Origin of the sequence: Kitasatospora sp. NA04385 (genome assembly GCF_013364235.1) — a bacterium.
GTDB lineage: Bacteria > Actinomycetota > Actinomycetes > Streptomycetales > Streptomycetaceae > Kitasatospora.
Genome location: NZ_CP054919.1, coordinates 5,745,172 through 5,860,514, shown reverse-complemented (window position 1 = coordinate 5,860,514; position 115,343 = coordinate 5,745,172). Strand labels below are relative to the sequence as shown.

Sequence of the window (115,343 nt, the reverse complement as noted above, 5' to 3'; positions counted from 1 at the left end):
ACGCTCACGCCCCGCCGAAGGCCCTGCGCACCGCCCGCGTCCGCCGCAGGTCGTCCGTCGAGTCGGCCAGGTTCCGGCGCAGCGCCGGGGTCAGCGCCGGGTCCGCGAGGACTCGTTCCGCCGCCGCCACCACCTCGGGCGTGGCCTGGGCGACGGGGTAGAGGGTCTGGCCGAGCAGCCGGGTGACGGTGTCGCTGCGATCGGCGACCCCGGCGATCCGCTCGAAGAAGCGCAGCGCGTACGCGTCCTGCCGGTCGGGTGCGCCGGAGGCCCAGAAGCCGCGGGCGGTGGCCTCCAGGATCCGGTTGGAGGCGGCGTCGGGCGTGAACAGGACGTCCCAGGCGCGGGCCTTGGCCTCCTCCCCGGGCCGCGCGGCCAGCGCCCGCGCGGCGCCGAACTCGGCCTCGCTGCCCGGCTCGCGGGCCGCCTCGGCGGCGATCCGGGCCTCGTCGAGCTCGCCGAGCGAAGCCAGCCGGGCCAGCCCGGCCCAGCGCAGTTCCGGTCCGACGGTCAGCCCGTGGGGCACGGCTTCGCCGGCCAGCCAGCGGCGCAGTTCGGCGAGCTGCTCCTCGCCGCCGCTGCTCTCGACCGCGGCGCGCAGCGCGGCCAGCCGGATGCCGCGGCCGCTCCCGCCGTCGGCGCCGGGGCCGTCCGCCAGCAGGGCGCGGGCGGTGCGGCTGACGGCGGCCAGCCCGTCGGCCCGGCGGTCGGCGGGCAGGTAGCGGCCGACCACGTGGGTGCGGGCGAAGGTGAGGACCGGCTCGACGATGCTGTCGGAGGTCTCCGCGGGCAGGTGGCGCTCCATCAGGTCGAGGTAGGCCGCGGGGTCGAGTTCGGCGTCCCGGACGAGGTCGCGGGCGTGCTCCCACAGGACGGCGCGGGTGACGTCGTCCTCGATGGTGGACAGCGACTCCCGCACGGCCCGCCAGGAGTCCGGGTCGAGGCGGATCTTGGCCCAGGTGAGGTCGCCGTCGTTGGGGACGACGAGCGTCGCACCGGCCTCGACCAGGGCGGGGACGGCGACCCGGCGGCCGGGGCCGAGTTCGACCGGGACGCGGCCGGCCGGGACGAGCCGGCCGTCCCGGTGCCGGTAGCCGCCGACCTCGACCAGGTGCGGGCGGCTGCCCTCGTTGACGACGGTCAGCGCGGTCAGGGTGCCGTCGGCGGCGCGCTCGGTCTCGGCGCGCAGCGTGTCGACTCCGCTGGTGCGCAGCCAGGCGTCCGCCCAGCCGGGCACGTCGCGGCCGCTGCTGGCGGTCAACGCGGCCAGGAAGTCCGGGAGTTCGGCGTTGCCGTAGAGGTGGTCGGCGAAGTACGCGTTCAGCCCGGCGAAGAAGGCCTCGTCGCCGAGCCAGGCGACGAGCTGGCGCAGCGCGGAGGCGCCCTTGGCGTAGGAGATGCCGTCGAAGTTGACCATCGCCTCGGCGACCGAGCGGGTGCCGTTGCCGGCCACGGGGTGGGTGGAGCCGCGCTGGTCGGCGTCGTAGCCCCAGCCCTTGCGCTGGGCGGCGAAGCCGGTCCAGGTGCCGGTGAAGCGGGTGGCCTCGGCGGCGATCCGGTAGCCGAGCATCTCGGCGAACGACTCGTTCAGCCACAGGTCGTCCCACCAGCGCATGGTGACCAGGTCGCCGAACCACATGTGGGCCATCTCGTGGCAGACCACCATCGCGCGGCGCTCCCGTTCGGCGGCGGTGGCCGGGGAGCGGAACAGCATCTCGTCGCGGAAGACCACGCAGCCGGGGTTCTCCATCGCGCCCCAGTTGAACTCGGGGACGAACGCCTGGTGGTACTCGCCGAACGGGTAGCGCTCGTCGAAGAGTTCGTGCAGCCGGTCCAGCGAGGCGGCCGTCACCTCGAACAACTCGCCTGCTTCGCGGTCGAGTTCGGCGGCCAGCGAGCGGCGGGCGTGCAGGCCGAGCGGGATGCCGTCGTGCTCGCCGTGCACCGAGTGCAGCGGGCCGCCGACCACGGTGAACAGGTAGGTGGAGATCGGCTTGGTCGGGGCGAACTCCCAACTGCCGCCCTCGCCACGGACCTTGGCGCCGTTGCCGACCAGGGTCCACTCGGCGGGGGCGGTGGCGGTCAGCGTGATCGGCGCCTTCAGGTCGGGCTGGTCGAAGCAGGCGAACACCTTGGCCGCCAGGTCGGGCCCGCAGGTGGCGTACACGTACACCGCGCCGTCGGCCGGGTCGGTGTAGCGGTGCAGGCCCTCGCCGGTGCGCGAGTAGCGCATCTCGGCCTCGACGAGCAGGTCGTTCTCCGCGCGCAGGCCGGGCAGCGCGAGCCGGTTGCCGTCGAGGGCGGCGGTGTCCAGCGGTTTCCCGTTCAGGACGGCACACCGCAGGACGGCGGGGTCGACGTCGACGAAGCTGTCGGCGCCGGGTTCGGCGCACCGGAACCGGATCTCGGTGGTGCTGACGAACCGGTCCGGGCCGCCGGTGAGGTCGAGGCCGACGCGGTAGCCGTCGACCTCCAGCAGGCGGGCACGGACAGTTGCCTCGGATCGTTGCAGTGCTGGCATGCCCGCATGCTCGCCGAGGCTCCCCGGGGCGGGCAAGCGTGCGGGGGCCGGATTCGCTCGCGGCGTACCCCGGCGGGCGGGGCGGTTTGGCTAGGGTGGGGACGGCGGAGATTCGAGGAGGAGCACGTGACGTCTGTTCTGGTGCAGGGTGGCAACGCGTCCCTGGGTTCGGCCCGGGTCGTGGTCGAGGTCACCGCGCCCAAGCGGCTGGACGTGTCGGGGCTGCTGCTGACCTCGGCCGGCAAGGTCCGTTCGGACGCCGACTTCGTCTTCTTCAACGCCCCGCAGGGGCCGGGCGTGACGCACCGTCCGGCGGCCGGCGGCGCTCCGGACGCCATCGCCGTCGACACCGCGGCGGTGCCCGGCGAGATCACCCGGATCGTGGTGACCGCCTCGCTCGACGACCGGCAGGCCACTTTCGCCGGCACCGAGCCCACCGCGACGGTCCGGGACGCCGACACCGGCCGCGAGCTGTTCACCTTCACCCCGCCCCGGCTGTCCAGCGAGACGGCCCTGGTGGTCGTCGAGGTCTACCGGCGCGGCGCCGAGTGGAAGATCCGCGCGGTCGGCCAGGGGTACGCGGACGGGCTGGCGGGGATCGCCACCGACTTCGGCGTCTCGGTCGCGGACGAGTCCCCCTCCGCCGCCCCGGCCGCCACCACCGCGCCCACCGCGCCGCCCGCCGCCCCCGCACCGCCCGCCGCACCGCCGATGCCCGACGCGGCGCCTCGCGGTGCGACCGCGCCGCAGGCCCCCTCCTCCCCTCCCCCGATGCCCTCCGGCTCGCCCGCCGTCGGCAAGATCACGCTCGACAAGGGCCGGGTCAACCTGGTCAAGGGCGGTTCGGTCTCGCTGGAGAAGGCGGGCAAGCCGTTCCTCGCCTCGGTCCGGATGGGCCTGGGCTGGGAGCCCGCCGGGCGCGGCCGCAACATCGACCTGGACGCCTCGGTGATCGCCTTCGACGCCCAGCGCAAGAAGATCGACACCGCCTGGTTCATGAAGCTCGCCATCTTCAACGGCGCGATCGCGCACTCCGGCGACAACCTCACCGGCAAGGGCGGCGGCGACGACGAGGCGATCACCGTCCACCTCGGCGGGCTGCCCACCGAGGTCTGCGGCCTGGTCTTCGTGGTCAACTCCTTCTCCGGGCAGAAGTTCACCGACATCAAGAACGCCTACTGCCGCCTGGTCGACACCGCGACCGACCAGGAACTGGTCCGCTTCGACCTGGCCCAGTCCGAGCCGCACACCGGTGTCGCCATGTGCAAGCTGGTGCGCCAGTTCTCCGGCGAGTGGGTGATGACCGCCCTCGGCGAGTACGTCGACGCCAAGACCGCCCGCAGCATGGTCGCCCCCGCCGCCGCGATGCTCTGACGTGCCGCCGGACGACCCCGCGCGCTTCCACGTCCGCCTCCGGCCGCCCACCGCACCGGCGGCGCCGGAGGCGCTCGACCCGCTGGACGAGCCGCCGTACGACTACGCCACGCTCGCCCTGATCGGCTGCGCCGACCTCGCCGCCACCGACGCGGCCGCCGAGGCGGGCGGCTTCGGCGCGCCCTGGCACTTCGACGTCCCCTACGACCTCTCCGCGTTCCTGGAGGAGCTCGACCGGCTGCTCGCCGCCTTCCACGACCGCACCCCGTACACCCTGGACCTCTACCCGCAGGGCCTGGAACGCACCCTGGCCTTCACCTTCCCCGCCCCCGGCCTGGTCACCGTCCACTGCACCTCCCGCACCGACTGGATCCCCTCCCCCGCCACCGAGCACCACCCGTACGACCGCCTGCACGCCGAACTGCGCGCCCTGGCCCGCACGTTCGCCACCGCCCTGGAAACCGCCAACTCCCGCACCGCCGCCCACCCCCCCTTCCCCGCCTGGCGAGCGGACCGCTTCGCCCCCGCCCAGCCCCTCATCGGCCACACCGACACCTGACCACAGCGCCCCCGATCCCCTGAGCCCCGCTCTCTCCCCCGCCCCTCTTCCCTCTCCCCCCTCCCCTCCCCCAACTCCCGTCCCCCACCCCCCGCTTCGCGCTAGCGTTCCCCCATGCCCGCCCCACCGCCACCCGTCGCCTTCCGCTTCACGGTCCGCCCCGGCCAGGGCGCCCCCAGCGGCTTCGACCTCTGCGACCTGGCGTTCACCGGCCCCGAGGGCTCCGTCACCTCCGTCGGCCACACCCCCGACCAGGGCATGATGCTCGTCCTCGCCGTCCCCGGCCTGCTCGACGAAGTACGCGCCCTGCTCGCCCGCCGCCACGGCACCGCCGTCTTCCGCCCCGCCGACTCGCCCTTCCGCCTCTGCTTCACCCTCCACCGCGGCCTGGTCACCACCACCGCCCCCGACCGCCGCCGCCTGGGCACCACGACGACCGCCGTCCTGGCCCACGCCCTGCTCACCGCCGCCGAGTCCTTCGCCGCCGACCTCCTCCCCACCCTGCCCGCCGACGACCCCGCCCGCCACGACCTGCCCCTCTCCCTCGCCGCCTTCCGCGCCCGGCACCCCTGACCGCCCCCGACCTCCCCTGGAGCCGCCGTGCCCGCCACACCCGCCGACCCCGACCGCCCACCGGCCCTGGCCGACTACGCCGACCTCGCCGTCTTCCCGGACACCTTCACCGCCCGCCAGTACGCGTTGATGGGCGGGTTCGCCGAACACCGGCTCTCCGCCGCCGAGTTCACCCGCACCTGGTACGCCTCCCGGCGGGCCGCACTGGCCGCCGGCGAGCGTCCCACCGGGCGGCTCGCCGACGCGCTGGACACCCTCTTCGCCGCCATGGAGGACGTCGGCGCCACCGACGAAGACCTCCGCGCGGCCGTCCGCACCGCCCTCGACACCACCCCGCCCGGCGACCCGCGCGTCCGCCTGATCGCCGCCTGCGGCCTCACCCCGCTCCCGCCGCTGCCCCCCGCGGCCCCCCCCCCCCCCCTCGCCCTCTGGCAGCGCGCCGCCGCCTTCGAGGCCGTCCCCACCCGCACCGTCCCGCTCGACACCCCCGACCCGGCGGCCGGCACCGACCGGGCCTGGCTGCAACTGGCCCGCTCCACCGGCCTGTTCGCCCCGGACAGTACCTTCCTCCTGCACATCGGCGCCCGCGGCCTCGGCCGCCTCGACTGGACCCTCGTCCGTCACCACCCCGGCGCCCGCCTCGCCGCCCTACTCGGCGACCACCCGGACCAGCCCGAGTTCCTCGCCCTCTCCCCGAACGGCCGCACCGCCCTCGCCGTCACCACCGAGGAGTACGACATCTGGCTCCTCCACCTCACCCCACCCTGGCCCGGACCCCACTGACCGGCCCGCTACAGGTGGCGACATGGAACTCCGCCCACAAGTCCCCACGGCCGGTGGACGAACTCCGACCACCCAACCGCGCGGCCACCCGCAACAGCCGCTGCACGACCTCACCCTCGCCAGTCCGGCCCACCCCCGTCAGCTCGATCCGAATCCGGAAGCACCCGCAGTCGAGCTGCCCCACCGGAACCTCCCCGTCCAGCACCGCGGCAACGGCGGCGGCCTGCTCGAAGACGTCCCGCGCGACCGGATCTACGCCGTTCATCCGGCATAGGCGAGACGAACCTCACGGCTGCGGCCGTCCATCACGAACGCCAACCGCTGCGGCCCCCGCGCAAGGTGCCCCGCCAACAACCCGGGGTCGTGCAGCAACGCCCGGTACGCCTCGGCCTGGTCCCACCCCAACGGCAACGTCCGGAGCACGGCCCACAGAGCCTGTCCGGCGGCAGCCACCGTGGGGTAGGTGCGCTCGGCCATGACGCCCGGGATCGCAGCAATGCACTGGTGCACCGCTGTGACCGGTTGCTCGATGTCGAGGTCACCGGTCACGGCCGACCTCCGAGTGGGCGGCGCACACCACGGTGTCGAAGTCGTGCACCACGCCGTGGACGCCGGGCAGAGTGATGGTTCCGTCAGGGCGGAGCGGAGGCTCGGTCGAACCGCAGACGATGCAGGCCTCTCCGTGGAGGCGCGCAGGGCTCATGCCCTGGTCGGGCGATGTCGCTGTCACACCCGCTACGATCCCCGTCCGGGAAGGCGGGAAGTGACACAACCTGTGTCACTCGTCAGACCGCCTTCGCCCAGCGGGCCATCGAGAGCAGTTCCTCGTCGCGGCCACGGGTGAGCCGTACCAGGGTGGCCAGTTCCGTCCGGACCTGCCCGTGCTCACGGACATGCTGGGGGGCGATGCGACGAGCGAGGAGCAAGGACTCCCGGGCGTGCCGGGGGCGGCCCAGCGCTATCTGCGCGCGGCCAAGGTCGATGTAGTAGTGGCTCCTGCGTTCGGCAGGCAGGTCCCGGGGCGGAACCCAGTGGCCGGCCTCCGCCACCGCACGGCCGAGGTCGGCCGAGTCGCCCAGTTCGACCGCCACCGCGAGCTGGTGGATGCGCACCGACGCCGGTCCGACCGCGGTCCCGTCGTACAGCTGCTCTGGAACGCCGCGCACCAGACGCTCGGCCTCGGCCAGGTGCAGCCGCGCGCTTCCGGCATCGACCGCCCGGCCGGCCACGACGGCGGCCCGCATGTGCAGGGCGACGGCTGCGGCAGCCAGCGGCACCGTCGTGGGCGCCGGCATGCGGTCGGCGGCCTGCTGCAGTGCGCGCAAGCCCGCGCCGAGTTGGCCGGTGGCGAAATGGACCTCGGTGCGGACGTAGGCGGCAGCGGCGTCCAGTGCCGGGTCCTCGGCGATGCCGGCGGCCCAGCGCATCAGCTCGACCAAACGGGCCGACAGGTCGCGGTAGCCGTACTTGTAGGCCGCGGCGTCAGCACTTCGAACGGCCAGCGCGAGCAAGCGACCCGCCTGTCGGCGGTCAGGACCTTCTGCAGCCTGGTGGACGGCACGGAAGAGTTCCTCCAGCAGCGCCGGAATCAGCTCCACGAGCCGGCCGTACTGGGAGTTGACCCGGGCCACGGTCATCTCCTCCACTGCCGCGCCGAGGTTGCGCAGCAGTCGCACCGGGCCGTCCTCCGGCAGATCGTACGAGGCGATCGCGGCCTGCAACACCGGGATCGCCCGGTGCACGCGGGAGTCGGTGCGGCCCGGCCCGTCGGCCAACTGCTCCGGGGTGGTGCGCAGGGCCCGGGCCAGGACATCGAGCACGGCGTCGCTCGGCGTCCGGGTGCCGGCCTCGACCTGGCGGATCATGCTGACGGAGACACCGGAAGCCTCGTGAACCTCGCGGCGGGTAAGACCGGCGGCAGCACGGGCGGCAGCTACGCGGTACCCGAGGTGCGTGGCGGTGGGGGCGGGCATGCTGGCACAGTACCGCCGCTGCCATGATCTCGGGTGCGGAACCGTCCCGGTCCAGCTGGGGTGTGATTCAACGAAGTTGACGGTCGATCAGGTCGGCGAGCTCGGCCAGCGAATCGACCGTCCAGTCGGCATCCGGTGCGGTGGCGGTCAACCCGATCGGGCCCCGCCGCAGGTGCACGGCCCGCAGACCAGCCTCGCGGGCGGGGGTGACATCGTTGGCCGGGTGGTCCCCGACGTAGACGATCTGCTGCCGATCGCCTGGAGCCCACTCCGCGACCCGCTCGAAGAACTCCGGGCTCGGCTTGGAGACGCCCCACTCTCCGCTGGTGGCGATGGCATCGGCGGGCAGATCGAGCCCCCGCAGCAGGTCGGCGACGACCGCGTTCTGGTTGCCCGCGATGCCCACCCAGACTCCGGCGGCGCGCAGTTGTCGCAGCGCGGGCCGGGCGTCCGGGTACAGGTCGGACTCCTCCAGGTGGTCGCCCTGGCCGACGGCCTGGCGGGCGCGCCACTCCGCCGGGACGTCGCACCCGGGGCGGATCAGCCGAAGCGCCTCTGCGTTGTCGAGGCCCTGCGCGAGAACGTGCCCGACGAGCGCCGACATCGTGTGCGCCGGGACACCCAGCCACCGGGCCCAGTCCGCCCAGTAACGGGTGTCGCTGGTCAGCGTCTCACCGATGTCGAACACCACCGCCGTGATCATGCGGCCCAGACTAGGCCGTGTCCGGTGAACCGTTCGGAACATGGCTAACCTTCTGCCGTGGACCTTTACTTCGACCCCGTGCCGCTGCTCGACGATGCGCGCGGAGCGTTCCTGGGGCAGTGGCCGGATCGGAAGTGGCTCAACGTGCCCGGGCCGTTCTACGGGGCCGAGACCGACAACTGCGGCACGGGCCGGATCCACGCCCCCGGGCTCGTGCTCTACGAGGCCGACCACTTCACCGAATACGTGTACCGACAGCCCCGGACGCCGGAGGAGCTTCAGCAACTGGTCGACGCCGCAGAAGCCGAGGCGTTTTCCGGTTACGGCTGCGATGGTGACACCCACTGGACGCCGGAAGCGGTCCGGGAGTGGTGGCGCAACCGAGGGCAGATCAGGGAGTACCTGAGGGGCCGGCGAGACGACTGGGAGGCCGACGACGCGAAGGCCGGGCAAGGTGTGGCCGCCGCTGCCCTGCAGTACGCCGCCTACCTCGACGGCGGCCTGGCTGCGCACCTCCGCGTCTACCTCTTCTGGCTCGAGGAGCGACGCTCTCCCACGGCTGCGGACCGACTGCCGCAGCTCTGACGGCTGTGACGCGTCAGTCACGGCGCGGAAGCCCTTCAGCCTGTTGATCAGGCGCTCGACCTCGCTGCGGCGTTGTACGCGGCGCGATGGAAGGAGGGTGGCCGGCCACCCGCTGAACCCCGGGCCGGCCGGTGGCCCACCTGATCCTTCTTCTCCGGGATGCCGTGGGAGATTTGGCGTCTGCGCAGGTAGATCCGCATCCGGCGGCAGCTGGTGAATCCTGCTCGTCAGGCCGCCGCGGGATCGTCCGAGCCCCTCGCCGACGCGATGACGGACCGGGACCGCCCCCCCCTTTTGAGCCGCTGGCCGGTGCGACCTTCCTTGCGCCCACGGCGTGCCGATGCGCCCGACAGGTGATTGAGTCCACGCCGGCCGCGTCCTGCTGCAACGCCGCACCGACAACGGCATGTGGGCGCTGCCCGGCGGCGCGATGGAGTTGGGCGAATCGCTCGCGGGGTGCGGCGTCCGGGAGACCCGGGAGGAGACCGGGCTCGACGTCGAGATCACCGGGATCGTCGGCACGTACACCAACCCCGGGCACGTCTTCGCGTACGACGACGGCGAGGTCCGCCAGGAGTTCAGCATCTGCCTGCTGGGGCGGCCGCTGGGCGGTGAACTCCGGGTCTCCGACGAGTCGTTCGAGGTGGCCTGGTTCACCCCGCAGCAGACCGACGACCTGCCGATGGTGCCGAGCATCCGCAAGCGGATCACCGACTGGCGCTCCGGCCGCATCCCGGTCGTGCGCTGAGCCGACGACCTCCTGCACCACCGGCGGCGGAGCCTGATCCGGCTCCGCCGCCGGTCATGTGGCTCATCGTCAGCCGCGGGTGGCCATCGCGCGCAGGAAGAAGGTCAGGTTCGCGGGCCGCTCCGCGAGGCGGCGCATGAAGTAGCCGTACCACTCCTGGCCGTAGGGGAGGTAGACGCGCATGGTGTTGCCGGCCTCGGCGAGGCGGAGCTGCTCCTCGGGGCGGATGCCGTAGAGCATCTGGTACTCGAAGGAGGTGGCGTCGCGCTTGTTCCACTCGGCGAGCTGCCCGGCGATCTTGATCATGTTGGGGTCGTGCGAGGCCACCATCGGGTAGCCCTCGCCGGCCATCAGGACCTTGAGCGCGCGGACGTAGGCGAGGTCGACGTCCCGCTTGCCCTGGAAGGCGACCGACTCGGGCTCCTTGTAGGCGCCCTTGCACAGGCGCACCCGGGAGCCCTCGTGGGCGAGGTCGCGGCAGTCGGCCTCGGTGCGGCGCAGGTAGGCCTGGAGGACGACGCCCAGCCACGGGAAGTCGGCGCGCAGCTCGCGGGCGATGGCCAGGGTGGAGTCGGTGGTGGTGTGGTCCTCCATGTCGAGGGTCACGGTGGTGCCCGCGTCGGCGGCGGCCTCGCAGATCCGGCGGGCGTTCTCCAGGGCGATCTTCTCGCCGTCCACGGGGAGGAACTGGCCGACGGCGGAGAGCTTGACCGAGACCTCGGCGTCCGCGGCGAGGCCGGTCTCCTTGAGCGCGGTCAGCAGGTGCTCGTAGGCGAGGGCGGTACCGGCGGCCTGGTCGGCGTCCTTGGTGTCCTCGCCGAGGTGGTCGAGGGTGACCTTGCGGCCGTCGGCCACCAGCTTCTCGGTGGCGGCCACGCCCTGGTCGAGCAGGTCACCGGCGACGAAGCGCTCGACGATCGCGTGGGTGGGCGGGAACTTCTCGACCATGGTGCGCACCTGCGGGGAGCGCGAGGCGGCGAGGAGGACGGAACGGAGCATCGTGGACTCCCGGCGAAGCGGATCAGCTGGAAAGAAGAGGGGGACGGCCGGCCGGGGGTGGTGGCCGGCCGTCGAGGGGGCTCGGTCAGCCCATGTGCGGGTAGCGGTAGTCCGTCGGCGGGACGAACGTCTCCTTGATGGAGCGGGTGGACGTCCAGCGCATCAGGTTCTGCTTCGCGCCGGCCTTGTCGTTGGTGCCGGAGGCCCGGCCGCCGCCGAAGGGCTGCTGGCCGACCACGGCGCCGGTCGGCTTGTCGTTGATGTAGAAGTTGCCGGCGGCGTTGCGCAGCACCCGCATCGCGTGCTGCACGGCCTCGCGGTCCTGGGCGATGATCGAGCCGGTCAGGCCGTACGAGGAGACCGACTCCATCTGCGCGAGCATCTCGTCGTACTGCTCGTCCTGGTAGACGTGCACCGAGAGGATCGGGCCGAAGTACTCGTCCCGGAAGTACTCGGCGGCCGGGTCCTGGCAGACCAGCACGGTCGGGCGGACGAACCAGCCGACCGAGTCGTCGTACGTGCCGCCGGCCAGCACCTCGACCTGCGGGTCGGCCTTGGCCCGGTCGATGGCGGCCTTGTTCTTGGCGAAGGAGCGCTCGTCGATGACGGCGCCCATGAAGTTGGCGAGGTCGGTGACGTCGCCCATGGTGAGCCACTCGACCTCGTCGCGGAAGTCGTCCTTGATCTCGGCCCAGAGCGAGGCCGGGACGTACGCGCGGGACAGCGCCGAGCATTTCTGGCCCTGGTACTCGAAGGCGCCGCGGGTCATCGCGGTCTTCAGCACGGCCGGGTCGGCGGACGGGTGGGCGACCAGGAAGTCCTTGCCGCCGGTCTCGCCGACGATCCGCGGGTAGGTGCGGTAGCCGGAGATGTTCTCGCCGACGGTGCGCCACAGGTGCTGGAAGGTCGGGGTGGAGCCGGTGAAGTGGATGCCGGCCAGCGCGGGGTGCTTCAGGGCGACCTCGGAGACGGCCAGGCCGTCGCCGGTGACCATGTTGATGACGCCCTTGGGCAGGCCCGCGGCCTCCAGCAGCCGCATCAGGTAGTGCGCGGCGAACTGCTGGGTGGGGGACGGCTTCCAGATCACCACGTTGCCCATCAGCGCGGGCGCGGTCGGCAGGTTGCCGGCGATCGCGGTGAAGTTGAACGGGGTGATCGCGTAGACGAAGCCCTCCAGCGGGCGGTGGTCGGTGCGGTTCCACACGCCGTCCGAGGAGATCGGCTGCTCGGCGAGGATCTGCCGGGCGAAGTGCACGTTGAAGCGCAGGAAGTCGACCAGCTCGCAGGGGGTGTCGATCTCCGCCTGCTGGGCGGTCTTCGACTGGCCGAGCATGGTGGCCGCGGCGAGGGTCTCCCGCCACGGGCCGGCCAGCAGGTCCGCGGCGCGCAGGAAGATCGCGGCGCGGGAGTCGAAGGAGAGCGCCTGCCAGGCCGGCGCGGCGGCCAGCGCGGTGTCGATGGCCTCGCGCGCGTCGTCCTGGGTGGCGTTGCGCAGGGTGCCGAGCTTCGCCGCGTGGTGGTGCGGCTGCACGACGTCGATCTCGGAGCCGCCGCCGAGGCGCTGCTCACCGTTGATCGTCATGGTCAGCTGGATCGGCCCCTGGCCGCCCAGCTCCTTCAGCTTGGCCTCCAGCCGGGCCCGTTCGGGGCTGCCGGGGGCGTAGCTGTGGACCGGCTCGTTCACCGGCGCGGGGACCTGGGTCACAGCATCCATGGCGCGCACGCTCTCCTTCTCGTCATGGGAAGCCGGCGAGGGTCGCACACCGGCCAGGAGGTAACGCTATTCCCCGTTCCGGCCCGCTCCTGTTGGCCGGACCGCCAAATTCCCCCGCACGCCGTTGTCCGCCCGGACGAACACCGTCACGCCCCGGTCACGGCCGTCTTCCCCTGTCCGGCTCGCTAAACTCGGCCCCCGGGTCTTGTCCGACCCGACGAACCCGACCCGACGAACCCGACCCGACGAACCCGACCCGACCTGCACGGCTCGCCCCGACGGAGGACCCCGCCGATGACCGGCCTCCCGCTCCGCCAGCTGCTGATGTCGCTCGGCGAGCCCCTGGTGGAGCTGCAGGCCGCGCCCGCCGGGCTGGACGTCCCGGTCCGGCACGTGTCGATCCTGGACCCGGAGGACCCGCCCACCGCGGCCCCCGGCGAACTCGTGCTGGCCATCGGCGCCCGCGGCCGGGCCGCGCTGCCCGCGCTGCGCGCCGCCGGACGGGCCCGGGCCGCCGCCGTCGCCGTGAAGCTGGACGGGCCGGGGCAGGCCGACGCGCTGCGCGAGGCCGCCACCGAGGCGGGCGTGGCGCTGCTGTCGGTGCGCCGGGAGACCCGCTGGGAGCACCTCGACTCGCTGGCCCGCACCCTGCTGTCCGGCGCGGAGGACCCCGGGGGCGCCGACGGCCCGGGCCCGGGCGGGCCCGCCACCGGCGACCTGTTCTCGCTGGCCCAGACCGTCGCCGTGCTCACCGGCGGCATCGTCTCGATCGAGGACACCTCCAGCCGGGTGCTGGCGTACTCGCGCACCTCGGAGACCGACGAGGTGGACGACCTGCGCCGGCTGTCCATCCTGGGCCGGCAGGGCCCGGAGCCGTACCTCGCCAAGCTCCGCGAGTGGGGCGTCTTCTCGCACCTGCGCGGCTCCGAGGGCGCGATCGAGATCGCCGCCCACCCGGAGCTGGGCATCCGCCGCCGGCTGGCGATCGCGATCCGCTCCGGCGCGCAGCCGCTCGGCACCATCTGGGTGCAGGAGGGCTCCCGCCCGCTGACCGACACCGCCGAGCAGGCCCTGGTCGGCGCCGCCCGGGTCGCGGCCGGCCAACTGGTGCGCCGCCGACGGGAGTTGTCGGCGGACACCCGGCTCACCCAGACCCTGCTGACCGGCCTGCTGGAGGGCTCCACCGGCCCGCAGTCGCTGGCCACCCACCTCGGCCTGGACCTGCGCCGCCCGGCCACCGTCCTCGCCTACGCCCCCGCCGCCACCGACGGCCGGGACGCCGAACTCTCCCGGGACGAGGTCACCGGCCTGATCTCGGTGCACACCGCCGCCCGGCACCGCGGCGCCCTGCTGGCCCCGGTCGACTCCCGGGTCTACGTCCTGCTGCCCGAACTCCCGCCCGGCCTGCCGGCCGCCACCCTGCGCGACTGGACGCAGGAGACCGTCGACGCCGCCCGCGACCACCTCTCCATCCCGCTGCGGGCCGCGATCGGCCCCACCGTGCCCGGCCTCGCCGACGTCCCCGCCTCCCGCGCCCAGGCCGACCGGATCCTCGACGCGATGGGCCGCGGCGGCGTCGTCCCGGACGTCGCTGCGCTCCAGGACGTCCAGGCCGAGGTGCTGGTCTCCGAGGTCCTCGCCCTGCTCCAGGACCGGCCGGAACTGCGCGACCCCCGGCTGACCGCGCTCACCGCCTACGACGCCCGCCACCACACCCGCCTGGCCGAGTCCGTGCTCGCCTACCTCGACGCCCTCGGCGAGGTCCGCACCGCCGCGGACGCCCTGCACATCCACCCCAACACCCTGCGCTACCGGGTGCGCAGGGCCGAGCAGCTCACCGGCCTCGACCTGGCCCAGCCCCAGCAGCGCCTGCTCGCCATGCTCCAACTGCGGCTGTCCGAGCACTGACCCCGCCGACAGCGGGGCCCGCCCGGGCGGCCACCGGCTCCCGGGCGGACCTCAACGGTGCGTCACATCCGGTGCCACGGACCGGTGATCGCCAGCATGATGCCCGGCTCCTGGATGTTCGCGAACAGCGTCCGCCCGTCGGGCGAGAAGGTCACGCCGGTGAACTCGCTGAACTCCGGCTCCTGCGCGGTGCCGTTGTTGAGCTCGTTGCGCGCCAGCGCGTACGTCCGCCCGTCCGAGGTGGTGCCGAACAGGTGCTGGAGGCCGTTGCCGTCCTCGGCGATGATCAGGCCGCCGTGGGGCGAGACGGTGATGTTGTCGGGGCCGTCGAAGTTGCCCTGGTCGGTCCAGATCTCGTCGTTGACGCCGAGGATGACCTTCAGGGTCAGGGTGCGCCGGGCCGGGTCGTAGAACCAGACCTGCCCGTCGTGCGGGAGCGGCGACTCCTCACGGGCGAAGGAGGAGACGAAGTAGATGCCGTTGTCGCCCCACCACATGCCCTCCAGCTTGCGGGCCCGGGTGATCTCGCCGTCCTTGAACTGCTTGCGGATCGAGGTGGTGCGGGCGTCGCGGTCCTGCACCTTGACCCAGTCGGCGCCGTACGTGGTGCCGGGCTTGGTGGCCCGGGACAGGTCGTCGACCAGCTTGCCCCGGGAGTCGAACGCCTTCAGCGCCTCCAGCACGCCGGCGTCGGCGGCCAGGGTGCGCAGCCGGCCCCTGCCGTGCCGGAAGCCGGCCGGCGGGGTCCAGCGGTAGAACAGGCCGTTGGGCTTGGCGGCGTCCTCGGTCAGGTAGGCGTGGCCGCGCCTCTCGTCGATGACGACGGCCTCGTGGGCGAACCGGCCGAGCGCCTTGATCGGCTGCGGGTTCCGGTTGGCGTCCTGGTCGTGCGGGTCGACCTCGAAGACGTAGCCGTGGTCCTTGGTGAAGCCGTTGGTCCCGGCCTTGTCCTCGGTCTCCTCGCAGGTCAGCCAGGTGCCCCACGGGGTGGCGCCACCGGCGCAGTTGGTGGCGGTGCCGGCGATGCCGACCCACTCGCGGACCTGGCGGCGGCCGTGGCCGTGGCCCCGGTCGTGGTCGTCGCCCCGGCCGTGGTCGTGGCCGTCACCGTGGCCGTGGCCGTCACCGTGGCCGGAGACCTCGACGACGGTGCAGCCGCCGGCCGCCGCCGGGTCGTAGACGTGGCCCTCCAGCAGCGGCACCGGGTGCGGCCAGTTGGCCCGCGGGCCGGCCAGCTCGTGGTTGTTGACCAGCAGGGTCGCCCCGTGGCGGCCCTCGAACGCGGCGGTGCCGTCGTGGTTGCTGGGGGTGGTCTCGCCGGTGACCAGGGTGGTCCGGCCGGAGTGCGTGACGACCTCGTACGAGAAGCCCTTCGGCAGCGCCAGCAGGCCCTTCGGGTCGGAGACCAGCTCGCCGTAGCCGACCGCGGTGTGCCCGCCCTTGGCGACGGCGGCGTCCCCGCCCGCCGGGGCGGCGATCGCGCCGGGGGCGGTGGCCAGCACCTCGGCGCTGCCGGCGATCAGGACACCTGCCCCGAGGACGGTCGAACGGTTCACGAAGTCCCGACGGGACAGCGACATGGCGGTCACTCCTGGAGGAGGGGGTGAGCTTCGGTGACCGAAAGATTCCGGGCCGCACGTGAACCGCGCGTGAATCGGACACGGCGTCAGCGTGCCGATTTACCGACCATAGAACACCCGATGACCTTCCCTTTACCGAAGGGCCGACCTGCCGCCCGTCGGGCCCGCCTACCGCCGCGCCCCGTGCTGGGTGCGCTCGACCCGCCACTGCTCCCAGGCGGTCAGCCAGGCGTCCTCGGTGCCCGACGGCAGCTCCGGCGTGCCGCCCGCCCACAGCCGCTCCCAGGCCCGCTGCGCGGGCAGGCTCGGCACCTCGCTGGCGAACGCCGTGTACCGGACGACCTCCTCCACGGCGGCCGCGCCCTCCGCGGTGCCGCTCACCCACTCCGCGTGGTGGGCCAGCCGGCTCAGGTGGTTGACCATCGAGGTGACCGCCTCGTCGGCCTCCTCCCGGGTCTCCGACGCCAGCCGCATCTGCTGGCGCACCGCCGTCTCCCACTGGTTCTGCCGCTGCTCGCCCCGCAGGTGCCGGGGCAGCCGGGCCGAGTGCCCGGCCCGCAGCTGCGCGACCACGGCCGCCGCCCGGGCGATCGCCTGCTCGACCAGCTCGCGGTGGGCCCGCAGGCCCAGCTCGGCGGGCTCCGGCTCCGGCGCGGCGGGCCGGCGGCCCGCCTGCAGCGCGGCGACCTGCCGCAGCATCGCCGTCCGGCCGACGATGTACCGCTCGAAGTCGGAGATCCGGCGCAGCTCCACCGACCCGGGCGGGACGCCGCGCCCGGTCACCGTCACCGTCGCCCCGTCCACCCGCAGCCGCCCGGCCCACACCGTGCCGTGTCCGGCGCCGGTCCGCGAGTCCTCGTGGACCTGCACCGCGTGCGGCTCGCCGTCCACGGTGATCCACTCGCGCAGCGCCCGGACCCTTCCGGCGGTGTCGCCCTCGTCGACGCCCAGGTGCTCGTAGACCCGGTCGCGCTCGTCCTCGACCGCGTCCTCCAGGTCGGGCGGCAGCACGGCCGACCCGGCCCCGGGCCGGTACGTCCGCACCGTCACGTACGGGCCCTGCGACGAGCTCCAGTCACCCGACCTGGTCTCCACCGACTCCAGTTCCCCGTCGCGGACCTCGTACGAGGCCAGCACGTCCCACCCGGGGACCCCGCCGGCCGGATGCACCCACCCGAACACCGGGAAGCCGGCCCCGGCCAGCAACCGCCGGCCGTACGCCTCCTGATCCGAGTACACCGCTTCGAGGTCCCAAGCCCCGCCCGTGCGCTGCCACTTCATCCCTCGCCGCACCCCCGGCCGCTCGCCACTCCAACGCCGCCTTACCTTACGGCCCAACGAACCTGTCGAGCCATCAGGTCGGCGCGGCCGGGGCCGCCGCCCTACCCTTGCGCCCGCAGCGAGCGGGCCTTGACCGCCGCCCGCCTGGCCTCCTTGGCGACCTTGCGGTCCAGGTGCAGTTCGCCGACCGCCTCCAGCACCTCCACCGTCATGGGGTGCGGCACCCGCCAGACCTCGCCGAAGTAGCTGGCCGGGTTGTCGGTGACCGGCAGGTCGGCGACCAGCGACTGCAGCCGGCCGCCCTCCCCGGCGGTGATCAGCATGACGGCGGCCATCGAGTCGACCACCCGCCAGAGCGCGACCTCGCGCTCCGCCGCGGCGACGTCCGCGCCCCGGGCCCGCAGCCACTCGCGGGCCAGCCCGCCCAGCTCCGGGTCGTCGACGGCCTCCAGCACCGCGGGCGAGGCGTCCGCGCCGATCTCGTTGAGGCCCAGCGCGCAGTAGTACCGGCGGACCGGCGACTGCGCGTCGTGGCCGCGGGCCCCGGCCAGCAGCTCGCGGGCGGCGTCCTGCGGGGCCCGGGCGGCGGCCCAGGCCTTCAGCTCGGGCTCGGCGAACAGCTGGCCGTTCTCGGCCAGGGAGCGCAGCAGCGCGGGCCCGTCCTGGTCGGCGAGGTCGCCGATGAGCGGGGCGTCGTAGCCGTCGGCGAGCAGCCACTCGCGCACCGCGTACTGGCCGAGCGGGGTGAGCCGGACGGTGCCGAAGCGGGCGGCGTCCTCGTCGGTGAGCGGCCGGTCGGTGTCCACCGGCTCGGCCGCCTCCGCGCCCTCCCCCTCCTCGAACAGGTCGGGGTCGATCGGGCGGTGTTCGAGCAGGCCGAGTTCGGCGAGGTCGCCGAGCATCGGGTCGAGGACGACCATCAGGTCGGTGATCTCGCCGAGCATCTCCTCGTCCGGCTCCTGCCCGTCGGGCACGACCAGCAGCGCGGCCAGCACGCCCAGCGGGACGGTCTCGGCGCCGGGCTCGGCGAACGCGGTGGCCTCGTACAGGACGTGCAGCGCCTCGTCGAGGATCTCGGCGGCCTGCTCGCGGGCGTCCTCGACCTCGGCCAGGCCCTCGGAGTCGTCGTCCGCGCTGCCCTCGACCACCTCGGGGTCGACCGACTCGGCCTCGGCGGCCAGCTCGCGCACCAACTCCGCGGCCTCGAACCACAGGCCCAGCACGGCGGCGGGCTCGCCGGCCTCGACGGCGTCCAGGTCGGGGCCCGGGATGGCGACGTGCGCGCCCTCGTCGGTGGTGCCGGTCTCCACCAGGTCGAGGTCGCAGGCCAGCGCCCAGGCCCGCATCGCCTCGACCACGTCGTCCTCGTCCGGGTCCTGCGCGCCGAGCATCCGGGCCGCCCGGACCCGGTCCTCCTCGCCGAGGTCCCCGTGCTCGTCGACCTCGCGGTGCGGGGCGATCCAGCGGGCCAGCGCGACGACCTGGGAGATCAGCGGGACGGCGAGCGCGGCGGCGGCCAGCTCGGCGTCCTCGGGGAGGGCGATCGGCGGGATCAGGACGGCCGTGTCGTCGGGGTCCTCGTCGCCGCTCTGCGCGCCGTACAGGTCGGCGAGGTCGTAGTCGGCGGGCAGCAGTCCCTCGGTCTCCGACGGCTGCTGATCAGGGGTGTTACGGCTGCGTCCGGCCATCGCGCGCGTTCTCCCGGGTGCGTCGCAGGGCACCGCCGTCCGGTGGGCGGCCCGCCCGGGGCGGCGGACGCGGGGAGCGGCGGTGCGGGCCGTGCGTGTCGGCCCGTCAACCCAGCGTATCGGCCGCCGGGGACGAACGCCTGAGCTGCGGGGTCGTCCGCCCGAACGAGTGGGGCGGTGCGTCCGAACGAGTGCCCGGCGGCACGTATCCTTCGGTGGGCGACGCGCACCACCCCCGCGCGCACGCCCCGGGACCCGGAGCGACGGCGCTCCGCGCTCCACGTACCACGTGCACACCCGCACCGTCCGGCCCGCGCCGCCACACCCCTGGCCCGGCCGTGCCCGACGGCGCCCGGCCACACCAGGAGACCCCTGCCATGGCGGACCTCTCCCCCGCCGGCCCCGGCCTGAGCACCGCTCAGTACGCCGGCCGCCGACTGTCGGAGGCCCTGCTCCCCCTGGAGCTCGCTCCCCGCAAGCAGCTCCAGCTCGCCGCGATCAGCCGCTGGAACGCGCTGCGCGGCATCCGCGTCGGCCTGGTGGCCGCCGCCCTGCTGCTGATGCTGATCGGCGCGAACCTCGCCACCCCGCTCTACCCGGTGCTGCAACAGCGCCTCGGGCTGAACCCGCTGGACACCACCGTCCTGTTCACGGTCTACGTGTTCGCGCTGGTCCCGGTGCTGGCCGCGGTCGGCCACTGGTCGGACCACTTGGGGCGGCGCGCCCTGATCCTGCCCGCGGTGGCGCTGGCCGCCGCCGGGGACGCGGTGTTCGCCACCGCCGGGTCGTTCTGGCAGCTGGCCGCCGGCCGGGCCGTGCAGGGCGTCGCGGTCGGCCTGTCCACCGGCGCGGCGGGCGCCGCCCTCGGCGACCTGCTGCCGGACCGCCCCACGCTGGCCGCCAAGCTCACCCTGGCCTGTTCGGCGGGCGGCGTCGCGCTCGGCCCGCTGGTCGGCGCCGCGCTCACCGACGACGCGAAGCCGCTGCTCGGCCCGTTCCTGCCGCACGCCGTCGCGCTGCTGGCGCTGTGCGTGCCGCTGGCCCTGGTGCACCCGCGGATGCCCGGCTCGGTCCGCCCCCCGGCCTCCCCGCCGCGCGTCACCACCCCCGCCCACCTGCGGCCGCAGCGGCTGCAGCTGCCGCGCGCCGGGCGCCGCGAGTTCCTGCTCGCCGCCGCCGCGGGCTTCGTCTCGTACGCGGTCTTCGGCGTCTACCTGGCGCTCGCCCCCGCGTTCTCCGCCTCCCTGCTGCACACCCGCTCCCCGATGGCGGGCGCGGCCGTCGCCGCCCTGCTGCTGGGCTCCTCGGCCGCCGCCCAGCTGCTCGTCCCGCCGACCTCCGACCGGGTGGTGGTCGCCGGCGGCCTGACCGGCCTGGCCGCGGGCCTGGGCCTGCTCACCACAGCCGCCGCCACCGGCACCCCCGCCCTGCTGTTCGTCGGCAGCGTGCTGGCCGGCGTCAGCCAGGGCATCGCCTTCCGCTCCCTGTTCACCGCCGCCGTCGCCGCCCTCGACCCGGCCCGCCGCGGCAGCGAGCTCTCCGCCCTCTGGGTGATCGTCTACCTGGGCTCCTCCGCCCCGATCATCGCCGTCGGCGCCCTGGTCCGCGCCTACGGCCTCCTCCCCGCCGTCACCGCCTTCGCCCTCACCGCCGCCACCGCCGCCCTCGCCCTGGCCACCACCGTCCTGCGCCGCCCCCACTGACCCGGGACCCTCCGGCCGTTCACCCGCCGGTGGCCGGATCCGCGTTGACGCCGGGGCGAAAACACCGGAGGCCGGGACGCCGGGGCGGAAACACCGGAGGCCGGGACGCCGGGGCGGAAACACCGGAGGCCGGGACGCCGGGGCGGAAACACCGGAGGCCAGGACGCCGGGGCGGAACGCCGGAGGCCAGGACGCCGGGGCGGAACGCCGGAGGCCAGGACGCCGGGGCGGAACGCCGGAGGCCAGGACGCCGGGGCGGAACGCCGGAGGCCAGGACGCCGGGGCGGAACGCCGGAGGCCAGGACGCCGGGGCGGAACGCCGGAGGCCAGGACGCCGGGGCGGAACGCCGGGGCGGAAACACCAGAGGCCAGGACGCCGGAGGCCAGGACGCCGGGGCGCTCGCCGCTACCGGTGTCCCGGCCCGCCCGGCCCCGGCCCGCCCGACCCCGGTGCGCCGGCCGCGGTGCGCCCGGGTGCGAGGAACAGGCCCACCGCGGAGTCGGCGATCTCCCACGCCCTGCCGCCGTCCACGTCCGGAACGCCGCCCGGCGGGGCCGCGCTCGCCGCCCCGGCGGGCGCGCGGGCGGGCGCGCGGGTGACCGTGCCGGTCGCGGCGGGGCGGGGCCGCTTCCGGGCCGGAGCGGAAGGGGACGGGGACCGGAGCCGNCACCGCGCTCCCGGGGGCGGGCGACGCCTCCGGCCCGGCAGCAGCGGGGGCTGAGGCGGCAGCGGAGGCGGCGACGGAGGCGGAAGCGGAGCCGGTGACCGCCGGAGCCCCGGTCGCGGTGACCGCCACCGCCGGGCCGACGTCCGCCCCGCCGTCCGCGAGGGCGGCCACCGTCGCGCCGCCCCCGCCGAAGAGGGCGACCGCCCCGGCCGCCGCCCGGCGATCCGCAGCCGTCCGCGCCGGCGCTGCGCGCGCTCGTGCCGCTCGGCCAGCGCGGCCCAGTCCGGCCGCCCGCCCGGCGGTCCGCCGTCCGACTCCGACCCGAAACCCATGGCCCCGCAGTGTAGTTCGGCCCGGGGCCGCGAGAATCCGCGCGGTTGCACGCGGAAGGGGCGGGAACCCGGAGGTTCCCGCCCCTGTCCGACCGTCGGCCACCGCTCAGACGTTGAAGCCCAGCGCGCGGAGCTGGTCGCGGCCCTCGTCGGTGATCTTGTCGGGGCCCCACGGCGGCATCCAGACCCAGTTGATCCGCAGGTCCTTGACCAGGCCGTCGGTGGCGGTGCGGGCCTGGTCCTCGATGACGTCGGTGAGGGGGCAGGCCGCGGAGGTCAGCGTCATGTCGACGGTGGCGGTGTCGTCCTCGTCGATGTGCAGGCCGTAGATCAGGCCGAGGTTGACGACGTCGATGCCCAGCTCGGGGTCGACGACGTCCATCAGGGCCTCCATGAGGTCCTCGGTGGAGACCGTCCCGGTGCTGGTGAACGCGCCGGGGCTGTCCGGCGCCTCGGCCGCGGCCGCGGGGGCCTCGGCCGTCGCAGCCTCCACGGCCTCCGCGGCCGTCTCGTTCTCGCTCATGAATCCATTGTCCTAACGGGCGTCAGTCGGTGAGGGGGGGCTGGCCGCCGAGCGCCTTGGCGGTGGCGTCCTTCCAGGCCATCCAGCTGAGCAAGGCGCACTTGACCCGGGCCGGGTACTTGGAGACCCCGGCGAAGGCGACGGCGTCCTCCAGCACCTCCTCGTCGCCCTCGGCCTGGCCCTTGCTCTGCATCAGCTCGAGGAAGGCCTCCTGGATCTGCTGGGCCTCGCCGACCGACTTGCCGACCACGAGGTCGTTGAGCACGGAGGCGGAGGCCTGGCTGATCGAGCAGCCCTGCGAGTCGTAGGAGACGTCGGCGACGACCGCGCCGTCGAGCCGCACCCGCAGGGTGATCTCGTCGCCGCAGGTCGGGTTGACGTGGTGGACCTCGGCGTCGCCGTCCCGCAGCCCCTTGCCGTGGGGGTTGCGGTAGTGGTCCAGGATGATCTCCTGGTACATCGAGTCGAGCTTCATGGCAGCCGTCCTCAGCCGAAGAAGTTGCGGACGTGGTGGAGACCGTCGATCAGCGCGTCCACCTCGCCGGGCGTGGAGTACAGGTAGAACGACGCCCTGGTGGTCGCCGGAATTCCGTACCGCAGGCAGACCGGCCGTGCGCAGTGGTGGCCGACCCGGACCGCGATGCCCTGCTCGTCGAGGACCTGGCCGACGTCGTGCGGGTGGATGTCGCCGAGCGTGAAGGAGATCGCCGCGCCGCGGTCGACGGCCGTGCGCGGGCCGATGATCCGCAGGTCGGGCACCTCGTTCAGGCGCTCGATGGCGTACGCGGTGATCGCGTGCTCGTGCGCGGCGATCCGGTCCATGCCGATGCCGGACAGGTAGTCGATGGCCGCGCCGAGCCCGACCGCCTGGGCGATCGGCGGGGTGCCGGCCTCGAACTTGTGCGGCGCGGGCGCGTAGGTGGACGAGCCCATCGTCACGGTCTCGATCATCTCGCCGCCGCCGAGGAACGGCGGGAGGTCCTCCAGCAGCTCCTGGCGGCCCCAGAGCACGCCGATGCCGGTCGGACCGACCATCTTGTGCCCGGTGAAGGCGACGAAGTCGGCCTCCAGCGCCTGCACGTCCAGCGCCATGTGCGGGGCGGCCTGCGAGGCGTCGATGGCGACCAGCGCGCCGACCGACTGCGCCTTGCGGACGATCGCGTCGACCGGGTTGACGGTGCCCAGCAGGTTGGAGACCAGCGTGAAGGAGACGATCTTCGTCTTCTCGGTGATCAGCTCGTCGATGTTCGACAGGTCGAGCCGGCCGTCGTCGGTCAGCCCGAACCACTTCAGCTTCGCGCCGGTGCGCTGCGCGAGCAGCTGCCACGGCACGATGTTGGAGTGGTGCTCCATCTCGGTGATCACGATCTCCGAGTCGGCGTCGACCTTGTACGGCTCGTCGGCCCAGCCGAGCATGTTGGCGACCAGGTTGAGCGACTCCGAGGCGTTCTTGGTGAAGATCACCTCGTTGCGGCTGGGCGCGTTGATGAACGACGCGACCTTGTCCCGGGCGCCCTCGTACAGCGCGGTGGCCTCCTCGGCGAGCACGTGCACGCCGCGGTGGACGTTGGCGTTGTGCTGCTCGTAGTAGGCGTTCAGCGCCTCCAGCACCTGGCGCGGCTTCTGCGAGGTCGCCGCGTTGTCCAGGTACACCAGGGGCTTGCCGTCGTGCAGCTGCCGCGACAGGACGGGGAAGTCCTTGCGGATGGCGTCGGTGTCGAGGAGTCCGGTCAGATGGGAATGGGTCACGCGGCAGCGCCGCCCTTCACGTAGCTCTCGTAGCCCTCTTCCTCCAGCTTGTCGGCGAGTTCGGCACCGCCGGACTCGACGATCTTGCCGGCCGCGAAGACGTGGACGTAGTCGGGCTTGATGTAGCGCAGGATGCGGGTGTAGTGGGTGACCAGCAGGGTGCCGACCTCGCCGGTCGAGCGGACCCGGTTGATGCCCTCGGAGACGATCCGCAGCGCGTCGACGTCGAGGCCGGAGTCGGTCTCGTCGAGGATCGCGATCTTCGGCTTGAGCAGCTCCAGCTGGAGGATCTCGTGGCGCTTCTTCTCGCCGCCGGAGAAGCCCTCGTTGACGTTGCGCTCGGCGAACGCCGGGTCCATGTGCAGGGCGGCCATCGCCTCCTTGACCTCCTTGACCCACAGCCGCAGCTTGGGGGCCTCGCCGCGGACGGCGGTGGCGGCGGTGCGCAGGAAGTTGGAGACCGAGACGCCGGGCACCTCGACCGGGTACTGCATGGCCAGGAAGACGCCGGCCCGGGCGCGCTCGTCGACGGACATCTCCAGCACGTCCTCGCCGTCCAGCAGCACCTGGCCGCCGGTGACGGTGTACTTCGGGTGCCCGGCCAGCGAGTAGGCCAGGGTCGACTTGCCGGAGCCGTTCGGGCCCATGATCGCGTGGGTCTCGCCCTGCTTGACGGTCAGGTCGACGCCCTTGAGGATCTCGCGCGGGCCGCCCTCGGCGTCGACGGAGACGTGCAGGTCGCGGATTTCAAGCGTTGCCATGGGGTACTCAGTTCTCCTGGTTGACGGAGACGAGCACATCGTCCCCTTCGATCTTTACGGGGTAGACGGCGACCGGCCTGGTCGCGGGCAGCCCGGACGGCTTGCCGGTGCGCAGGTCGAAGCTGGAGCCGTGCAGCCAGCACTCGATCATGCAGTCCTCGACCTCGCCCTCGGACAGCGAGACGTTGGCGTGCGAGCAGGTGTCGTTGATGGCGAACACGCCCTCGTCGGTCCGGACGATCGCCACCGGGACGCCGTTCAGCTCGACCTTCTTGGGCACGTCCTCCTGGAGGACGCTCAGCGCGCAGGCCCGGACGTAGCTCATGCCACGGTCTCTTCCAGTTCGGCCTCGATCTTCTCCAGCAGCCGGTCCTGGATCTCGGCGACGCCGATCTGCTGGACCAACTCGGCGAAGAAGCCGCGCACCACCAGGCGGCGGGCCTCGTCGGCCGGGATGCCGCGGGACTGCAGGTAGAACAGCTGCTCGTCGTCGAAGCGGCCGGTGGCGGAGGCGTGGCCGGCGCCGACGATCTCGCCGGTCTCGATCTCCAGGTTCGGCACCGAGTCGACCCGGGCGCCGTCGGTGAGCACCAGGTTGCGGTTGAGCTCGTAGGTGTCGGTGCCCAGCGCGGCGGCCCGGATCAGCACGTCGCCGATCCACACCGCGTGCGCGTCCTGGCCCTGGAGCGCGCCCTTGTAGGCGACGTTGGAGCGGCAGTGCGGGGTGTCGTGGTCGACGACCAGGCGGTGCTCCAGGTGCTGCCCGGCGTCCGCGAAGTACAGGCCGAACAGCTCGGCCTCGCCGCCGGGGGCCGCGTAGTTGACCCGCGGGTGCAGGCGCACCACGTCGCCGCCGAAGGTGACGACCACCGACTTGAAGGTGGCGTCCCGGCCGACCAGCGCGTTCTGCTGGGCGACGTGCACCGCGTCGCGCTCCCAGTCCTGGACCGAGACGAAGGTGAGCTTGGCGCCGTCGCCGACCAGCAGGTCGACGTTGGCGGCCCGGGTGCCGGAGCCGGTGTGGTTGAGCACCACGACGGCCTCGGCGAACGGCTTGACCTCGACCACCAGGTGGGCGAAGCGGACGCCGCCCTCGCCGTGCACGTCGATCCGGACCGGCTCGGTGAGCGCGGTCTCCTTCGGGACGGTCACCACCAGGGCCTGCTCGAAGGCGCTGAACGCCTGCGCGGCGACCCGGTCCACCGGGGTGCCGGCCTTGCCGACCCGGGCGTCGTCCCGGCCGACCAGCTCGGAGGTGACGCCCTCCGGCAGGCCCAGCTCGATCTTGTCCTCGCCGGCGGCCGCCTCGGCGGCCTTGCCGTCGTGCAGCCCGCCGAGGCGGTGCAGCGGGGTGAACCGCCAGTCCTCCTCGCGGCCGGTGGGCACCGGGAAGTCGTTGACGTCGAAGGACGGCTTGACGGCGACCCGGGCGTCGATCGGCTGCCGGACGGTGTCGCGCCCGGTGCCCGGGCCGGCGAGCTGCGCGCCGGCGCCGGCGGTGCCGACCTCGATCGAGCCGGCGGTGGTGGAGCCGGGGGTGTTCTGCTCAGCCATGGCTGTTCGTGTTGCTCTCTTTCGGGAATGGTCGACGGGCGGGGGCTGACGGCGCGTCAGCCGACCGAGCCCTCCATCTGCAGCTCGATCAGCCGGTTCAGCTCCAGCGCGTACTCCATCGGCAGCTCGCGGGCGATCGGCTCGACGAAGCCGCGGACGATCATCGCCATCGCCTCGAACTCGGTCATGCCCCGGCTCATCAGGTAGAACAGCTGGTCCTCGGAGACCTTGGAGACGGTCGCCTCGTGGCCCATCGACACGTCGTCCTCGCGGACGTCCACGTACGGGTAGGTGTCCGAGCGGGAGACGGTGTCCACCAGCAGCGCGTCGCACAGCACGTTGGACTTGGCGCCCTTGGAGCCCTCGCCGATCTCGATCAGGCCGCGGTAGGAGGTCCGGCCGCCGCCGCGCGCCACCGACTTGGAGACGATGTTGGAGGAGGTGTTCGGCGCCATGTGGACCATCTTCGCGCCGGCGTCCTGGTGCTGGCCCTCGCCCGCGAAGGCGATCGACAGCGTCTCGCCCTTGGCGTGCTCGCCCATCAGGTAGACGGCCGGGTACTTCATGGTGACCTTGGAGCCGATGTTGCCGTCGATCCACTCCATGGTCGCGCCCTCGTACGCCACGGCGCGCTTGGTGACCAGGTTGTAGACGTTGTTCGACCAGTTCTGGATGGTCGTGTAGCGGCAGCGGCCGCCCTTCTTGACGATGATCTCGACCACCGCGGAGTGCAGCGAGTCCGAGGAGTAGATCGGCGCGGTGCAGCCCTCGACGTAGTGGACGTAGGCGTCCTCGTCGACGATGATCAGCGTCCGCTCGAACTGGCCCATGTTCTCGGTGTTGATCCGGAAGTAGGCCTGCAGCGGGATGTCCACGTGCACGCCCTTCGGCACGTAGATGAACGAGCCGCCGGACCACACCGCGGTGTTCAGCGCGGCGAACTTGTTGTCGCCGGCCGGGATGACGGTGCCGAAGTACTCCTTGAAGAGCTCCGGGTGCTGCTTGAGCGCGGTGTCGGTGTCCAGGAAGATGACGCCCTGCTCCTCCAGGTCCTCGCGGATCTGGTGGTAGACGACCTCGGACTCGTACTGGGCGGCGACGCCGGCCACCAGGCGCTGCTTCTCCGCCTCCGGGATGCCGAGCTTGTCGTACGTCGCCTTGATGTCGGCGGGCAGGTCCTCCCAGGACTCCGCCTGCTTCTCGGTCGAGCGCACGAAGTACTTGATGTTGTCGAAGTCGATGCCCGACAGGTCGGAGCCCCAGGTCGGCATGGGCTTCTTGCCGAACAGCTTGAGGCCCTTGAGGCGGAGGTCGAGCATCCACTCGGTCTCGTTCTTCTTCGCCGAGATGTCGCGGACCACGTCCTCGCTCAGGCCGCGCTTGGCGGCGGCGCCGGCGGTGTCCGAGTCGGCCCAGCCGTACTCGTACGTGCCGAGGCCTTCGAGCTCGGGGTGTGCGATGTCAGTCATGCGAGGTTCCTCCGCGCGGACGAGCCGTTCTCGATGGGGGACGTACCGGCAGTCGGCACTGCACCGGGCGCCCGGGCGGGCGACGGTGCGGCACCGGGTGCCGGCACATACGTGGTGCAGACCCCGTCGCCGTGGGCGATGGTGGCCAGCCGTTGCACATGGGTGCCCAGGAGCTGCGAGAAGACCTCGGTCTCGGCCTCGCAGAGCTGCGGGAACTGCTCGGCGATGTGCGCGACCGGGCAGTGGTGCTGGCAGAGCTGTGCGCCGGCCGGCGCGGCGGGCGCCGCGGCGGCGGACGGGACGCGCCGCACCGTGGCAGCGTACCCGTCGGCACTGAGCGCCTCGGCCAGTGCCTCGGCGCGCTGCTCGGCGCCGGCCTGGTCGAGGGCGTCCTGGTAGCGCTCGCCCTGCTTGGCGAGCCGGGCCCGGGCGAAGGCGGCGACCGCCTCCTCGCCCGCGCTGCCGCCGCCGGCCGCGTCCGAGATCCAGCGCAGCGCGTCGGCGGCGAGCTGGTCGTACGCCTGGTAGAAGGCGCTGCGGCCGCTGTCGGTGAGGGCGAACACCTTGGCCGGGCGGCCGCGGCCGCGACTGCCGTGGACCCGCTGCTCGCGGGCGTCGACCAGCCCGGCGGCGGCCAGGCCGTCCAGGTGGCGGCGGACCGCGGCGGGGGTCAGGCCGAGGCGGCTGGCCAGGTCGGCGGCCGAGGACGGCCCGTGGTCCAGGATCGAACGGGCGACCCGGTCCCGGGTCGCCGGGTGGCCCTCGGCGAGGGCCTCCGCCGCCGGTGCGGGCACGGCACAGCCGGGAGCGTCGGGCTCCCGGTGCTGGGCGGTGTGCTCGCGGATGTTTTTCACAACACGATTGTTGCGTAATTCGTCCGGCGGAAACAAGCCGTGACCCACGCCTCACCGGTGTCGTCCATCACGAAAGGCAAGCCTTACCTGAAAGGGGGCGTGAGCTGCTCCTAGACTCGCCGGTATGCATGCAGACCCCGCCGTCGAGGTGACCGCACTGGTCAAGCGGTACGGCGACAAGACCGCCGTGGACGGGCTGAGCCTGACCATCGCCCGGGGCACCGTCACGGCGGTGCTGGGCCCCAACGGCGCGGGCAAGACCACCACGATCGAGACCTGCGAGGGCTACCGCCGCCCCGACGCGGGCACCGTCCGGGTGCTCGGCCTGGACCCGGTGGCCCAGGCCGGGCGGCTCAGGCCGCGGATCGGCGTGATGCTCCAGTCCGGGGGCGTGTACGCCGGTGCGCGCGCCCTCGAAATGCTCCGGCACACCGCCCGGCTGTACGCCGACCCACTGCCGGTCGGCCCGCTCGCCGAGCGCCTCGGCCTGGACTCCTGCGGCCGCACCCCCTACCGCCGGCTCTCCGGCGGCCAGCAGCAGCGCCTGGCCCTGGCGATGGCCGTGGTCGGCCGCCCCGAGCTGGTCTTCCTGGACGAACCGACCGCCGGCCTCGACCCGCAGGCCCGCCGCGCCACCTGGGACCTGGTCACCGAGCTGCGCGCCGCCGGCGTCACCGTCGTCCTCACCACCCACCAGATGGACGAGGCCGAGCAGCTCGCCGACGACGTCGCGGTCGTCGACCGGGGCCAGGTGATCGCCCAGGGCTCGCCGGACGCGCTGCGCGGCGCCGAGGCGCAGCTGCGCTTCGACGGCCCGCCCGGGCTCGACCTGGCCGGCCTGCGCAAGGTGCTGCCCGACCGGGCCGCCGTCACCGAGCCCTCCCCCGGCTCCTACCGGGTCGAGGCCGAGCTGGACGCCGCCCTGCTGGCCGCCGTCACCGGCTGGTGCGCCGAGTCCGGCGTGATGCCCGACAAGCTCGCCGTGCAGCGGCGCAGCCTCGAAGACGTCTTCCTCGACCTGACCGGACGGGACCTGCGATGACCGCCACCGACCTCACCCCCCGCCCGGGCGCCGCCCCGGTCGGCCGGATGCTGCTCGCGCAGACCGCCCTGGAGACCAGGATGCTGCTGCGCAACGGCGAGCAGCTGCTGCTCACCGTGGTCATCCCGACCGTGCTGCTGGTGCTGTTCTCCGCGGTCGACGTGGTCGCGGTGGACGGGCCCGGCAAGCGGGTCGACTTCCTGGCGCCGGGCCTGCTGGCGCTGGCCGTGATGTCCACCGCGTTCACCGGCCAGGCCATCGCCACCGGCTTCGAGCGCCGCTACGGCGTGCTCAAGCGGCTCGGCGCCACGCCGCTGCCGCGCTGGGCGCTGCTGTCCGCGAAGACCGGCTGCGTGCTGGTCACCGAGCTGCTCCAGGTGCTGCTGCTGTCCGGCATCGCGCTGGCGCTGGGCTGGTCGCCGCACGGGAACCCGCTCGCCGTCCTGCTGCTGCTGGTGCTGGGCACCGCCGCGTTCTCCGGCCTGGGCCTGCTGATGGCGGGCACCCTGCGGGCGGAGGCCACGCTGGCCGGCGCCAACCTGGTGTTCGTCCTGCTGCTGCTGGCCGGCGGCGTGGTCGTCCCGCTGTCGAAGTTCCCGGACGCGGTGCGCCCGGTGCTGGAGCTGCTGCCGATCTCGGCGCTCTCCGACGGCCTGCGCTCGGTGCTCCAGCTCGGCGGCGGCACCCCCTGGGCGGACCTCGGCCTCCTCGCCCTCTGGTCGGTGCTGGGCCTGGCCGCCGCGGCCCGGTTCTTCCGCTGGGAGTGAGCCTCCCCGGCACGGGAACGGCCCCGGGAGCGGCTGCTCCCGGGGCCGTCGCCGTCCGCCTCCCGGATCAGGAGGCGTTGCCGGCCTTCTTGCGGCGCGCCGCGTAGACGATGCCGCCGCCCGCGGCGAGCACCACGACGCCGCCGATGGTCAGCGGCAGGATGCCGTCCGCACCGGTGAACGCCAGGCCGCCACCGCCGCCGCTGCTCGACCCGCCGCCGCCGGTGGAGCCGGTCGGGCTCGCGGACGGGGACGGGGTCGCGCCGGTGGAGCCGCTCGGCTTCGGGCTCCCGGAGCCGCCGGGGGTCGGCGAGCCGGTGCCGCCCGGGGTGGTGGCGCTCTCCGAGGGCTTCGGGCTCCCGGACGGCGTGGTGCTCGCGCTCTCCGAGGGCTTCGGGCTCCCGGACGGCGTGGTGGTGGTGCCGCCGGGCAGGCAGCCGGCGAACGGGTAGTGGTGGGTCTCGGCGCCGCCGCTGCCGGTCAGCGACTTCGCCCACACCGAGCCGTTGACCGGGCCGCCGGTGCCCAGGTTGAACGCCGCGTTCGGGGCGAGGACGCTGCCCGGCCAGGCGTTGCCGCTGTGCTTGGTGACCGAGGTCGCGGTCGGGAGGTTCCACAGCAGCTCGGCGCGCTCGGCGCCGCCGTCCGCGGACTGCAGCTTGTCGTCCTGGACGTACGCGCCCTTGGCGTTGTCCCAGATCCAGAACCCGGAGGTCGGGCCCTTGGTCTGGTCGTAGGAGCCGCCGGTGACGTTGATGACCGTGGTGGAGCCGGCCGGGACCTTGAGGTAGACGTCGCCGGCCTTCTGCAGCACGTCGGCCGCGACGGTGAAGACGTTGGCGGTCGCGTCGGTGCCGGTGAAGGTGATGCTCCGGCCGTCGACGGTCGGCGCGCCGCCGGTGGTCTTCGCCAGCTCGGTGGAGACGTGCCGCAGGTTGGCGAACTCCTTGGCGAAGTCGATCGGGGAGGTGCCCTTGGAGACGCCCTCCAGCTGGCCCTTGCCGATCCGGTTCCCGGCGTAGACGCCCTTGCCCTTCATGACCTGGACGTGGGCGTTCTGCTGGATCAGGTCGCCGCCGACCACCAGCGAGTAGCCGCCCGGCAGGGCGTCGACCTCGGCCCGGGTGAGCTCGTTGCCGACGGTGAAGCCGGACTTGCTGAAGTCGGCGTTGCCGCCGACCGCGACCGCGCCCTCCGCGTCCGGGCTGTGGGTGTCGTTGCCCTCGATGAACTCGCCGTACTTGCCGGCGGTGCCGAGGTCGAAGCAGGTGCCGCCCTGCGGGGGAGAGGCGGTCGCCGTGGTCGGGACGACCAGGGCCGCGAGGGCGAGCGAGCCGCCGAGCGCCACGGCGGCGGCGGATATGGACTTGCGCATGTGCAGGACTCCGCGGGTGGGTGCGGGCAGGAGTGGGAGAGGAGCCCAACCGGGAAAGGTATGGACCAAACCGCACTCTTTCGGCCATTCGTGCGACTGGTCAAGACCATGGGCCGACACGCTCGAAATGATCCTTTTTGTCCTCCGGCGCGTCTTCCGGCACGGTCCGGCCCCCGCTCCCGCCGCGGGCCCGGCGGGCCGCCGCGCCCGCCCTCCGCCCGGGGCCGGAGCACGGTGTAAGCCCGCCTACGATGGTCCGGTGACCAACCCGCTCTCCCTCCTCGCCGAACGCTGGCACCCGACCCCGCAGCACGTCCGCCGGGCGGCGCTGGCCGCGCTGGTGATGAGCGTGGTGATCGTGGTGACCGGCGGCGCCGTCCGGCTGACCGCCTCCGGGCTCGGCTGCACCACCTGGCCGCGCTGCACCGCCGACAGCCTGACGCCGACGCCGGCGATGGGCATCAACGGCGTCATCGAGTTCACCAACCGGATGCTCACCTACGTGCTGTGCGCGGCGGTCGGCTGGTTCATCCTGGCCGCGCGCTGCGCGAAGCCGTGGCGGCACGCGCTGACCAGGCTCGGCTGGGCCCAGTTCTGGATGGTGATGAGCAACTCGGTGCTGGGCGGCATCACCGTGCTGACCGGCCTGAACCCGTACATCGTGGCCGCCCACATGGTCGCCGCGATGGGCCTGGTCTGGGTCGCGGTGCTGTCCTGGGAGCGCGCCGCGGAGGGCGACGGCGAGCCGCGCGCCCTGGTCGCGGAGCCGATCCGGCTGCTGGCCCGGGTGCTGGTCGGGGTGATCGGCCTGCTGGTGCTGGCGGGCACCCTGGTGACCGGCGCGGGCCACCACCCGGGCGCCTCCAGCAAGGACGGCAAGCCGGTGTACCGCATCCCGGTCGACTACGACCGCCTGGTCCAGGCCCACGCCGACCTGGTGTTCCTCTCGGTGGGCCTGACGCTGGCCGCGCTGCTGGTGTTCGCCGCGGTCAAGGCCCCGCCGGCCGCCCGGGCCCGGGTGCGGGAGCTGTTCGTCCTGCTGCTGCTGCAGGGCGTGCTCGGCTTCGTGCAGTACTTCACCGACGCCCCCGAGGTCATGGTCGGCCTGCACATGCTGGGCGCCGCGCTGATCTGGGGCGCCGCGCTGCGGGTGCCGCTGGCCCTGCGCGGCCGGGCCGGCATCCCGGCCCAGGCCGCCGCCCCCGCCGCCGAACTGGTCGCCTGAACCGCCCGCCCCCGCCACCCGCCGGACCGGCGGGGGACCGGGGCCGCGGGCCCACTGAACGCAGCGGAGCGCGGACGATCGTCCGCGCTCCTGTTGTTGCCCCGGATCGGCCCGGCGGGCCGGTCAGATCTGGATGCCCGCCATCCGCTTCCACTCGTACGGGCCGGTCCGCACCTTCAGGCCCAGCTCGCCGTCGAACTCGTCCCGCAGGGTGAGCCCGGCCAGCTCGGCCGCCCGGCGGCCGATCGCGTAGCTCGGCGCGACCTGGTCGCCCCAGGTGCCGTCGGCGCCGACCAGGACGATCCGGGTGCCGATGGTGCCGACGTACTCCACGACGCCCTCGGCGCTGCCGCCGTGCTGCGCGGCGAAGCTGCTCAGGTGCTTGGCAATGCGCTTGGCGCGGCGCTCGGCGCGGGCGTCCGGCGCGGCGGTGGTGGCGGTCTCCGCGTTGGTCATGCCCGAATGCTACCGAGCGGTAGTGCGGCTGGCGACGGCGGAGCGCTGTGCCGGGGGCCACACCCCGGGCCCGGCCAGCTCGCCCGCCCCGGCGTAGTCCCGGGCGAAGGCGGCGCCCTCCGGGCCGGGGGCGGCGATCCGGCGGATCCGCTCCAGCCGCAGCCGCAGCGCGAACTCGCGCTGTTCGGGCGGCAGTCCGGCAGGGAGGTGGAGCAGGTCGAGCAGGCGGTCGGAGAACTCCTGGGTGCGCCAGGCGGCCTCCAGCCGGCGCCGCTGGTAGCCGTCCAACGCGCCGTCGTCGCCGTCCAGCGCCGCCGGCAGCGCGCCGGCCAGGTCGGCGGCGTCGGCGACGGCCGAGTTGAGGCCCTTGGCGCCGGACGGGGTGACGGTGTGCGCCGCGTCCCCGGCCAGCAGCAGCCGCCCGTGCCGCATCCGGCGGGCGACCCGGCCGCGCATCCGCAGCACGCCGGTCTCCAGCAGCTCGCCGGGCACCGGGGCCGCGCCGCCGAGCCCCAGCCGGTGCACCAGCGCGGCCCGGATCCGGTCCGCGTCCCAACCCTCCAGCCGCTCCCCCGCGGGCACCTCCAGGTAGAACCGGCCGACGTCCGCGGTGCGCGGCATCATCCCGGCGAACCCGTCGGCGTGCACCGCGTAGCGCACCGCAGCCACCGGCCGGTCGATCCGGGCCAGCACGGTCAGCCAGTCGTACGGGTAGCGGCGGCCCGGCCCCTCGGCGCCGTCGGGAAAGGCGGCGGCGACCACGCCGTGCGCGCCGTCGCAGCCGACCGCGTACGCGGCCCGCAGCTCGCCGTCCGGGGTGCGCAGCACCGGCCGGCCCGCCGCGTCCGGTACCACCGCCTCGACGGGCGAGCCGAAGGCGATGGTGCCGCCGTCCGCCAGGTACCGGTCGACCAGGTCGCGCACCAGCAGCTGCTGCGGGTACACCCAGTGCCGGGCGCCGCCGGAGAGCGCGCCGTAGTCGACGGTGACCTCCTCGCCGAGGCAGCTGATCTCGCAGCGGCCGTGCCGCTCGCCCTCGGCGGTCAGCCGGTCGGCCAGGCCCAGCCGGCGCAGGTACTCCACCACCCGGTGCTCCAGGACGCCGGCCCGGGCGGCGCCCTCCAGGGCGCTGCGGGTGAGCCGCTCGTGGACGGTGACGTCGAGCCCCGCCCGGCGCAGCAGGTGGGCCAGCACCAGCCCGGCGGGCCCGGCCCCGACCACGGCGACCGTGGTGCTGCGGATGGTCATCGCGCTCTCCCCGTGCTCTCGGCGGACGTCCGCAACCTAGCAGCGGGCCGGGCCGCGGGTCCTCCCGGGACCGGCCTCCCCCGGCGGGGCGTCACTCCGACGGCCGCAGCCCGGGCCGCGCGGCGTGAATACTGTCCGGGTGAACGATTTCCGTGGCTGGCCGGCCGAGGCGCTGGAGTTCTACGAGCACCTGGAGGCCGACAACTCGAAGACCTTCTGGGCCGCGCACCGCGCGGTGTACGACGAGGCCGTGCGGGCGCCGATGGAGGCGCTGCTGGCCCGGCTGGAGCCGGAGTTCGGGCCGGGGAAGGTCTTCCGGCCGAACCGGGACGTCCGGTTCTCCGCCGACAAGTCCCCGTACAAGACGCACGTCGGCGGGTACCTGGAGTCCGGCGGCTACGTGCAGCTGTCCGCCGACGGGCTGGCCTGCGGGCTGGGCTACTACCACCTGGCGAGCGACCAACTGGCCCGCTACCGCGCCGCGGTGGCCGAGGACGTGCCGGGCGCCGAGCTGGAGCGGGTGGTGGCGGCCGTCCGGGCGGCCGGGCCGCAGGTGGTCGGGCGGGACAGCCTGAAGACCGCGCCGCGCGGCACCGCCAGGGACCACCCGCGGATCGAACTGCTGCGCCACAAGGGCCTGATCGCCTGGCAGGAGTGGGAGCCCGCGGCCTGGTTGGGCACCGCGAAGGCGTACGGCCGGATCACCGGCTTCCTGCACGCGGCGGCGCCGCTGCACGAGTGGCTGGAGAACCACGTCGGCCCCAGCGAGCTTCCGCCGCGCTGAGGCCGAGAGAGGGATCGGGGCGGGCGTCAGCCCACGAAGGGGTCGATCGCGACAACCAGGAACAGCAGGGTCAGGTACGTGATCGACCAGTGGAACAGCCGCATCTCCTTGAGCTTGGCGCCCACGATGCCGGCCTTGGCGCGGGCCTGGAGGGCGTACGCCTCCTTCATCCACAGCGCGCCGAGGACGGCGGCCGCGGTCGGGTACAGCCAGCTGGTGTGCGCGGCGGGCCACAGCAGCAGCGAGGTCGCGACCATCACCCAGGAGTAGGCGACGACCTGCTTGGCGACGCCGATGTTGCCGCGGATCACCGGCAGCATCGGCACGCCCGCCTTGGCGTAGTCGTCGCGGACCTTCATCATCAGCACCCAGGTGTGCGGCGGCGTCCAGAAGAACACCACCAGGAACAGCACCACGGCCGCCCAGGACACCGAGTTCGTCACCGAGGACCAGCCGACCAGCACCGGCATGCAGCCGGCGATGCCGCCCCAGACCACGTTCTGCGAGGTGCGGCGCTTGAGGCCCAGGGTGTAGACGAAGACGTAGAACAGCAGCGCGCCCAGCGCGAGCGCCGAGGAGAGCCAGTTGACCAGGACGCCGAGCCACAGGGTGGAGACCACGGCCAGCACGACGCCGAAGACCAGCGCCTCGCGCGGGGAGACCATGCCGGTGACGATCGGGCGCCGCTCGGTGCGCGACATCACGGCGTCGATGTCGCGGTCGATGTACATGTTGAGCGCGTTGGCGCCGCCCGCCGACAGGTAGCCGCCGACCACCACCGCGAGCACCCGCCACAGGTTGGGCACGCCGCCCTGGGCCAGGAACATCACCGGCACCGTGGAGATCAGCAGCAGTTCGATGATCCGGGGTTTGGTGAGGGCCACGAAGGCCCCGACGCGGGCCCCGAACGGCCGGGGCGCGGTCCTCGTCCCTACCACCACCCCTGCGGGGCGGGATTCGACGGCGGTCACGGACACCTCAACAGTCGATGAACTTCCACAGGCGTCCCGGAGACCCGCAGGGTGCCCGCCGTCCGCTCTGCGCGTACCACGCCACCATAGACGTTCCATATCTCCCGATCCGCCCCGGGGTCCCCGGCGAGCCGCGCCCGCCCGCGTCTCGCCCTTCGGACCGGGCAAACCCTCCCCGTCCGGGCGAAGGTGGGACAGAGCAGTTGACGTCGCGGTGGCGGAATGCGGCGCCGCGGTCTCACGTTGCCCCGGCACAGAGGGTGAGGTGCGCCGCAAACGGTAGGCTCGCACAGAGAAGCGGGATCAACCCTCCGTGATCGGCACCAGCCACAGCGGCGTGGCCGACCGGTCCCCTTCACGGGGTCACACTTCACAGAATCCGGAAGGAGCCCTGAGTAAGGGTGAGCACCACGCCGAACGTCTTTGAGTGGAGCGAGGCGGACCAGCGGGCCGTCGACACGGCCCGGGTCCTGGCCATGGACGCCGTGCAGAAGGTGGGTAACGGGCACCCCGGCACCGCCATGTCGTTGGCTCCCGCCGCGTACCTCATCTTCCAGCGCTTCCTGCGCCACGACCCGACCGATCCGGCCTGGGTGGGCCGCGACCGCTTCGTGCTCTCCCCCGGGCACACCTCCCTGACGCTGTACACGCAGCTGTTCCTGTCCGGCTACGGGCTGTCCCTGGACGACCTGAAGGCCTTCCGGGTCGCGGGCAGCCGCACCCCCGGCCACCCCGAGCACGGCCACACCGCGGGCGTGGAGACCACCACCGGCCCGCTCGGCCAGGGCATCGGCAACGCGGTCGGCATGGCGATGGCCGCCCGCTACGAGCGCGGCCTGTTCGACCCGGACGCGGCGCCCGGCACCTCGCCGTTCGACCACACCGTCTGGGCCATCGTCTCCGACGGCGACCTGGAGGAGGGCATCTCCGCGGAAGCGTCCTCGCTGGCCGGCCACCAGAAGCTGGGCAACCTGGTCGCGCTGTACGACGACAACCACATCTCGATCGAGGGCGACACCGCCACCGCCTTCTCCGAGGACGTGCTGGCCCGCTACGAGGCGTACGGCTGGCACGTCCAGCGGGTCGCCCCGAAGGCCGACGGCGACATCGACGTGGCCGCGCTGGCCGCCGCGCTGGAGGCCGGCCGGGCCGAGACCGGCCGGCCGTCGATCATCGCGATGCGCACCGTCATCGCCTGGCCCGCGCCGAACGCCCAGGACACCGCCAAGGCGCACGGCTCGGCCCTCGGCGACGCCGAGATCGCCGCCACCAAGAAGGTGCTGGGCTTCGACCCGGAGAAGACCTTCGAGGTCTCCGACGAGGTCGTCGCGCACGCCCGCGGCGTCGTCCAGCGCGGCCAGGCCGCCCGCGCCGCCTGGGACGCCGAGCTCGCCGACTGGCGCGCCGCCAACCCGCAGCGCGCCGCCGAGTTCGACCGGATCCAGATCGGCGAGCTGCCCGACGGCTGGGAGAAGGCGATCCCGGTCTTCCCGGCCGGCAAGGACGTCGCCACCCGCAAGGCCTCCGGCGACACCCTCAAGGCGGTCGGCAAGCTCGTCCCCGAACTCTGGGGCGGTTCCGCGGACCTCGCCGAGTCCAACCTGACCACCATCGACGAGGAGTCCTCCTTCCTCCCGGAGGGCAACCCGCTCAAGAGCGCCTCGCCGTACGGCCGCACCGTCCACTTCGGCATCCGCGAGCACGCCATGGGCTCGGTGATGAACGGCATCGCGCTGCACGGCCGCACCCGCATCTTCGGCGGCACCTTCCTGGTGTTCTCCGACTACATGCGCCCCGCGGTCCGGCTCGCCGCGCTGATGAAGCTGCCGGTGGTCTACGTCTGGACGCACGACTCGATCGGCCTCGGCGAGGACGGCCCGACCCACCAGCCGGTCGAGCACCTGGCCGCGCTGCGCGCCATCCCCGGCCTCGCGGTGGTCCGCCCGGCGGACGCCAACGAGACCGCCGTGGTGTGGCGCACCGTGCTGGAGCGGCAGACCAGCCACCCCGGCCCGGTCGGCCTGGCGCTGACCCGGCAGGGCGTGCCGACCTTCGACCGCGAGGTGTTCGGCTCCGCCGAGGGCGCGGCCAGGGGCGGCTACGTGCTGGCCGAGGCCGAGGGCGGCGAGCCCAAGGTCATCCTGATCGGCACCGGCTCCGAGGTGCAGCTCGCCGTGCAGGCCCGCGAGGCGCTGCAGGCCGAGGGCGTCCCGACCCGGGTGGTCTCGCTGCCGTCGGTGGAGTGGTTCAACGAGCAGGACCAGGCGTACCGCGACAGCGTGCTGCCGCCGAACGTCCGGGCCCGGGTCTCGGTCGAGGCGGGCATCGCCCAGGGCTGGCGCGAGCTGGTCGGCGACGCCGGCCGGATCATCAGCCTGGACCACTTCGGCGCCTCCGCCGACTACCAGGTGCTGTACCAGGAGTTCGGCATCACCGCCGACGCGGTGGCCAACGCCGCCCGCGCCTCGCTGCGCACGGTCGAGGCCGTCTCCCGCTGACGCGCTGACCCGCCCGGTCCGGGGTATCCGCACTACCCCGGGCCGGCTTCCCGGACTCCACCAGACGTACGAAAAGAAGAAGAGGGACTGAGCACCATGACCGACGCTTTGAACCGCCTCAGCGAAGAAGGCGTGGCGATCTGGCTCGACGACCTGAGCCGCGAGCGCCTGAACTCCGGCAACCTGGCCGAGCTGGTGCAGGAGAAGCACGTCGTCGGCGTCACCACCAACCCGACCATCTTCCAGAAGGCCATCGGCAGCGGCAGCGCCGCCTACGACGGCCAGCTGACCGACCTCGCGGTCCGCAAGGTCACCACCGAGGAGGCGATCCGCATGATCACCACCTCCGACGTGCGCGACGCCGCCGACGTGCTGCGCCCGGTCTACGACGCCACCAACGGCCGCGACGGCCGGGTCTCCATCGAGGTCGACCCGCGCCTGGCCCACGAGACCGACGCCACCGTCGCCGAGGCCAAGCAGCTGTGGTGGCTGGTCGACCGCCCCAACGTGCTGATCAAGATCCCCGCCACCCTGGGCGGCCTGCCCGCGATCAGCCGGGTGCTCGCCAAGGGCATCAGCGTCAACGTCACGCTGATCTTCTCGCTGGAGCGCTACAAGGCCGTCATCGACGCCCACCTGAGCGGCCTGGAGCAGGCCAAGGCCGCCGGCCTCGACCTCTCCCAGATCGAGTCCGTCGCCTCGTTCTTCGTCTCCCGCGTGGACACCGAGATCGACAAGCGCCTGGACGCCGTCGGCACCCCCGAGGCCAAGGAGCTGCGCTCCAAGGCCGCCCTGGCCAACGCCCGCCTCGCCTACCAGGCGTACGAGGAGGTCTACGGCTCGGTCGACGGCAGCAAGCCCGCCTCCGCCCGCTGGGCCGCCCTGGAGGCCGCCGGCGCCAAGCCGCAGCGCCCGCTGTGGGCCTCCACCGGCGTCAAGGACCCGAACCTGCCGGACACTCTCTACGTGACCGAGCTGGTCGCCCCGGGCACCGTGAACACCATGCCCGAGGCCACCCTGGACGCCACCGACGACCACGGACAGGTCACCGGCGACACCATCACCCCGAACTACGCCGACGCCAAGGCCGTCCTCGACGCGGTCGCCGCCGCGGGCGTGGACTACGACGACGTGGTCCAGGTGCTGGAGGACGAGGGCGTGCAGAAGTTCGAGGCCTCCTGGACCGAGCTGCTCGACACCGTCACCGCGGCGCTCGAAGCGCACGGCAAGAACTGACTCCTGCTCACGACCTGACGCAACGAAAGCGGAGCACACCACAGTGAGCAACACCCAGCCGTACCCGGATGTGGAGGGCACGGAGCCGGCCGCGGGAGACACCCCGGACCGGCCCGTCAACCCGCTGCGCGACCCCGCCGACCGGCGGCTGCCGAGGATCGCCGGGCCGTCCGGCCTGGTGATCTTCGGCGTCACCGGCGACCTGTCGCGCAAGAAGCTGATGCCGGCGGTCTACGACCTCGCCAACCGCGGCCTGCTGCCGCCGGGCTTCTCGCTGGTCGGCTTCGCCCGCCGCGAGTGGGAGGACGAGGACTTCGCCAACGAGGTGCACGACGCCGTCAAGGAGCACGCCCGCACGCCCTTCCGCGAGGAGGTCTGGGAGCAGCTGGCGAAGGGCATGCGCTTCGTCCAGGGCGACTTCGGCGACGACGAGGCATTCGACACCCTGCGCCGCACCATCGAGGACCTCGACCGGGCGCAGGGCACCAGCGGCAACTTCGCGTTCTACCTGTCGGTGCCGCCGAAGTTCTTCCCGACCGTGGTCCAGCAGCTCAAGAAGCACGGCCTGACCGACCCGCCGGCGGGTTCCTGGCGCCGGGCGGTGATCGAGAAGCCGTTCGGCCACGACCTGGCCAGCGCCCAGGAGCTGAACCGGATCGTCCACGAGGTCTTCCCCCGGGACGAGGTCTTCCGGATCGACCACTACCTGGGCAAGGAGACCGTCCAGAACATCCTGGCGCTGCGCTTCGCCAACCAGATGTTCGAGCCGATCTGGAACCGGTCGTACGTCGACCACGTGCAGATCACCATGGCCGAGGACATCGGCATCGGCGGCCGGGCCGGCTACTACGACGGCATCGGCTCCGCCCGTGACGTCATCCAGAACCACCTGCTCCAGCTGATGGCGCTGACCGCCATCGAGGAGCCGGCGTCCTTCCACCCGAAGGCGCTGGTCGCCGAGAAGCTGAAGGTGCTCAGCGCCGTCAAGCTGCCCGCCGACCTGGGCGCGCACACCGTGCGCGGCCAGTACGCGGCGGGCTGGCAGGGCGGCGAGGAGGTGCTCGGGTACCTCGACGAGGACGGCATCAACCCCGAGTCGGGCACCGACACCTACGCGGCCATCAAGCTGGAGATCAACAACCGCCGCTGGGCGGGCGTGCCGTTCTACCTGCGCACCGGCAAGCGGCTGGGCCGCCGGGTCACCGAGATCGCGGTGGTCTTCCAGCGCGCCCCGTACCTGCCGTTCGACTCCTACGCCACCGAGGAGCTCGGCCAGAACGCCCTGGTGATCCGCGTCCAGCCGGACGAGGGCGTCACCGTGCGGTTCGGCTCGAAGGTCCCCGGCACCGCGCTGGAGGTCCGCGACGTCACGATGGACTTCGCCTACGGCGAGTCCTTCACCGAGTCCAGCCCGGAGGCGTACGAGCGCCTCATCCTGGACGTCCTGCTCGGCGACGCGAACCTCTTCCCGCGGCACCAGGAGGTCGAGCTGTCCTGGCAGATCCTCGACCCGATCGAGCAGTACTGGGAAGCCAACGGCAAGCCCGCGCAGTACCCGGCCGGCACCTGGGGTCCGGTCGAGGCGGACGAGATGCTCGCACGAGACGGCAGGAGCTGGCGCCGGCCATGAAGATCGACCTGACGGACACCACGTCCAGCAAGATCAACGCAGCGCTGATGAACGCCCGGCGGGAGAGCGGCTCGACCGCCGCCGGCATGGTGCTGACCCTGGTCATCGTGACGGACGAGGGCAGCGCGTACGACGCGCTCAAGGCCGCCAACGACGCCTCCCGCGAGCACCCCTCGCGCATCCTGGCCGTCATCAAGCGGGCCGGGCGCTCGCCCCGCGCCCGGGCCGAGACCCGGCTCGACGCGGAGATCCTGGTCGGCACCGACGCGGGCAGCGGCGAGACGGTCATCCTGCGGATGCACGGCGAACTCGCCGCGCACGCCCAGTCGGTGGTGCTGCCGCTGCTGCTGCCGGACGCCCCCGTGGTGGTCTGGTGGCCGGACAACGCCCCGCTCAACCCGGCCCAGGACCCGCTGGGCGCGCTCGCCCAGCGCCGGATCACCGACGCGGTGACCGCCGAGTCGCCGGTCGGCCAGCTCGCCCAGCGGGCGGCCGGCTACACCCCCGGCGACACCGACCTCGCCTGGACCAGGATCACCGGCTGGCGCTCCATGCTGGCCGCCGCCCTGGACCAGCGCGACGTCACCATCACCGGCGCCGTGGTCGAGGGCGAGTCGTACAACCCCAGCGTCGAACTGCTCGGCCTGTGGCTGCACAACCGCCTGCGCGTCCCGGTCGAGCGGGTCGTCACCGGCGGCCCCGGCATCACCGCGGTGCGGCTGCGCACCGCGGACGGCGACATCACGCTCGACCGCCCCGACGGCCTGCTCGGCACGCTCTGCATGCCCGGCGCGCCCGACCGGATGGTCGCGCTCAAGCGCCGCGACACCGCCGAGCTGATCGCCGAGGAGCTGCGCCGCCTCGACCCCGACGACATCTACGCCACCGCCGTCCGCACCCCGGTCGACCGGCTGCGCGAGCGGATCGCCGGAGTCGAGCACGCGGGCCCCGGCGGCACCGTGGAGGCGCACGCCGCCGCCGGGGCCCCGACGGACGCCCCGGCGGAGGACAAGGTCGTCGAGGCCGCGGTCGCCGGCCCCGCCCGGGTGACGGCCAAGCTGCCGAAGAAGGCCGCCCCCGCCGCCAAGAAGGCCGCGGCCGGGAAGACCGCCACCAGGGCGGCCGCCCCGCGCAAGCGGAGCGGCCAGTGAGCGGCGACCTGGTCCTGGTCCACCGGGACGCCGCGCTGCTCGCCCAGGCGGCGGCGGCCCGGCTGCTGACCGCCCTGGTCGACGCCCAGTCCGCCCGCGGCACCGCGCACCTGGTGCTCACCGGCGGCCGCAACGGCAACGCCCTGCTGGCCGCGCTCGCCGCCCACCCGGCGCGCGACGCGGTCGACTGGGCACACGTCGAACTGTGGTGGGGCGACGAGCGCTACCTGCCGGCCGGCGACCCGGAGCGCAACGCCGTCCAGGCCGCCGCGTTCCTGGACGCCGTCCGGCCGCTGGGCGCCCGGGTGCACGAGATGCCCCCGGCCGACGGCACCCCGGCCGAGGCCGCCGCCGAGCGGTACGCCGCCGACCTGGCCGCGGCCGCCGCGCCCGGCGAAGCGCTGCCGGTCTTCGACGTCCTGCTGCTCGGCGTCGGCCCCGACGCGCACGTCGCCTCGCTCTTCCCCGGCCACCCCGGCACCGAGCGGGCCGACGGCACCGTCATCGCCGTCCACGACTCGCCCAAGCCCCCGCCCACCCGCCTCTCCCTGACCCTCCCCGCCCTCCGGCGGGCCCGTCAGGTCTGGCTGCTGGCCGCGGGCGAGGACAAGGCCGGGGCGGTCGCCCTGGCCCGCACCGCCCCCGGAGCCGCCACGGCCCCGGCCGGTGCGGTCCACGGCACCGAGCGGACGCTGTGGCTGCTGGACGAGGCGGCCGCGGCGAAGCTCGCCTGACGCCGCACCGCCCGAAGGCCGCGGAAGGCCCGGCCCCCACCCGGGGGCCGGGCCTTCCGCGTTCCCGGCGCCGCCGGGAGCGGACACCCGGCGGACGGGCAGACGCGAAGGGCGCCACCGGTGACCGGTGGCGCCCTTCGCGCTGTCGTGCCGTGGCTCAGATCTCGCCGCGCAGCTTGGCCAGCGCCTCGGCGAGGATCGCCTCGCCGTCCGCGTCGGTGCGGCGCTCGCGCACGTAGGCGAGGTGGGTCTTGTAGGGCTCGTTGCGGGCCGGGGCGGGCGGGTTGTGCTCGTCCTGGCCGGCCGGGAAGCCGCAGCGCGGGCAGTCCCAGGTGTCGGGGATGGCCGCCTCGGCGGCGAAGCTGGGGCGTGTTTCGTGCTTGTTGGCGCACCAGAAGGAGATGCGGTTGCGCGGGGCGGACTCGCCGCGCTCCGCTTCGCCCATCGGGCCGGCGCCGACTCTGCTGCCTCGGATCGCGTTGCCACTTGCCACGGTCTGACTCCCTGCGTGCTGGTGCCGTCCGGCCGCGGCTGGGCGGACGGTGGCGAAGTCGTCCTAGTGTAAGCGGGAGTTAAGGCATCGCCACCATCGCCCGCCGACTTCGTCTCAGTTGTTCTTGAGCAGCAGCCCGAGGACCACGATGCACGCGAACCAGGCGATGCCCAGGGTCACGGTGATCCGGTCGAGGTTGCGCTCGGCCACCGCGGAGCCGCCACCGGTGGAGGCCGCGCCGCCGCCGAACATGTCGGACAGGCCGCCGCCCTTGCCCTTGTGCAGCAGCACCAGCAGGATCAGCAGCGCGCTGAGGACGATCAGAGCAATCTCGAACCCGAGAACCACGACGGACCAACTCTCTCGAATCTTCGGCGAAGGGGCCGGGCCCGCTCCTCGCGGTCCGGCCCCAAAGCCTACGTTGCCGCAGGGGCGTTAGCCTACTGCCTGCTCACGGTAGCGCACGATCTTGACGAACTCGTCGGCGTCCAGGGAGGCACCGCCGATCAGGCCGCCGTCGACGTCGGGCTTGGCCATCAGACCGGCCGCCGACGAGGACTTCACCGAACCGCCGTACAGCACGCGGACCTTGCCGGCCAGCTCGGCCCCGTACAGCTCGCCGAGGCGGGCCCGGATCGCGCCGCAGACCTCCTGCGCGTCCTCGGGGGTGGCGACCTCGCCGGTGCCGATCGCCCAGACCGGCTCGTACGCGACGACGATGCTCTCGGCGTCCGAGGCCGGGACGCCGTCGAGGGCGCCGTCGAGCTGGGCGAGGGTGTACGCGACGTGGGTGCCGGCCTTGCGGATCTCCAGCGGCTCGCCGATGCACAGGATCGGGGTGATCCCGTTGCGGTAGGCGGCCTTCACCTTGGCGTTGACGATCTCCTCGTTCTCGCCGTGGTACTGGCGGCGCTCGGAGTGGCCGATCACCGCGTAGGCGACCTTCAGCTTCGCCAGCATCGGGCCGGAGACCTCGCCGGTGTAGGCCCCGCCGTCGTGCTGCGAGATGTCCTGCGAGCCGTACTTCAGCTTCAGCTTGTCGCCGTCGACCAGGGTCTGCACCGAGCGCAGGTCGGTGAACGGGACCAGGACGGCGACCTCGACGGCCTCGTAGTCCTTGTCGGCCAGCGAGAACGCCAGCTTCTGGGTGTGCTGGATGGCCTCGAGGTGGTCGAGGTTCATCTTCCAGTTGCCCGCCATCAGCGGGAGACGCTCAGTCATGTCTTTCTCAGTCCTCCAGGGCGGCGAGACCGGGGAGGGTCTTGCCCTCCAGGTACTCGAGGCTCGCGCCACCGCCGGTCGAGATGTGTCCGAACTTCGCCTCGTCGAACCCCAGGGTGCGGACCGCCGCCGCCGAGTCGCCGCCGCCGACCACGGTGAACGCGTCGGAGTCGAGCAGCGCCTGGGCGACCGCCCGGGTGCCGTCGGCGAACGCCGGGTGCTCGAAGACGCCCATCGGGCCGTTCCAGAAGACCGTCTTCGCGTCGGCGATCTTCTCCGCGAACAGCTGCGCGGTCTTCGGGCCGATGTCCAGGCCGAGCGCGCCGTCCGGGATCGCGTCCACGTCGACGACCGCGTAGTCCTCGACCGGGGCGCCGGTCTTGACGTCCGGGAAGCTGCCGGAGACCGCGGTGTCCAGCGGGATCACGAACTCCACGCCCTGCTCGGCGCCGCGCTTCAGGTAGTCCTGGACGACCGGGATCTGGTCCTCCTGGAGCAGCGAGGCACCCACGCCGTGGCCCTGGGCCGCGATGAAGGTGTACATCATGCCGCCGCCGATCAGGATCCGGTCGGCCTTGCCGAGCAGGTTCTCGATCACGCCGACCTTGTCGGAGACCTTCGAGCCGCCGAGCACCACCACGTACGGGCGGGCCACGTCCTCGGTGAGACGCTTGAGGACGCCCACCTCGGTGGCGATCAGGTCGCCGACCGCGTGCGGCAGCCGGGCCGGGAGGTCGTAGACGGAGGCGTGCTTGCGGTGCACCGCGCCGAAGCCGTCGCCCACGTACAGGTCCGCGAGGGCGGCCAGTTCGTCGGCGAACGCGCCGCGCTCGGCGTCGTCCTTGGCGGTCTCGCCCGCGTTGAAGCGCAGGTTCTCCAGCAGCGTGACCTCGCCGTCGCCGAGGGCGGCGACGGTGGCCTTCGCGCTGTCCCCGACGGTGTCGGTGGCGAACGCCACCGGACGGCCGAGGATCTCGCCGAGGCGGACGGCCACCGGCGCGAGGGAGAACTTCGGGTCCGGCTCGCCCTTGGGACGTCCCAGGTGGGAGGCGACGACCACGCGCGCACCGCGCTCGACGAGCTTGGCGATGGTCGGCGCGACGGCGCGGATCCGGCCGTCGTCGGTGATGGTGTCACCGGACAGCGGCACGTTGAGGTCGGCGCGGACGAACACCCGCTTGCCGGAGACCTCCAGGTCTTCGATCGTCTTCACGGTCTTGCTCCTCAGGGGGTGGAACGGTGCGCAGACGGCGACACGACGGCGGGCCACCGGTATCGAGGGGTAGGACGGACGGGGGTGGGCGCAGCGGGCAGGGCCCGGTCGGCGAACACAGCCGTCCGGGCCCTGCCCCTTACGTCACGTCGACTACCGCCGGGGTCAGAGCTGGTCGCCGACGAGGGAGACCAGGTTGACGAGGCGGTTGGAGTAGCCGAACTCGTTGTCGTACCAGCCGAGCACCTTGACCTGGTTGCCCTGGACCATCGTCAGCTGCGAGTCGAAGATGCAGGAGTGCGGGTCGTTGACGATGTCCGAGGAGACGATCGGGTCCTCGGTGTACGCCAGGTAGCCCTTGAGCGGGCCCTCCTGCGCGGCCTTCTGGAACGCGGCGTTGACCTCGTCCTTGGTGACCTCGCGCTCGAGGGTGACCACCAGGTCGGTGATGGAGCCGGTCGGGACCGGGACGCGCAGCGAGGTGCCGTCCAGCTTGCCCTTGAGCTCCGGCAGGACCAGGGCGGTGGCCTTGGCGGCACCGGTCGAGGTCGGGATGATGTTCTGCGAGGCGGCGCGGGCGCGACGCAGGTCCTTGTGCGGGAAGTCCAGGGTGACCTGGTCGTTGGTGAAGGCGTGCACGGTGGTCATCAGGCCCTTGACGATGCCGAAGTTCTCGTGCAGGACCTTCGCCATCGGCGCCACGCAGTTGGTGGTGCAGGAGGCGTTGGAGATGATGTCGTGCGCCGCCGCGTCGTACTTGTCCTCGTTGACGCCCAGGACGATGGTGATGTCCTCGTCGCTGGCGGGCGCCGAGATGATGACCTTCTTCGCACCGGCGGTGATGTGCTTCTTCGCAGCATCGGCCTTGGTGAAGATGCCGGTGGACTCGACGACGATGTCGGCGCCCAGGGCGGCCCAGGGAAGGTTGGCGGGGTCGCGCTCGGCGGTGACCTTGAAGGTGTGACCGTCGACGGTGATGCTGTCCTCGGTGTGCGAGACCTCGCCGGGGAAGGTACCGAGAGTGGTGTCGTACTTGAGCAGGTGAGCCAGCGTCTTGGTGTCGGTCAGGTCGTTGACACCGACGATCTCGATGTCAGCGCCCTGGGACTTGACCGCACGGAAGAAGTTGCGGCCGATGCGGCCGAACCCGTTGATGCCTACCCGGATCGTCACGAACCGATCTCCTCTTAGGTACGCCGGGCCGGAGCCCGACGGGGGTGAAATTTGGGTTGTCCCCGACCACTGCTGACCCTACCTCGCTCAAGTGTCGCAAGGCACATCGCCTCACCGGTTGGGACGGGGCGGGCCGGGTGCGCCGGAGGGGCGCGCGGGGCGGGCGCGGCGACTGCCGCGACCTGCTCCGCGCGCCCCTCCGGTGTGCTGCGGGACGGTTGACCGACCGTCAGTTCAGGGCCATCTCCTCGGTGAGGTTGGCCTCGGTGTTCGGCAGGCCGAGTTCGGCGGCCCGCTTGTCCGCCATCGCCAGCAGCCGGCGGATCCGCCCGGCCACCGCGTCCTTGGTCAGCGGCGGGTCGGCGAGCGCGCCCAGCTCCTCCAGCGAGGCCTGCTTGTGCTGCATGCGCAGCGCGCCGGCCGCGGCCAGGTGCTCGGGCACCTCCTCGCCGAGGATCTCCAGGGCGCGCTGCACCCGGGCGCCGGCGGCGACCGCGGCGCGGGCCGAGCGGCGCAGGTTGGCGTCGTCGAAGTTGGCCAGCCGGTTGGCGGTGGCCCGCACCTCGCGGCGCATCCGGCGCTCCTCCCAGGCCAGCACCGACTCGTGCGCACCGAGCCGGGTGAGCAGCGCGCCGATCGCGTCGCCGTCCCGGATCACCACCCGGTCGACGCCGCGCACCTCGCGGGCCTTGGCCGGGATGCCGAGCCGGCGGGCCGCGCCGACCAGGGCGAGCGCCGCCTCGGAACCCGGGCAGGTGATCTCCAGGGAGGAGGAGCGCCCGGGCTCGGTCAGCGAGCCGTGCGCGAGGAAGGCGCCGCGCCAGGCCGCCTCCGCGTCGCAGGTCGCCCCGGACACCACCGCCGGGGGCAGGCCCCGGATCGGCCGTCCGCGTCCGTCCACCAGCCCGGTCTGCCGGGCCAGCAGCTCGCCGTCCTTCACCACCCGCACCACGTACCGGCTGCCGCGTCGCAGCCCGCCGGGGGCCATCACCACCAGATCCGAGGAGTGTCCGAAGATCTCCAGGAGGTCCTTGCGCAGCCGCCGTGCCGCAATGCCGGTGTCCAGCTCCGCCTCGATCACGATGCGGCCGCTCACAATGTGCAGTCCGCCCGCAAAACGCAGGATCGCCGAGACCTCCGCCTTGCGGCAGCAGGCACGGGTGACGGGAAGCCGGGAGATCTCGTCTTTCACCGCTGCCGTCATCGCCATGGGCCGATCCTTCCATGAGTCCGGAAAATCCGGTCGTACGCGGCGGCCAAGAGCTCCGCGTCGTGTCGCGGCGTCCCGTCCGCGCGGGCCACCGAGTCGAGCACCAGGGCGGCGCCCATCCGCTCGGCGGCCTGTTCCAGGCCGGCCAGGTCGGCGACCCCGAAGGCGCCGCCGCTGACCGCCCGCTCGTCCACCAGGATCGCATCCACCGCCAGCTTGGGGGCGTGGTCGGCGATCACCTCCAGGTGGCGCTGCGGGGTGAAGCCCTCGGTCTCGCCGGGCTGCGGGGCCAGGTTGAGGGTGAGCAGGCGGCGGGCCCGGGTCTCGGTGAGCGCCCGGGCGAGGTCGGGGACCAGCAGGTGCGGCAGCACGCTGGTGAACCAGGAGCCGGGGCCGAGCACCACCCAGTCCGCCTCCAGGACGGCCTGCACGGCCTCGGGGACGGCGGGCGGCCCGTCCGGGAGCAGCCGGATCGACTGCACGGTGCCGGGGGTGACCGCCACCGCCGCCTGGCCGCGCACCGCGGACACCTCGCCGGGGCGCAGCGGGTCGTGGCCGCGCACCAGGGCCTCGATGTCCAGCGGGACGGCCGACATCGGCAGCACCCGGCCCTGCACGTTCAGCAGCCGGCCGACCCAGTTCAGCGCCTCCACCGGGTCGCCGAGCTTCTCCCAGAGCGCCACGATCAGCAGGTTGCCCACCGCGTGGCCGCCGAGCTCGCCGGTGCCGGCGAAGCGCTGCTGGATCACCTCGGACCAGGTCCGGCCCCACTCGTCGTCGCCGCACAGCGCGGCCAGCGCCTTGCGCAGGTCGCCGGGCGGCAGCACGCCGAGCTCGGTGCGCAGCCGCCCGCTGGAGCCGCCGTCGTCGGCGACGGTGACCACCGCGGTCAGCTCGGTGGTCAGCCGGCGCAGCGCGGACAGCGAGGCGGACAGGCCCTGGCCGCCGCCGAGTGCGGCGATCCTCGGCGCCCCGGGCCGCGGGGCCCGCTCGGCCGGTCTGGTCCGGAGCTGCTGCCGCGCTGGCACGTATCCCGTCACGCCGACACCGTGTTCCTGTCTCGTGCTCGGCCGGGGCGGCGGTGCGGGTGGTTCCCGGCCGCTACTCCCGGCCCATGTCCCGGTGGACCAGCACCGTCTCGACCCCGTCCGCGATCAGACGCTTCGTCAGCTGTTCGGACATCGCCACGCTGCGGTGCTTGCCTCCGGTGCAGCCTACGGCAAGCGTCATGTAGCGCTTCCCCTCCCGCCGGTAGCCCTCGGTGATGATCCGCAGCAGCTCGGTGTAGCCGTCGACGAACTGCTGGGCGCCGGGCTGCTGGAAGACGTACTCGGCGACGTCCGGGTCGGTGCCGGTGCGGGCGCGCAGCTCGGGCACCCAGTGCGGGTTGGGCAGGAAGCGGCAGTCGACCACCAGGTCGGCGTCGACCGGCAGGCCGTACTTGAAGCCGAAGGACATCACGGTGGCGCGCAGCTCGGGCTCGTCCTGGCCGGCGAACTGGGCGTCCATCTTGGCGCGCAGCTGGTGCACGTTGAGGTTGGAGGTGTCGACCACCAGGTCGGCCTCGCCGCGCAGCTCGCGCAGCAGCTCGCGCTCCTGGGCGATGCCGTCGACGATCCGGCCGTCGCCCTGCAGCGGGTGCGGGCGGCGGACGTTCTCGAAGCGGCGCACCAGGGCGTCGTCGGAGGAGTCGAGGAAGACCACCCGGAGCCGGACGCCGCGCTTCTCCAGCTCCTCCAGGGAGGTCAGCAGGTCGTCGAAGAAGGTGCGGCCGCGGACGTCGACCACGGCGCCGATCCGCGGCACCGCGCCCTGCGAGCGGGCCCCCAGGTCGACCATGGTGGGGATCAGGGCGGGCGGCAGGTTGTCGACCACGAACCAGCCGAGGTCCTCCAGGCACTTGGCGGCGGTGGAACGGCCCGCCCCGGACATGCCGGAGATGATCACCAGCTCGGGGGTGGTCTCTCCCCCGTTGGACACTGTCACGTCTCTTCCCCGCTTCTCGGTACTGCTGTGGCCGTGCTGTCTTCGATGATCTCGCCGGTCGCGGTGTTGACCGCGAATGCGGCAGGTGTACGGGAGGCCAAGGCCGCGACAACAGTCTCGGCCGTCCGGCGCCCGACCCCGGGGACCTCGCAGATGTCGTCGACGGTCGCCGCCCGCAGCCGCTTCAGGGAACCGAAGTGCTTGAGCAGCGCCCGGCGGCGAGTCTCGCCCAGGCCGGGGACGGAGTCCAGTTCCCCCGCCGTGAGCCGTTTGGCCCGCTTGGCGCGCTGGTAGGTGATGGCGAAGCGGTGCGCCTCGTCGCGCACCCGCTGCAGCAGGTAGAGGCCCTCGCTGGAGCGCGGCAGCACCACCGGGTCGTCCTGGCCGGGCAGCCAGACCTCCTCCAGCCGCTTGGCCAGGCCGCACACCGCGACGTCGTCGATGCCCAGGGCGTCCAGCGCCCGCACGGCGGCGGCGACCTGGGGCTGCCCGCCGTCGACCACCAGCAGCTGCGGCGGGTAGGCGAAGCGCTTGGGGCGGCCGTTCTCGTCGAGCGGCGAGCCGTCGTCCTCCGGCGCCTCCTCGGGGACCGCCCACTCGCCGGTGCGCTCGCGCTCCTGGAGGTAGCGGCGGAAGCGGCGGGTGATCACCTCGTGCATCGAGCGGACGTCGTCCTGGCCCTCGAAGCCCTTGATCTGGAAGCGGCGGTACTCGCTCTTGCGGGCCAGGCCGTCCTCGAAGACCACCATGGAGGCGACCACGTCCTCGCCCTGGAGGTGCGAGATGTCGAAGCACTCGATGCGCAGCGGCACCGAGTCCAGCTCCAGGGCGTCGGCGATCTCCTGGAGGGCGCGGCTGCGGGTGGTCAGGTCGGAGGCGCGCTTGGTCTTGTGCAGCGCCAGCGCCTGCTGGGCGTTGCGGTGGACCGTCTCCATCAGGTCCTTCTTGTCGCCGCGCTGCGGGACGCGCAGGTCGACCTGGGCGCCGCGCAGGCCGGACAGCCACTCGTGCACGGCCTCGCCGGGCAGCGCGGGGACGAGCACCTCGCGCGGGACCTGCTCGTTGCCCTCGCCGTAGAGCTGCTGCAGGGCGTGCTCGACCAGGCCGGCGGTGTCCACGTCCTCGACCTTGTCGGTGACCCAGCCGCGCTGGCCGCGCACCCGGCCGCCGCGGACGTGGAAGATCTGCACGGCGGCCTCCAGCTCGTCCTCGGCCAGGGCCAGCAGGTCGGCGTCGGTGCCGTCGCCGAGGACGACCGCGTTCTTCTCCATCGCGCGCTTCAGGGCGCCCAGGTCGTCGCGCAGCCGGGCCGCCTTCTCGTACTCCATCTCGGCGGCGGCCTGCTGCATCTCCTGCTCCACCCGGCGCAGGTGGCCGCCCGTCCGGCCGGCCATGAAGTCGCAGAACTCCTCGGCGAGTTCGCGGTGCTCGGCGGCGCTCACCCGGCCCACGCAGGGCGCCGCGCACTTGCCGATGTACCCGAGCAGGCAGGGGCGGCCGACCTGCTGGGCTCGCTTGAAGACGCCGTTGGAGCACGTCCGCACCGGGAAGACCCGCAGCAGCAGGTCGACCGTCTCGCGGATCGCCCAGGCGTGGCCGTACGGGCCGAAGTAGCGCACGCCCTTCTTGTGCGCCCCGCGCGTCACCTGGACCCGGGGGTACTCCTCGTCGAGGGTGACCGCCAGCTCCGGGTAGCTCTTGTCGTCCCGGTACTTGACGTTGAACCGCGGGTCGAACTCCTTGATCCAGGAGTACTCCAGCTGCAGCGCCTCGACCTCGGTGGAGACCACCGTCCACTCCACGGAGGCCGCGGTGGTGACCATCGTCGCGGTGCGCGGGTGCAGGTTCGCCACGTCCTGGAAGTACGAGGACAGGCGCTGGCGCAGGCTCTTGGCCTTGCCCACGTAGATGACCCGGCCGTGTGCGTCGCGGAACTTGTACACCCCGGGCGAGAGCGGGATCGCCCCCGGCGCCGGTCGGTAGGTGGACGGGTCTGCCATGCCCCTACCGTACCGACTGCCGGTGACACTCCGGTGCGGACGCCGTCAGTCGGACGCCCGCGGCCGCGCCCCGGGCCGGACGCCGGTCCGGACGCCGGTCCGGCGCGGGGGGCGCCGGGTGCCGGTCAGCCCTTGGTGACCTGGAGGTTCCCGTTCTGCACCGCGACCCGGTAGGCGGGCAGCGGCGAGGGCGCCGGGCCGTCCTGCACCGCGCCGTCGGCGATCCCGAACCGGCTGCCGTGGCACAGGCACTGGATCTGCTCCTTGACCACCCCGTTGACCAGGCACCCGGCGTGCGTGCACTTCGCGCTGAACGCCTTGTACTCCCCCGCGGCCGGCTGCGTGACCACGACGGCCTGCTCCTTGTACACCTTGCCGCCGCCGACCGGCACGTCCGCGGCGGGGCCGAGGTCGACCGGGCCGGCGGACTTCGGCTCCTCCTTGCCGCCGCCGGAGGAGGAGGAGCAGCCCGCGGCGGTGGCCCCCGCGAGCGCGACGGCCGCGCAGCACAGGACGGTACGGCGGGAGGCGGTGGGCTCGGTCATCGGGGCTCCTCGGTGCGGGTTTTGGCGCCAGCAACCTAGCACGCGCGGACGGGCCCGCCCGGGGAGCCGCGGAGGCTCTCGGGGCGGGCCCGGCCGCGCGCGGCGGCTACTTCTTGCGGCGCTTGGCGGGCGCCGCGTCGGAGACACCCGGCAGGATGTCCCGCAGGAACTTGCCGGTGTGGCTGGCGGTGGAGGCCGCGACCTCCTCCGGGGTGCCCTCGACGACCACGCCGCCGCCGCCGGAGCCGCCCTCGGGGCCCATGTCGACCAGCCAGTCGGCGGTCTTGATGACGTCGAGGTTGTGCTCGATGACGATGACGGTGTTGCCCTTCTCGACCAGCCCCTCCAGGACCTTGATCAGCTTGCTGATGTCCTCGAAGTGCAGGCCGGTGGTGGGCTCGTCCAGGACGTAGACCGTCCGCCCGGTGGAGCGCTTCTGGAGCTCGGCGGAGAGCTTGACGCGCTGGGCCTCGCCGCCGGAGAGCGTGGTGGCGGGCTGGCCGAGCCGGACGTACCCGAGGCCGACCTCCTTGAGCGTCTTGAGGTGCCGGGCGATCGCGGGGACGGCCTCGAAGAAGTCGAGCGCCTCCTCGATCGGCATGTTCAGCACCTCGGCGATGGACTTGCCCTTGTAGTGGACCTCCAGCGTCTCCCGGTTGTAGCGGTCGCCGTGGCAGACCTCGCAGGGGACGTAGACGTCCGGCAGGAAGTTCATCTCGATCTTGATGGTGCCGTCGCCGGAGCAGTTCTCGCAGCGGCCGCCCTTGACGTTGAACGAGAACCGGCCGGGCAGGTAGCCGCGGACCTTGGCCTCCTGGGTCTCCGCGAACAGCTTGCGCACGTGGTCGAAGACGCCGGTGTAGGTGGCCGGGTTGGAGCGCGGGGTGCGGCCGATCGGCGACTGGTCGACGTGCACCACCTTGTCGACCAGGTCGGTGCCGGTGATCCGGGTGTGCCGGCCGGGGACGCTGCGGGCGCCGTTCAGCTCGCGGGCCAGGTGCGCGTACAGGATGTCGTTGACCAGCGTGGACTTGCCGGAGCCGGAGACGCCGGTGACGGCGGTGAAGGTGCCGAGCGGGAAGGCGACCGTGACGTCCTTCAGGTTGTGCTCGCGGGCGCCGTGCACCACCAGCTGGCGCTTCTTGTCGCGCGGGCGGCGGGCCGCCGGGATCGGGATGGCCCGCTTGCCGGAGAGGTACTGGCCGGTCAGCGACTCCTCGTTGGCCAGCAGCTCCTTCAGCGAGCCGGAGTGCACCACCTTGCCGCCGTGCTCGCCGGCGCCGGGGCCGATGTCGACGATCCAGTCGGCGGTCTTGATGGTGTCCTCGTCGTGCTCGACGACGATCAGGGTGTTGCCGATGTCCCGCAGCCGGACCAGGGTCTCGATCAGGCGGTGGTTGTCGCGCTGGTGCAGGCCGATGGACGGCTCGTCCAGCACGTACAGCACGCCGACCAGGCCGGAGCCGATCTGGGTGGCGAGCCGGATGCGCTGGGCCTCGCCGCCGGAGAGCGTGCCCGCGGCGCGGTTGAGCGAGAGGTAGTCGAGGCCGACGTCCACCAGGAAGCGCAGCCGCTCCAGCACCTCCTTGAGCACCCGCTCGGCGATCTGCTTGTCCCGGCGGTCCAGCCGCAGCGCGCCGAGGAAGTCCGCGCAGTCGCTGATCGACATCGCCGAGACCTCGGCGATCGAGCGGTCCATCACCGTGACGGCGAGGACCACCGGCTTGAGCCGGGTGCCCTTGCAGGTCGGGCAGGGCACCTCGCGCATGTAGCCCTCGAAGCGCTCGCGCCCGGCGTCGCTCTCCGACTCGGAGTGCCGGCGGGTGACGAACGGGACGACGCCCTCGAAGGCGGTGGTGTACGAGCGCTCGCGGCCGTACCGGTTGCGGTAGCGGACCTCGACCTGGGTCTTGTGCCCGTACAGCAGCGCCTTCTTCGCCCGCACCGGCAGCCCGGCCCACGGGATGTCGGTGCGGAAGCCGAGCTCGGCGGCCAGCGCGTTGACCAGGCGCTGGAAGTACTCCTTGGTGGCGCCCTGCGACCAGGGGTGGATGGCGCCCTCGTCGAGCGACTTCTCCTCGTCGGGGACGAGCAGCTCCGGGTCGACCTCCATCCGGTTGCCCAGGCCCGAGCAGTCCGGGCAGGCGCCGAACGGCGAGTTGAAGGAGAAGGAGCGCGGCTCCAGCTCCTCGAAGGAGACGTCGTCGTACGGGCAGTAGAGGTGCTCCGAGAACATCCGCTCGCGCTCGGGGTCGTCCTCCGGCAGGTCGACGAAGTCGAGCACCACCATGCCGCCGGCCAGCTTGAGCGCGGTCTCCACCGAGTCGGTGAGCCGGCGCTTGGCGCCCGCCTTGACGGTGAGGCGGTCGATGACCACCTCGACGGTGTGCTTCTCCTGCTTCTTCAGCACCGGCGGCTCGGTCAGCTGGACGGTCTGCCCGTCCACCCGGGCCCGGGCGTAGCCCTTGGACTGCAGGTCGGCGAAGAGGTCGACGAACTCGCCCTTGCGCTCCCGGACGACCGGGCTGAGCACCTGGAAGCGGGTGCCCTCGGGCAGCTCCAGCACCTTGTCGACGATGGCCTGCGGCGACTGCCGGGCGATCGGGCGGCCGCAGTGCGGGCAGTGCGGCTTGCCGATCCGGGCGAACAGCAGGCGCAGGTAGTCGTACACCTCGGTGATGGTGCCGACGGTGGAGCGGGGGTTGCGGCTGGTGGACTTCTGGTCGATCGAGACGGCCGGGGAGAGGCCCTCGATGAAGTCGACGTCCGGCTTGTCCATCTGCCCGAGGAACTGGCGGGCGTACGAGGACAGCGACTCGACGTAGCGCCGCTGGCCCTCGGCGAAGATCGTGTCGAAGGCGAGGGAGGACTTGCCGGACCCGGAGAGGCCCGTGAAGACGATGAGGGAGTCCCGGGGCAGGTCGAGCGAGACGTTCTTGAGGTTGTGCTCGCGTGCACCACGGACGACGAGGCGGTCTGCCACTGCTACTGGCGCCTTTCTCCGGGTCGAAGGGAGGGTCGAAGGGAGGAGAGGGGGTGTGCTTCTTCGTGCTTCTTCCAGGATGCGCCTGCCAGCGTACTAGCTCATTCGTTCGAATCTGAGCCTGTCCAGCCGAAGCCACCCGGACGGGTGAACGGCACCCGCGCTCGACGGTAGCGTCAACGACTGACAACCGGCCCGGGCAACGCCCGGACCGCCCGCCGCACCACCGCCCGCACCACCCGCCGCACCGTCTCTGCACCGCCTCGACCCGCACCACCGACCGTCGAAAGGCACCGCCCGATGAGCGACCCCACCACCGGCCCCGCGGCCGTCACCGACCCCGCGACCGCCGCCGCCACCGCCGCCGAACAGCTGCGGGCCACCGCCGAGAGCACCGAGCTGCTGCTGCACACCCTCGCCGAGCTGGCGCCCGCCGGGGTGTCCGAGCCCTCCGGCCTGCCCGGCTGGACCCGCGGGCACGTGCTGGCCCACCTCGCCCGCAACGCGGACTCCCTGGTCAACCTGCTGACCGGCGCCCGCACCGGACAGGACGTGCCGCAGTACGCCTCCCCGCAGAGCCGGGACGCCGGCATCGAGGCCGGCGCCGGGCGCCCGCTGGACGAGCAGGTCGCCGACATCAGGGCCAGCCAGCAGCGCTTCCTGGAGGCCGCCGCGCTGCTCGACCCCGAGCACTGGACCGTCCCGATCACCCACCGCTCCGGCTACGTCTTCCCGGCCTGGCAGATCCCCTCGCGGCGGCTGGCCGAGCTGGAGTACCACCACGTCGACCTGAACGCCGGCTACACCCCGGCGCACTGGCCGGAGCCGTTCGCCGTCGCCGAGTTCCGGCGCCTGGGCGAGCACCTCGGCGCCGATCCGGAGCTGCCCGGCGTGCTGCTGGTCGCCGAGGACGCCGGCCTGGAGGTCCGGATCGGCGGCGCCGGCGGCAGCGCGCCCGGGCTGACCGCGGAGGGCCCGGTGCGGGCGCTCACCGGCTGGCTGTCCGGCCGCGCGGACGGGGACGGCCTCCGGGTCCACCGCGGCGGCGAGGGCCTGGTCGACCCCCGAACCGCCCTGCCCGAGCTCCCCCCGATGGGATGATGGGGGACGGTTGACGGGGGCCGGGCAACGAGCGAGGAGCTGTGTGATGACGTACCACGGAGCGGTGAAGGTCGGCGGGGCACCGGACGTCCGGGAGCTGGCCCACCTGATCATCACCAAGGTCGCGGTCGGTCCGCACGACAACAACGCCTACCTGCTGCGCTGCCGGGCCACCGACGAGCAGCTGCTGATCGACGCGGCGGCCGACGCGCCGGTGCTGCTGGAGACGGTCGGCCCCCGGCTGGCCGCGGTGGTCACCACCCACCGGCACCGCGACCACTGGGGCGCGCTGGCCGAGGTGGTGGCCGTCACCGGCGCCCGCACCATGGCCGGGCGGATCGACGCGGAGGGCATCGAGGTGCCCACCGACCTGCCGCTGGAGGACGGCTCGGTGCTGCGCTTCGGGCAGGTCGAGCTGACGGTGCGCCACCTGGTAGGCCACACCCCCGGCGCGATCGTGCTGCTCTACGACGACCCGCAGGGCCACCCGCACCTGTTCACCGGCGACTGCCTCTTCCCGGGCGGGGTCGGCAACACCTGGGGCGACCCGGCCGCGTTCGACTCGCTGTTCCGGGACGTCAACGAGAAGGTCTTCGACGTCCTCCCGGACGAGACCTGGGTCTACCCCGGCCACGGCGACGACACCACGCTGGGCGCCGAGCGCCCGCACCTGCCCGAGTGGCGCGAGCGCGGCTGGTGAACGCCGCGGGGCCCCGCCGGACGAGTCCGGCGGGGCCCCGCGGGCGGGTCAGGCGTCGACCTTCTCCGGCTCGGCGGCCTCCGCGGCCGCCTGCTTCCTCGCGGCGACCAGGCTGGTGACGGTGGTGACCGCCAGGGTCAGCACGATGACGGCCAGCGAGACCGGGATGCTGATCTCGGGCACGTGCACGCCGCTCTCGTGCAGCGCGTGCAGGACCAGCTTGACGCCGATGAAGCCGAGGATCACCGACAGGCCGTAGGACAGGTGGACCAGCTTCTTCAGCAGGCCGCCGATCAGGAAGTACAGCTGGCGCAGGCCCATCAGCGCGAAGGCGTTGGCGGTGAAGACGATGTACGGGTCCTGGGTGAGGCCGAAGATCGCCGGGATCGAGTCGAGCGCGAACAGCACGTCGGTGGTGCCGATCGCCAGCATCACGATCAGCATCGGCGTCATCAGCCGGCGGCCGCCCTCCCGGACCAGCAGCTTGGTGCCGTGGTACCGGTCGGTGGACGGGAAGCGCCGCTCGATCGACTTGAGCAGGCGGTTCTCCTCGAACTCCTCCTCTTCCTCCTCCGCCCTGGCCTCCTTGATCAGCTTCCAGGCCGTCCAGACCAGGAACGCGCCGAAGCCGTAGAAGACCCAGGAGAACTGGGAGACCAGCGCCGCGCCGCCGGCGATGAAGACCGCCCGCAGCACCAGGGCGATGATCACGCCGAACATCAGCACCCGCTGCTGGTAGATCCTGGGCACCGCGAACTTGCCCATGATCAGGATGAACACGAACAGGTTGTCGACGCTGAGCGACTTCTCGGTGACGTACCCGGCGAAGAACTCGCCGGCCGGCCTCCCGCCGCCGTACCACCAGAGGAAGCCGCCGAACAGCACGGCCAGGGCCACCCAGACCGCCGTCCAGATGCCGGCCTCCTTGACGGAGACCTCGTGCGGCTTGCGGCCGCCGATGAAGAAGTCGGCCACCACCAGGGCGATCAGCACCGCGATGGTGCCGGCCCACAGGCCCGCGGATACGTCCATGTCTGCTCCTCCGGCAGATAGGCGAACAATCGTCACTGCCGGAGGTCTCTTCCGCCGCGCGGCCCGCCACCCGGCGGGCACCGCACGGCCAGCGCCCCGGGGCACCGCGATGGGCGCCCGTGATGACGGGGTCGCTGAACGGGGAATACTCCCCTCCGCTCCCAGAAGGTTAACAGGAAGACCAAGGGAAGGTAAAGAAGGTAAAGAAGTCCCTTGCGCGGGAGGGGCCGACGGGCGCCGGAACGGTCAGAGGAACGGCTCGATGAAGGGCAGCATGTCCCGGAAGGTGCGGCCGCTGGCGGGGGCGCCGATCGCGGTCATCTTCCAGCCGCCCTCGCCGTCCCGCTCGACCTTGGCCATGATCTGCCCGGTGTGCGGGCCGCCGCCGGCCAGCTCGTAGCGGGCCAGCTCCCGGCCGGTGGTCTCGTCGACCAGCCGGCAGTGCGCGTTCTGCACCTCCGTGAAGTTCTGGCCGGTGTACGAGCTGACGGTGAAGACGATCTGGGTGACCCGGCGCGGCACCTTGGCCAGGTCGACCAGGATGCTCTCGTCGTCGCCGCCCGCCCCCGCCCCGCCGACCAGGTTGTCGCCGGTGTGCTGCACCGAGCCCTCGTTGCTCACCAGGTGCGAGAAGAACACCACGTCGCTCATCACCTTGCCGTCGTACAGCAGGGCGGACGCGTCGAGGTCGATCTCGCGGGGACGGCGGCTGAAGAAGCCGCGCTTGCGCGGGGCGGACTTCCACCCGAGGCCCATCCGGACCACGGTCAGAGTCTCGCCGGTGGACTTCAACAGGCTGACGCTCTGGCCCTTGGCCAGGTTCACGGACACGCTGCCGACCTCTGCTTCCCCCGGGCCCCGCCCGGACTCCTCGTCGCACACCCGGCCGCACCCGGAACGTTCGCGCTCCGGGCGGACCGCGCCCCACCCTACGCCGACGCTCGACCGCCGCACCTCGGGTGGGAGTGGACTGTGGCCAAACTACGACACACCGGTGCCCGCCGGGCGGGGATTTATCCGCCCGCCCGGCGGAACTGACACCGGATCAGGCCATTCCGGCCTCCCGCATCTGCCGCAGTTCGCGCTTGAGCTCCTTGACCTCGTCGCGCAGCCGGGCCGCCACCTCGAACTGCAGCTCGGCCGCGGCGGTGTGCATCCGGTCGGTCATGTCCTGGATCAGCTCGGCGAGTTCGGCCGCGGGCAGGCTCTTGGCCGGCTTGCGGTCGATGCCCAGCGCCGGGACCGGCGCCTTCCCCTTGCCCTGCTGCCGGTAGCCGGTGGCGAGCAGCTCCTCGGTGTCGACGTCCTCCCCCGCCATGGTGGAGAGCAGGTCGCCGATCTTCTTCCGCAGCGGCTGCGGGTCGATCCCGTGCTCCTCGTTGTACGCCTGCTGGACGGCGCGCCGGCGGTTGGTCTCGCCGATCGCCAGGTCCATCGCCGGGGTGATCTTGTCCGCGTACATGTGCACCTGGCCGGAGACGTTGCGCGCGGCGCGGCCGATGGTCTGGATCAGCGAGGTGCCGGAGCGCAGGAAGCCCTCCTTGTCCGCGTCCAGGATCGCGACCAGCGAGACCTCGGGCAGGTCGAGGCCCTCGCGGAGCAGGTTGATGCCGACCAGCACGTCGTACTCGCCGGCCCGCAGCTCGCGCAGCAGCTCGATCCGGCGCAGCGTGTCGACGTCGCTGTGCAGGTAGCGGACCCGGATGTCGAGGCCGAGGAAGTAGTCGGTGAGGTCCTCGGCCATCTTCTTGGTGAGCGTGGTGACCAGGACCCGCTCGTCCTTCTCCACCCGCTGCCGGATCTCGTGCACCAGGTCGTCGATCTGGCCCTCGGTGGGCTTGACGATCACCTCGGGGTCGATCAGGCCGGTCGGCCGGATGATCTGCTCGACCTGGCCGTCGCCGCGGGCCAGCTCGTACTTGCCGGGGGTGGCCGACAGGTAGACGGTCTGGCCGATCCGCTCCTGGAACTCCTCCCACTTCAGCGGCCGGTTGTCCATCGCCGAGGGCAGCCGGAAGCCGTGCTCGACCAGCGTGCGCTTGCGCGAGGCGTCGCCCTCGTACATCGCGCCGATCTGCGGGACGGTGACGTGCGACTCGTCGATGACCAGGAGGAAGTCCTCCGGGAAGTAGTCGAGCAGGGTGTTCGGCGGGGAGCCGGGCTCGCGGCCGTCGAAGTGCATCGAGTAGTTCTCCACGCCCGAGCAGGTGCCGATCTGGCGGAGCATCTCGATGTCGTACGTGGTGCGCATCCGCAGCCGCTGGGCCTCCAGCAGTTTGCCCTGCTTCTCCATCCGGGCCAGGCTCTGCTCCAGCTCGGCCTCGATGCCGGTGATCGCCCGCTCCATCCGCTCCGGGCCCGCCACGTAGTGCGAGGCCGGGAAGACGTAGACCGAGTCGTCCTGGCTGATCACCTCGCCGGTCAGCGGGTGCAGCGTGTACAGCGCCTCGATCTCGTCGCCGAACATCTCGATCCGGACGGCGAGCTCCTCGTACACCGGGAAGATCTCCACGGTGTCGCCGCGGACCCGGAAGGTGCCGCGGGTGAACGCCAGGTCGTTGCGGGTGTACTGGATGTCGACGAAGCGGCGCAGCAGGGCGTCCCGGTCGACCTCCTCGCCGACCTTGAGGCGGACCATCCGGTCCACGTACTCCTGCGGGGTGCCGAGGCCGTAGATGCAGGAGACCGAGGCCACCACGATCACGTCCCGCCGGGTGAGCAGGCTGTTGGTGGCGGAGTGGCGCAGCCGCTCGACCTCCTCGTTGATCGAGGAGTCCTTCTCGATGTAGGTGTCCGTCTGCGGGACGTACGCCTCGGGCTGGTAGTAGTCGTAGTACGAGACGAAGTACTCGACCGCGTTGTTCGGCAGCAGCTCGCGGAACTCGTTGGCCAGCTGGGCGGCCAGCGTCTTGTTCGGCGCCATCACCAGGGTGGGGCGCTGCAGCTTCTCGATCATCCAGGCCGTGGTGGCCGACTTGCCGGTGCCGGTCGCGCCGAGCAGGACGACGTCCTTCTCGCCGGCGCGGACGCGGCGCTCCAGCTCGGCGATGGCCGCCGGCTGGTCACCGTTGGGCTGGTAGGGGCTGACGACCTCGAAGGGCGCCACGGACCGCTCGATACTCGTGATGGGACGCACGCCCCCCACCGTACGACCGGCCACCGACAAGCGGGGGCGGTCCGCGCGCCCGGGCCCCGCCGGAGCGCGCCGGGCGGGGCTACTTCGCGGAGTCGCGGGCCAGCGCGACCAGCCGGGAGACCGCCCGCAGGTACTTCTTGCGGTAGCCGCCGCGCAGCATCTCCTCGGTGAACACCCGGTCGAACGGCACGCCCGAGGCGGTGATCGGCAGCTCCCGGTCGTACATCCGGTCGGCCAGCACCACCAGCCGCAGCGCGGTCGCCTGGTCGTCCACCTGGCGCACCCCGCGCAGGAACACCGCGCCGACCTCGTCCAGCAGTGCGCCGTACCGGCTGGGGTGCACCTCCTTCAGGTGCTCCAGCAGGGTGTCGAAGTCGTCCAGCGAGGCGCCCGGGGCGCGGGCCGCGCGGGCGGTGACCTCGGCGTCGTCGTAGGGCGGCGGGGCGGCGGGCAGGCCGCGGTGGCGGTAGTCCTGGCCGTCGATCCGGACCGGGCGGAAGTGCGCGGACAGGCCCTGGATCTCCCGCATGAAGTCGGCGGCGGCGAACCGGCCCTCGCCGAGCTTCTCCGGCAGCGTGTTCGAGGTCGCGCACAGCTTGACGCCGTTCTCCACCAGCTTGCCGAGCAGGGTGGAGACCAGCACGGTGTCGCCCGGGTCGTCCAGCTCGAACTCGTCGATGCACAGCAGCCGGTGCGAGCTGAGCGTGCGCACCGCGCCCTGGAAGGTCAGCGCGCCGACCAGGTTGGTCAGCTCGACGAAGGTGCCGAACGCCTTCGGGCCGGGGACGGCGTGCCAGAGCGAGGCCAGCAGGTGCGTCTTGCCGACGCCGTACCCGCCGTCCAGGTAGATCCCGGCCGGCCCCGCGGGCGCGGGCGCCGAGCGCCGGAACCAGCCGCGCTTGGGCGGCTCGGCGGCGCCGTTCAGCCCGGCGGCGAAGGACTCCAGGATCTGGACGGCCTCGTACTGGCTGGGCTGGGAGGAGTCCGGCAGGTAGCTGCCGAAGCTCACTCCGGCGAAGCGCGGCGGCGGCACCATCTCCGCCACCAGCCGCTCGGCCGGTACCACCGGACGCCGGTCGGCCAGGGCTATCGCGGTGCGGATATCGGACTCCGAGGCAGCAGACACGAAACAACAGGGTACTCGCGCGGGCCGGGCCGCCGGGCGCGGGGCGTGCCGCACCGGGGCGCCTGCCAGACTCGGACCCATGAGGCAACTGATCGGCGACACCCCGCACGGCCCCGACGCCCCCGGCAGCGCGCAGTGGCTGGCCCGGGCGTACGCGTACCCCGCCGAGGGGCCGTGGCTGCGGGCGAACATGGTCGCCTCGCTGGACGGCGCGGCCCGGCTGGACGGCCTCTCGGAGGGGCTGTCCAGCACGGCGGACAAGCGGATCTTCGGGGTGCTGCGGGCGCTGTGCGACGTGGTGCTGGTGGGCGCCGAGACGGTGCGGGCCGAGGGGTACCGGCCGGGGCGGGCCCGGCCGGAGTTCGCGGCCCGGCGGGCGGCCGCCGGCCAGCTGCCCGCGCCGGTGATCGCGGTGGTGTCGCGGAGCCTGGAGCTGGACCTTTCGGCGCCGCTGTTCACCGAGCCGCTGGTGCCGACCGTGGTGGTCACCACGGTCGACGCGCCGGCCGACCGGCTGGCCCGGGTGGCCGCCGCAGCCGATGTGATCACCGCAGGAACGGGCTCGGTGGACCTCCCCCGGGCGGTGGCCGCGCTCACGGAGCGTGGTTGGCGCCGACAGCTCTCGGAGGGCGGTCCCCGCCTGCTCGGGCAGCTCGCGGCGGACGGCCTGCTGGACGAGTTGTGCCTGTCGGTGGCGCCCCTGGTGACGGCGGGTGATTCACCGAGGATCGTGAACGGCCCCGGAATCCCGGACGTCCGGCCGATGCGGCTGGTGTCATTGATCGAGGAGAAAGGTTTCCTCTTCACCCGCTACCTGCGACCGACCGATCCGGACCGCTCCCCGAGCGAGCCCGCCCTCACCTGAGACAGATGAGACACATCCTGATCGATGTGGATCATGTGATCCGTGTGGCGCGTGTGCAGCGTGAGGAATCCTTCCTCCGGGCACTATGAAGGAGGGGAGCCGGAGCCGGACCCGGGGGCCCGCACCAGCGAAGGGACTCACGTGTTCAAAACCGTACTGATGATCGAGAAGGCACTCTCCGACGCCGACGTGGAGCTGGTCACCACGCTCCACGGCGAGGAGCGGGTCTCCTTCGTCGTCCTGATGCAACCCCGCGGCAAGCAGGACGAGTTGCTGCGCGCCCTGGACGACGTGGCCCTCGGCCATCTGGACAAGGCGGTGCACGAGCACGAGGACGGCGAGGACGCCGCGCCCACCCTTGCGGGCGAATCCCTCGAACACAGCCTGCGCCACCTGCAGCGGGCCGGGGCGGAGGCGGTCGGCGAGGTGGTCGGGGCGCACCCGCTGGTGCGGCTGCGCGAGGTGGTGGAGGAGAACCGGGCCGACGAGGTGCTGGTGCTGACCTCGCCGCACTTCGTCGAGGAGTTCTTCCACCGGGACTGGGCCTCCCGCGCCCGGCACGAGGTCGGCGTCCCGGTGCTCAAGCTGTTCGCCAGCGAATCCTGACCGGGCTCCCGGTTAGGGCAGAATCGTCCCGTGCGTCCTTGTAGCTACACGGCGCACGGGACGATCCCCCTCCTCACGCCCGTACGGAGCCAGCCTTGAACGACGCCGCCCACGACCTGCACGCCCCGCACTTCATCGGCATCGGCGGCGCCGGCATGTCCGGCCTGGCGAAGATCCTCGCGGTGCGTGGCGCGACCGTCTCGGGCTCCGACGCGAAGGAGTCGGAGACCGTGCGGGCGCTGCGCGAGCTGGGCGCCACGGTGTTCGTCGGGCACGCCGCGGAGCACCTGCCCGCCGGGACGAGCAGCGTGGTGGTCTCCAGCGCGATCCGCGCCGACAACCCGGAGCTGGTGGCCGCGCGGGAGCGCGGCGTCCCGGTGGTGCACCGGTCGGACGCGCTGGCGGCGCTGATGGGCGGGCGCCGGGCGCTGGCCGTGGCCGGCACGCACGGCAAGACCACCACCACCTCGATGCTGGCGGTCAGCCTGGGCGAGCTGGGCCTGGAGCCCTCGTACGCGATCGGCGGCGACCTGGACGCGCCGGGGTCGAACGCGCACCACGGGGCGGGCGAGATCTTCGTCGCGGAGGCGGACGAGAGCGACCGCAGCTTCCACAAGTACGCGCCCGAGGTGGCGATCGTGCTGAACGTGGAGCTGGACCACCACGCGAACTACGCGTCGATCGAGGAGATCTACGAGTCCTTCGAGACCTTCGTCGGCCGCATCCAGCCCGGCGGCACCCTGGTGGTCTCGGCCGACCACGAGGGCGCCCGCGAGCTGACCCGCCGGGTGGCGGGCCGGGAGGGGCTGAACGTGGTGACGGTCGGCGCCGCCGAGGACGCGGACGTGCGGGTGCTGGAGGTCGCGGCGCGCGGCATGACCAGCGAGGTGACGGTCGAGCTGGGCGGCGAGCGGCTGGTCTTCACCGTCTCGGTGCCCGGTCGGCACTACGCCCACAACGCGGTCGCCGCGCTGGCCGCGGGCGTCGCGCTGGGCGTCCCGGCGGAGGGGCTGGCGAAGGCGCTGGGCGCGTACACCGGGGTGCGGCGGCGGCTCCAGCTCAAGGGCGAGGCGCGCGGCGTGCAGGTGATCGACTCGTACGCGCACCACCCGACCGAGATGGCCGCCGACCTGGAGGCGATCCGGGAGGCCGCGGGCGCGGGCCGGGTGCTGGTGGTCTTCCAGCCGCACCTGTTCTCGCGCACCCAGCAGCTGGCCGAGGAGATGGGGCGGGCGCTGGCGCTGGCGGACGGCTCGGTGGTGCTGGACATCTACCCGGCCCGCGAGGACCCGATTCCCGGCGTCACCGCCGAGCTGATCATCGACGCGGCCCGCCGGGCGGGGGCGGACGTCCGGGCCGAGCACGACTTCGCAGCCGCCCCGGCGCTGCTGGCCGCGCTGGCCGCCCCCGGCGACCTGGTGCTGACCATGGGTGCGGGCGACGTCACCAACCTGGGCCCGGAAATTCTGGCCGCCCTGGCGGACGTTGCACCTGCTGTCTGACGTTCCCGTCCGAGCTGGAGAGTCGCCGTGAGCTACGAGGTCCAGAAGTCCGACGCCGAGTGGCGCGCCGAGCTGACCCCGGAGGAGTACCACGTGCTCCGCGAGGCCGGCACCGAGCGCCCGTTCGTCGGCGAGTACACCGACACCAAGACGGTCGGCGTCTACGCCTGCCGGGCGTGCGGCGCCGAGCTGTTCAGCAGCGAGACGAAGTTCGACTCGCACTGCGGCTGGCCGTCGTACTACTCGCCGCTGGCCGGCGACTCGGTGGAGTACCTGGAGGACAGCAGTCTCGGCATGCGCCGGGTCGAGGTGCGCTGCAAGAAGTGCGGCAGCCACCTCGGGCACGTCTTCGAGGGCGAGGGGTACGACACCCCGACCGACCAGCGGTACTGCATCAACTCGATCTCGCTGACGCTGAAGCCCGCCGAGTAGCGGCCGCGACCGCACGAGGGCCCTCCCCGCCTGCCGGGGAGGGCCCTCGCGGGTTGTCGGGAGGGGCCGGCGGTCAGGAGAGCCGGGTGCGCAGGAAGTCCAGCAGGGCGGCGTTGAAGCGTTCGGGCTGTTCGGCGCCGGGGAGGTGTCCGGCGTCGGGGACGACGGTCAGGTCGGCGTGCGGGACGAGGGCCCGGATCGCCTCGGAGTCGGCGACGGGGGTGTAGACGTCGTCGGCGCCGACCAGCAGCAGGGTGGGGACGGTGACGGTGCGCAGGGTCTCGCGGTAGTCGGGGCGCTCGGCCCGGCCGCGCAGGGCGGCGGCGGCGCCGCGCGGGTCGGTGGCGCGCATCATGGCCAGGACCCGGGCGGCCGTGTCGGGGAGGGCGGTGACGTTGTAGGGGGCGAGCATCTTGTCGATCACCTCGTCCGCGTAGCCCGCCATGCCCTCGGCGAGCAGCCGGTCGGCCATCCGGTTGCGGACCTCCTTGCCCTCCTCGGTCTCGGCGGGCGCCGAGCTGTCGGACAGGACGAGCGCCAGCAGCCGCCCGGGGTGGCGGAGGTGGAACTCCATGGCGATCTGGCCGCCCATCGAGACGCCGCCGACCACCGCGCGCTCGACGCCCAGCCGGTCGAGCAGGGCCGCGGTGTCGTCCGCGAAGTCGGCGAGCAGCACCTTGCCCGGCGTCACCTCGCTCCGCCCGTAGCCGCGCAGGTCGGGGGTGATCACCCGGTACCCGGCCGCGGCGAGCGCGCGGACCTGCGGTTCCCACAGCGTCCGGTCGAACGGGTGGCCGTGGAGCAGGACGACGGGGGTGCCGTCCGCCGGGCCGGACTCGTCGTGGTGCAGGGTGGCGCCGTTCACCGTCGTGTGGCTCATCGAGGGCCTTCCGTCTCGCGTCCCGGAACCGGGCGCGTCCGGGGTTTCCGGCCAGGGTACGGCCGCGGTTGATCCGGGTACCGGTCGGCGTGGAAGACTGATCGTCTTCCGAACGGTCTTGGACGTGGGTGGGGCGGGCGTGGCGCGGCGGCGGTCTTCCGGGGTGTGGTCGGTACTGGCTCAGGCGCAGCGCGAGCAGCACCGCCGCGCGGAGGCGCAGCGCAGGGCGGCGGACGCCCGGCAGCGCGAGAACGAGCGCGCCCGGCGGGAGGCGCAGCGGACGGCGGCGCGCGGCGAGCGCGAGGCGCTGAAGGCGTACCAGCAGGGGCGGGAGTCGGACGCCGCCCGGCGCAGCGCCGAACTGGACGCGCGGGTGGCCGAGTTGCGCGGGGTGCTGGCGGCGGGGCTGGCCGGCCCCGGGTTCTCGCTGGCCGCCGGGGGCCGCCCGGCGGTGCCGCCGTTCGATCCCGGTCCGCTGGGCGTGCCGGTGCCGATGCCGGACCAGGCCTGGTACCTGGTGCCGCCCCCGGCGGGCCACCTGGCGTACGACCCGGGGGCGCGCCGGCAGTGGGAGGAGCACTCCGCGCGGGCCCGGGCCGCCTTCGAGCACGACTGGCAGGCCGCCTGGGCGGCCGAGCAGCAGCGGCAGCGCCAACTCGCCGACTACCGCGCCCAGTACGACGCGTGGGCGGCCGAGCGGCACCGGCTGCTGGCCGGGCAGTCCGCGCAGGCCGGGCAGTTGGCCGCGCGGCTGCGGGCGGGCGAGGCGGCGGCGGTCGCCGAGTACTTCGAGGCGGTGGTCGACTGGCGCGAGGACTGGCCGGACGGCTTCCCCGCCGACGGCGACACCGCCTGGGACGCCCCGGCCCGCCGCCTGGTGGTGCGCTGGGAGCTGCCGCCGTACGAGGTGGTGCCGGCGGTGGGCCGGTACCGCTACGTCCGCTCGGACGACCGCGAGGACGAGGTGGCCCGGCCCGCCACCCAGCGCAGGGAGCTGTACCGCGAGATGCTGGCGCAGTGCGCGCTGCGGGTGCTGGCGGAGGTGTTCCGGGCGGATACCGGGGGGCTGCTGGCCTCGGTGGGCCTGAACGGCGTGGTGGTCGCCACCGACCCGGCGACCGGGCGGGAGGGCGAGCGCTGCCTGCTCGCCGTCGAGGCCGACCGCGCCGTCTTCGAGGCGCTCGCGCTGGACCGGGTGGCCCCGCTGGACTGCTTCGTCGAGGCCCTCGGCGGGCGGATCGCCGCCCGGCCGGAGCGGGCCGACACCGTCGCCGAAGTCCCGGCCGCCGCCCCGGCCCCCGGCGTGCAGGACCCGGACGGCGCAGAAGGCGCGAACGGCCCGGACGGCGCGGACGGCCCGGACGGCCCGGACGGCGCGGACCCCGACCTGTTCGAGATGGACCCGCTGGAGTTCGAGGAGCTGATCGCCGAGTTGTTCCGCCGCCGGGGCCTGCGCACCAGCACCACCGCGCGCAGCGGCGACGAGGGCGTGGACGTGCTGGCCGAGGACCCGGACCCGATCACCGGCGGGAAGATCGTCATCCAGGCCAAGCGCTACCGGAAGACCGTCCCGCCGAGCGCCGTCCGCGACCTGGAGTCGACCATGCGCCACCAGGGCGCCAACCGCGGCATCCTGGTGACCACGGCGGGCTTCGGCCCCAGCTCCCGGCGGCACGTCGAGAACAAGCCGCTCACCCTGGTGGACGGCCCGATGCTGCTGGAGCTGCTCCGCGAGCAGGGCCTGCCGGGACGGCTCGGCCCGGCGGCCCCGGCGGCCCCGGCGGTGGTCCCGGCCCAGCGGAGCGCCCCGGCCGCTCCGACCACCCCCGCCACCCCGACCCTCCCCGCCGTCCCCGCCGCCCCCGCCGTCCCCGCGACGGAGTTGGCGCCGGGTCAGAACCTGGTGCTGCCCGACGGCGAGGTGCGCGTCCGGTTCCGGGCCGGCGGGGCGGCGGCCGACCTGACGCTGCTGCTGCTCGACGCGGACGGGAAGGTCCGGCGGGACGAGGACTTCGTCTTCTACCACCAGCCCGTCGCGGAGGGCGGCGCCGTGGCGCTGCGGCCCGACGACCGCAGCGCGACCGTGCTGACCGGCCGGCTCCCGGACGCGGTGCGGCGGGTGGCGATCTCGGTGAACCTGGACGCGGACGGCGACGGCACCTGCGCGGACCTGGTCGACCCGGCGGTCGAACTCGCCTCCGGCACCGGTCGCTGGGTGTTCCGCCCGCCGGCCGACCCGGCGGTCTCCGCGATGCTGGTCGCCGAGGTGTACCGCCACCCGGCCGACGGCTGGAAGCTCCGCGCGGTCGGCCAGGGCTGGGCCGACGGCCTGGCCGGCCTGGCCCGCGACCACGGCGTGGACGTCGCGTGAGCGCGGGCCGCGGAGCGCGCGCCGGGGCCCGCCCCGCCGCGCGGCTACTCGCAGATCGCCCGGGTGTGCTTCCACTCCGCCGCGCACTCGCGGTAGCCCAGCCGGGCGTTGATGGCGAGCATCGGGGCGTTGCCCGCGTCGTTCTGGGTATACGCGGCGGTGAAGCCGCGTTCCTTGGCCCGGTGCAGCGAGTGGGCCTTGGCGAGCCCGGCCAGGCCGCGGCCGCGGTGGCTGGAGCGGGTGGCGGTGAAGGCGGACCAGTAGGTGCGGTGGCCGTCGGTCTGGGCGGCGGAGAAGGCGACCGGTTCACCGTCCGCCAGGACGACCGCGGTGAGGGTGTGGTCCTGGTCGGGGCGCTGCCAGATCTCGGCGAGCCAGCCCTCGTACGGCTGGTCGTCGAGGACCAGGTCGCCGGGTTCGGCGCGGGTGCCGTCGATGTCGACCAGGTAGATCGGGTACGGGTCGTCCAGGAAGTCGGCGGCGGTGCGCAGTTCGACGCCCGGCGGGGTGGGCGGCAGCGGGGGCAGCGGGGCGGTGAGGTCGATGCCGCTGAAGCGGCCGGCCCGGCCGCTGCGCCGGTAGCCGCGGGCGGCGGCGAAGCCGAGGGCCTCGGGGGTGTCGTCGACCCAGCTGTGCGCGTCCCGGACGCCGAGGGCGGCGAGGTCCCGTTCGGCGGCGGCGAGCAGGGCGGTGCCGGCGCCGGTGCCGCGGTGCTCGGGGAGCACGCTGATGTTGAGGAAGCCCTGGTGGGAGGTGGTGCTCTCGGGCACCGGCCCGAACCGGGCGGTGCCGACCACCCGGTCGGCCCGTTCGGCCACCAGCAGGTGGTAGTGCGGCAGTTCGGCCTGCCAGGCGACCACCTCGGGCGTGGTGACCAGGTGCGGGCGGCCGGCCCGGTAGGCCGCGGCGGCGTCGGCGGCGTCGGCGGGGGCGAACGGGCGGATGCGGTACGGCGTGGAAGTCATAGGCATGTCACGTTAGCCAGTCGTTCGTCCGTGCGCCGCTGAATTTCCCCCCACCCGGGCGGAAGTTCGTCCGGCCGCGGTGAAACCTCAAGTTCAGCTCTGAGTTTCCGGTGTCCCGCTTGGCATCGGTGCGGCATGGATACACCCTCGGCAACGGGGGTCGGCGCGGCCGGAAAAGCCCGTGAAGAGGGGGTGGAATATGTCTTCGTCCGATATTCCGCGATTGGGCACCGGCATCGGCTGGCGCCCGGAGATCGACACCGTGGTGGAACGGCTGCCGGGTCTGGACTGGGTGGAGGTGGTCGCCGAGAACGTCTGCCCCGGCCACCTGCCGCCCTCGCTGGCCGAGTTGCGCGCCCGCGGGGTCACGGTCGTCCCGCACGGCGTCTCGCTCGGTCTGGGGGACGCCACCGCGCCCGACCCGGCCCGGCTGGCCCGGCTGGCCGCCGTCGCCGAGTCGCTCGGGGCGCCGCTGGTCAGCGAGCACCTGGCGTTCGTCCGGGCGGGCGGCCTGGAGGCCGGCCACCTGCTGCCGGTGCCGCGCACCCGGGAGGCGCTGCGGGTGGTGGCCGCGAACGTGCGGATCGCCCAGCGGGAGCTGCCGGTGCCGCTCGCCCTGGAGAACATCGCCGCCCAACTCGCCTGGCCGGGAGACGAGTTGACGGAGGCGCAGTTCCTGGCCGAGCTGGTCGAGCGCACCGGCGTCCGCCTGCTGGTGGACGTCGCCAACCTGCACACCAACCGGGTCAACCTCGGCGTCGACCCGGCCGCCGAGCTGGACCGGCTGCCGCTGGAGGCCCTCGCCTACGTGCACGTCGCCGGGGGCGTCGAGCGCGACGGCGTCTGGCACGACACCCACACCCACCCCGTCACCGCGCCCGTGCTGGAGGTGCTGGCCGGGCTCTGCGCCCGCACCGACCCGCCCGGGGTGCTGCTGGAGCGGGACGGCGCGTACCCGCCGCCCGCCGAACTGTCCGCCGAACTCGACGCCATCCGCCGCGTCCAGCACCTCCACCGCAGGGAGACCGCCCGTGTCTGAGCAGCACGAGTACCTGATCCGCGACCGCGAGGACGCCGAACTCGCCCTCGCCCGCGTCCACCTGGCGCACCGCCAGGAGAAGCTGCTGGCCGCCCTGGTGGCCGGCGCCCCCGCCCCCGGCGGCTTCGACCCGGAGCAGCTGCGGGTGCAGGCCGAGGGCCTGCTCGCCAAGCGCCGGGAGACCGTCGGCCACCTGGCCCCGGAGCTCCCCGAGCTGCTCGGCCCGGACTTCGCCCCGCTGTTCGCCCGCTACTGCGCCGGCCGGCCGCTCACCGGCGGCTACCGCGCCGACGCCCGGGCCTTCGCCGAATGGGCCCTGGACACCGCCCCGGACGCCCACTGGCACCCCGCGCTGCGCCGCCTGCTGCACCCCGCCGCCTCCCGGTGGAGCCGCCTGCTGCCGCGCCGCGCCCGCGCCGCCCGCGCCCACCCGTAACCACCCCGCAGCACCGAGAGAAAGGAATCACGGGGGATGTGGAACTTCCGGTTCGTCCTGGCGTTCGCGCTCGTCGCGTTCACCCTCGCCCTGGCCGCCGTCCGCAACCGGCGCAGCCGCCGGGTCACCGATCCGCAGGGCCTGCCCGGTCGCGGCCAGCCGCTGCTGGACGTCGCCTTCCTGGCCGGCGGCCCGGCCCGGGCGGTCGACACCGCGCTGGTCCGGATGGAGCGCGAGGGCCGGGTGGCGATCTCCCGGGCCGGCCGGGTCACCGTCACCGACGACCGGACGTCCGACCCGGTCGAGCGGACGCTGATCACCGCCGTCGGCGGCCGGGCCGGGCGCGACCTGTCGGTGCTGCGCGCCTCCGTGACGGGCAGCCCGGAGGTGCAGCGGATCGGCGACGGGCTGGCCGCCCGCGGGCTGATGCGCCACCCCGGCGCGCTGCGCAGCGCCCGGCGGGCCCGCCTGCTGGTGGTGCTGGCGCTGCTGGTCGCGATCGTCCTCGGCACGGTCTCCACCGTCCAGTGGGCGGGCTCGGCCGGCTGGGACACCACCGCGCCCCCGTTCATCCCGTTCATCCCGCTCGTCCTGCTCACGGTCGTCGTCCTGGTCGCCTCCCGCGTCCCGAGGCGCCGGATCACCCCGGCCGGCCTGCGCCAGCTGCAACTGGTCCGCGGCAAGGGCCCCTGGCGGCCGCACGAGGTGGACCGGGCGCACGCGGCGGTGGTCGGCGCGTTCGCCCTGGACGGCGCCGGGTCGCTGCGCAAGCCGGAACTCCGGGCGCTGCGCGCGGCGTTGGAGGGCCCGGCCGCCGCCACCCGCTCCGGGCGCTCCTCCCGCGGCTCGGGCGCGGACGGCACGCCGGAGTTCGCGGCCGGCGCGGGCGCGGGCTCGGCGGCGTGGTGCGGGTCGACGCCCGCCTCGTCCTGCGGCTCCTCCGGCCACCACTCGGGCGGGCATTCGGGCGGCCATTCCTGCGGGTCGTCCTCGCACTCCTGCGGCTCCTCCTCCTCGCACTCGTGCGGCTCCTCCTCGCACTCCTGCGGGTCGTCGAGCTCCTGCGGGTCCAGTTGCGGGGGCGGCGGGTGCGGCAGTTCCTGAGCCGCCCGACGAGTCACAGTTCGGTATCGCGGCCCGGGTACGTGTTCCGTTCCCGGCGCGCACAGGACTAGAACAAAAAGCATGTGGGTGTTGCTGCTGATCCCGTCCTGTGCCGCCGCGGTGCTCTCCTGCCTCCGGCTGGTACGGGTCGCCTCGATCGCGGACGCCCTCGCCGGGGGCACCCCGCACCCGGTCCACCGCCCCGCGGGCGTCGGCCTGTACGAGACCGCGTACCTGGCCGGCGGCCCGGCCCGGGTGGTCGACCTGGCCCTGGTCCGGATGGCCGGGGTCGGCCGCCTGCACCTGGCCCACACCGGCTGGACCACCGTCGTCGACCCGCGGGGCCGCGGCCGCCTGGAGCGGGCGCTGATCGGCGCGATCGGCCCCGAGGGCCAGTGCCGCACCGCCCAGTTGAAGACCGTGCTGGCCGCGCACCCCACCGTCCGCGACATCGGCGACCGGCTGACCTCGGCGGGGCTGGCCACCCCGGCCGTCGTCCGGGACCACGCCCTGCGGGCGGTCCGGCAGGTCCGCTACGCGCTCGTCGGGGCGGCGGCGATGCTGCTGCTGACCGTCCTGCTCACCGCCCCCGACGGCACCGCCGCCCGTACCGCGGCCGCCTGGTACGCGCTCCCGCTGGTCCTCACCGGCGGCACCCTGCTGATGGCCCGGATCGACGTCCACGCCTACACCGCGTGGGCCGCCCCCGCCGGCCAGACCCTGCTGCGCGCCCTCCCCTGCCGGCACGCCCCCGCCACCGACGACGAACTGCTCACCGCCGTCGCCATCTCCGGCCCCGCCGCCGTCCGGGACCCCCGGCTGCGCGCGGCCCTCGACTCCTAGGGGAGCGAAATCAGGGGCTCGGGGAACGGCGAGCCCGTGGCTGCTGGCGGTGCACTGCCGCCCAGCGCATCTGCTTCGGGTTCGGTCAAAGACACGCAGCAGCACGGACCTTCGATGGGCTCCGACCGTCAGCAGCATCGACCCGCCGTTCCCCGGGCCCCTGATGTCACGTCCCGCCGTTCATACCGGGCCCCTGATGTCACGTCCCGCCGTTCTTACCGCGGGCCCCTGATTCGGTGCTCGCTCAGTACAGACCGGCCAGCAGGTCGGCGATCGGCTTGCGGCGGCCGGTGAAGAAGGGGACCTCCTCGCGGACGTGCAGGCGGGCCCGGGAGGGGCGCAGGTCGCGCATCAGGTCGACGATGCGGTGCAGTTCGTCGGCCTCGAAGGCGAGCAGCCACTCGTAGTCGCCGAGCGCGAAGGAGGCGACGGTGTTGGCCCGGACGTCCGGGTAGCCGCGGGCCATCATGCCGTGCTCGGCGAGCATCGCCCGGCGCTCCTCGTCCGGGAGCAGGTACCACTCGTAGGAGCGGACGAAGGGGTAGACGCAGACGTACTCGCGGGGGTTCTCGTCGGCGAGGAACGCCGGGATGTGCGACTTGTTGAACTCGGCGGGGCGGTGCAGCGCCATGTTCGACCAGACCGGCTCCAGGTGGCGGCCGAGCCCGGTGCGGCGGAAGCGGTTGTACGCCTCCTGCAGGTCGTCGGAGCTCTCGGCGTGCCACCAGACCATGACGTCGGCGTCGGCGCGCAGGCCGGACACGTCGTAGGTGCCGCGGATGACGACGTCCTTGGCGGTGAGCTGCTCGAAGAGTGCGTCGACCTCGGCGGCGAGCGCGGTGCGGTCCTCGGGGAGGGCGTCCTTGAGCTTGAACACCGACCACATGGTGTAGCGGATGACCTGGTTGAGGTCGCGGGCCTTCTTCTTCACGGGCTGCTCAGTGCTTTCGGTCATGGGCCCATTGTCCCTTCCGTGCGGGTGGTTCCGGTGCCGGGGGTGGCGGGGGCGAGGTGCTCGGCGGCCCGCCGGGCACCGGCGACGACGGCGGGGATGCCGACGCCGTCGTACGCGGCGCCGCAGACCGCGATCGCGCCGAGGGCGTCGAGGCGGGTGCGGATCCGGGCGACCCGGTCGAGGTGCCCGACGGGGTACTGCGGGAGCCCGGCCCGCCAGCGGGTGACGGCGTGGTCGTACGGGGTGGCGCGCAGGCCGACGGCGGCGCGCAGGTCGGCGAGCGAGCGGGCGACGAGTTCGGCGTCGTCCAGGTCGAGCGCGGCGTCCTCGCGGTGGCGGCCGAGCGAGGTGCGCAGCAGGAAGGCGTCGGGGGCGGAACGCTCCAGCCAGCCCCACTTGTTGCTGGAGAAGGTGGAGGCCTTGATGCTGCGCCGGTCGACCGGAGGGACGAGGAAGCCGCTGCCGGTGAGCGGGCTGCCCGCGAGGTCGGCGCGGCGGAAGGCGAGGGTGACCAGGGCCATGGACGCGTACTCGACCTGCCGGAGTTCGGCGGCGGCGCCGGGGGCGTCGGCGGCGAGCAGGGCGGCGGCCTGCGGGGCGGGGACGGCCAGCACGACGGCGTCGGCGGCGAGTTCGCGTCCGGCGGCGGTGACCCGCCAGCCGTCGGGGGTGCGGCGCAGGGCGTCGACGGGGTGGTCGGTGAGCAGTTCGGCGCCGTGCGCGCGGTCGTGCGCGGCGACGGCCCCGGGCAGGGTGCCGAGCCCGCCGTCCAGGCCCTGGAAGACCGGGCCGGTGGCGGTGGCGCGGCGGCCGAGCTCACCGATGGCGGTGGTCAGGCTGCCGCCCTGCCCGGCGAGTTGGAGCAGTTGCGGGACGGCGGCGCGGATCGAGATCTCGTCGGCGTGCCCGGCGTACACGCCGCCGAGCAGCGGTTCGACCAGCCGGTCGACGACCTCGCGGCCGAGCCGGTCGGCGATGTAGCGGCCGATCGGGGCGTCCTCGCCGATCTCGGCGGGCTGCTCGCGCAAGGCCCGCTCCAGGCCCTCGGGGGTGAGCACGCCGGAGGCCCTGAGCGCGTCCAGGTCGCCCGGTACGCCCATGAGTTGGCCGCCGGGCAGCGGGCGCAGGCCCTCGCGGGTCCAGATCGCGGCCTTGGCGGTGGTGGGCGGTTCGAGCCGTTCGCCGAGGCCGACCCGGCGGGCCAGTTCGACCGCTTCGGGGCGGCGGGCGAGCATCGACTCGGCGCCGAGGTCGACCCGGACGCCGCCGACCTCGCCGCCACGCAGTTTCCCGCCGAAGCGTCCGGACGCCTCCAGCACGGTCACCCGCACCGCCGCGTCCCCGAGGAACGCGGCCGCGGCCAGGCCCGCGATCCCGCCACCGATCACCACGACGTGAGGTTTCGCCATGTCGATCAGTCTTCCAGTCCTTATCCGGATCCCCGGGATCGACCCCGCGGCGCCCGAGACCCGGGCGAGTCCGCGGCGTGATCGATCCGGTACCGGGGGTGCGGGTCCGTTCCGGGGGCCGCCGCGTCACAACCGCGTGGGGGCGGGCGGTCGGCCCGTCCCGGGACACGGGGAGGATGCGACATGGACCTTCGGGTACGCAGAGCGGGCGCGGCGGGGGCGGTGGCGGCGGTCCTGCTGCTGGCGGGGTGCAGCGCGGGCTCCGACGGCTCGTCGGCCTCGGCGGGCGCCCCGGCGGTGGCCCGGAACGACGCCCGGGCGGCGGACGGGGAGGCGGCCGACGCGGCGGGGCCGCCCGGGGCCGGGAGCGGGGACGCGGCGAAGGCGGGCCCGGCGGCGGGCCGGCGGCGGGCCCGACCACGGGGACGGGCACCGGCGCGGGGACGGGAACCGGCACAGGCACGGGAACGGCCGGGAGCACGGCCGGGAGCGCCGCGCCCGCGGCCGCCCGCCAGATCGCCTACCAGGCGAAGCTGACCGTGCAGGTCGGTTCGGTCGACGAGGCCCGCACCAAGGCGGTCGACCTGGCCACCGGGGCGGGCGGGTACGTCGCCGGGGAGAACCTGCGCGGCGGCACCGGCGACACCCTGCAGTCCACGCTGACCCTCAAGGTCCCGTCCGCGTCCTACCAGGACGTGCTGAACGGGCTCGGCGCGCTCGGCAAGCAGCTCAGCCTCACCAGCAAGGCGGACGACCTCACCCAGCAGATCGCCGACGTCGACAGCCGGCTCAAGTCCATGCAGGCCAGCGTGGACCGGGTGCGGGCGCTGATGGCCGACGCGAAGAGCCTGTCGGAGGTGGTGTCGCTGGAGAGCGAGCTGACCCGCCGCGAGTCCGACCTGGAGTCCCTGCAGCGCCAGCAGCAGGAGCTCTCCGCCCGCACCTCGCTGTCCACGGTGACCCTGGACCTGGTGACCCCCGCCCAGCGGTACGTCGAGCCCGCGAAGAAGGAGACCGGCTTCTTCGCCTCCGTCGCCCGCGCCCTGTCGGCCGGCTGGCACGCCCTGGTCGCCCTGCTCCGCGCCCTCCTGATGGGCCTGGCCGCCGTCGCGCCCTTCCTGCTGGTCCTCGCCCCGCTCGGCTGGCTGCTCCGCAGGCGCCTGCGCTCCCGCCGCCCCGCCGTCCCGGCGGCTCCCGCGTTCCTGCCCCGCCCGACGCACGCCCCGGACACCGACACCGGCACCGGCACCGAGGGCGACGCCGACGCGGACGCGGACGCCAAAGCCTGATCCGGGACGCGGCGCCGGTCAGGCGGCCCCGGCGTCCGGCCCGTCCCCGCCGGGGCGGGCCGGGGGCCGGGCGGGGGTCTCCCACTCCGCCGCCTCCCGGCGGCTGCGCTCCCGCGCCAGGGCGGCCGCCTGCTGCTTCCGGCGGGCCTCGCCCCGGCGCAGTTCGTTCGAGGCGAACAGCGCGAAGGTCGACAGCGGCATGACCAGGCCGGCGAGCGACCAGTCGTGGCCGAAGACACCCAGGACGAACATCCACACGACGCCAGCCCCGCCGAGCACCAGCAACAGACCGCTCATGACGCCCTCCCCGTCATCCACGGTAGCCAGCCGGACGCTCCGCGTAAACAGCGCGGGACGGAGAACAGGGGTCGGGCGGCGGCGAGCCGCCGGTCCCGTTTGCCTCAGCGGGCGCTGGCCTCGTGGACGAAGGCGACCAGCCGGGTGAGCGCGTCCGGGTCCATGGTGGGCATGACGCCGTGGCCGAGGTTGAAGATGTGGTGGCTGCCGCCCAGGGCCTGCGCGGCGTGCAGGACCTCGCGGGCCTTGGTCTCGACGACGTGGGTGGGCGCGTAGAGGACGGCGGGGTCGAGGTTGCCCTGCAGGCCCTTGCCGGGGCCGACCCGGTTGGCGGCCTCGTCGAGCGGGACGCGCCAGTCGACGCCGACGATGTCCGCGCCGGCCTGGCCCATCAGGCCGAGGAGCTCGCCGGTGTTGACGCCGAAGTGGATCCGCGGGACGCCGTAGGGCGCGACCGCGTCGAAGACCTTCGCGCTGGCGGGCATCACCGAGCGGCGGTACTCGTCGGGTGCGAGCGCGCCCGCCCAGGAGTCGAAGAGCTGGACGGCGGAGGCGCCGGCCTCGATCTGGATTTTCAGGAAGGCGGAGGTGATCTGCGCGAGCCGGTCGACGAGTTCGGCCCACAGCTCGGGCTCGCCGTACATCATCGCCTTGGTGTTCTCGTACGACTTCGAGGGCCCGCCCTCGATCAGGTAGCTGGCCAGCGTGAAGGGCGCGCCGGCGAAGCCGATCAGGGGGGTGGCGCCGAGTTCGGCGACCAGCAGGCCGACCGCCTCGGTGATGTAGGGCATGTCGTCCGGTTCGAGCGGGCGCAGCCGCTGGAGGTCGGCCCTGGTGCGGATCGGGTCGGCGATGACCGGGCCGACGCCGCCCTTGATCTCGACGTCGATGCCGACCGCCTTGAGCGGGACGACGATGTCGGAGAAGAAGATGGCCGCGTCCACCTTGTGCCGGCGCACCGGCTGCAGGGTGATCTCCTTGACCAGGTCCGGCTGCATGCAGGCGTCGAGCATCGGGACGCCCTCGCGCACCTTCAGGTACTCGGGCAGCGAGCGGCCGGCCTGCCGCATGAACCAGACGGGGGTGTGCGGCACCGGTTCGTTGCGGGCGGCGCGCAGGAAGACGGAGTCGTACGCGGCGCCGCGGGGCCGCTGACCGGACTGGGCTGCGGGGGTCTCACTCACGGGTCACATCCTCGCACGGGGGCGGTGCGCCCCCGCCCGAGCGGGGGCCGCGGGCAGGCAAAACGGACACCTCGGACGGCGGTCGGCCGGGCCGCGCTCACGACCTGCTCGATTTCCGGGTTTTCGGCACGCCGGAGGTACGAAAGTGCTCGGATTGCGGGTCCGCGCCGCCTAGGCTTCCGGTCATGGCAGCGGTCGGCGGGCAATCCGCGCAGGGTGGAGGAACGGGCAGGGAGTCGGCGCCGATCGAGTTCCGCGACGCGGTCGAGGCGCTGACCGGGGCGCGGCTGCGCCCCGAGGTACGGCTGTCCCCGCAGCCCGCCCCCCGCCGGCTGGCCCCGTACGCCTTCGCGCTCTCCGCCTCGGTCGAGGTGGACGGCGAGGAGCTGGCGGACGGCACCCTGGTGCTGCTGCACGACCCGTCGGCGCCGGAGGCGTGGAACGGGGACTTCCGGGTGGTCACCATGACCAGGGCCGAGCTGGAGCCGGAGATGGCGGGCGACCCGCTGCTGTCCGAAGTCGGCTGGAGCTGGCTGATGGACGCGCTGCAGGCGCACGCCGCCGGGCACGCCGAGCCGTCCGGCACGGTGACCAGGTGCCACTCGCAGTACTTCGGCGCGCTGGCCGAGCGCGGTGCGTCCACCGAGATCGAGCTGCGGGCGTCCTGGACGCCGGCCGACCGCCGCTTCGAGCGGCACCTGGCCGCCTGGGCCGACCTGCTGTGCGTGTGCGCGGGGCTGCCGCCGGCCGCGCCGGCGCCGCTGCCGGCCGACGGGCCGGGCGTGCTGGGCGGGGTGGTGCCGATGCCGGCCCGCCGCCGGCCGCGCAACTCGCACTGACCCCGCGGGCGCCGCTTCCCGGGGCCGGCCGCCGAGCGGCCGTCAGGCCTTCCAGACACCCCCGGGGGACAACCCGGCACGCCGGGGCCGGCGCCACCCGCAGGACTGACGGAGTGTGACTTCGCGCGCGCTCTGGGTCAATTACCTGCACGTTCGCGATCGTCGTGGCGTCGATATCGATCGAATCTGTGCGATTTCCAAGCATGTCGTACCGGTCATCTGCGCGATTTGTCCGTATTGTTACTCACCAGATCGTGATCACCCGCTAAAGCCGGGCACGGTTGATGCCGAAGGTGTCAGTGACCCTTTCCAGACGCGGAACGCTCCGACCGCCCCCTCGGGGTTCGTCCGCCACTCCCCCCGGAGGCCCCAGGTGTCGGTCCTTCTCGAGCACCCCGCAAGCGTGGTCGCCTACCGTCCGACGAAGCCCACCGCCATGGTGGTCATCGCAGATCCCCGGGTCCGGAACACGGTGACCCGCCACCTATGGGCGCTCGGTGTCCGCGACGTCATCGAGGTCTCCTCGATCGCCGAGGCCCGCCCGCGGGTCACCACCCCGCGCGACATCTGCATCGCCGACGTGCACCTGCCCGACGGTTCCGGCCTGACCATCCTGGCCGAGACCCGCGCCGCGGGCTGGCCCAACGGCCTGGCGCTGTCCGCCGCCGACGACATCGGCGCGGTCCGCTCGGCGCTGGCCGGCGGCGTCAAGGGCTACGTGGTGACCGGCACCCGCACCAACATGCCGATGCCCGGCCGCCCCGGCCTGCCGATCGGCGCCGGCCTGGCCGGGCGGATGCGCCGTCCCGGCATCCCCGGCCACCACCACCCCGGTGCGCCCGGCCACCACGGCGCCCCCGGCCAGCCCGGCGCCGCGCCCGGCGCCCCGGGTGCGCCCGGCGCGCAGCCGTCCGCCTACCGCGAGCTGTCCGGCCGCGAGGTGGAGGTGCTGCGGCTGGTGGCCGAGGGCCAGTCCAACAAGGCGATCGGCGTGGCGATGGGCCTGTCGGCGCTGACGGTGAAGAGCCACCTGGCCCGGATCGCCCGCAAGCTGGGCACCGGCGACCGGGCCGGCATGGTCGCCGTGGCGCTGCGCACCGGCATCATCCACTGACCCGCATCACCCCTGGTGGCGGCCCGGAGGAACGTTTCCTCCGGGCCGTCGCCGTGCCCGCCCGGCGGCCTCCTCGCCGCGCCCGCACCGGGCCCGCGCCGCGCCCTCCGGTGCCCGCGACCGCCCGTGACGGCCCGTCAGCCGGGCCGCTCCCCCGCCGGGCCGGTGCCCGAACCCGCGGCCAACCCGGGCTGGCATATGTCCGAACCTGGTCCGACCAGTCAGACAACACTCCCGGCGGCGACACACGACGTACCCTTGGGGGGTGACCGACGCCGTAGCCTCCATCCCCGAAGAGACCGCCCCGGTTCCGCTCCTCGAACCCCGGGACGGACTCCCACCGGTGGTGTCGGACGAAGCGGCCCTGGCCGCCGTCGTCGAGGCCTTCCGCGGCGGGGCCGGGCCGGTCGCCGTCGACGCCGAGCGGGCCTCCGGCTACCGCTACGGCCAGCGCGCCTACCTGATCCAACTGCGCCGCCAGGGCGCGGGCACCGCGCTGATCGACCCGATCGCCTGCCCCGACCTGACCGGCCTGAACACCGCGCTGGCCGACGCCGAGTGGGTCGTGCACGCCGCCACCCAGGACCTGCCCTGCCTGTTCGAGGTCGGCATGCACCCCGGCGTGCTCTTCGACACCGAGCTGGCCGGCCGGCTCGCCGGGTTCGCCCGGGTCGGCCTCGGCCCGATGACCGAGAACGTGCTGGGCCTGTCGCTGGCCAAGGAGCACTCCGCGGTCGACTGGTCCACCCGCCCGCTGCCCGAGCCCTGGCTGCGCTACGCGGCGCTGGACGTCGAGGTGCTGGTCGACCTGCGCGACGCCCTGGAGGCCGAGCTCGACCGGCAGGGCAAGCTCGACTGGGCGCACCAGGAGTTCGCCGCGCTGGCCGCCGCGCCGCGCCCCGCGCCCCGGGTCGACCCCTGGCGGCGCACCTCCCAGCTGCACAAGGTCCGCCGCCGCCGACAGCTGGCCGCGGTCCGCGAGATGTGGCTCACCCGGGACCGGATCGCCCGCGAGCGCGACGTCTCCCCCGGCCGGGTGCTGGCCGACGCCGCGATCGTGAACGCCGCGCTGGCCATGCCCGCCAACGCGCCCGCGCTGATCGCCGTCCAGGGCTTCGGGCCCCGGGTGAACCGGCGCCAGCTCGACCAGTGGCTGGCCGCGATCGAGCGGGCCCGGGAGATCCCCGAGTCGGCGCTGCCGCCCGCGACCGCCCCGCACGACGGGCCGCCGCCGCCGCGCGCCTGGGCCGAGAAGGACCCGGTCGCCGCGGCCCGCCTCAGCGGCGCCCGGGCCGCCGTCACCGCCCTCGCCGAGCAGTACCACCTCCCGGCGGAGAACCTGATCACCCCCGACCTGGTCCGCCGCGTCTCCTGGGAGCCCCCGGCCGAGCCGGACGCCGAGACCGTCGGCCTCGCCCTGCGCGCCCTGGGCGCCCGCGCCTGGCAGACCGAACTGGTGGGGCCGGCCCTGGCGAAGGCGTTCCGGGAGGCGTCCGCGTAAGGCGGTCAGGGGCTCGGGGAACGGCGAGCCCCCGGCAGGGCTCTCCCTCCGCCGTTCGCATCTCTTCTTGCCGGGCGTTGTTACTCGTGGGTAGATTGGTGGGCGTAGCGGCGCCGCTGGTGCGTGCGCTCATCGTCATGTCCCCCTGGGAGGAGAGCCCCCGTGCCTCGTACCGCGAGGGACGTCGTCTTCGTCGACGGCGTCCGCACCCCGTTCGGCAAGGCCGGCCCGAAGGGCATCTACCACGAGACGCGCGCCGACGACCTGGTCGTCAAGTGCATCCGTGAGCTCGTGCGCCGCAACCCGAGCCTGCCCGTCGAGCGGATCGACGAGGTCGCCGTCGCCGCGACCACCCAGATCGGCGACCAGGGCCTGACCATCGGCCGCACCGCCGCGCTGCTCTCCGGCCTGCCGAAGTCCGTCCCCGGCTACGCGATCGACCGGATGTGCGCCGGTGCGATGACCGCGGTCACCACCACCGCCGGCGGCATCGCCTTCGGCGCGTACGACGTCGTGGTGGCCGGCGGCGTCGAGCACATGGGGCGGCACCCGATGGGCGAGGGCGTGGACCCGAACCCGCGGTTCGTCTCGGAGAAGCTGGTCGACGAGTCCGCCCTGTTCATGGGCATGACCGCGGAGAACCTGCACGACCGCTTCCCGCACATCACCAAGGAGCGCTGCGACGCGTTCGCGGTGCGCTCGCAGGAGAAGGCCGCCAAGGCGTACGCCAACGGCGACATCCAGCCGGACCTGGTGCCGATCGCGATCCGCAACACCAACCCCGAGGTCGGCGAGACCGGCTGGGGCCTGGCCACGGTGGACGAGCCGCTGCGCCCGGGCACCACGATGGAGTCGCTGGCGGGTCTGAAGACCCCGTTCCGCCCGCACGGCAACGTGACCGCGGGCAACGCGGCCGGCCTGAACGACGGTGCGACCGCCTCGCTGCTGGCCGCCGAGGACGTGGCCCGCGAGCTGGGCCTGCCGGTCAAGATGCGCCTGGTCAGCTACGCGTTCGCGGGCGTCGAGCCCGAGGTGATGGGCATCGGCCCCGTCCCGGCGACCGAGAAGGCGCTGGCCAAGGCCGGTCTGACCATCGAGGACATCGGCGCGTTCGAGGTCAACGAGGCCTTCGCCGTCCAGGTGCTGGCGTTCCTGGACCACTACGGCATCGCGGACGACGACGAGCGGGTCAACCCGTACGGCGGCGCCATCGCGTTCGGCCACCCGCTGGCCTCCTCGGGCGTGCGCCTGATGACCCAGCTGGCCCGCCGCTTCGAGCAGCGTCCGGACGTCCGCTACGGCATCACCACCATGTGCATCGGCTTCGGCATGGGCGGCACCGTCATCTGGGAGAACCCCCACTTCGAGGGTGGTAAGTGACCATGAGCACCACTGAACTGCTGCAGCGCGCCGCCGAGCTGTTCCCCGGCGAGGTCGTCACCACCGCGCACGTGCGCCACCTGGACCTGCCGCTGCGGGCCGGCAAGCTGGCGCTGATCACCCTCGACAACGGCTTCGACCACACCAAGCCGACCACCTTCGGCCCCGGCTCGCTGGCCAAGCTGTCCGAGGCGCTGGACCAGGTCGAGGCGGAGGCCGCCGCGGGCTCGGTGGTCGCGGTCGCGATCACCGGCAAGCCGTTCATCTTCGCGGTCGGCGCCGACCTCAAGGGCGTCGAGGTGCTCAAGGAGCACTCGGACGCGCTGGCCATCGGCAAGGGCGGCCACGACGTCTTCAAGCGGATCGCCGCGCTGCCCGTCCCGTCCTTCGCGTTCTACAACGGCGCGGCGATGGGCGGCGGCGTCGAGGTCGGCCTGCACTGCACCTACCGCACCGTCAGCGCGGGCGTCCCGGCGTTCTCGCTGCCCGAGGTCTTCCTCGGCCTGGTGCCCGGCTGGGGCGGCTGCACCCTGCTGCCGAACCTGATCGGCCCCGCCAAGGCGGTCAAGGTCATCGTCGAGAACTCGATGGCGCAGAACAAGCAGCTCAAGGGCAAGGAGGTGTTCGAGCTCGGCATCGCGGACGCGATCTTCGAGCCGGCCGACTTCCTGGAGCAGTCGCTGCTGTGGGCGGCCGAGGTGCTCAAGGGCGACGTGGTCGTCGAGCGCGAGGAGTTCGACCGCGGCAAGGCCTGGGACGACGCCGTGCTGTGGGGCCGCTGGGTCGCCGACGCCAAGGTGCACGGGGCCGCCCCGGCCGCGTACAAGGCACTCGACATCATCCAGCAGGCCAAGGACGGCGACCTGCAGGCCGGTTTCGACGCGGAGGACGCCGCGCTCGCCGACCTGATCATGAGCGGTGAGCTGCGCGCCGGGCTGTACGCCTTCAACCTGGTGCAGCGCCGCGCCAAGCGGCCGTTCGGCGCGCCGGACAAGTCGCTGGCCCGTCCGGTCTCCAAGGTCGGCGTGGTCGGCGCCGGTCTGATGGCCTCCCAGCTGGCGCTGCTGTTCGCGCGCCGCCTGGAGGTGCCGGTGGTGCTCACCGACATCGACCAGCAGCGGATCGACAAGGGCGTCGGCTACGTCCACGCCGAGATCGACAAGCTGCTGGACAAGGGCCGGATCGGCAAGGACAAGGCCAACAAGCTCAAGGGCCTGGTCTCCGGGCACCTCGACAAGGCCGTCGCGTTCGGCGACGCCGACTTCGTGATCGAGGCCGTCTTCGAGGAGATGGGCGTCAAGCAGAAGGTGTTCGCCGAGCTGGAGGCGGTGGTCTCGCCGACCGCCGTCCTGGCCACCAACACCTCCTCGCTGTCGGTCACCGAGATGGCCTCCAAGCTCCAGCACCCGGAGCGCGTGGTCGGCTTCCACTTCTTCAACCCGGTCGCGATCCTCCCGCTGCTGGAGATCGTCCGGGCCGAGCAGACCGACGACGCCTCGCTGGCCACCGCGTTCGGCGTCGCCAAGAAGCTGAAGAAGACCGCGGTGCTCGCCAAGGACGCCCCCGCGTTCGTGGTCAACCGCATCCTGACCCGCTTCATGGGCGAGATCCAGGGCATCATCGACGAGGGCACCCCGTTCGAGACCGTCGAGGCCGCGGTGAAGCCGCTCGGCCTGCCGATGTCCCCGATCGCCCTGCTCGAACTGGTCGGCCCGGCCATCGCCCTGCACGTCTCCGAGACGCTGCACGGCGCCTTCCCGGAGCGGTTCGCCGTCTCCGCGAACCTCGGCAAGGTCGTCGAGGCCGGCAAGCGCGGCTTCTACACCTGGCAGGACGGCGCGCAGGTCCTCGACCCCGAGGTGCTGGCCCTGCTCACCTTCGGCGACAGCGTCCTGACCGAGGAGCAGGTGCGCGCCCGCGCCCTGGAGGCCGTCGCCCAGGAGATCGGCCTGATGCTGGACGAGGGCGTGGTCGGCGAGGCCCAGGACATCGACCTCTGCATGATCACCGGCGCCGGCTGGCCCTTCCACCTCGGCGGCATCACCCCCTACCTCGACCGCGAGGGCGTCTCCGAGCGCGTCAACGGCAAGAAGTTCCTGGCCCCCGGCCTGGCTTCGGTCCCCGCCTGACCCGCCCCCGCACCGCCGCCGGGCGGCACCCCTCTTTTGAAACGGGTGCCGCCCGGCGGTGTTTCCGTATGCTGTCGGTCTTTCCGTACGAGGGGGCCTGGGGCACGTGCTGGTGCTGGTGCACGGCGGACTGTGGGACGACCCGGTGGACGCGGCCGTGTTCTGGCACCGCCCGGGGGTGACGGCGGGCCTGCGGGCGGCCGGGCTCACCGTCACGGCGCCCGACCGGGCGATGCGGGCCGGCAGTTGGGACGCCGAGGCCCGGCACCTGGCGGCGGCCCTGCCCGACGGACCGCCGGTCGTCCTGGTGGCCGGCTCCAACGGCTGCTCGGCGGCCGTCCGGCTGGCCCTGACCGCACCGGAACGCGTCCGGGCCCTGGTCCTGGCCTGGCCGGCCACGGCGGGCGACGAGCGGCTGGACGGCCTGATCCGCGAGGCCGTCCCGGCAGCGGCCGGGCTGCTGGCCGGCGGGACGCTGCGCGGCGCCACCGACGCCGAACTCGCCGGGCTGCGGCTCCCGGTGGCGGTCCTCCCGGCCGTCCCGGAGAACCCCGTCCACCGGCGCCGCACGGCGGACGCGCTGCTGGCCCTGGTGCCCGGCGCGGTGGGACTGGCGGGGTGCCCGGAGCCGCCGCATCCGGCCTTCCGGCCCGGGCCCCTGGTCGCCGCGCTGGCCGGGTGGATCGCTTAGACGAGAGCCCCTGCCGGGGGCTCGATGGGGAGGGCGGGAGGCGAAACCAGGGGCTCGGGGAACGGCGAGGCCGGGGCTGGTGGCGGTTCAGTGCCGTTGCGCGCGTCAGCTTCGGGTTCTGTTCACCTGGCCCGAAGCAGCACGGACACTTCGATGGGCTCCGGCCACCAGCAGCACGGACCCGCCGTTCCCCGGGCCCCTGACGGGGCCACTGCGCAGCATCGACCCGCCGCGTGCTGTCGTTACTTGTCCTTGAGGCGGTAGATCACCGTGTCGCCGGTGACGCCGACGACCTCGTAGTGGGTGTCGAGGAGGCTGGCGATGCGGGGGACCTTGTCGGGTTGGTAGGGGGCGGTGCCGGAGTCGTCGACGAAGACCCGGGGGAGGCCGTTGGTGGAGATCTCGGTGTCGAAGGTCCGCCAGGCGTCGGAGACGGAGTACTCCTCGCCGACCTTCTCGCCGCCCTTGCCGCCGCTGAAGTTGGTGAGGAAGCCGGCGGTGAGGTAGCGGGTGGCGGGGCGGCGGTCGGCGAGCCAGTAGAGCTCGGGGTGCATGCCCCAGACCAGGACGGTGTCCTTGGGGGTGGTCTGGGCGGCGACGGCGGTGGCGACCTCGGTGGTCTGGGTGAGGCGCTGGCCGGGCCAGAAGACGGCGAGGACGAGGAAGAAGGTGCTGGCGAGGGCGGAGTACGCGGCGACCGGGCGCCAGGGGACGGCGGAGGTGGCGACGGCGCCGACGCCGAGCAGGACCAGCGGGGGCATCAGCTGGAGGTAGTAGTGGCCGAAGAAGTGGAAGCCGACGGAGACGGCGATGACCGAGGAGAGCAGCCACACCCACAGGTCGGCGGTGGAGCCGCGCTCGGGGCCGCGGGCGGGGACGGGTCTGCGGCGGCGGCGCAGCCACAGGCGGTGCGCGTGGGGCAGCAGGAAGGCCAGTCCGGCGCTCATCAGGATCGCGGAGTTGCCGAGCGCCCGGCCGAGCATCTGCGGCCAGTTGCTGCCGAGCACGGCGTAGTCGCCGGAGCCGGTGACGACCCAGAACAGGAAGCCCTTGGGCTTGGTGAGGATGGCGGCGACCAGCGCTATCGGCAGGGCGAAGCCGAAGCAGATCTTGGCGAGGGCCTGCGGCCAGCGGACGCCGCGGCGGCGGGTGTCCTGCAGCAGCATCCACAGCACGGGCAGCATCACGGCGCCGCCGGTCTGCTTGGTGAGCGAGCAGAGGGCCACGGCGATGCCGGCGGCCAGCCAGCGGCGGCGCTCCGCGTAGCGGAAGGCGAGCACCATGGCGGGCAGCATGAAGACTTCGAAGGTGGCGGCCTGGGTGTCCTCCGGGGAGAGCCCGATGGACACCAGGAGGTAGAAGGCGCCCGCGTAGCGGCCCGCCCGGTCGCCCCAGCGGCCGCGGGCGATGGAGGCGAGCAGGACGGCGGTGGCGAGGTGGGCGCCGATCGCCAGGGCGCGCAGCGGCCAGAGCGAGACGGAGCCGAAGACGGCGAAGCAGGCCTCGTACAGCCAGGGCAGCAGCGGGGGCTTGCGGTCGACGACGGTGTCGTAGAGGACGCCGCCGTCGGCGAGCATCCGGGCCTGGGTGGCGAGGTAGCCCTCGTCGGGGCTCCACACCGGGCGGAGGAAGGAGGGCAGGTGGGTGACGGTGGCCAGGACCGCGAGCAGCGGGACCAGTCTGGTCCAGTACCCGGTGCGGACGTGCCCCTGGAGGCGGTCGGCGAGGGCACGTGGTCGGCTCGTTGCGGTGATGGGCACGGATGACAACCTACCGGGCGCGAACGGGCGGAGGAGCACCAGTCCGGGAATGAGTACGACGGTCGGACAATGGGCGCACCGCCGGGCGGCCGTTGCGGCTGCCGGGCGGTGCGCCCACGGAGGTTCCGGCGGGTCAGCTCCGGGCGAGTGAACGGGTGCTGATCAGTGCTTCGATCTTCTCCGCGACGGCGGGGCCGGTCAGCCCGATCTCCGCCATGATCTCGGCCCGCGAGGCGTGGTCGAGGAACTCCTGCGGGATGCCGAAGTCGCGCAGCGGGACGTCCACGTCGGCGTCGCGCAGCGCCTGGGCGACGGCGGACCCGACGCCGCCGGCCCGGCCGTTGTCCTCGACGGTGACCACCAGGCGGTGCTGGGCGGCCAGGCCGGGCAGCGCGGCGTCCACCGGCTTGACCCAGCGCGGGTCGACGACGGTGCTGGTGATGCCGCGTTCGGCGAGCAGTTCGGCGGCCTCCAGGCAGAGCGGGGCCATCGCGCCGATCGAGACGATCAGCACGTCGGCGGCCTCGTCCGCGGTGCCGTCCTCGTGGCGGCGCAGCACGTCCATGCCGCCGACCTTGCCGACGGCGGGCACCGACGGGCCGACGTTGCCCTTGGAGTAGCGGACCACGGTGGGGGCGTCGGTCACCTCGACGGCCTCGCGCAGCTGCAGGCGGACCTGTTCGGCGTCGCGCGGGGCGGCCAGCCGCAGGCCGGGGACGACCTGGAGGATCGACATGTCCCACATGCCGTTGTGCGAGGCGCCGTCGGTGCCGGTGACGCCGGCCCGGTCGAGCACGAAGGTGACGCCGAGCCGGTGCAGCGCCACGTCCATCAGGACCTGGTCGAACGCCCGGTTCAGGAAGGTCGCGTAGACCGCGACGACCGGGTGCAGGCCGTTGGTGGCCAGGCCGGCGGCGCACACCGCGGCGTGCTGCTCGGCGATGCCGACGTCGAAGATCCGGTCGGGGTAGGCCTTGGCGAACGGGGCGAGGCCGACGGGGTGCAGCATCGCGGCGGTGATCGCGACGATGTCCCGGCGCTCGCGGCCGAGCGCGACCATCTCCTCGCCGAACACGGACGTCCAGTCCTTGCCGGCGGTCTTCACCGGCAGGCCGGTGTCGGGGTGGATCACGCCGACCGCGTGGAAGCGGTCCTCGTCGTTGTTCTCGGCGGCGTGGTAGCCGCGGCCCTTCTCGGTGATGCAGTGCACGATGACCGGGCCGCCGAAGCCGCGCGCCTTGGTGAAGGCGGACTCCAGGGCCTGCAGGTCGTGGCCGTCGATCGGGCCGATGTACTTCAGGCCGAGGTCCTCGAACATGCCCTGCGGGGCGATGAAGTCCTTCAGGCCCTTCTTGGCGCCGTGCAGGGTGTCGAACATCGCCTGGCCGACCACGGGGGTGCGCTGGAGCGCGTCCTTGCCCCAGGACAGGAAGCGCTCGTAGCCCTGGGTGGTGCGCAGCGTGGAGAGGTGGTTGGCGAGGCCGCCGATGGTCGGCGAGTAGGAGCGCTCGTTGTCGTTGACGACGATGACGATCGGCAGGTCGCGGCTGTCGGCGATGTTGTTGAGCGCCTCCCAGGCCATGCCGCCGGTGAGCGCGCCGTCGCCGATCACGGCGACCACGGGGCGGTCCTTGTGGCCCTGGATCTTGTTGGCCTTGGCCAGGCCGTCGGCGTAGCCGAGGACGGTCGAGGCGTGCGAGTTCTCGATCACGTCGTGCTCGGACTCGGTGCGCGAGGGGTAGCCGGACAGGCCGCCCTTCATCTTCAGCCGGGAGAAGTCCTGGCGGCCGGTGAGCAGCTTGTGGACGTAGCTCTGGTGGCCGGTGTCGAAGAGGATGCGGTCGCGCGGGGAGTCGAAGACCCGGTGCATCGCGAGCGTGAGTTCGACCACGCCGAGGTTGGGGCCGAGGTGGCCGCCGGTCTTGGAGACCTCCTCCACCAGGAAGCCCCGGATCTCCTCGGCGAGCGCCGCCAGCTGCGCGGGCGTGAGTCGATCGAGATCGCGCGGTCCCCGAATGCGGGTCAGCAGGGCCACCCGTTCCTCCTCGTCCAAGTTCTCGCGCCCGCATGGGCCCGGAGGGCGTACGCCCCGCTTGAGTCTAATGTCCATTACCGGCCCGTAGTGCGGCGGGCAACCCGACCAGCTCTTCGGGTGGCCGTGCGCGGAACGCGCCGAACCGCGCGACCGCCCCCTGGTATGGGGGAACCGGTCGCGCGGTTCGGGGTGGGGCCGGGGGGTCAGCCGCGGCCGTGGGACTTCTGGGTGCGGCGGGAGACCGAGTCCAGGACCACCGCGGCGAGCAGCACCGCGCCGGTGATCATGTACTGGATGGCCTGCTGGGCGTGCACCATGTCCAGGCCGGTGGTGATGGACTGGATGACCAGCGCGCCGAGCAGCGCCGACCAGGTCTTGCCGCGGCCGCCGAAGAGGCTGGTGCCACCGATGACGGCGGCGGCGATGGCGCTCATCAGGACGTTGCCGCTGCCCAGCGCCTTGTCCGCGGAGCCCTGCTGGGAGGCGATGAACAGGCCGCCGAAGCCGGCCAGGCCGGCCGAGATCATGTAGACCGAGATCCGGACCCAGGCGACGTTGATGCCCGCGCGGCGGGCCGCCTCGATGCCGCCGCCGACCGCGAAGATCTGCCGGCCGTAGCCGGTGCGGCGGAGCACGAAGTCACCGATCGCGACGACGCCCACGAAGATCACCAGCGGCAGCGGCAGGCCGCTGTCCTGGTTGAGCATGTAGGCGGCGACCAGCACCACGACGCCGATCACGCCGGTGCGCAGCGCGATCTCGCTGACCGGGCGGGCCGGCAGGCCGGCCGCGGAGCGGCGGCGGGAGTCGAGCAGCTGGCCGCCGGCGAACAGCACGATGGTGACGATCGCGAACAGCCAGGCCCAGATGATGTCGCCGTCGCCCAGGAAGTAGGTGTCCAGGTTGGCGACGACGCCGTCCATCGGGTTGTTGACGGTGCCGAGTTCGCCCAGGACGAGCATCTGCAGGCCGTTCCAGGCCAGCATGCCGGCCAGGGTGACGACGAACGCGGGGACGCCGATCTTGGCGAAGAAGTAGCCGTGCAGGGCGCCGATGGCGATCGCGGAGACGATCGCCAGCAGGATGGCGAGCCACTCGTTGAGGCCCTGGCGGACCGAGAGCACCGAGGTGATGGCGGCGGTGGCACCGGCCACCGAGCCGAGCGAGAGGTCGATCTCGCCGAGCAGCAGCACGAACACCACGCCGACCGCGATCAGGCCGGGGCCCGCGATCCACTTGGTGATGTTGGTGAGGTTGTTGGCGTTGAGGAAGGTGCCGGTCTTGAACTGGAAGATCGCGGCGATGATGATCAGGCCGACGACCACCGGCAGCGAGCCGAGCTCACCGCTGCGGATCTTGCGGGTGAACTCGTCGAAGTAGCCGGCCAGGCCCTCCTTGCGGACCAGCAGGCGCGGGTCGATGGCCGGCGGGGCCGTCTCGACCGGGGTCGTGGTGGTGGGTTCGGTGGTCACTTCGCTTCCTCCGCGATTCGGGCCTGGCGCCGGGTTACCGCGTTGTCGGTGGCGCCGGTGATGGCGGAGATGATCTCCTCGTGCGAGGTGCTCGCGACCTCGAAGCTGCCGTTGTTGCGGCCCAGGCGGAGCACCGCGACGGTGTCCGCGACGGCCTTGACGTCGGCCATGTTGTGGCTGATCAGGATCACGCCGAGGCCGCGCTGGCGGAGCCGCTCGACCAGGTCCAGGACCTGGGCGGTCTGCTCGACGCCGAGGGCGGCGGTGGGCTCGTCCAGGATGACGATCTTGGGGTCGCCGACCAGGGCGCGGGCGATCGCGACCACCTGGCGCTGGCCGCCGGACAGGCCGGCGATCGGGATGCGCACGCTGGGGATGCGGATGGAGAGGGTGTCGAGGAGCTCGCGCGCGCGCTTCTCCATCGCGACCTCGTCCAGGGTGCCGAAGCGCTTGATCTCGCGGCCGAGGAAGAGGTTGCCGACCACGTCCAGGTTGTCGCAGAGCGCGAGGTCCTGGTAGACGGTGGCGACGCCCAGCTGCTGGGCGTCCTGCGGGCGGTTGATGCCGACCGCCTTGCCCTCCCACTCGATGACGCCCTCGTCGATCGGGTGGACGCCCGCGATGGTCTTCACCAGGGTGGACTTACCGGCACCGTTGTCGCCGACCAGGGCGACGACCTCGCCCGCGTGGACCTCCAAGTGCACGTCGGTGAGCGCCTGGACGGCACCGAAGCGCTTGGAGACCCCGCGCAACGCCAGTACGGGTGCGCCTGTCACGTGAACCAACTCCTTGAGTCCCGTGCCGGACCTGACGTTTCCGGCACGGCCGTCCCGCGTGCCGGGCCGGGCACGCGGGGTAGTGCGTAGTGCTTGCTGCTGGGGGGGGTGAAGCAGGGGGGGTGAAGCGGTGCGGGCGGGGGCTCCCGGGTGGTCAGGGAGCCCCCGCCCGGCGGGGATTACTGCAGGCCGGCCGCGGCGCAGGCGGCGGCGTAGTCGGCGGTGCAGATGTCCGCGACCTTGTACAGGCTGTCGGCGATCACGGTGTCCTTGATGTTCGCCTTGGTGACGACCTTCGGCTCCAGCAGCTGGGCCGGGATGCCCTTGTCGGTGCTGCTGTCGACGGTCGAGGTGGCGACGGACTTGATGTCCTTGCCCTGCAGCAGGTTGACCGCGAGCTGGGCGGCCGAGTCGGCCAGCGGCTTGTAGGCCTTGTAGATGGTGTAGGCCTGGTCGCCCGTGACGAGGCGCTGGATGGCGTCGAGGCCCGCGTCCTGGCCGCCGACCGGGACGTTGATGCCCTGGGACTTCAGCTGGGTGATGATCGCGGCGGCCATGCCGTCGTTGGCGGAGTAGACGGCCTGGAAGCCGTCCTTGCCGAGCTGCGAGATCGCGGCGCCGACCTTCTGGCCCGCGACGGTGGGCTTCCACTCGCCGCTCTGCTCGTAGACGACCTTCTTGACCTTGCTGTCCAGCACCTTGTGGGCACCGGCCTTGAACTGGCCCGCGTTCGGGTCGGCGTCGTCACCGTTGATCATCACGATGTTGGCGTCGGCGGCCTTGTCGCCCAGCGCGGTGACCAGGGCCTCGCCCTGGAGCTCGCCGACCTTCTCGTTGTCGAAGGAGACGTACGCGGAGACCGGGCCGGTGGCCAGACGGTCGTACGCGATGACCTTGACGTCCTTCTTCGCGGCCTCGGCGACCCACGCCTGGGTGGACTTGGCGTCGAACGCGTCGAGGATGATCACCTTGACGCCCTGGGCGATCAGGGTGTCGAACTGCTGCTTCTGCTTGGCCGCGGAGCCCTCGGCGTTGTTGTACTCGACCTTGCAGTCGGCGCAGAGCTCCTTGACCTTGGCCTCGATGAACGGCTTGTCGAAGGACTCGTAACGGGTCGAGGACGCGTTCTCCGGGAGCAGCAGGCCGATCGACTTGTTGTTGCTCGAACCCGCGTCGCTGCTCTTCTTGTCGTCGCCGGCCTTGCCGCAGGCGGCCATGGTGAGAGCCATCGAGACAGCGACAGTGCCGACGGCGACGCGACGCATCATTGCGTTCATGGTGGGGGGAGCCTCCCTGACAGAGCCGCGAATGTTGCGGCGAGGTGGGCAGGAGTCAACCCCGTGACAAAGCTTGACGTCAATAAGTAAAACCGGAAGGCCCCAGATCCAAACCCTTTCGTTATCTTCCTGAAGGCTCACTCGATACCGAGCGAGCCTTCGGGCGCACCGGCGGGGGTGCCCCGGGAGTGTCAGAGCACTCCCGTCTCGCCCATCTCGCTCATCACCAGGGCCAGCGCGCCGAGCACCTCGGCCCGGCCGCCCAGCGTCCCCGGGACGACCGACAGCTGGCGGGCCGCGCTGGGGATCGCGTACCGCGCCACCGAGTCCCGGATCGGGGAGAGCACCAGGTCACCGGCCTCGGCGAGGTCTCCGCCGAGGATCACCCGGCGGGGGTTGAGCAGGTTGCACAGGGTGGCCACGCCCATGCCGATCTGGCGGCCCGCGTCGGCGATCACCCGGCGGCAGCCCAGGTCGCCCTGCTGGGCCAGCTGCACCACCTTGCTCAGGCTCAGCTCGCCGGGGTGGTTGGCGTTCAAGAGGTTGAGCAGGTAGCGGGAGCCCACGAAGGTCTCCAGGCAGCCGCGGTTGCCGCAGCGGCACACCGGCCCCGCCTCGTCCAGCGTGATGTGGCCGATCTCGCCCGCGGTGCCGCCCGGGCCCCGGTAGATCTGGTTGTTGATCACCAGGCCGGAGCCGACGCCGCTGGCCACCTTGATGTACGCCAGGTCGCCCAGGCCCCGCCCGGCGCCCCAGACCAGCTCGCCCAGCGCGCCCAGGTTGGCGTCGTTGTCCACGTGCACCGGCATGCCCAGGCGCCCGGCCAGCTCCTGGCCCGGCATCACGCCCGTCCAGCCCGGCAGGATCGCGGTCGAGCCGAGCGCCCCGGTCTCCACGTCGATCGGGCCCGGCACGCCCAGGCCCACCCCGATCACCTTGTCCGCCGGGAAGCCGGCCTGCCCCAGCAGCCGCTCCACCATCCGCTCGGCCCGGTCGAAGCCCTGCTGCGCGGAGACGTCCACGTCCAGCGGCTCGCTCTCCTCGGCCAGCACCCGGTGCGCCAGGTTGCCGACCGCCACCCGCAGGTGGGTGTGCCCGAAGTCCACGCCCACCACGATCCCCGCGTCCCCGCTCAGCGAAACGCTGCGCGCCCGCCGCCCGCCCGAGGAGGTGTCGGCCACCACCACGGTGCCGGACTCCTTGAGCTCGCGGACGATGTTGGACACCGTCGCGGCCGACAGCCCCGTGCCCCGGGCGATCTCCGCCTGGGTCAGCGATCCGGCCATCCGCACCGCTCGCAGCACCCGTTCGAGATTGGCCCGGTGCAGTGAGGACTGCGATCCCGGTGTGTCCGTCGACATGTTCCACCCTCCAGGGCGCACTTGCGGTTCGTCCGAAGTTCAGCTTCAACTTCTGAACTCTATGCTCCGGTACTGCTCGGAGGGGGAGTCAAGCACGAACACGGATCGTTACTCGCATGGGAGGATTCCCGGTAACCCGAGCCCTGACGAAGGAGTCCTGCGAGTGCCTGGCACCAACTTGACCCGTGAGGAGGCCCGCACCCGGGCCGCACTCCTGGCCGTGGACGCGTACGAGATCGAGCTCGACCTGAGCTCCGCGCGCGAGGGCGGCACCTTCCGGTCCACCACCGTGGTCCGGTTCACCGCCGCCGAACCCGGCACCTCGACCTTCATCGACCTGGTCGCCCCCGCCGTGACGGAGATCGTCCTCAACGGCCGCGCCCTGCCGCTGGAGAACTTCGCCGACAGCCGCATCGCGCTGCCCGACCTGGCCGCCGCGAACGAACTGCGGGTCGTCGCCGACTGCGCCTACACCAACACCGGCGAGGGGCTGCACCGCTTCGTCGACCCCGCCGACGGCGAGACCTACCTCTACACCCAGTTCGAGGTGCCCGACGCCCGCCGCGTCTTCGCCAACTTCGAGCAGCCCGACCTGAAGGCCACCTTCGCCTTCACCGTCACCGCCCCCGCCGGCTGGGTGGTGGTCTCCAACTCCCCCACCCCCGAGCCGGTCGGCGACGGCGACACCCGGGTGTGGGCCTTCGAGCCCACCCCGCGGATGTCCACCTACATCACCGCGCTGATCGCCGGCCCGTACGTCGGCGTCTTCGACAGCTACGACAACGGCGCGCAGCACGTGCCGTTCGGCGTGTACTGCCGCCCGTCGCTGCGCGAGTTCCTGGACGCGGACGCGATCTTCGCGGTGACCCGGCAGGGCTTCGACTACTTCCAGGAGAAGTTCGACTTCCCCTACCCGTTCGCCAAGTACGACCAGCTGTTCGTCCCGGAGTTCAACGCCGGCGCGATGGAGAACGCGGGCGCCGTCACCTTCCGCGACCAGTACGTGTTCCGTTCCAAGGTCACCGACGCCTCCTACGAGGCCCGCGCCGCGACCATCCTGCACGAGCTCGCCCACATGTGGTTCGGCGACCTCGTCACCATGGAGTGGTGGAACGACCTGTGGCTGAACGAGTCCTTCGCCACCTTCGCCGAGGTCGTCTGCCAGGCCGAGGCCCCCGGTTCCAGGTGGCCGCACTCCTGGACCACCTTCGCCAACCAGATGAAGACCTGGGCGTACCGGCAGGACCAGCTGCCCTCCACCCACCCGATCATGGCGGAGATCAACGACCTGGAGGACGTCCAGGTCAACTTCGACGGCATCACCTACGCCAAGGGCGCCTCGGTGCTCAAGCAGCTGGTCGCCTACGTCGGCCAGGACGCCTTCTTCCAGGGCGTGCGCGCCTACTTCAAGCGCCACGCCTGGGGCAACACCCGGCTCGCCGACCTGCTCGGCGCGCTGGAGGAGGCCAGCGGCCGCGACCTGCGGACCTGGTCCAAGGCGTGGCTGGAGACCGCCGGCATCAACGTGCTGCGGCCGGAGCTGTCGGTCGCCGCGGACGGCACCATCGAGTCCTTCGCCGTCCTGCAGGAGGCCCCCGCGCTGCCCGCCGGCGCCCGCGGCGAGGCCGTGCTGCGCCCGCACCGGATCGCCGTCGGCCTGTACGAGCTCGTCGACGGCAAGCTGGTGCGCACCGACCGGATCGAACTCGACGTCGACGGCGAGCGCACCGAGGTCCCGCAGCTGACCGGCCGGGCCCGGCCCGCCGTGCTGCTGCTCAACGACGACGACCTCTCCTACGCGAAGGTTCGGCTCGACGCCGACTCGCTGTCCGTCGTCACCGCGCACCTCGGCGACTTCGCCGACTCGCTGCCCCGCGCCCTGTGCTGGGCCTCCGCCTGGGACATGACCCGCGACGGCGAACTCGCCACCCGCGACTACCTCGCGCTGGCCCTCTCCGGCCTGCCGCGCGAGAGCGACATCGGCGTGGTCCAGTCCGTCCAGCGCCAGGTCAAGCTGGCCCTGGAGCTGTACGCCGACCCCGCCTGGCGCGAGAGCGGGCTGCAGCGCTGGGCCGCCGCCGCCCAGAGCGCCCTGCACGAGGCCCCGGCCGGCAGCGACCACCAGCTCGCCTGGGCCCGCACGCTGGCCGGCGCCGCCCGCACCGACGAGCAACTCGCGCTGCTCGCCGGGCTGTTGGACGGCACCGTGGAGATCGACGGCCTGGCCGTCGACACCGAACTGCGCTGGAGCCTGCTCGGCCGGCTGGTCGCCACCGGGCGCGCCGACGAGGCGGCGATCGACGCCGAACTCGCCCGCGACAACACCTCCTCCGGGCAGGAGCACGCCGCGACCTGCCGCGCGGCGCGGCCCACCGCCGAGGCCAAGGCCGAGGCGTGGGCGTCGGTGGTCGACTCCGACACCCTCACCAACTACGTGCAGGAGGCCGTCATCGCCGGCTTCCAGCAGCCCGACCAGCGGGAGCTGCTGGCCGCCTACACCGAGAAGTACTTCGCCTCGGTCAAGCAGGTGTGGGAGACCCGCAGCCACGAGATCTCCCAGCAGATCATCGGCGGGCTCTACCCCTCCTACGCGGTCTCCCGGGCCACCCTGGACGCCACCGACGCGTGGCTCGCCGCGGCCGACCCGGCACCGGCGCTGCGCCGGCAGGTCGTCGAGGCGCGGGCGGGCGTGGAGCGGGCGCTGAAGGCGCAGGCCGCCGACAGGTAAGGACGGCGGGAGAGCACCGATAGGGGCTCGGGGAACGGCGAGCCCGTGGCTGCTGACGGTTCACTGCCGTTGCGTGCATCGGCTTCTGGTTCTGTCACTGCACGCAGCAGCACGGACACTTCGATGGGCTCCGGCCGTCAGCAGCACGGCCCCGCCGTTCCCCGGGCCCCTGTCTGCCCTCTCTATGCGTTCAAGGTGACGGTGAAGGTGGTGCGGCCCGGGGCGCTGTCGAGGGTGACGGTGCCGTGGTGGGCGTGGACGACGGCCCGGACGATGGCGAGGCCGAGGCCGGTGGAGCCGGTGCGGCGGGAGCGGGCGCGGTCGCCGCGGGTGAAGCGGTCGAAGACGTGCGGGGCCAGGTCGGCGGGGATGCCGGGGCCGTCGTCGGTGACGGTCAGGCGGCCGTCGGGGGCGAGGCCGAGGGTGACGGTGGTGCCCTCGGGGGTGTGGGTGCGGGCGTTGGCGAGCAGGTTGGTGACGACCTGGGCGAGGCGGTGCGGGTCGCCGGGGACGGTGACCGGTTCGGCGGGGAGTTCGAGCAGCCAGCGGTGCCCGGGGGCTGCGGCCCGCGCGTCGGCGGTGCAGTCGAGGGCGATCCGGGTGAGGTCGGTGTCCTGGACGGCGAGCGGCCGACCGGCGTCGAGGCGGGCGAGCAGCAGCAGGTCCTCGACGATGGTGCCCATCCGGAGGGATTCGGCACTGATGCGTTCCAGCGAGTGCCGGACGGGCGCGGGGACGGGACCGGGGTGCCGGAGGGCGAGTTCGGCGTGGCCGCGGACGCTGGCGACGGGGTTGCGCAGCTCGTGGCTGGCGTCGGCGGCGAAGGCGCGCAGGCGCTCCTCGACCTTCTGGCGGCGGGTCAGGGCGTCCGCGACGTGGCCGAGCAGGCTGTTGAGCGCGGTGCCGACCCGGCCGACCTCGGTGCGCGGGTCGTCGTCGGGGACGCGTTCGGCCAGGTCGACGGCGCCGTTGGCGAGCGGGAGGGTGGAGACGCGTTCGGCGGTGGCGACGACCCGGTCCAGCGGGCGCAGGGCGAGCCGGACGGCGAGGGTGCCGGCGGCCGCGGCGGCGGCGAGGGCGGCGGCGAAGACCACGAGTTCGATCAGCAGCAGGCGTTGCACGGTCTCGTCGACGGGGTGCAGCGGCAGGCCGGTGACCAGGGTGTCGTGGTCGTAGCCGGTGACGGCGGCGACCCGGTAGTGGCCGAGGGCGGCGAGGTCGAGGTCGCGGGGGCGGCCGTCGGCGGGCAGGGCGCGCAGCGCGCCCAGGTCGGCGACGTCGAGCGGGACGGCGGCGTCGGCGCTGCCGCCGTGCCGGCCGGGCGGGATGTCGCCGACCACCGCGGCGTGGGTGAGGCCGCCGTCGACCAGTCGGGCGCCGAAGGTGCCGGGCGACTGGGCGCGGGTGTCGTGGCCGCTCTGGCCGGGGTGTTCGAGGCTGGCGGCGTAGCGGCCCCCGGCGGCGGAGAGCTGCTGGTCGAGGCGGTCGACCAGGAAGTGCCGCAGTGCCTCGCAGGTGGCCAGGCCGACGCCGGCGCAGATCAGCACCAGCAGGGTCAGGACCCCGGCCACCAGCCGGGCCCGCAACGTACGGGGGCGCAACGCGCGGGCCCTCAGCGCGCGGGGGCGCAACGTGCCCGGGGCCGGGAGCCTCATCCGGTGGCCGCCCGCAGGACGTACCCGGCGCCGCGGACGGTGTGGATCATCGGGGGCCGCCCGGCGTCGATCTTGCGGCGCAGGTAGCTGATGTACAGCTCGACCACGTGGGCCTGGCCGCCGAAGTCGTAGGACCAGACGGCGTCCAGGATCTGGGCCTTGCTGAGCACCTGGCGGGGGTGCTCCATCAGGTGCCGCAGCAGGGCGAACTCGGTGGGGCTGAGGTCGACGGGTTCGTCGCCGCGGCGGACCTCCCGGCCGACCGGGTCGAGCCGCAGGTCGCCGACGGCGAGGGTGCCGGGGGCGGCGGGGCCGGGGGGCGCGGTGCGGCGGAGCAGGCCGCGCAGCCGGACCACGACCTCCTCCAGGCTGAACGGCTTGGTGACGTAGTCGTCGCCCCCGGCGGCGATCCCGGCGATCCGGTCCTCGACCGCGTCGCGGGCGGTGAGGAACAGGACGCGCACCTCGGGGTCGGTGGTGTGGACGCGGCGCAGCACTTCGAGTCCGTCGAAGTCGGGGAGCATCACGTCGAGCACCACGGCGTGCGGGTGCCACTCGGCGGCGGTGGCGACGGCGTCCAGGCCGCCGGTGACGCCGCGGGCCTGCCAGCCCTCGTAGCGCAGGGCTCCGCAGAGGACCTCGACCAGGTCGGGTTCGTCGTCGACCACCAGGACCCGCCAGGGGGTGTCCGCGTGCTGCATGGGGGGCATTCTGCCGTTCCGGAATGAGAATGCGGTGAGACCGCCGGAGCCCGTCCGGCCCGGGTCCGACCGCTCCGAGCTGCGACGATGCCCTCCCGGGACGCCCGGTAGGACGATCGGTTCATAGGGAACTGAGAACTTCCGGTGACACCGTGGGCCCCGCACCACCGAAGGAGGGCCCGTTGACCGCAGTCTCCGCTCCCGCCCGGCCCGCCGCACCCCGCCGCGCCGCGCACCCGGACGCCGTCCGGCGCGGCGCGCTCGCCCTGGTCGGGCTCGGCGCGCTCGGCGTCCTCGCCCGGTGGTGGGCCGACACCCCGCGGGTGGCCGGCGCCGCCGACTGGCTCACCGGCACGGGCCGGATCACCGGCCTGCTGGCCGGCTACGCCGCGCCCGTCCTGCTGCTGCTGATGGCCCGGATCCCGCTGCTGGAGCGCGAGGTGGGCGCGGACCGGCTGGCCCGCTGGCACGCGTACGGCGGTCGCTACCTGGTCTCGCTGGTCACCGTGCACGTGCTGACCGTGATCTGGGGCTACGCGCTGACCGACGGGCAGGGCCTGTGGGGCCAGACCGTAGAAATGGTGTTCCACTTCCCCGACATGCTCAAGGCCACCGCCGCCACCCTGCTGCTGCTCGGCACCGGCGCGGTCTCCGCCCGGGCCGCCCGCCGCCGGCTGGGCTACGAGACCTGGTACTACCTGCACCTGGCCGGCTACCTGGCCGTCGCGCTCGGCTTCGCCCACCAGCTCACCACCGGCGCCGACCTCGCCGCCGGCCCCGCGCGGGCCGGCTGGTACCTGCTGTACTTCGGCACCGCCGCCGTCCTGGCCCGGTACCGGCTGCTCCGCCCCCACCTGCGCGACCGGCGGCACCGGCTGGAGGTCGCCGAGGTGCGCGCCGAGGGGCCGGGCGTGGTCTCGGTCTTCCTGACCGGGCGGCACCTGGACGAACTGCGCGCCGAGCCCGGGCAGTTCTTCCGGCTGCAGTTCCTCACCCCGCAGCTGCGCTGGGCCGCCAACCCGTACTCGCTCTCCGCTCCCCCGCACCCGCGCTTCCTGCGCTTCACCGTCAAGGACCTGGGCACCCACAGCGCGGCGCTCGCCGCGCTCGCCCCCGGCACCAGGGTCCGCGCCGAGGGCCCGTACGGGGCGTTCACCGCGCGGCGGCACCGCGGCGGGCCGGTGCTGCTGCTCGGCGCGGGCGTCGGCATCACCCCGCTGCGGGCGCTGGCCGAGACGCTGCCCGGCCGGGTCACCCTGGTGCAGCGCGCCCGCCGCCCCGAGGACGTGCTGTTCCGCCGCGAACTCGCCTCCGTCGCCGCCCGGCGCGGCGTCCGGGTGCACGAACTGCTCGGCGGCCGGGCCGAGGTGGGCGACCTCGGTGCCGCGCTGCGCCGGCTCGTCCCCGACCTGGCCCGGCACGAGGTCTACCTGTGCGGCCCGGCGGAGTTCGCCGCCGACGCGGCCCGCGCGCTGCGCGCCGCCGGGGTCCGGGCCAGCCGCATCCACCACGAGTCCTTCGCCCTCTAGGAGCACCCCGCCATGCGCCGCGCCGTCATCACCGCCTCCGCGACCGCCGCCGGAGTGGTCCTGCTGCTCTCCCTCAAACCGCACGACGCCGCCCCCGCGCACGCCGTCTCCTCCGCGAACGGCGGCGGCGCGGCGGGCACCTCCGGCACCTCCGGCACCGGCACCGCGGCCGGCGCGCAGGCCGCCGACGGGACGACCGGCACCTTCACCGGCAGCGCGGTCGACACCAGGTACGGGCCGGTGCAGGTCGAGGTCACCGTGACCGGCGGGCGGATCAGCAAGATCGACGTGGTCCAGTACCCCACCCGCGACCGCCGCGACCAGGAGATCAACGAGTACGCGATCCCCGTCCTCAACCGGGAGGCGATCGCCGCGCAGAGCGCCGACATCGACGTCGTCTCCGGGGCGACGTACACCAGCGACGGCTACACCCGCTCCCTGCAGAGCGCGCTCGACCGGGCAGGGAAGTGAGCGCCCGCCACGTCGAGCACGTGATGGGGACGGTCTTCTCCTTCACCGTCCGCGACCCGGGGCCGGAGACCGGCCCGGCGATCCGGCGGATCGTGGCGCGGCTGCACCGGATCGACGCGGTGTTCTCGACGTACCGGCCGCAGAGCGAGGTCAGCCGGCTGGAGCGCGGGGAACTCGCCCTCGCGGAGGCCGACCCCGAGGTCCGCCTGGTGCTGGAGCGCTGCGCGGAGCTCGCCGCGGAGACCGGCGGCTACTTCAGCGCGCGGCCCGGCGGACGGCTCGACCCCGGCGGCTACGTCAAGGGCTGGGCGGTCGAGGAGGCGTCCCGGGCGCTGCGCCGGTCCGGCTCGGTCCAGCACTGCGTCAGCGGCGGCGGGGACGTCCAGACCGCGGGCGGGCCCTGGCGGGTCGGGATCGCCGACCCGCACCGCGCGGGGGCCGTCGCCCGCGTCGTCACCGGCCGCGACCTGGCCGTCGCCACCTCCGGCACCGCGGAGCGCGGCCCGCACGTCATCGATCCGCACACCGCCCTGCCCGCCGCCTCCTTCGCCTCCCTGACCCTGGTCGGCACGCACCTCGCCCGGCTCGACGCCCTCGCCACCGCGACGTTCGCGATGGGCGCCCCCAGGGGCCTGCACTGGCTGGCCGCGCGGGGCGTCCGGGCGCTGGCGATCCACCCGGACGGACGGCAGGAGACGACGGCGGGCTGGGGGTAGGGCGGCCTCAACGGCCCTTCGCCAGGTCGAGGGTGGTGGTGACGGCCGGGCTGGTGAAGGTGTGGACGGCGTCGGCCGGGGCGGGGTGGTAGGAGCCCCACTTGAAGTAGTCGCGGGTGCCGTCCCAGGTGGTGCCGGTGTAGGTGCCGGAGCCGGTGGTGAAGGTCTGCTTGACGCCGTCGAACCAGAAGTCGACGGTGCCGTCGGTGCGGCCGAGGCGCAGCTTGAGGACGTAGCCGTGCCACTGGTCGTCGGCGGTGGGGGCGCTCCAGAGCGGGTGGGCGACGTGCGCGGTGTCCCACTCCTGGAGGCGGATCCGGCCGTCGGCGACGTCGATCTCGACGGGGTGGTTGGCGGTGCCCTCGCTGGGCGAGCACTTGAGCTGGAAGACGTAGCGGCTCCGGTCGTCCCCGATCCGCACCCGGGAGGACCAGCCGACGTAGACGGTGTCGCCGGCGCGCAGGTCGGGGCCCAGCGCCTCGCAGCGCTCCTCGCCGGCGGCCTGGCGGGCGCGCCAGACCCGGCCCTTGACGGGGTCCTGGACGGTGCCGAAGTTCCCGGCCGCGCACTGGACGCCGGCGAAGGAGGCGGGGCCCTTCGCGGTGTCGGCGGCCCAGAGCACCCGGCCGGCGGCCCCGGCCGCGGGTGCGGCGGCGGGCAGGGCGAGGGCGGCGCCGGGCAGCAGGGCGGCGGCGAGGACGGCGGTGCGGGCGGGACGGAACATCGGCGCTCCGGGGGCGGGAGGTGGGCTTCGCTCCGGCTGATGTTCCGTCACCGCCGGGCCCGCCGCCACGACCGCCGCGCGGGAGGGAGCGCGAAGGCGGCGGCGACCGCCGGACCGCCAGGGTGCCGGTGGTCCGGCGGTCGCCGCCGTACGGGTCGGGGACCCGGTTACTTCTTCTTGCTGCCCGGGATCATGCAGAGGCCGGCGATCACCGCGAAGGCGACGATCGGGAGGGCGACGAACAGACCCAGGGTCTGACCGACGCTCAGGCCGGAGCCCGGGTTGTCGCCGTCGTCACGCACGTTGGCCATGGCGGGCGACGACATCAGCATCATCAGCGTGGCCGCCGCGGTGACCGCACCGGCGCGCATTGCGTTCCTCTTGTCCACGTTTCCCAAGGTACCGGCCCCCTACACCGTCGCGCCCGGCGGGGTGCGCCTGTCGGCGTGTCCCGGCGGCGGGGGGTTCAGCGGGGCGAGGGTGGCGGCGATGCCCGCGGTGCCGGGGGCGGCGGCCAGCGCGTCCAGGGTGCGGGGGGTGCCGGTGGCGTCGGCGACCGGCAGGCGCCAGTTGGGGTACTGGTCCCAGGTGCCGGGGAGGTTCTGCGGGCGGGGGTCGCCGACGGCGTCGGGGAGCCAGACGCCGACCAGCTTGGCGGGGGTGGCCAGCAGGTAGGCGTACAGCGCCTCGGGGGTGGCGGGCTCGCCCTCGGCGAGCAGGCCGATCCGGACGAGCTCGCGCCGCCAGTCGGCGAGTTCGGCGGCGGCGGCGTCCTGCTCCTCGCCCAGCGGGCGGGCCAGCAGGCCGAGCCGGTGGCGCAGTTCGACGTGCTCGCCGGTGAGCCGGGCGGCGGTGGGGGGCAGGTCGTGGGTGGTGAGGGTGGCCAGGCAGCCGGGGCGCCAGCGCTCGGGGGGCAGCACGGTGCCGCCGGCCTGCCAGTCCCGTTCGAACCAGAGCACGGAGGTGCCGAGCACGCCGTGGTCGGCGAGCCGTTCGCGCACGCCGGGCTCGACGGTGCCGAGGTCCTCGCCGATGACGGCGGTGCCGGCCCGGTGGGCCTCCAGGGCGAGCACGGCGAGCATCGCCTCGGCGTCGTAGCGGACGTAGGTGCCCTCGGTGGGGCGGACGCCCTCGGGCACCCACCAGAGCCGGAACAGGCCCATCACGTGGTCGATCCGGATCGCCCCGGCGTGCCGGGCGGAGGCCCGGATCAGCTCGGCGAACGGGGCGTACCCGGCCTCGGCGAGGGCGTCGGGCCGCCAGGGCGGCAGGCCCCAGTCCTGGCCGTGGGCGTTGAACGCGTCCGGCGGGGCGCCGGTGGAGATGCCCGCGGCCAGCACGTCCTGCAGGGCCCAGGCGTCGGCGCCGTCGGGGTGGACGCCCACCGCGAGGTCGTGGATCAGGCCGATCGGCATGCCGGCGTCGGTCGCGGCGCGCTGGGCGGCGTGCAACTGCTCGTCGACCAGCCAGGCCAGCCAGCGGTGGAACTCGATCCGGTCCTTCAGCTCGGCCTTGGCCGCCGCCACCTGCGGGTTGCCGGGGTGGCGCAGGCCCTTGGGCCAGGAGTGCCAGCCGCCGCCGTGCGCCTCGGCGAGCGCGTTCCACACCGCGTACCGCTCCAGCCACTCGCCCTCGCGCCGGACGAACGCCCGGTAGGCGGCGTCCCGGCCGACCCCGCGGGGCACGGTGTGCAGCAGTTCCAGGGCCTGGCGCTTGAGCGACCACACCGAGTCCCGGTCGATCAGGGCGTCGTGCTCCAGCACCTCCTCGCGCAGCAGCCGGGCCCGGCGGGCGAGGTCGCGGGCCTCCTCGTGCCGGGCGTACTCGGGGACGGCCTCGATCCGCAGGTGCACCGGGTCGGCGAAGCGGCGCGAGGACGGGCGGTACGGGGACGGGTCGGAGGGGGCGCCGGGCATGCCCGCGTGCAGCGGGTTGATCTGCAGGAAGCCCGCGCCGAGTTCGGCGCCGGCCCACTGGGCGAGTTCCGCGAGATCGGCCAAGTCGCCCATGCCCCAGGACCGTTCGCTCAGCACCGAGTAGAGCTGGGCGAGGAAGCCCCAGCTGCGCTGCTGCGGTTCGGGGATCCGCGGCGGGGCGACCACCAGCGCGGCGCGGGCGGTGCGCCCGTCCGCCCGGACGGTCAGGACGTGCCGGCCGGGGGGCAGGTCGGCGGGCAGCCAGTGCGCGTGCTCGCCGGTCGGTTCCCAGTCCTCGCCGCCCTGTTCCAGCCCGATCCGGACCTCCGCGCCCGCCGGCAGGTCGAGCGCGGTGCGCCGCCCCTGCCAGGCCACCACGGTGGGCGGCAGCAGCCGCCGGGCGGCCTCCTCGCGGTGCCGCTCCAGCGCCTTCGCGGCCAGTTCCGGCGTCCCGGCGTCGACCCCGAGCGCGGCCAGCACGGCGGTCAGCGTCCGCGCCCCGACCTGCACCGGGCCGGACCCGGCGTCGTAGCTGGTGTCCACCCCGTACGCGTGCGCGAGCGCGGTCAACTCCGGTGGGGCCGGCGGGTTGTCCTCCGCCGGCACCTGCTCGGATCCGGCCTGCTCGCGGTCAAGGTATGCGGCCACCCAGCGCGCTCCGTCCTCGGGGACTCCCCCACGCCAACAACGTCGACAGGCACAGTCCTACCCGTGCCGCCGCCCCCCGACCCCGACCGACACGGCCCGCGCCCCGCACCGGTCGGGTGAACGTGGCCCGGCGGCCGGTCGGCGGGCCGCCGGGGCTCCGGCCTTTTCGGTCGATAACGGACATAGCCGCCAGGGGCGTTGACAGCGGCGCGGGTAGCTGGTGGGGTGGGCGGGCCGGGTGGCCGCGGGGGGCCGGGCCGGAGCGGCGGGGGGCCGGTGAGCTGGGCGTTTCGGGCGAGGAGGCTCCGGTGCAGGCGCGGGTTTCGGTGGCGGCCGGACGGCGGCTGCGGCAGCGGTTGGAGCGCAGCGCGGCGCTGCGCGAGGTGCTGAACCACCCGGCCGCGCTGGCGGCCCGCCGGACGGCGGCGCGGACGGCGCGCCAGGTGGCGCCGAAGGCCGCGGACCGCCTCATCGCCGATCTCAAGGGCACCGCGCCGCTGCTGGCCTCGGTGCGGGCCGAGCGCCGCACGGGCCGCCGGGGCAACACGCTGCGGGTCGCGGCGACGCTGTCGGCGGCGGCGGTGGTCGGCGGGCTGGTGCTCCCGGCCCCGGGCTTCGCCGCGGAGGCGAGCGTCCACCAGGGCCTGCGCAGCGCCGTGCCGGACACCGCCGAACCGGTCGGCGCCGCGGCGGCCCCGCTGCCGCTGGGTTCGCTGACGGACCCTCAGGTCTTCCCGCGCCCGCAGGAGTTGCGGGCGGGCGGCAAGCCGGTGGCGGTGCCCCGGCAGGTGACGGTGGTGCTGGCGGACTCCGCGGACGGCCCGGCGGTGGACGCGGTGCGCGCGCTGCTGGCCCGGGCGGGCGCGGTGCAGGTGGTGACCTCGGCGCAGGCGCCCGAGCACCCGGCGCCGGGTTCGCTGGTGGTGTACGTGGGCGGCCCGTACGAGGGCGCGGGCGGGGCGACCGACCGGGCGCTGCGGCAGCTCGCGGCGGCGGGCGGCCTGAAGGACACCGAGGTGCCGGGGCTGGCGGGCCTGCCCTCCGGCGGCTACCTGCTGGCGTCCGGGCAGCTGCCGGCCGAGGGCGGCGCGTACGGCGCGGTGGTGCTGGCGGGCGCGGACGGCGCGGGCACCTTCTACGCGGCGCAGAGCCTGGCGCAGCTGCTCGCCCCGGTCGGCCCGGGGCAGGGCCAGGGCGGCGAGGGCGACAAGGGGTTCCCGGGCGTGCTGCTGCGGGACTGGCCGTCGGGCGCGGCCCGGCGCGGCACCGCGGAGTCGTTCTACGGGGCGCCGTGGAGCTCGGCGCAGCGGCTGGCGACGGTGGACTTCCTGGGCCGCACCAAGCAGGACTACTTCCTGTACGCGCCGGGCGGCGACCCGTACCGCTCGCAGCGCTGGCGGGAGGCGTACCCGCAGCAGCAGGCGGCGGAGCTGGCCGAGCTGGCGGCGCGGGCCCGGGCCAACCACGTGACGGTGGCGTACTCGATCGCGCCGGGGCAGTCGTTCTGCTTCTCCTCGGGCAAGGACGCGGACGCGCTGGCCGCCAAGCTGGACGGGCTGTGGGGGCTGGGCGTGCGGGAGTTCCAGCTGGACTTCCTGGACGTGTCGTACGACGAGTGGCACTGCGGGGCGGACCGGCGCACCTTCGGCACCGGGCCGGTGGCGGCGGCCAGGGCGCAGAGCGCGCTGGTCGCCTCGGTGCGGCAGAAGCTGCTGGCGAAGCACCCGGACCTGGCGCCGCTGTCGGTGGTGCCCACCGAGTACCTGAAGCAGGGGACGTCGCCGTACCGGGCGGCGCTGGCGGCCGGGCTGCCGGACGGGGTGCGGGTGGTGTGGAGCGGCGGCTCGGCCATCCCCCAACAGGTGACGGGCGAGCAGATCGACTCCACCGCGGCCCTGTTCGGGCGCCCGCTGGTGACGATGGACAACTACCCGGTGAACGACTCGGCGCCGGACCGGCTGTTCCTGGGCGGCTACGCCGGGCGGGACGCCGAGGTGGCGCGGCGTTCGGCGGTGCTGCTGACGGCGGCGATGAGCCAGCCGGTGGCGTCCCGGATCCCGCTGGCGACGGCCGCCGACTTCGGCTGGCAGCCGGACGGCTACCAGCCGGAGCGGTCGCTGGCCGCGGCGCTGCGGCTGCTGACGGCGGGGCCCGCGCAGCAGGCCGCGGCGGCGGCGCTGGCGGGCAACAGCGCCTCCTCGCCGCTGGGCGGCGAGGAGTCCGCGTACCTGGCGCCGCTGGTGGAGCGGTTCTGGGCGGCGGCCGAGCCCGGCTCGGGCGCGCCGGCCGACGCGGGCCGGCTGCGGGAGGCCGCGCAGCCGCTGCGCGAGGCGTTCACGGTGATGGCGGACGCGCCCAGGACGCTGGCGGACGACCCGCTGGCGCAGGACGCGGCGCCGTGGCTGGCCCGGCTGTCGGCGTACGGCTCGGCGGGCCGGGCGGCCGTGGACATGCTGCTGGCCCAGCAGGGCGGCGACGGCACCGCGGCCTGGCAGGCCCGGCTGGAGCTGGGGCGCCAGCGCGGGGTGCTGGAGCAGAACCCGGTGACGGTGGGCCGGGGCGTGCTGGACGCGTTCCTGGAGCGGGCGGCGAAGTCCGCGGACACCTGGTCGGGCATCACCGCCGGGGCGGCCCCGACCACCACCCTGGGCACCGCGCACGACCACGGCCCGGCGCTGATGGCGGACGGCTCCGGGCAGACCTTCTACTGGTCGTCCGCGCCGCCGCAGGTCGGCGACAGCTTCGGCCTGGACCTGGGCACCCCGAAGCCGCTGGGCTCGGTGACGGTGCTGATGGGCGGCTGGGGCGACGACCCGGACGCCCGGTCGGCGGCCGACGACTACCTGCACGACGGGGTGCTGGAGTACTGGAGCGGCACCGGCGGCTGGCAGCGGCTGGCCACCGTGCACGGGCAGCGGACGATCAGCGCGACCGCACCGGTCGGCGCGGTCGCCAAGGCGGTGCGGCTGCGCGCCACCTCGGGGCAGCAGACCGCGATCGCGGTGCGGGAGTTCACCGCCGACGCGCCGGACGCGGTGGACACCGCGGTGTCCGGGCCGCCCGCCGCGCCGGGCTCCTCGCCGGGCGCGGTGCTCTCCGGCGACCCGGACTCGGCGTTCCGGGCGGCCGCGCCGCCCGTCGAGGGCGACGCCCCGCTGACGGTGGAGCTGGGCTCGGCCCGGCCGCTGGACCGGCTGACCGTGCTGACCGACCCGACGGTGCGGGCCGAGGCGACCGCGCAGGTGCGCCGCCCGGACGGCAGCTGGGCCGACCTGGGCCCGGTGCGGCCGGGCTACAACGAGCTGCGGGCGGACGGCGGGCCGGTGGAGGCGCTGCGGCTGGTGTGGCGGCCGGGCGGCGAGGCGCCGGTGGTCAACCAGGTGATCCCGTGGTGGGCGGACGTCCCGGCGGCCCGGCTGACGCTGGCCCAGCCGACGCTGGACGTGGTGGCGGGCGCGACCGCGCCCGCGCAGGCCGTGGCCACCGTGGAGTCGGGGCGGCCGGACGCGCTGACCGGCGCCCTGCGGGCCGAGGTCCCGGCGGTGGCGAAGGGGCTGGCGGTGGACCCGGCCGCGGCGGTGACGGTGCCGCGCGGCGGCCAGGTGGGCGCGCCGCTGCGGGTCACGGCGGCCGCGGACACCCCGTCGGGCACCTACCGGGTGCCGCTGGTGTTCACCGCGGGCGCGCTGACCGTCCGCCAGGAGCTGCTGGTGCACGTGGTGCCGCCGACCGGCGGGCCGGACCTGGCACCGACCGCGACCGCCTCGTCCTCGGGCGACGACAGCGCGAAGACCCCGGCGGCGGCGGTCGCCGACGGCGACCCGAAGACCTCCTGGAGCTCGCCCGCCGAGGACGCCGCCTGGGTGCAGCTGCGGCTGCCGCAGCCGGTCCGGCTGGGTTCGGCGGTGCTGCACTGGGGTGCGGCGTACGCCTCCGCGTACCGGCTGGAGGCCTCCGCCGACGGCGTGGTGTGGACCACCGTCGCGGAGGTGGGCAACGGGCAGGGCGGCACCGAGACGGTCCGCTTCGACGCGCCGGGCGCGCAGTACCTGCGGGTGCAGGGCGTGGGCCGGGCCACCCGCTACGGCTACGCGCTGTCCGGCGTCGAGCTGTACGGCGTGCGGACGCCGTAGCGGCGCGGACGCCCCGGCAGCGGGAACGCGGCGGGCCGCCGGCGCTCCCGTTCCGGGGGCGGCGGCGGCCCATGAGGCGTACCGGTGGTCGTGTCGGGCAGGCCCTTGTCTGTTCAGGCGGAGAGCGGTGCGTGCTGCTCGCCGCGGCGGATCGGACGGGTGCGGACGGGAACGGGCAGGACCGTCTCCGGATGGTCGTGGTGCTCGAAGTCCCGGAACTGGTCGAGGCCGCCGTACGGCTCCAGGTAGGGCCGCCAGCGCGGGTCCTTGATCCCGGTGCCGATGACCCGCCAGGCCAGGCCGCTGGGGGCGGCCGGGGGGCGCTTCATCCGCCAGCCGAGGTCGGCGAGGTGCCGGTCGGCCTTGGTGTGGTTGCAGCGGCGGCAGGCCGCCACCACGTTGTCCCACCGGTGCTGGCCGCCCCGGCTGCGCGGGATGACGTGGTCGACACTGGTGGCGGCGGCCCCGCAGTACACGCACCGGCCGTGGTCGCGGGCGAACAGCGCCCGCCTGGTCAGCGGTACGGGGCCTCGGTAGGGGACCCGCACGAAACGGGTCAGTTTGACGACGGACGGTGCCTGGACGGCACCGGTGGCGCTGTGCAGTGTGGTGCCCGCATCCTCCAGGGCGATCGCCTTGTGGTTGAGGACCAGGATGAGGGCGCGTCGCATCGAGACGACACCGAGCGGCTCGTACGACGCGTTGAGGACAAGGACATGCGGCACGGGGCCTCCTTGGACGCCTGCGGCGCGTGGCTCGCGCCGAGTCGAGCGGGTGACCGCGCCCCGCGCGGGGCGTGATCCCCCTCAGTGTCGCCTTACGCCGTCGTACGACGCCACCATTTCTCCGTGAACGGCCCGCGCGCGTGCGGTGAGCCCCCGCGCGGGCCGCCATAGCCGGTATGCCCAGCTGACGGCCCTCCTGCACGTACCGTGCGGGTGGCGGTGCGGTGCGTGTCCGGAACCGGCCCGGTGCCCTGACGGGCCGTCCGAGCGGGTGAACGGGCTCGCTACAGTGGGGCGATGCTCGCCGATTCCACTGCCGACAGCACCGCGCCGACCTTCACGCTGCCCACCAGTGCCGCAGATGTGACGGACACCACCCGGCAGGCGGCCGGGTGGCTGGACGAGAACTGGCAGGGCTGGGTGGTGGACGGCGTCCGGATCGTCTTCATCCTCGGGCTGGCCCTGGTGCTGCGGGCCGTGGTCCGCAAGGTGATCGACAAGCTGGTGGCCCGGATGGGGCGGCCCGCGGAGGCCGACAACGACCACGGGGTGCTCGGCGGCCTGCTGGCCAACAGCGGCGTGGTCAACACCGAGCGGCGGCAGCAGCGTTCCGAGGCGATCGGCTCGGTGCTGCGCTCGGCGGCCTCCTTCACCATCCTGGGCACCGCCTCGCTGATGGCCCTGTCGGTGCTCGGCGTCGACCTGGCCCCGCTGCTGGCCTCGGCCGGCGTGGCCGGCGTGGCGATCGGTTTCGGCGCCCGCAACCTGGTCACCGACTTCCTCTCCGGCGTCTTCATGATCATGGAGGACCAGTACGGCGTCGGCGACGAGATCGACACCGGCGTCGCCACCGGCACCGTGCTGGAGGTCGGCCTGCGGGTCACCAAGCTGCGCGGCTCCTCCGGCGAGATCTGGTACATCCGCAACGGCGAGGTCAAGCGGATCGCCAACATGAGCCAGGGCTGGGGCACCGCCACCGTCGACGTCCAGATCGGCTACAAGGAGGACCTGGAGCGGGTCGAGCTGCTGGTCGCCGAGACCGCCGAGCAGCTCGCCAAGGAGAGCCCGTACGACGAGCTGATCTGGGGCCGGGTCAAGGTGCTGGGCGTCGAGTCGGTCTCGGTCGACTCCGTGCAGCTGCGGATCGAGGCCCGCTGCAGCCCCGGGAAGTCCGCCCAGGTCTCGCGCGCCCTGCGGGTGCGCCTGAAGGCCGCCTTCGACCTGGCGGGCGTCAAGCTCAAGGAGGAGGCCGCCGCCACCGTCCCGGCCCAGCCCACCGCCCCCGAGATCCTCCCGCCGTCCGCCCTGGCCGACCCGAACTCGGCGCGCTCGCTGGCCGCCAAGCCCCTACCGACCCAGCACTGATCGGCTGCCCGTCGCCGCCCGCAGCAGGTCGGCCAGCGGGCGGGAGCGGCTGTCGGGGGGCCAGGCGAGCACGGTGGTGACCCGCGGGGCGTCCGGGACGGGCACCGGGACGACGTCCGGGCGCAGCTGGCTGCGGCAGGAGTCCGGGAGGACGGCGCACGTCCGGCCCAGGGCGATCAGCTGGTAGAGCTGGGCGTGGTCGCGGATCGCCGGGCCCGGCCCGTCCGGGTGGGTGCCGTCCGGGCGCGGGTAGCGGGGCGCGGGCAGGTCGGCCAGCCCGGCCAGCTCGGCCAGGCGCAGCTCCGGGCGGGCGGCCAGCGGGTGGGCGGCGGGCAGCACCGCGACCTGGCCCTCGCTGTGCAGCTCCTCGGTGTCCAGACCGGCCGTGGAGTCGAACGGCAGGTGCAGCAGCGCGACGTCGGCCTCGCCGCGGCGCAGCAGCGGCCCCTGCTCGCCGTACTGGCACAGCCGCACGTCCACCGGCACCGCGCCCGGCTGCGCCGCGTAGGCGGCCAGCAGCGCCGCCAGCAGCTCGGCGGAGGCGCCCGCCTTCGCCGCCAGCACCAGGCCGGGCTGCCCGGCCCGGCGGGTGCGGGCCTCGGCGGCGGCCACCGCGTCCAGCGCGGCCCGGCCCTCGCTCAGCAGCACCCGGCCCGCGCCGGTCAGTGCCACGCCGTGGCTGTCGCGCTCCAGCAGGGCGGTGCCGAGCCGGCGCTCCAGCCGGGCGATCGCCCGCGACAGCGGCGGCTGCGCCATGCCCAGCCGGGCCGCCGCCCGGCCGAAGTGCAACTCCTCGGCGACGGCCACGAAGTACCGCAGTTCCCGGGTCTCCACCCGCCCAGCCTACGGCGATACCCGGCGGGTATCGCCGGGTGCCCGGATCGGTCCTGGCCGCGGCCCGGGCGGCGGCCGGAGCATGGACGGCATGGACGAGAACACGACGGACAGCAGGACGGTCGCGCTGGTCACCGGCGCGAACAAGGGCATCGGGTACGAGATCGCGGCGGGCCTCGGCGCGCTGGGCTGGCGGGTCGGGGTCGGGGCCCGCGACGAGGGGCGGCGCGCGGCGGCCGTGGCGGCGCTGCGGGCGGGCGGCGCGGACGCCTTCGGGGTGCCGCTGGACGTCACCGACGACGCCTCGGCGGCGGCCGCGGTGCTGGCCGAGCGCTTCGGGCGGCTCGACGTGCTGGTCAACAACGCGGCGGTGACCGGGTCCGTCCCGCAGGAGCCGACCGTGGTCGACCTGGCGGAGGTCCGGACGGTGCTGGAGACCAACGTGCTGGGGGTGATCCGGGTGACCAACGCGCTGCTGCCGCTGCTGCGCCGCTCGGCGTCCCCGCGGATCGTCAACATGTCCAGCGTGGTGGGCTCGCTGACCCGGCAGTCCGACCCGGCCGGGGAGACCGGCCCGATCTCGGCGGCCTACTCGCCGTCCAAGACCCTCCTGAACGCGGTGACCGTGCAGTACGCCAAGGAGCTGCGCGGCACCGGCGTGCTGGTCAACCTGGGCTGCCCCGGCTTCTGCGCCACCGACCTGAACGGCCACCGGGGCACCCGCAGCCCCGAGCAGGGCGCGCGGGTCGCGATCCGGCTGGCCACGCTGCCCGACGACGGGCCCAGCGGCGCCTTCTTCGACGAGGACGGCCCGCTGCCCTGGTAGCCGCCCGCACCGCCGAGGCCGCCCTGCGGGCGCTGCGCGCGGGCGCCGCGGTCACCGGCGGCGTGCTGGCGCTGCCCGGCGAGGGCTCCCCCGAGCGCCGGCTCTACCTGGCCGCCGCGCTGGGCGTGCTGCTGACCGTGCTGGTCACCGCGGTGATCGCCGCCAACGCGCACGTCTCCGGGGTGTTCTAGCCCGCTCCCGGCCCGCTCCGGCCCCCCTCCG

The 115,343-nt window shown here is 73.7% G+C and carries 94 protein-coding genes and 4 pseudogenes; 42 read left to right on the top strand and 56 right to left on the bottom strand.

Annotated features, from left to right (window positions below):
- Positions 1-4 precede the first annotated feature (4 nt).
- Positions 5-2,521: an aminopeptidase N gene (gene pepN / locus HUT16_RS26025; RefSeq protein ID WP_176190479.1), complete on the bottom strand. Its 2,517-nt coding sequence runs from the start codon at positions 2,519-2,521 to the stop codon at positions 5-7.
- Between the two features lie 126 nt (positions 2,522-2,647).
- On the opposite strand from pepN (HUT16_RS26025), the gene HUT16_RS26020 reads away from it, so the two are divergent.
- The 4 genes from HUT16_RS26020 to HUT16_RS26005 all read left to right on the top strand — a co-directional run bounded on the left by HUT16_RS26020 (position 2,648) and on the right by HUT16_RS26005 (position 5,810).
- Positions 2,648-3,895, top strand: coding sequence for a TerD family protein (locus tag HUT16_RS26020; RefSeq protein WP_254897990.1), 1,248 nt, complete (start codon positions 2,648-2,650; stop codon positions 3,893-3,895).
- Between the two features lies 1 nt (position 3,896).
- Positions 3,897-4,454 (top strand): hypothetical protein, encoded by a 558-nt coding sequence (locus HUT16_RS39340; protein ID WP_176190478.1) that lies wholly within the window; start codon positions 3,897-3,899, stop codon positions 4,452-4,454.
- 114 nt (positions 4,455-4,568) lie between these two features.
- On the top strand, positions 4,569-5,027 hold the full coding sequence (locus HUT16_RS26010) for a hypothetical protein (protein WP_176190477.1): 459 nt from the start codon (positions 4,569-4,571) through the stop codon (positions 5,025-5,027).
- A 27-nt stretch (positions 5,028-5,054) separates the two neighbouring features.
- Entirely contained in the window at positions 5,055-5,810 is a 756-nt protein-coding gene (locus tag HUT16_RS26005; protein ID WP_176190476.1) for a hypothetical protein, read from the top strand.
- Positions 5,811-6,071: 261 nt separating this feature from the next.
- Here HUT16_RS26005 and HUT16_RS26000 read toward each other — a convergent pair whose 3' ends face one another.
- The 3 genes from HUT16_RS26000 to HUT16_RS25990 form a co-directional block, all read right to left on the bottom strand.
- Positions 6,072-6,359: a hypothetical protein gene (locus HUT16_RS26000; RefSeq protein WP_176190475.1), complete on the bottom strand. Its 288-nt coding sequence runs from the start codon at positions 6,357-6,359 to the stop codon at positions 6,072-6,074.
- 236 nt (positions 6,360-6,595) lie between these two features.
- Positions 6,596-7,783 (bottom strand): helix-turn-helix domain-containing protein, encoded by a 1,188-nt coding sequence (locus HUT16_RS25995; protein WP_176190474.1) that lies wholly within the window; start codon positions 7,781-7,783, stop codon positions 6,596-6,598.
- A 67-nt stretch (positions 7,784-7,850) separates the two neighbouring features.
- The gene (locus HUT16_RS25990) at positions 7,851-8,486 is read right to left on the bottom strand and encodes an HAD family hydrolase (protein ID WP_176190473.1); all 636 of its coding nucleotides are present in this window, start codon (positions 8,484-8,486) and stop codon (positions 7,851-7,853) included.
- A gap of 57 nt (positions 8,487-8,543) precedes the next feature.
- Here HUT16_RS25990 and HUT16_RS25985 point away from each other — a divergent pair, with 57 nt between their 5' ends.
- Positions 8,544-9,071, top strand: coding sequence for a ferredoxin (locus HUT16_RS25985; RefSeq protein WP_176190472.1), 528 nt, complete (start codon positions 8,544-8,546; stop codon positions 9,069-9,071).
- An 18-nt stretch (positions 9,072-9,089) separates the two neighbouring features.
- On the opposite strand, the pseudogene HUT16_RS38535 reads toward HUT16_RS25985, so the two are convergent.
- A pseudogene (locus HUT16_RS38535) lies at positions 9,090-9,441 on the bottom strand (IS5/IS1182 family transposase); the annotation flags it as partial.
- On the opposite strand from HUT16_RS38535, the pseudogene HUT16_RS25980 reads away from it, so the two are divergent.
- Positions 9,439-9,819 (top strand): annotated as a pseudogene (locus HUT16_RS25980) (NUDIX domain-containing protein); the annotation flags it as partial. The pseudogenes HUT16_RS38535 and HUT16_RS25980 sit on opposite strands and share 3 nt — an antisense overlap.
- Positions 9,820-9,888: 69 nt before the next feature.
- Here the strand turns inward: HUT16_RS25980 and HUT16_RS25975 are convergent.
- Together HUT16_RS25975 and pruA are read right to left on the bottom strand one after the other, a co-directional pair.
- Entirely contained in the window at positions 9,889-10,818 is a 930-nt protein-coding gene (locus HUT16_RS25975) for a proline dehydrogenase family protein (protein WP_176190470.1), read from the bottom strand.
- A gap of 85 nt (positions 10,819-10,903) precedes the next feature.
- A complete protein-coding gene (gene pruA, locus HUT16_RS25970; RefSeq protein ID WP_176190469.1) occupies positions 10,904-12,532 on the bottom strand; it encodes an L-glutamate gamma-semialdehyde dehydrogenase in 1,629 nt (542 codons plus the stop codon).
- 294 nt (positions 12,533-12,826) lie between these two features.
- Here pruA and HUT16_RS25965 point away from each other — a divergent pair, with 294 nt between their 5' ends.
- Positions 12,827-14,440, top strand: coding sequence for a CdaR family transcriptional regulator (locus HUT16_RS25965; protein ID WP_176190468.1), 1,614 nt, complete (start codon positions 12,827-12,829; stop codon positions 14,438-14,440).
- Between the two features lie 62 nt (positions 14,441-14,502).
- On the opposite strand, the gene HUT16_RS25960 is transcribed toward HUT16_RS25965, so the two are convergent.
- From HUT16_RS25960 to HUT16_RS25950, 3 genes are all read right to left on the bottom strand, one after another.
- The gene (locus HUT16_RS25960; protein WP_176190467.1) at positions 14,503-16,020 is read right to left on the bottom strand and encodes an alkaline phosphatase PhoX; all 1,518 of its coding nucleotides are present in this window, start codon (positions 16,018-16,020) and stop codon (positions 14,503-14,505) included.
- Between the two features lie 168 nt (positions 16,021-16,188).
- Positions 16,189-17,259, bottom strand: coding sequence for a hypothetical protein (locus tag HUT16_RS25955; RefSeq protein ID WP_176190466.1), 1,071 nt, complete (start codon positions 17,257-17,259; stop codon positions 16,189-16,191).
- A gap of 143 nt (positions 17,260-17,402) precedes the next feature.
- Entirely contained in the window at positions 17,403-18,989 is a 1,587-nt protein-coding gene (locus HUT16_RS25950; protein WP_176190465.1) for a hypothetical protein, read from the bottom strand.
- Positions 18,990-19,366: 377 nt separating this feature from the next.
- Here HUT16_RS25950 and HUT16_RS25945 point away from each other — a divergent pair, with 377 nt between their 5' ends.
- The gene (locus tag HUT16_RS25945) at positions 19,367-20,692 is read left to right on the top strand and encodes an MFS transporter (protein ID WP_176190464.1); all 1,326 of its coding nucleotides are present in this window, start codon (positions 19,367-19,369) and stop codon (positions 20,690-20,692) included.
- Between the two features lie 1,106 nt (positions 20,693-21,798).
- On the opposite strand, the gene HUT16_RS25940 is transcribed toward HUT16_RS25945, so the two are convergent.
- From HUT16_RS25940 to HUT16_RS25905, 8 genes are all read right to left on the bottom strand, one after another.
- Positions 21,799-22,086: a metal-sulfur cluster assembly factor gene (locus tag HUT16_RS25940; protein WP_051055973.1), complete on the bottom strand. Its 288-nt coding sequence runs from the start codon at positions 22,084-22,086 to the stop codon at positions 21,799-21,801.
- 151 nt (positions 22,087-22,237) lie between these two features.
- A complete protein-coding gene (gene sufU / locus HUT16_RS25935; protein ID WP_176190462.1) occupies positions 22,238-22,690 on the bottom strand; it encodes a Fe-S cluster assembly sulfur transfer protein SufU in 453 nt (150 codons plus the stop codon).
- Positions 22,691-22,701: 11 nt separating this feature from the next.
- A complete protein-coding gene (locus HUT16_RS25930) occupies positions 22,702-23,964 on the bottom strand; it encodes a cysteine desulfurase (protein ID WP_176190461.1) in 1,263 nt (420 codons plus the stop codon).
- Positions 23,961-24,725 carry a Fe-S cluster assembly ATPase SufC gene (sufC, locus tag HUT16_RS25925; RefSeq protein ID WP_176190460.1) on the bottom strand — a complete coding sequence of 255 codons (765 nt, stop codon included), beginning with the start codon at positions 24,723-24,725 and terminating at the stop codon, positions 23,961-23,963. Before sufC ends, HUT16_RS25930 begins: the two co-directional genes overlap by 4 nt.
- A 7-nt stretch (positions 24,726-24,732) precedes the next feature.
- Complete coding sequence (locus HUT16_RS25920; protein WP_033252501.1) at positions 24,733-25,050, bottom strand: non-heme iron oxygenase ferredoxin subunit; 318 nt, start codon at positions 25,048-25,050, stop codon at positions 24,733-24,735.
- On the bottom strand, positions 25,047-26,279 hold the full coding sequence (sufD, locus tag HUT16_RS25915) for a Fe-S cluster assembly protein SufD (RefSeq protein ID WP_176190459.1): 1,233 nt from the start codon (positions 26,277-26,279) through the stop codon (positions 25,047-25,049). The genes HUT16_RS25920 and sufD overlap by 4 nt, the downstream gene beginning before the upstream one ends.
- 56 nt (positions 26,280-26,335) lie before the next feature.
- Positions 26,336-27,748, bottom strand: coding sequence for a Fe-S cluster assembly protein SufB (sufB, locus tag HUT16_RS25910; protein WP_176190458.1), 1,413 nt, complete (start codon positions 27,746-27,748; stop codon positions 26,336-26,338).
- The gene (locus HUT16_RS25905; protein WP_254898366.1) at positions 27,745-28,542 is read right to left on the bottom strand and encodes a metalloregulator ArsR/SmtB family transcription factor; all 798 of its coding nucleotides are present in this window, start codon (positions 28,540-28,542) and stop codon (positions 27,745-27,747) included. Before HUT16_RS25905 ends, sufB begins: the two co-directional genes overlap by 4 nt.
- Before the next feature lie 184 nt (positions 28,543-28,726).
- Between HUT16_RS25905 and HUT16_RS25900 the strand changes: the two genes are divergently transcribed.
- Both HUT16_RS25900 and HUT16_RS25895 read left to right on the top strand, forming a co-directional pair.
- On the top strand, positions 28,727-29,644 hold the full coding sequence (locus tag HUT16_RS25900) for an ABC transporter ATP-binding protein (protein ID WP_176190456.1): 918 nt from the start codon (positions 28,727-28,729) through the stop codon (positions 29,642-29,644).
- Entirely contained in the window at positions 29,641-30,411 is a 771-nt protein-coding gene (locus HUT16_RS25895) for an ABC transporter permease (RefSeq protein WP_176190455.1), read from the top strand. Before HUT16_RS25900 ends, HUT16_RS25895 begins: the two co-directional genes overlap by 4 nt.
- 67 nt (positions 30,412-30,478) lie before the next feature.
- Here the strand turns inward: HUT16_RS25895 and HUT16_RS25890 are convergent, their stop codons facing one another.
- The gene (locus HUT16_RS25890; protein WP_176190454.1) at positions 30,479-31,786 is read right to left on the bottom strand and encodes a choice-of-anchor A family protein; all 1,308 of its coding nucleotides are present in this window, start codon (positions 31,784-31,786) and stop codon (positions 30,479-30,481) included.
- A 259-nt stretch (positions 31,787-32,045) separates the two neighbouring features.
- Between HUT16_RS25890 and HUT16_RS25885 the strand changes: the two genes are divergently transcribed.
- Positions 32,046-33,011, top strand: coding sequence for a heme A synthase (locus HUT16_RS25885; RefSeq protein WP_254897989.1), 966 nt, complete (start codon positions 32,046-32,048; stop codon positions 33,009-33,011).
- Positions 33,012-33,134: 123 nt separating this feature from the next.
- Here HUT16_RS25885 and HUT16_RS25880 read toward each other — a convergent pair whose 3' ends face one another.
- Together HUT16_RS25880 and HUT16_RS25875 are read right to left on the bottom strand one after the other, a co-directional pair.
- Positions 33,135-33,467 carry a hypothetical protein gene (locus HUT16_RS25880; protein ID WP_176190452.1) on the bottom strand — a complete coding sequence of 111 codons (333 nt, stop codon included), beginning with the start codon at positions 33,465-33,467 and terminating at the stop codon, positions 33,135-33,137.
- 9 nt (positions 33,468-33,476) lie between these two features.
- Positions 33,477-34,715 carry an FAD-dependent monooxygenase gene (locus tag HUT16_RS25875; RefSeq protein ID WP_176190451.1) on the bottom strand — a complete coding sequence of 413 codons (1,239 nt, stop codon included), beginning with the start codon at positions 34,713-34,715 and terminating at the stop codon, positions 33,477-33,479.
- 139 nt (positions 34,716-34,854) lie between these two features.
- On the opposite strand from HUT16_RS25875, the gene HUT16_RS25870 reads away from it, so the two are divergent.
- A complete protein-coding gene (locus HUT16_RS25870) occupies positions 34,855-35,499 on the top strand; it encodes a DUF2461 domain-containing protein (RefSeq protein ID WP_176190450.1) in 645 nt (214 codons plus the stop codon).
- Between the two features lie 26 nt (positions 35,500-35,525).
- Here the strand turns inward: HUT16_RS25870 and HUT16_RS25865 are convergent, their stop codons facing one another.
- A complete protein-coding gene (locus tag HUT16_RS25865; RefSeq protein WP_176190449.1) occupies positions 35,526-36,470 on the bottom strand; it encodes a heme o synthase in 945 nt (314 codons plus the stop codon).
- A gap of 401 nt (positions 36,471-36,871) precedes the next feature.
- Between HUT16_RS25865 and tkt the strand changes: the two genes are divergently transcribed.
- The 5 genes from tkt (at position 36,872) to pgl (ending at position 43,719) form a co-directional block, all read left to right on the top strand.
- Entirely contained in the window at positions 36,872-38,968 is a 2,097-nt protein-coding gene (tkt, locus tag HUT16_RS25860; protein WP_176190447.1) for a transketolase, read from the top strand.
- A gap of 96 nt (positions 38,969-39,064) precedes the next feature.
- The gene (gene tal / locus HUT16_RS25855; protein WP_176190445.1) at positions 39,065-40,204 is read left to right on the top strand and encodes a transaldolase; all 1,140 of its coding nucleotides are present in this window, start codon (positions 39,065-39,067) and stop codon (positions 40,202-40,204) included.
- A 70-nt stretch (positions 40,205-40,274) separates the two neighbouring features.
- Complete coding sequence (gene zwf / locus HUT16_RS25850) at positions 40,275-41,834, top strand: glucose-6-phosphate dehydrogenase (RefSeq protein ID WP_176192873.1); 1,560 nt, start codon at positions 40,275-40,277, stop codon at positions 41,832-41,834.
- Entirely contained in the window at positions 41,831-42,985 is a 1,155-nt protein-coding gene (opcA, locus tag HUT16_RS25845; RefSeq protein ID WP_176190444.1) for a glucose-6-phosphate dehydrogenase assembly protein OpcA, read from the top strand. Before zwf ends, opcA begins: the two co-directional genes overlap by 4 nt.
- The gene (gene pgl, locus HUT16_RS25840; protein WP_176190443.1) at positions 42,982-43,719 is read left to right on the top strand and encodes a 6-phosphogluconolactonase; all 738 of its coding nucleotides are present in this window, start codon (positions 42,982-42,984) and stop codon (positions 43,717-43,719) included. The genes opcA and pgl overlap by 4 nt, the downstream gene beginning before the upstream one ends.
- A gap of 157 nt (positions 43,720-43,876) precedes the next feature.
- On the opposite strand, the gene HUT16_RS25835 is transcribed toward pgl, so the two are convergent.
- The 11 genes and pseudogenes from HUT16_RS25835 to uvrA all read right to left on the bottom strand — a co-directional run.
- Positions 43,877-44,164: an RNA polymerase-binding protein RbpA gene (locus tag HUT16_RS25835; protein ID WP_014138616.1), complete on the bottom strand. Its 288-nt coding sequence runs from the start codon at positions 44,162-44,164 to the stop codon at positions 43,877-43,879.
- Positions 44,165-44,326: 162 nt separating this feature from the next.
- Positions 44,327-44,560 carry a preprotein translocase subunit SecG gene (secG, locus tag HUT16_RS25830; RefSeq protein WP_176190441.1) on the bottom strand — a complete coding sequence of 78 codons (234 nt, stop codon included), beginning with the start codon at positions 44,558-44,560 and terminating at the stop codon, positions 44,327-44,329.
- Between the two features lie 87 nt (positions 44,561-44,647).
- Positions 44,648-45,433 (bottom strand): triose-phosphate isomerase, encoded by a 786-nt coding sequence (gene tpiA, locus HUT16_RS25825; protein WP_176190440.1) that lies wholly within the window; start codon positions 45,431-45,433, stop codon positions 44,648-44,650.
- Between the two features lie 7 nt (positions 45,434-45,440).
- Positions 45,441-46,646, bottom strand: coding sequence for a phosphoglycerate kinase (pgk, locus tag HUT16_RS25820; protein ID WP_176190439.1), 1,206 nt, complete (start codon positions 46,644-46,646; stop codon positions 45,441-45,443).
- A gap of 165 nt (positions 46,647-46,811) precedes the next feature.
- Entirely contained in the window at positions 46,812-47,819 is a 1,008-nt protein-coding gene (gap, locus tag HUT16_RS25815; protein ID WP_014138612.1) for a type I glyceraldehyde-3-phosphate dehydrogenase, read from the bottom strand.
- 229 nt (positions 47,820-48,048) lie between these two features.
- On the bottom strand, positions 48,049-49,029 hold the full coding sequence (whiA, locus tag HUT16_RS25810; RefSeq protein ID WP_014138611.1) for a DNA-binding protein WhiA: 981 nt from the start codon (positions 49,027-49,029) through the stop codon (positions 48,049-48,051).
- Positions 49,020-50,057, bottom strand: coding sequence for a uridine diphosphate-N-acetylglucosamine-binding protein YvcK (yvcK, locus tag HUT16_RS25805; RefSeq protein ID WP_254898365.1), 1,038 nt, complete (start codon positions 50,055-50,057; stop codon positions 49,020-49,022). Before yvcK ends, whiA begins: the two co-directional genes overlap by 10 nt.
- Before the next feature lie 73 nt (positions 50,058-50,130).
- Positions 50,131-51,009 carry an RNase adapter RapZ gene (rapZ, locus tag HUT16_RS25800; protein ID WP_176192872.1) on the bottom strand — a complete coding sequence of 293 codons (879 nt, stop codon included), beginning with the start codon at positions 51,007-51,009 and terminating at the stop codon, positions 50,131-50,133.
- 2 nt (positions 51,010-51,011) lie between these two features.
- The gene (uvrC, locus tag HUT16_RS25795; protein ID WP_176190437.1) at positions 51,012-53,015 is read right to left on the bottom strand and encodes an excinuclease ABC subunit UvrC; all 2,004 of its coding nucleotides are present in this window, start codon (positions 53,013-53,015) and stop codon (positions 51,012-51,014) included.
- Positions 53,016-53,140: 125 nt separating this feature from the next.
- The gene (locus HUT16_RS25790; RefSeq protein WP_176190436.1) at positions 53,141-53,560 is read right to left on the bottom strand and encodes a Rieske (2Fe-2S) protein; all 420 of its coding nucleotides are present in this window, start codon (positions 53,558-53,560) and stop codon (positions 53,141-53,143) included.
- A gap of 109 nt (positions 53,561-53,669) precedes the next feature.
- Positions 53,670-56,543, bottom strand: a pseudogene (gene uvrA / locus HUT16_RS25785) (excinuclease ABC subunit UvrA); the annotation flags it as partial.
- A 300-nt stretch (positions 56,544-56,843) separates the two neighbouring features.
- Between uvrA and HUT16_RS25780 the strand changes: the two are divergent.
- On the top strand, positions 56,844-57,644 hold the full coding sequence (locus HUT16_RS25780; RefSeq protein ID WP_176190434.1) for a maleylpyruvate isomerase family mycothiol-dependent enzyme: 801 nt from the start codon (positions 56,844-56,846) through the stop codon (positions 57,642-57,644).
- A 46-nt stretch (positions 57,645-57,690) separates the two neighbouring features.
- The gene (locus tag HUT16_RS25775; RefSeq protein ID WP_176190433.1) at positions 57,691-58,344 is read left to right on the top strand and encodes an MBL fold metallo-hydrolase; all 654 of its coding nucleotides are present in this window, start codon (positions 57,691-57,693) and stop codon (positions 58,342-58,344) included.
- 48 nt (positions 58,345-58,392) lie between these two features.
- On the opposite strand, the gene HUT16_RS25770 is transcribed toward HUT16_RS25775, so the two are convergent.
- The 4 genes from HUT16_RS25770 to zapE all read right to left on the bottom strand — a co-directional run bounded on the left by HUT16_RS25770 (position 58,393) and on the right by zapE (position 63,638).
- Positions 58,393-59,376: a TerC family protein gene (locus tag HUT16_RS25770; protein ID WP_176190432.1), complete on the bottom strand. Its 984-nt coding sequence runs from the start codon at positions 59,374-59,376 to the stop codon at positions 58,393-58,395.
- 246 nt (positions 59,377-59,622) lie between these two features.
- Positions 59,623-60,207 carry a TerD family protein gene (locus HUT16_RS25765; protein ID WP_176190431.1) on the bottom strand — a complete coding sequence of 195 codons (585 nt, stop codon included), beginning with the start codon at positions 60,205-60,207 and terminating at the stop codon, positions 59,623-59,625.
- A 214-nt stretch (positions 60,208-60,421) separates the two neighbouring features.
- Positions 60,422-62,512, bottom strand: coding sequence for an excinuclease ABC subunit UvrB (gene uvrB / locus HUT16_RS25760; RefSeq protein ID WP_176190430.1), 2,091 nt, complete (start codon positions 62,510-62,512; stop codon positions 60,422-60,424).
- 79 nt (positions 62,513-62,591) lie between these two features.
- Positions 62,592-63,638 carry a cell division protein ZapE gene (zapE, locus tag HUT16_RS25755; RefSeq protein WP_176190428.1) on the bottom strand — a complete coding sequence of 349 codons (1,047 nt, stop codon included), beginning with the start codon at positions 63,636-63,638 and terminating at the stop codon, positions 62,592-62,594.
- Between the two features lie 79 nt (positions 63,639-63,717).
- On the opposite strand from zapE, the gene HUT16_RS25750 reads away from it, so the two are divergent.
- From HUT16_RS25750 to msrB, 4 genes are all read left to right on the top strand, one after another.
- Positions 63,718-64,503 (top strand): pyrimidine reductase family protein, encoded by a 786-nt coding sequence (locus tag HUT16_RS25750; RefSeq protein ID WP_176190427.1) that lies wholly within the window; start codon positions 63,718-63,720, stop codon positions 64,501-64,503.
- A gap of 141 nt (positions 64,504-64,644) precedes the next feature.
- Positions 64,645-65,109 carry an indole-3-glycerol phosphate synthase gene (locus tag HUT16_RS25745; RefSeq protein ID WP_176190426.1) on the top strand — a complete coding sequence of 155 codons (465 nt, stop codon included), beginning with the start codon at positions 64,645-64,647 and terminating at the stop codon, positions 65,107-65,109.
- Between the two features lie 95 nt (positions 65,110-65,204).
- Positions 65,205-66,611, top strand: a complete 1,407-nt coding sequence (murC, locus tag HUT16_RS25740; RefSeq protein WP_176190425.1) for a UDP-N-acetylmuramate--L-alanine ligase — start codon at positions 65,205-65,207, stop codon at positions 66,609-66,611.
- Between the two features lie 27 nt (positions 66,612-66,638).
- Positions 66,639-67,043: a peptide-methionine (R)-S-oxide reductase MsrB gene (gene msrB, locus HUT16_RS25735; RefSeq protein WP_176190424.1), complete on the top strand. Its 405-nt coding sequence runs from the start codon at positions 66,639-66,641 to the stop codon at positions 67,041-67,043.
- 73 nt (positions 67,044-67,116) lie between these two features.
- Here msrB and HUT16_RS25730 read toward each other — a convergent pair whose 3' ends face one another.
- Positions 67,117-67,923, bottom strand: a complete 807-nt coding sequence (locus HUT16_RS25730) for an alpha/beta fold hydrolase (RefSeq protein WP_176190423.1) — start codon at positions 67,921-67,923, stop codon at positions 67,117-67,119.
- Positions 67,924-68,086: 163 nt separating this feature from the next.
- Between HUT16_RS25730 and HUT16_RS25725 the strand changes: the two genes are divergently transcribed.
- Positions 68,087-70,294, top strand: coding sequence for a restriction endonuclease (locus HUT16_RS25725; RefSeq protein WP_176190422.1), 2,208 nt, complete (start codon positions 68,087-68,089; stop codon positions 70,292-70,294).
- A gap of 44 nt (positions 70,295-70,338) precedes the next feature.
- On the opposite strand, the gene HUT16_RS25720 is transcribed toward HUT16_RS25725, so the two are convergent.
- Positions 70,339-71,259, bottom strand: coding sequence for a GNAT family N-acetyltransferase (locus HUT16_RS25720; protein ID WP_176190421.1), 921 nt, complete (start codon positions 71,257-71,259; stop codon positions 70,339-70,341).
- A 199-nt stretch (positions 71,260-71,458) separates the two neighbouring features.
- On the opposite strand from HUT16_RS25720, the pseudogene HUT16_RS25715 reads away from it, so the two are divergent.
- The 3 genes and pseudogenes from HUT16_RS25715 to HUT16_RS25700 all read left to right on the top strand — a co-directional run bounded on the left by HUT16_RS25715 (position 71,459) and on the right by HUT16_RS25700 (position 74,681).
- Positions 71,459-72,734: pseudogene (locus tag HUT16_RS25715) on the top strand (DUF692 domain-containing protein).
- Positions 72,735-72,770: 36 nt separating this feature from the next.
- Positions 72,771-73,838 carry a TIGR04222 domain-containing membrane protein gene (locus tag HUT16_RS25705; RefSeq protein ID WP_176190418.1) on the top strand — a complete coding sequence of 356 codons (1,068 nt, stop codon included), beginning with the start codon at positions 72,771-72,773 and terminating at the stop codon, positions 73,836-73,838.
- Between the two features lie 81 nt (positions 73,839-73,919).
- The gene (locus HUT16_RS25700) at positions 73,920-74,681 is read left to right on the top strand and encodes a TIGR04222 domain-containing membrane protein (protein WP_176190417.1); all 762 of its coding nucleotides are present in this window, start codon (positions 73,920-73,922) and stop codon (positions 74,679-74,681) included.
- A gap of 244 nt (positions 74,682-74,925) precedes the next feature.
- On the opposite strand, the gene hemQ is transcribed toward HUT16_RS25700, so the two are convergent.
- Entirely contained in the window at positions 74,926-75,636 is a 711-nt protein-coding gene (gene hemQ, locus HUT16_RS25695) for a hydrogen peroxide-dependent heme synthase (protein ID WP_176190416.1), read from the bottom strand.
- Complete coding sequence (gene hemG, locus HUT16_RS25690; RefSeq protein WP_176190415.1) at positions 75,633-77,045, bottom strand: protoporphyrinogen oxidase; 1,413 nt, start codon at positions 77,043-77,045, stop codon at positions 75,633-75,635. Before hemG ends, hemQ begins: the two co-directional genes overlap by 4 nt.
- Before the next feature lie 176 nt (positions 77,046-77,221).
- Between hemG and HUT16_RS25685 the strand changes: the two genes are divergently transcribed.
- Positions 77,222-78,334 carry a DUF4349 domain-containing protein gene (locus tag HUT16_RS25685; RefSeq protein WP_303392101.1) on the top strand — a complete coding sequence of 371 codons (1,113 nt, stop codon included), beginning with the start codon at positions 77,222-77,224 and terminating at the stop codon, positions 78,332-78,334.
- An 18-nt stretch (positions 78,335-78,352) separates the two neighbouring features.
- Here HUT16_RS25685 and HUT16_RS25680 read toward each other — a convergent pair whose 3' ends face one another.
- Together HUT16_RS25680 and hemE are read right to left on the bottom strand one after the other, a co-directional pair.
- On the bottom strand, positions 78,353-78,631 hold the full coding sequence (locus HUT16_RS25680; protein ID WP_176190413.1) for a hypothetical protein: 279 nt from the start codon (positions 78,629-78,631) through the stop codon (positions 78,353-78,355).
- Positions 78,632-78,735: 104 nt separating this feature from the next.
- Entirely contained in the window at positions 78,736-79,815 is a 1,080-nt protein-coding gene (gene hemE, locus HUT16_RS25675; RefSeq protein ID WP_176190412.1) for a uroporphyrinogen decarboxylase, read from the bottom strand.
- Between the two features lie 185 nt (positions 79,816-80,000).
- On the opposite strand from hemE, the gene HUT16_RS25670 reads away from it, so the two are divergent.
- The 6 genes from HUT16_RS25670 (at position 80,001) to HUT16_RS25645 (ending at position 87,469) form a co-directional block, all read left to right on the top strand.
- On the top strand, positions 80,001-80,654 hold the full coding sequence (locus HUT16_RS25670) for a DUF3000 domain-containing protein (protein WP_176190411.1): 654 nt from the start codon (positions 80,001-80,003) through the stop codon (positions 80,652-80,654).
- Positions 80,655-81,027: 373 nt separating this feature from the next.
- On the top strand, positions 81,028-81,768 hold the full coding sequence (locus tag HUT16_RS25665) for a LuxR C-terminal-related transcriptional regulator (protein WP_176190410.1): 741 nt from the start codon (positions 81,028-81,030) through the stop codon (positions 81,766-81,768).
- A 265-nt stretch (positions 81,769-82,033) separates the two neighbouring features.
- Positions 82,034-83,269 carry a ribonuclease D gene (locus tag HUT16_RS25660; protein WP_176190409.1) on the top strand — a complete coding sequence of 412 codons (1,236 nt, stop codon included), beginning with the start codon at positions 82,034-82,036 and terminating at the stop codon, positions 83,267-83,269.
- A 162-nt stretch (positions 83,270-83,431) separates the two neighbouring features.
- Positions 83,432-84,649 (top strand): acetyl-CoA C-acyltransferase, encoded by a 1,218-nt coding sequence (locus HUT16_RS25655; protein WP_176190408.1) that lies wholly within the window; start codon positions 83,432-83,434, stop codon positions 84,647-84,649.
- Between the two features lie 2 nt (positions 84,650-84,651).
- Positions 84,652-86,778 (top strand): 3-hydroxyacyl-CoA dehydrogenase NAD-binding domain-containing protein, encoded by a 2,127-nt coding sequence (locus HUT16_RS25650; RefSeq protein WP_176190407.1) that lies wholly within the window; start codon positions 84,652-84,654, stop codon positions 86,776-86,778.
- Between the two features lie 106 nt (positions 86,779-86,884).
- Positions 86,885-87,469, top strand: coding sequence for an alpha/beta fold hydrolase (locus HUT16_RS25645; RefSeq protein WP_176190406.1), 585 nt, complete (start codon positions 86,885-86,887; stop codon positions 87,467-87,469).
- Positions 87,470-87,711: 242 nt separating this feature from the next.
- Here the strand turns inward: HUT16_RS25645 and HUT16_RS25640 are convergent, their stop codons facing one another.
- The 6 genes from HUT16_RS25640 to HUT16_RS25615 all read right to left on the bottom strand — a co-directional run bounded on the left by HUT16_RS25640 (position 87,712) and on the right by HUT16_RS25615 (position 96,150).
- The gene (locus HUT16_RS25640; RefSeq protein ID WP_176190405.1) at positions 87,712-89,229 is read right to left on the bottom strand and encodes a glycosyltransferase family 39 protein; all 1,518 of its coding nucleotides are present in this window, start codon (positions 89,227-89,229) and stop codon (positions 87,712-87,714) included.
- A gap of 133 nt (positions 89,230-89,362) precedes the next feature.
- A complete protein-coding gene (dxs, locus tag HUT16_RS25635; protein WP_176190404.1) occupies positions 89,363-91,264 on the bottom strand; it encodes a 1-deoxy-D-xylulose-5-phosphate synthase in 1,902 nt (633 codons plus the stop codon).
- Positions 91,265-91,467: 203 nt separating this feature from the next.
- A complete protein-coding gene (locus HUT16_RS25630; RefSeq protein WP_176190403.1) occupies positions 91,468-92,736 on the bottom strand; it encodes a sugar ABC transporter permease in 1,269 nt (422 codons plus the stop codon).
- Positions 92,733-93,521: an ATP-binding cassette domain-containing protein gene (locus HUT16_RS25625; RefSeq protein ID WP_176190402.1), complete on the bottom strand. Its 789-nt coding sequence runs from the start codon at positions 93,519-93,521 to the stop codon at positions 92,733-92,735. Before HUT16_RS25625 ends, HUT16_RS25630 begins: the two co-directional genes overlap by 4 nt.
- Before the next feature lie 170 nt (positions 93,522-93,691).
- The gene (locus HUT16_RS25620) at positions 93,692-94,789 is read right to left on the bottom strand and encodes a substrate-binding domain-containing protein (protein WP_176190401.1); all 1,098 of its coding nucleotides are present in this window, start codon (positions 94,787-94,789) and stop codon (positions 93,692-93,694) included.
- A 191-nt stretch (positions 94,790-94,980) separates the two neighbouring features.
- Positions 94,981-96,150, bottom strand: coding sequence for an ROK family transcriptional regulator (locus tag HUT16_RS25615; RefSeq protein ID WP_176190400.1), 1,170 nt, complete (start codon positions 96,148-96,150; stop codon positions 94,981-94,983).
- A 163-nt stretch (positions 96,151-96,313) separates the two neighbouring features.
- Between HUT16_RS25615 and pepN (HUT16_RS25610) the strand changes: the two genes are divergently transcribed.
- Positions 96,314-98,878 (top strand): aminopeptidase N, encoded by a 2,565-nt coding sequence (gene pepN / locus HUT16_RS25610; RefSeq protein WP_176190399.1) that lies wholly within the window; start codon positions 96,314-96,316, stop codon positions 98,876-98,878.
- 182 nt (positions 98,879-99,060) lie between these two features.
- On the opposite strand, the gene HUT16_RS25605 is transcribed toward pepN (HUT16_RS25610), so the two are convergent.
- Complete coding sequence (locus HUT16_RS25605; protein WP_176190398.1) at positions 99,061-100,533, bottom strand: cell wall metabolism sensor histidine kinase WalK; 1,473 nt, start codon at positions 100,531-100,533, stop codon at positions 99,061-99,063.
- The gene (locus HUT16_RS25600) at positions 100,530-101,243 is read right to left on the bottom strand and encodes a response regulator transcription factor (protein WP_303392100.1); all 714 of its coding nucleotides are present in this window, start codon (positions 101,241-101,243) and stop codon (positions 100,530-100,532) included. The genes HUT16_RS25605 and HUT16_RS25600 overlap by 4 nt, the downstream gene beginning before the upstream one ends.
- Before the next feature lie 173 nt (positions 101,244-101,416).
- Between HUT16_RS25600 and HUT16_RS25595 the strand changes: the two genes are divergently transcribed.
- Genes HUT16_RS25595 through HUT16_RS25585 form a run of 3 tightly spaced genes read left to right on the top strand, consistent with a single transcriptional unit; the run spans position 101,417 to position 103,950 of the window.
- The gene (locus tag HUT16_RS25595) at positions 101,417-102,763 is read left to right on the top strand and encodes a ferric reductase-like transmembrane domain-containing protein (RefSeq protein WP_176190396.1); all 1,347 of its coding nucleotides are present in this window, start codon (positions 101,417-101,419) and stop codon (positions 102,761-102,763) included.
- Between the two features lie 12 nt (positions 102,764-102,775).
- Positions 102,776-103,234: an FMN-binding protein gene (locus HUT16_RS25590; RefSeq protein WP_176190395.1), complete on the top strand. Its 459-nt coding sequence runs from the start codon at positions 102,776-102,778 to the stop codon at positions 103,232-103,234.
- The gene (locus tag HUT16_RS25585) at positions 103,231-103,950 is read left to right on the top strand and encodes an FAD:protein FMN transferase (protein WP_368662713.1); all 720 of its coding nucleotides are present in this window, start codon (positions 103,231-103,233) and stop codon (positions 103,948-103,950) included. The genes HUT16_RS25590 and HUT16_RS25585 overlap by 4 nt, the downstream gene beginning before the upstream one ends.
- 7 nt (positions 103,951-103,957) lie before the next feature.
- On the opposite strand, the gene HUT16_RS25580 is transcribed toward HUT16_RS25585, so the two are convergent.
- The 3 genes from HUT16_RS25580 to malQ form a co-directional block, all read right to left on the bottom strand.
- Positions 103,958-104,674 (bottom strand): heparin lyase I family protein, encoded by a 717-nt coding sequence (locus HUT16_RS25580; RefSeq protein ID WP_176190394.1) that lies wholly within the window; start codon positions 104,672-104,674, stop codon positions 103,958-103,960.
- 167 nt (positions 104,675-104,841) lie between these two features.
- Positions 104,842-105,063, bottom strand: coding sequence for a hypothetical protein (locus HUT16_RS25575; protein ID WP_176190393.1), 222 nt, complete (start codon positions 105,061-105,063; stop codon positions 104,842-104,844).
- 21 nt (positions 105,064-105,084) lie between these two features.
- A complete protein-coding gene (gene malQ, locus HUT16_RS25570; RefSeq protein ID WP_176192870.1) occupies positions 105,085-107,196 on the bottom strand; it encodes a 4-alpha-glucanotransferase in 2,112 nt (703 codons plus the stop codon).
- Positions 107,197-107,546: 350 nt separating this feature from the next.
- Here malQ and HUT16_RS25565 point away from each other — a divergent pair, with 350 nt between their 5' ends.
- Positions 107,547-111,371: a beta-N-acetylglucosaminidase domain-containing protein gene (locus HUT16_RS25565; RefSeq protein ID WP_176190392.1), complete on the top strand. Its 3,825-nt coding sequence runs from the start codon at positions 107,547-107,549 to the stop codon at positions 111,369-111,371.
- Positions 111,372-111,484: 113 nt separating this feature from the next.
- Here HUT16_RS25565 and HUT16_RS25560 read toward each other — a convergent pair whose 3' ends face one another.
- Positions 111,485-112,096, bottom strand: a complete 612-nt coding sequence (locus HUT16_RS25560; RefSeq protein WP_176190391.1) for an HNH endonuclease — start codon at positions 112,094-112,096, stop codon at positions 111,485-111,487.
- A 297-nt stretch (positions 112,097-112,393) separates the two neighbouring features.
- On the opposite strand from HUT16_RS25560, the gene HUT16_RS25555 reads away from it, so the two are divergent.
- Complete coding sequence (locus tag HUT16_RS25555) at positions 112,394-113,461, top strand: mechanosensitive ion channel family protein (RefSeq protein WP_176190390.1); 1,068 nt, start codon at positions 112,394-112,396, stop codon at positions 113,459-113,461.
- Here the strand turns inward: HUT16_RS25555 and HUT16_RS25550 are convergent.
- The gene (locus tag HUT16_RS25550) at positions 113,444-114,295 is read right to left on the bottom strand and encodes a LysR family transcriptional regulator (RefSeq protein WP_176190389.1); all 852 of its coding nucleotides are present in this window, start codon (positions 114,293-114,295) and stop codon (positions 113,444-113,446) included. The two genes, HUT16_RS25555 and HUT16_RS25550, sit on opposite strands and share 18 nt — an antisense overlap.
- A 91-nt stretch (positions 114,296-114,386) precedes the next feature.
- Between HUT16_RS25550 and HUT16_RS25545 the strand changes: the two genes are divergently transcribed.
- The gene (locus HUT16_RS25545; RefSeq protein WP_176190388.1) at positions 114,387-115,121 is read left to right on the top strand and encodes an SDR family NAD(P)-dependent oxidoreductase; all 735 of its coding nucleotides are present in this window, start codon (positions 114,387-114,389) and stop codon (positions 115,119-115,121) included.
- Positions 115,122-115,183: 62 nt separating this feature from the next.
- Positions 115,184-115,312, top strand: a complete 129-nt coding sequence (locus HUT16_RS39335) for a hypothetical protein (protein ID WP_303392099.1) — start codon at positions 115,184-115,186, stop codon at positions 115,310-115,312.
- Positions 115,313-115,343 lie beyond the last annotated feature (31 nt).

Coding starts and splice junctions, on each gene's coding strand:
- pepN (WP_176190479.1), bottom strand. CDS start 2,521: ATGCCAGCACTGCAACGATCCGAGGCAACTGTCCGTGCCCGCCTGCTG.
- HUT16_RS26010 (WP_176190477.1), top strand. CDS start 4,569: ATGCCCGCCCCACCGCCACCCGTCGCCTTCCGCTTCACGGTCCGCCCC.
- HUT16_RS25995 (WP_176190474.1), bottom strand. CDS start 7,783: ATGCCCGCCCCCACCGCCACGCACCTCGGGTACCGCGTAGCTGCCGCC.
- HUT16_RS25990 (WP_176190473.1), bottom strand. CDS start 8,486: ATGATCACGGCGGTGGTGTTCGACATCGGTGAGACGCTGACCAGCGAC.
- HUT16_RS25975 (WP_176190470.1), bottom strand. CDS start 10,818: ATGCTCCGTTCCGTCCTCCTCGCCGCCTCGCGCTCCCCGCAGGTGCGC.
- pruA (WP_176190469.1), bottom strand. CDS start 12,532: ATGGATGCTGTGACCCAGGTCCCCGCGCCGGTGAACGAGCCGGTCCAC.
- HUT16_RS25965 (WP_176190468.1), top strand. CDS start 12,827: ATGACCGGCCTCCCGCTCCGCCAGCTGCTGATGTCGCTCGGCGAGCCC.
- HUT16_RS25960 (WP_176190467.1), bottom strand. CDS start 16,020: ATGTCGCTGTCCCGTCGGGACTTCGTGAACCGTTCGACCGTCCTCGGG.
- HUT16_RS25950 (WP_176190465.1), bottom strand. CDS start 18,989: ATGGCCGGACGCAGCCGTAACACCCCTGATCAGCAGCCGTCGGAGACC.
- HUT16_RS25945 (WP_176190464.1), top strand. CDS start 19,367: ATGGCGGACCTCTCCCCCGCCGGCCCCGGCCTGAGCACCGCTCAGTAC.
- HUT16_RS25940 (WP_051055973.1), bottom strand. CDS start 22,086: ATGGAGGCCCTGATGGACGTCGTCGACCCCGAGCTGGGCATCGACGTC.
- sufU (WP_176190462.1), bottom strand. CDS start 22,690: ATGAAGCTCGACTCGATGTACCAGGAGATCATCCTGGACCACTACCGC.
- sufC (WP_176190460.1), bottom strand. CDS start 24,725: ATGGCAACGCTTGAAATCCGCGACCTGCACGTCTCCGTCGACGCCGAG.
- HUT16_RS25920 (WP_033252501.1), bottom strand. CDS start 25,050: ATGAGCTACGTCCGGGCCTGCGCGCTGAGCGTCCTCCAGGAGGACGTG.
- sufD (WP_176190459.1), bottom strand. CDS start 26,279: ATGGCTGAGCAGAACACCCCCGGCTCCACCACCGCCGGCTCGATCGAG.
- sufB (WP_176190458.1), bottom strand. CDS start 27,748: ATGACTGACATCGCACACCCCGAGCTCGAAGGCCTCGGCACGTACGAG.
- HUT16_RS25900 (WP_176190456.1), top strand. CDS start 28,727: ATGCATGCAGACCCCGCCGTCGAGGTGACCGCACTGGTCAAGCGGTAC.
- HUT16_RS25895 (WP_176190455.1), top strand. CDS start 29,641: ATGACCGCCACCGACCTCACCCCCCGCCCGGGCGCCGCCCCGGTCGGC.
- HUT16_RS25890 (WP_176190454.1), bottom strand. CDS start 31,786: ATGCGCAAGTCCATATCCGCCGCCGCCGTGGCGCTCGGCGGCTCGCTC.
- HUT16_RS25880 (WP_176190452.1), bottom strand. CDS start 33,467: ATGACCAACGCGGAGACCGCCACCACCGCCGCGCCGGACGCCCGCGCC.
- HUT16_RS25875 (WP_176190451.1), bottom strand. CDS start 34,715: ATGACCATCCGCAGCACCACGGTCGCCGTGGTCGGGGCCGGGCCCGCC.
- tal (WP_176190445.1), top strand. CDS start 39,065: ATGACCGACGCTTTGAACCGCCTCAGCGAAGAAGGCGTGGCGATCTGG.
- opcA (WP_176190444.1), top strand. CDS start 41,831: ATGAAGATCGACCTGACGGACACCACGTCCAGCAAGATCAACGCAGCG.
- HUT16_RS25835 (WP_014138616.1), bottom strand. CDS start 44,164: ATGGGCGAAGCGGAGCGCGGCGAGTCCGCCCCGCGCAACCGCATCTCC.
- tpiA (WP_176190440.1), bottom strand. CDS start 45,433: ATGACTGAGCGTCTCCCGCTGATGGCGGGCAACTGGAAGATGAACCTC.
- whiA (WP_014138611.1), bottom strand. CDS start 49,029: ATGGCGATGACGGCAGCGGTGAAAGACGAGATCTCCCGGCTTCCCGTC.
- uvrC (WP_176190437.1), bottom strand. CDS start 53,015: ATGGCAGACCCGTCCACCTACCGACCGGCGCCGGGGGCGATCCCGCTC.
- HUT16_RS25790 (WP_176190436.1), bottom strand. CDS start 53,560: ATGACCGAGCCCACCGCCTCCCGCCGTACCGTCCTGTGCTGCGCGGCC.
- HUT16_RS25780 (WP_176190434.1), top strand. CDS start 56,844: ATGAGCGACCCCACCACCGGCCCCGCGGCCGTCACCGACCCCGCGACC.
- HUT16_RS25775 (WP_176190433.1), top strand. CDS start 57,691: ATGACGTACCACGGAGCGGTGAAGGTCGGCGGGGCACCGGACGTCCGG.
- HUT16_RS25770 (WP_176190432.1), bottom strand. CDS start 59,376: ATGGACGTATCCGCGGGCCTGTGGGCCGGCACCATCGCGGTGCTGATC.
- HUT16_RS25750 (WP_176190427.1), top strand. CDS start 63,718: ATGAGGCAACTGATCGGCGACACCCCGCACGGCCCCGACGCCCCCGGC.
- HUT16_RS25730 (WP_176190423.1), bottom strand. CDS start 67,923: ATGAGCCACACGACGGTGAACGGCGCCACCCTGCACCACGACGAGTCC.
- HUT16_RS25720 (WP_176190421.1), bottom strand. CDS start 71,259: ATGACTTCCACGCCGTACCGCATCCGCCCGTTCGCCCCCGCCGACGCC.
- HUT16_RS25705 (WP_176190418.1), top strand. CDS start 72,771: ATGTGGAACTTCCGGTTCGTCCTGGCGTTCGCGCTCGTCGCGTTCACC.
- HUT16_RS25700 (WP_176190417.1), top strand. CDS start 73,920: ATGTGGGTGTTGCTGCTGATCCCGTCCTGTGCCGCCGCGGTGCTCTCC.
- hemQ (WP_176190416.1), bottom strand. CDS start 75,636: ATGACCGAAAGCACTGAGCAGCCCGTGAAGAAGAAGGCCCGCGACCTC.
- hemG (WP_176190415.1), bottom strand. CDS start 77,045: ATGGCGAAACCTCACGTCGTGGTGATCGGTGGCGGGATCGCGGGCCTG.
- HUT16_RS25685 (WP_303392101.1), top strand. CDS start 77,222: ATGCGACATGGACCTTCGGGTACGCAGAGCGGGCGCGGCGGGGGCGGT.
- HUT16_RS25680 (WP_176190413.1), bottom strand. CDS start 78,631: ATGAGCGGTCTGTTGCTGGTGCTCGGCGGGGCTGGCGTCGTGTGGATG.
- HUT16_RS25670 (WP_176190411.1), top strand. CDS start 80,001: ATGGCAGCGGTCGGCGGGCAATCCGCGCAGGGTGGAGGAACGGGCAGG.
- HUT16_RS25650 (WP_176190407.1), top strand. CDS start 84,652: ATGAGCACCACTGAACTGCTGCAGCGCGCCGCCGAGCTGTTCCCCGGC.
- HUT16_RS25620 (WP_176190401.1), bottom strand. CDS start 94,789: ATGAACGCAATGATGCGTCGCGTCGCCGTCGGCACTGTCGCTGTCTCG.
- HUT16_RS25615 (WP_176190400.1), bottom strand. CDS start 96,150: ATGTCGACGGACACACCGGGATCGCAGTCCTCACTGCACCGGGCCAAT.
- HUT16_RS25605 (WP_176190398.1), bottom strand. CDS start 100,533: ATGAGGCTCCCGGCCCCGGGCACGTTGCGCCCCCGCGCGCTGAGGGCC.
- HUT16_RS25600 (WP_303392100.1), bottom strand. CDS start 101,243: ATGCCCCCCATGCAGCACGCGGACACCCCCTGGCGGGTCCTGGTGGTC.
- HUT16_RS25590 (WP_176190395.1), top strand. CDS start 102,776: ATGCGCCGCGCCGTCATCACCGCCTCCGCGACCGCCGCCGGAGTGGTC.
- HUT16_RS25580 (WP_176190394.1), bottom strand. CDS start 104,674: ATGTTCCGTCCCGCCCGCACCGCCGTCCTCGCCGCCGCCCTGCTGCCC.
- HUT16_RS25555 (WP_176190390.1), top strand. CDS start 112,394: ATGCTCGCCGATTCCACTGCCGACAGCACCGCGCCGACCTTCACGCTG.
- HUT16_RS25545 (WP_176190388.1), top strand. CDS start 114,387: ATGGACGAGAACACGACGGACAGCAGGACGGTCGCGCTGGTCACCGGC.